Consider the following 109,961-nt stretch of genomic DNA (forward strand, 5'->3'; position numbering starts at 1 on the left):
GAAGCTTGACGAGGGCGGGCCGGGCGGCCTCCCAGGCATAGCTCTCATGGTCGAGCAGGGTGCCGTCGAGGTCGGTGAATACGAGGAACGGGGGCAGGGTCATTTCGGCTCTTGCCTCTCCCACCCGGCGTTGCTACATCGGCGGTCCCGGGTGATTAGCTCAGTTGGTAGAGCGCTTCGTTTACACCGAAGATGTCGGGAGTTCGAGTCTCTCATCACCCACCATTATTTTCAGATACTTATGACAGTTTCGCGAAGTGCGTGCTAGTTCATTGAACCTAGGCGCCCCGTTTCAGGCTGCCAAAGTCCAGAATATCGACCGCGTCCTGCATCTGCTGGGGCAGATAGCGGGCGTAGGTAGAGAAGGTGACCGACGTGTTCGAGTGACCTAGCACCTGGCTGACCTTCTCCAGTGGAACGCCATTGGACAGCATCGTGACAGCCGCCGTGTGGCGCAGATCGTGGATCCGGACGTGCCCGAGCTTTGCCCGCGCAATGGCATTCTTGAAACCAGTGCGAATCGACTTCACCTGGTGCCCCGCGTACTCGATTACATAGTCGCTGAGCGCGGCTTCCTTCGCTGCCAGAAGGGCAGGACGCGTGGTGCGGTTCATCGGGAGGATCGCCCGCCCTTTGCGCGTGGCCGAGTCTTCGACTCGAAGGTTGATCGTCCCGGCTTGGAAGTCGACACGCGCCCATGTCAGGTCCAGCACTGCGCCAAGGCGGGCTCCGGTCCCGAGCAGCAACGCGATCGCCAGGCGGACGTGAGGATCGTGGGCATTGTCGATCAGTGCGCGCGCCTCACCTCTGTCCAGGATGCGCTTGTCGGTCTGCGGCTTCGCCGGGCGCCAGACTTTTGGCGCGCTGTCTATGAGCCGCATATCCTCGGCAAAGGCCAAGGTTGATCTGAGGTGGCCGAGTTCGGTCCACACGCTACCCTGACTGATGCCCGCGTTCATGCGCTTGTCGGCATAGTCTTCACACATTTCTTTGGAAATCAGGTCCGGCATGTGTGCGCCGAAATGCTCAAGCACGGCCTTTCCGGTATAGAGCATTGTCTTCGCGGTGGGCTTCGCACCCAAGTCGCGGCGGTAGCTTTCCCAAAGGTCCGCCACGGTCGGGCCTGCCGGCGCATTGACCGTGCTGACGTGTCGGTAGACCTTCAGGCCTTCCGCTTCCGCTTCCGCTCTGGTGCGTGCCGCAAGACCGTGACGTGTTCGTCTGCCTGTTTCAGGGTCGCGCCAGTAGACGCAATATCCGCCTCGGAGGCGACCGATGTTGATGTCTGGCATTCCAGTTCCTCTACAGCATCAAGTGGAATGCGGATCATGCGGCCGACTCGGAAGCCCCGTAAATCCCCGCGCTTGACCATCTGGCGTATCGTTTCGGATGAACACTGCCAGCGATCTGCCAGTAGTTCCGGAGTGAATGGTCGCGTGTCCGTCATGCGGCGTCGCCGCCGTCGGGAGAGGTGATGTGAAAGAGGGGCTGTGACCCGCGCAGGTGCGCCAGCATCGACGTGGTGCGCGCAGACGGCGTGATCATTGCGGGGCCCGCCGAGGGGTGGCCTGCTTCGACCCGCGCCAGGCGCTCAACCGTGATGGGGTGGCCTTGCAACTCCTTCAACTGGAGCCAGGCATCGGTGATCAGGGCGGGGTGCCCTAGGTAGTTTCCTGCGTGAAGAACGCGACTACGGGCGGTGAGGACGTGAGCGTTGGACATCGTGTTTCCTCCATCATGGGATGGGACGAAACATTGCACGCTATGGCGTGCGCGTCAACGTAGTGAACGCAATGGCGTGCGGTTGCGGTTTCCGAGTGGATGACGAATCGCCGCAAGGCGGAAGCGCTGACGGGCGTGGCGATGCTCGCGGGCCTCTCTGGGCCAAGTCTCAAGTGCGGGCGAGGCTGGTCACGATAAATGCCGGGGGACGCGGGCCTCCCGCATCCGCTTGGTAGGGAGCAGCCCTCCGAAATAGCGGGGGCGCATTGGCTTGACCCTGCGTGCCCGAGCCGCCTAACGTGAACGGAACACGAACGGTGGGTGCTCTATGGACGACGAAATTGCTGAGATGATCAGCTTGTGGAGAAGTCTCGATTCTGCCCGCCGCGAGATCTTTCTTCAGGAAATGAGGGCGTTGCGAGCCGACGCAGAATGGAGAGCGCGTCTCGACGAGCGTCGCTATCCAGCGCAGAAACCGTGGCCAGGAACTCTAGGTCATCGCTGCCCAACCTTAGTCCAGTGATAACGTATATTGCGGCACTTGGGCCTAGCGCATTGAAGAGCCTCGCGAGCTGACTCGCACGCGGGTCTTTCCGCTCTTTGAGGAGTTGCTGAACGAAGTTCGGGCCGCATTTTGCGGCCTCGCTTATCTGGCGGTAGCTGCGACCGTCGGCCAGTATCAGCTCTTCAAGCCTATGAAACCAATCGTCTTTCATGTCACGCAGGCTAGCACGCGTTAGCGTGTGTTGCGTGAACGTTATGGCGTGCATTGACTTGAACGCCAAAGCGTGCATCTTGGTGCCCCATGAACACGTTGTTGCCAGAAATCGAGAAGTTTGCAGCCGACACCGGTCTTTCCGACCATCGGGTCGGGATCCTCTTGGCGGGCAACGGTCGGCTCCTGCCGAGATTGCGGAACGGGGGACGGATTTGGCCGGACACGGCTGCGAAAGTTCTCGAGAACCTTCAGCGTCAGCGGGGGCTCAGGTCGCCGTCTGGCGCAGAGGCAGAGCGAGACGCCGCATGAGATCTCTCGCTCTTGGTGCGCCGTTCGGTTCTGCCTCTCTCGTCCGTTCTCTAAATATCCCATGCCGGCAATTTGCGGCGTGCCCACTAAAACCCCAAGGAAAAGGCGTTTCTGATGCAGCCTAAAGTCGCCGCGCAGATGTTCAGGAATCTGGTGTCTCAGTCAGGTGGCAAAGAGGCCGCGGCTGCGACGATCGCCTCGGCGGTTGGCCACTCGATTAGTCTCGGGTCTCTGTCCAGGATCGAGAATGGCAATGCGGAAGTGCCGCTGCTCTGGGCCTGGGCGCTGATGGACGCAACGCACAACCCCTGTTTCGACGCCTACCGCGGACAGATCGGGACACCAACCGGCGACGCCTGTCCCTACGAACTCATCGGGGAGACCTCGCGCGAGCACGGCGAGTCCCTGGAGGCCAGTCTCCGTGCGGCGCGGTCCGAGACTGCGCAGGACTGGGCGCAGGCCGCCGTCGAACATCGCGAGGCAGCGGACAAGCATGCCGCCATGGCCGCGCTCTGCGAGGCACGCTCGACCGGGCCGGTGCCCTTGCGGGGACAGGGCGGATGAGCGCGCGCGAGGACCTCCTCGGCCGCCCCCCGAAGATGCGCCGGCTCACGGCGCGCGATCGGGATGCGGCTGCGCCCCTAGCCCGCGAAGTGCAAGGTGACCGGACCATCGTACATGTGCCCCGCCGCGCGATCGTCAGCGGGGAATTCAGCCGCTGCCCGGTCACGCTTCCCATCGCGCCGTGGGAAGGCCCAGCGTGACCCGGCCATGCAAGATCCTTCGCGGGCCCCTCCGCACCAAGCCCCCGGGGAGGGGTAGTGCACAGGACCTCCCAGCCCTCCTGACCGGCGGGGGCCTCGTCGACGTAGCCGGTCACCGCTCACGGGTGCCAACCCGGAGGGCAGCATGAGGGCCGCGCCGCTGACGATTGCACGCCGCCGCGTGCTGCCCTTCGGCCACCTGTGGCTAGAGCTGGTCACCACGGAGTGCGGTGCCCGGAGGTGGGCGCTGCGGGTCAGCGACCTGTCGGCCGACGCGCCGGGCCCGGCAGGGCCGCCGATCGCCTCCGGGGCGGTCGATGATGAACTCCGCCATGACCTCGTGGGCCTCGGCCCCGCGGTCGAGACGTTTCTGAGCGAGGTTGGATGATGAGAGAGGCACATGAGCTGGCCGACTTGGCGGATTTCGATCCCCGCAAGCCCGAACTGGAGGCGGCGGTCGGACCCGGCCGGCGCATGCTGGGGGTCGCGGAATGGGATCGGGCGCGGTTCGAGATGCTGCAAATGGCCCGCTCCGATGTGACGCTGAAGCTCTTCCCGATGGTCCTGCTGCACGCGCTCGCCTTCGACTACACCCGGCGCAAGACCCTTCGCTGCACGCCCTCGTTCCGGCAGCTCGGCGCAAAGTTCGACAAGTCGGACGACACGGTCAAGCGGGCGGTGAAAGACTTGGTCAAGGGGGAGTGGATCGTTCACGTTCCGGGCGAGCACCGGGGCACCAGCAGCAGCTTCGGGTTCCTGGTGAGCACCCGGTTGGTCCGCGTCTGGGGCCGGCGCCAGCTTCCGGTCTACGGGCCGGAAAGGGGGGCAGACATGCTAGCCTTTAGCGGTGCGAAAGGGGGGCATCCATGCGGCCCTGAGGGCGGCGAAAGGGGTGCAAATTTGCGCCGAAAGGGGGGCAAAACTGCCGCGCCCTATAATAAGGATAAACCATGGAAGAACCATGAAGCGCATGCGGGTGCGCGAGAGCCTTCCGACAACCCCATGGTCGTCGATGCTGCAGTGCGTGCTGTCGCCGCCTTCCGGGATGGCCGCGCAAGCGCCATCGCCGATGAGCAGCCATGGGTTCGGGATCACATCATCGCAGCGGACCTGCTCACGCCGGAAGAGCGTGCGGCAGCCGGGCTGAGCTGAGAAGGGGGCAGGCCATGACCGACGAGCAGACCATCACCGAAACCGCCCGGGGCCGGGTTCGCAGGCTCCTGATCGAACCGGCGCAGGAGCGCGGCATGCGGTTCAGGAAAGGCACCTCGATCGAGGAGCAGCGCAAGCGGATCGAGCAAATTTGCGACGGGGTGTCCTACCTCGCTGACGAGGCGCTTGCCGCGCTGGTCGATTGGCTGCTGGCTCATGGCGACGGGACGGATCGCAGCTTCTGGCCGCCGCTGATCGGGATCATCTCGACGGCCGAGGCCTACCAGCCGCGCCCGCTGGAGGAGGTTCCCGGCGTGGCGAGCTGGTTCGGGTCGATCGAGGGGCCCCGGGCGCTCGCCGACGGCTGCCTCGTGGCTGAGTTTCTCTGGTGGCAGAAGTACAAGCGCCCGCCGCTGAGCAAGATGGACCGTCAGCGGATCGTCAGCCGCGCCGAGGGGCTGGGCCGTGAGGTCGAGCTGACGCAGGACAAGCTGGCGCGCGGCGTGGAGCCGGGGGCCGATGCGCGGGAGAAGCTGCGCTGGTATCGCGAGCTTGAGGGGCGCGCTAAGGCGCTTGTCCAGGCAGGGATCGCCAAGCGGGCAGAGCGGGAGGACGCGGCATGAGCGCACTCCGCAAGGACGAGGTGATCTACGTCTCCCGCCTCGGGACGGCGCAGGTGGGCCGGCTGCCGCTGGCGGCCAACGAGGCGACGGCTGCCTCGATCGCGGCCGTGCTGGCCGCCGCGGCACCGCCCGACGGCGTCTGTCCGGCCATGCCGGTGGCCCCGGCGCGGGGCCCGATGATGGCCTTCATGCCGCGCCACGCCGAGATGACCCCCGCCGGGCCCCGGGTGCGGCGCGATGGCTGGGTGGATCCCGAGAGCGGGGTCATGTTCAGGGCAGCGCGGGTGGCCGATGCGTTCGACGTGATGACGCGGCAGGCCCACAATCGGCACCGCGCGCTGGTGGAAAAGGCAGAGAAGACCGGGCAGCCGGTGCCTGTCTTCCAGCCGCCGTTCACGGTCGGGCAGGTCGAGGTGGGCCGCGAGTACGCCGCGCTGGTGGAGCGCTGCGCCTCCTCGGGTGTGAAGTGCTCCTCGCTGGAGGCGCTGCACGTCTCGGGCAATGGCGGCGGTAACCGCGAGGTGGCCATGCTGCGGGACTTTCAGCGGCTCCGTGTCTTCGAGCGCCGGATCGGTGGCGGGCTGGCCAAAGCCGTGCGCCGCATCCTGCCGGGTGGGGCAGAGAAGCGAAAGGCGATCTTCGACCAGGCACTGGTGGATCAGGTCTGCGTTGGGGGGATGACGATCAGCGAGGTGCTGCGGGCGCATGGGTGGGCGGTGGACCAGAGTAGCGTTCAGCGTTGCCGAAAAGCACTTCAGGAGACGCTGGAGCGTATGCAGGGGCAGGGGGTGGCTCGCATATCGATTTGATCGATGTTCGCTCAAGGGGGCATGGGTCGCGTTGGGTCGTTTTCGCTTACGTTCGGCGGTACCTTTGCGCCCGGACGTCGAACGCGCCTTACCGCCGGCACTTCCGACGCACCTGAAGGTGCTGGCAGAGGCGCGGACGACCAACGCCGCCGGGTGACGCGAGGGTATAATTCTATTGACCCGAAGCGCAACCTTGTCGTCTAACTCTGGGGCGGCTGTGCGGGGGGGTACGGTTTTTCACGCGTTTTGACACCCTCCTTCCGGCTCGCCATCCCCCGGGCCGGATGCGGGAGAGGCGTGCTCGCGGCGGTCGCCCCGCCGGTGTTCTATTTCTGTCCGACGGGAAGGAATCCGCCAGTGCCCGCAGGGCCCGGCTGTCCAGGACGACAGGTGTATTATGTCCCAATCCATTTATTTCGATGAACGTTATGACGGCACGACCTTTGCCCTCGGCTCTCCGGTGGACCAACCCAGTGTCACCCATACATTCTCAAATGGCGAAGTCGCCGTCGCCCGTATCAGCACCGTCGGGACGTCGCGCCAGCTGACCTACACGCTCTACGATGCGAACGGGGACATGATCGGGCAACCGCGCTTGCTGGCCGCCGTGCCAGCAGACGACAACGGGCTTTTCGAGCCACGTATTGTCGCGCGGGACGACGGCACCGCTGTGCTGCAGTTCAACATCGTCACAGGCGCCGATTACTACCGCCTGGCCGAGATGACCGCCTATGACGTCGAAACCACGCTGCGCGTTGTCTCTCTGGATGCGACGGGGCAACTGGCGGGAACGCGGGACCTGATGACTTTCTCGGAGCAGATGCCCGAGGCGCATGTCACTGCGCTTTCCGACGGTGGGTTCATGGTGGTCTACACCGGGCCGGTCATGCCGACCGAATACGTCAGCGGCGGCGGGTATACGGTTGGCCGTGTTCCCGACCCGGATACGCTGGTGCAGCGCTTCGCGGCGGACGGTACGCCGATCGGTGAACCTGCCGTCTGGGAGAACGATGGCGTTGCCGTGCTGGACCGGGACATCGGCTACATCGGCAGCGGCGTCCCGCAGGCGGTGGACCATATCCAGATTGTCGAGGGAGCGGATGGCACCGCGCTGGCGGTCTACCCGCGGCCCTGGGACCAGATGACGGGCAATCTCGACGAACTTTCGTCCCTGACGGTCCGCGCGATCCATGCGGATGGCTCCTCGGGGCCGGAGCAGGTGGTGTTCGAAAGCGCCTATTCCGAGCCCTACTCAGGCGGAAACTCCCGCGACGGCGAATTGGACGAGGCCGTGGTGCTGGCGGACCCGAACGGGGGCTTTGTCGTGCTGCATGGCGTGGGCATCCACGACGAGACGATCAGCGGGCAGTCGACCCGTGCGACCTCGATCCGGATGCAGCGGCTGGATGCCTCGGGCGCCAACGTGGGCGACCCGGTCGAGGTCGGGCGGATCGCAGGGGCCTATGTCGGCTGGTTCACCATCAACGATAGCGTGATCCACGCCGATGGCAGCATCACGCTCGTCGCCTCAGCGCTGGGGATCACGACGATCTACAGCATTTCTGCTGCTGGGACCCAGACGGAAGAAACCGTGCTGGAGGCGCTCCCGGAGAGCGGTGTGAATGCCTCGATCACGGATTTCGAGATGCGCGAGGACGGTGGCTTCGTCGTGCTGTGGAGTGGCAGCCGACCGGACGACGGCACGACGCCGGAGGAGGACGTCCTGCTGTTGTCCACCCATGACGCCACCGGCCGGCTGGAAAGCCCGCCCCTGCTTCTGGCGGATCACAGGTCGCTCTCTGGCAGGCTCAGCCTCGGCCCCGGCGGGCTGGTGACGGTGCTCACCCAACACGCGGGCGAAGCGGATGCGCCCTATATCGGGTACTACAACGACGGCATCGGCCTGCGCCTGCTCACTCCTACGGCCCTGACTGCGGGCGATGACACCGTTACGCTGACCGAGGCCGGGAGCCTCGACGGTCTGGGCGGGAATGACCGGCTGGAGGGCAGCGCCGACACCGACCGGCTGATTGGCGGCGCGGGCAACGATCACCTGGATGGCGCGGAGGGCGATGACCACCTGCAACCGGGCACGGGCGATGACACGGTCATTGGAGGCGCGGGTGAGGATCGGGTCTACTGGCTGGGTGTCGCGGACGACTACACTGCGGTCGCGCTGACCGAGGAGGAGACCCCCGAGCAGCTGCGCGGCATGGGGACGGTCGTCGCGGTCACCGGGCGCGGCGACCGGACAGAGGACGGGCGCAACCTGCTGGTGGGTGTCGAGACGCTGGTCTTTGCCGACGGGACCATGACGCCAGAGGCGCTTGTCATCCGGACGCTGCGCGAGCAAGGCGCCTATGACCTGGTGATCGAGGGCGATGATTTGCTCGACGATACGCTCGAAGGCGGGCCCGGCGATGATCTGATCAGCGGGCTGGGCGGGGCGGACAGCCTCACGGGGCAGGTCGGCGATGATACGCTCGTCGGCGGTGCGGGCGATGACACCCTGACCGGCGGCGACGGGACCGATGTGCTGGAAGGGGGCGCAGGCCAGGATGTCGCCGTCTTCACCGGCAACTGGTGGGATTATGATTTCTACCTGACCGGATTGGATCGTTTCACGGGTGCCTACCCGGAGCTGCCCGAAGGTGTCACCCGGACCGATCAGGCGGTGGTCATCGTGGCCCGCGATGCGGCGCAGGGCGATGACGGGGCCGACTTCCTCTATGACATCGAGCATCTGCGCTTTGCCAACCGCAGCGCCACGCTCTACGACATCCTGCTGGACGCGGGCACCTATGATCAGTGGTTCAATGGCTCCTACGGGGCCGAAACGATCCTGGGCGGGATCGGTCACGACAGCATCGACGCGCGTGCCGGCGATGACGTCGTCTATGGCGGGCCGGGCGACGACACGATCGACGGCGATTTCGGGAACGACCTGCTCCATGGCGGGATCGGGAACGACCGTCTCGACGGTGACTTCGGAGACGACACCCTCGAGGGCGGCGCCGGCGATGACGAGCTCTGGGCCGGGGGCGGTGACGGGGGGGACGTGCTGCGCGGCGGAGACGGCAACGACACCCTGCGTGGCTCGTGGGGTGATACCGTCATGGAAGGCGGCAACGGGGATGACCGGCTGACCGGAGGACGGGACCGCGATTGGGGCCGCGGCGATGCCGGGAACGATACGCTCGACGGCGAGGGCGGCGACGACACGATGGACGGCGGCGCGGGGGATGACTTCGTCCGGGGTGGCGATGGCAACGACCTGGTATTCGGCCGCGACGGCAACGATACGCTCAACGGGGGCAATGGCACCGACACCCTGAGCGGCGGCGCAGGGGATGACATCCTGGTCGGCGGCGCAGGCTCTGGCGACCTGCGCGACGTGATCCTGGGTGGGGACGGTCATGACCGGCTCATCGGTGGGTACGGCAACGATGAACTGCGCGGCGATGCCGGGAATGACACGCTCGACGGCGACGAGGGCGCGGATACGCTGATTGGCGGTGCCGGCAACGACCGGCTGTCGGGCGGAAGCTATGGCGATGCGCTCTTCGGCGGCGACGGCATGGATTTCCTGAATGGTGGTTTCGGCTCGGACCGGCTCAACGGCGGCACGGGCGCGGACAGTTTCTTCCACATCGGGGCCGCGGGCCATGGCTCGGACTGGATCCAGGACTACGCCGCCGCCGAAGGCGACGTGCTGGTCTACGGTGGTGCGGCAACGGTTGACCAGTTCCAGGTCAATATCGCCCGGACCGCAGGCGCAGGCAGCGCCGGTGTGGACGAGGCCTTCGTGATCTACAGGCCCACCGGCCAGATCCTCTGGGCCCTGGTTGATGGCGGAGCGCAGGATGAGATTAACCTTCAGATCTCGGGTCAGGTGTTTGACCTGGTCTGACGTCTCCTTCAGCCTCTTGCACCCGAGGCGAACGGGCTGCCTCATCAGAAGCGGGCCGATCCCCAACGCGGCACTTGATGATCGAAGTCTATCTTGGTGCCGCTCAACACAAAGCGCCCCAGACCAGACGACTGCTAGTGTTTCAGGCGGATAAAGTAGCCATTTCGCAGTGAAATGTTCGGAACCCGCCCTTCGTGTCGATGCAAGTCGTCAGGCTCAACTGTGCAGGTCCTCCCTCCCACAGATATGCGACTAGCCCTCTCTTATGCTATGGTCGGGTCGTCGCTCAGAGGAGAGGGCGACGGAAGGAGGACCCATGCAACAGATGAACATCGCCCAACAGGCGTCCGCGCTGCTGCGCGCCCATGGCGCTGCAGCCGAAGCGGAGGCTGCTGCGCGCATCCGGGCTTGCGAAGCCGGGAGCCGGGAAGACGAGGCGGAGGACTGGCGTAAAATCCAGCGCGTTATCAGAGAGCTGCGGCAGTGATCGCTGCGGGACATAAATTTGCCCCTTGACGCTTAGCCTAACCAGATCCTACCCATAGGGCATCATCACCTATTGCGCCCGGAGCTGACCATCAGTTGCCGGGCGCTTTCACGCCCGGCCTCTGGCTGGCGCAACTTCAGGACATCTCATGGGACGACTTTCCGGTCGTGGCGTCGACGGACGCCTCGTGCGTCAACCTGCGCGCCTGGCTGTTCCGGTCACGGAAGCCGAACGCTCCCAGCAGCGGGCCGCGATCATGCCGGGCCGCGCGCTCTACAACACCAAGCGATGGAAGCAGCTGCGCCTCGAGGTCCTCCGGCGCGACGGCTTCACCTGCCAGCAGACCGGCGTCCGGCTGACCGGCAAGGCGCCTGCGCCGAACAGCCCGGTGGTCGATCACATCCGCCCGCACCGCGGCGACGCGGCGCTCTTCTTCGATCCGGCGAACCTGCAGTCGGTCAGCAAGGCCTGGCACGACAGCGAGAAGCAGCGGCAGGAGAAGGCCGGCTGGCTCTCGGACGGGCTCTGACCTTGCGACGGCGGGGGGCGGGTCCAAACTTCACAACCCTCGGGCCGGAAGCCCCGTGCCCCCCTCACTCGGAGAATTTTTTCTGTGGCCCGCGATTTTGACCTGCTCGGCGATCCGATCCCGGCGAACCACGGCAAGCCGGGGGCGAACGGGCATACGCCCAACGCAAAAACCTTGAACAAAGTCAGGATGTTGCACGTGGCCGGCGTGCCGAAGAAGGAGATCGCGGAGGAGCTGGGGATCAGCCAACCCACTCTGAACAAGCATTATTTTCAGAATGGTCGGCTGAACCTGAAGGACGCGCGGGCGGCAGCGCGCAAGCAGGCGCGGGCCAAGATCCTGCTCCGGCTCGACGAGGCGGCAGATGCGGGCAACGTCTCGGCCATGAAGGCGATCAAGGCGATCCTCGACGAGGAAGACATGGCGGAACTCGCGCGCCGGGCAGCCGGCGACGATGCCCCGAAGCGCAAGGAAGCGCCGCTGCCAAAGGGTAAGAAAGAGCAGCTCACAGCCGAGGCCGCCGCCGCGATCGAGGACGATGACCTGCTGAACCCGGAGCGGTTCCATTGATCACCCCGGTCGCGGTGCCGCTGTCCTGGTCGACGGCCGTGCCGGATTGGAAGGATCGCATCAGCACGCGGGGCTCGCTCTTCCCCGAGCTGCCGCTCCACGACGCTTACGCCGAGAAGGCGCTGACGATCTTCAAGGGGCTGCGCTGTCCCGACCTGGACGGCTTCCCCGAGTATGGGGCGGTCTGCGATGACTGGGTCTTCGACCTGGTGCGGGTGATCTTCGGGAGCTACGACCCGGAGGTAAAGAAGCGCTACCTGCGCGAGTTCTTCGTGATGATCCCGAAGAAGAACGGGAAGACGGCCATCGCCGCGGCCATCATCGTGACCGCCTGCATCCTGAACATGAGCCCTGAGGCCCAGTTCATTCTGATCGCCCCCTCGATCGAACTGGCGCGCGGGGCGTTTGATCGCGCGCTGCGAGGTCTGCGTGGCGGGGATCGACGGCGGTGGCATGGATGACCTGCTGGGGCTGACGGTGGTCGGGCGCGAGCGCAAGACGCGCGGCTGGCTGACCTGGTCGAAGGCCTGGGTCCACAAGATCGCCCTGGAGCGCCGCAAGAGCATCGCACCGATGCTCGAGGACCTGGAGGCGGCGGGCGAGCTGGTGATCTGCAAGCACCCGACGCAGGACGTGGATGAGCTCGTCTCCCTGGTGGGCAGCCTGCACCGCGCGGGCGTGCTGCCGAAGAAGGCGGGCGTCGGGCTCGATCCCGAGGGGGTGGCGGCGATCGTCGATGCGCTGGAGCTCGACGGCATCCCGACCGAGATGCTGGTGCCGGTAAGCCAGGGCTATCGCCTGAACGGGGCGATCAAGGGCGCCGAGCGCAAGCTCTTCGACGGCTCGCTTCGCGTGAAGCCCGCGAGACCGAGGTGCAGCATCTCGTCGATCGCGGTGTCCTGGCCAAGGCGGAGCCCGAGCCCCGGAACAAGGCCGTGAAGGCCCCCCGCACCAAGGCCTCCACGTGAGCGGCCCTCTTATCCGGCGGGAGCCGCCCGAGGGGCAGGCCGTCAACCTTGACGAGCTCAAGGCGGCCCTGCGGATCGAGGGTAGTCATGACGACGCGCGCCTCGCGCAGCTGATCCGATCGGAGACCGCGCGCTACGAGGATTTTACGGGGCGGTTCATGCTGCCGACTGAGCTGCGGCTGACGCTCGATCGCTGGTGCGCGACCGTGCGCCTGCCGGCCGTGCCGCTGCGCGCGGTCGCCGAAGTCTCCTACCTCGATCCGGAGCACGCGGAGCGGGTGCTTTCCGCGCAGGCCTGGTACCTGACCGAGGCGGTGCCCTTCTGGTCGATTGGCTTCGAGCTCTGGGCCGCAATGCCCGGGCTCTCGGACAGGCCCGCACCGGTGCGGGTGGATTTCTCGGCGGGCCAGGATGCGCCGGGCGGGGAGGCGACCTCGCTGCTCGCCCCGCGCGCGGATGACCAGAGCGCGATCATCCACATGGTCGGCGTGGCCTATGACCAGGGCCAGCCGATGCCCATGGCCGAGATGCGCCGGATCTTCGGCCACCGCCGGGTCGCGGGATGGTGAGCCCGCGCCGCGCCTCGGCGCTCCAGGGATCAATCCAGGTGCGGCGGCGCACGGCCTCAGATGACGGCTTCACCTCGGCCGCGGGCGACTTCGCCGATCTCGGCACCCCGGTGCGGGCCGAGCGCACGGACCTGTCGGATGCGGAGCGCTGGCGGGCGGGCGAAGTGGCGGCCTCCGTCATGGCACGCTTCCTGGTCCGCTGGTCCCCCTTCACGGCCTCGATCACGCCAAAGGACCGGCTGATCAGCGAGGGGCAGGATTTCGCGATCGTGGGGCTGAAGGAGGTCGCCCGGCGCCAGTGGATCGAGATCACCGGCAGCGCGCGGGCGGACCTGTGAGTGGGCGCGTTTCGCTGCAGGGGTTTGCCGAGCTGGAGGCGCAACTGGAGAAGATGACCAGGGCCACCGGACGGGCGGCGCTGCGCCGGGCCGGGATCAGCGCGCTCGAGCCCATGGCGCGCCTCGCCCGAAGCCTCGCGCCTGAGGAGACCGGCGCGCTGATCGAGAGCGTCGAGGTCTCCCGGAGCCTATCAGCGGAGCGCCGGACGGCGAGATCGCGCTGCCCGCCTATGATGAAGAGGAGCCCCAGGCATGACCGGCAACATCGACTTTTCTCAAGTCATCACCGCCGAGGACAAGGCGGCAGAGGTGCAGGCCGGTCGCAAGGCCGCCCTCTACGCCGAGCGCGAGCGCCGGCTCGAGGCCGGCACGACGCTGGGGCTGTCCTTCGGGGCGGTGCCGGTGCGCGGCCGGCCCTTCGATCAGACGGTGATGCTGGGGATCATGCAGAAGGCAATGGCGCTGCAGGCCTCGGCCTCGTCCGACACGCTGACCTTCCGCGACGACGCGAACACGATCCACCAGCTGACGGCGGCGCAGGCGATCGAGCTGGCCTCCGCTGGTGTGGCCTGGGTCGAGGCCGTCATGGCGGCCAGCTGGACGATGGTCGACGGGGGCACGATTCCCGAGGACTTCGCAGCTGACGGCCGGTGGCCTGCATGAGCCAGTACACCGGCGCGAAGAGCTGGTGTCTCCCCCTTGGGCGGGGCCTCTATCTGACCACTGAGCCGCTCGTCTGGCACGTCGGCAAGCTCGACAGCGGGTGCGCCGTCATGGTGCCGTGGGGCTTCCAGTTCGACGTGACGATCCCGCGCCTCTGGTGCTGGCTCTTCGATCCCAACGCGCCCGAATATCTCAAGGCGGCTGCTCTCCACGATTGGCTCCTCGATGAGGGATGGGACCGGCTCAGTGCCGGGGCTGTCTTCCACACTGCCCTGAAAGCAGACGGCGTGACCGTCTGGCGGCGACTGGTCATGTGGCTGGCTGTCTCGCTCTACCACTACAACTGACGGAGGTCCCTGTGACCAAGGAAGACTTGCTGCCGCGCACCCGCACGGTGATCGGACTGCTGCGCGACCTATTCTGGATTGTGACTGTGGTCACGCCGCTCATGCTGCTGATGCTCGCCGGGCTCTATGCCGTGAACCGGGACTGGATCGTCGCCACGGTGCGCGAGGAGCTGGGCTTCGAGCGGCTGGCGACCGAAGGGGCGGTGCAGAAGCTCGCAGAGCAGGTAGAGGGGCTGGCGCAGGACGTGCGCCGAGCCACCGGCGAGGATCGAGTGATCCGCCAGCCGCAGGGGCTCTCCTACGTCGAAGAGCCGGTGCGGGCGGGCGAGAACGTGGTGCTCTGGCTGACGGTGGCCCGGACCCGCCTGGGCAAGGATTGCCGCCTCGTTGACTGGACGCCGCTCTTCACGGATGCGCGCAACGTGCCCCTCGCAGGGTCACGCATGATCAAGGGCGGCGTGCGCCGCCAGATCGGGGACAGTTTCGAGAAGCTCCGCATCGAGATCGTGCCGCCGGCTGATCTCTTCCCGGGGCGGATCGAGCTTTACCTGGTCCTGGACTACGAGTGCGGTGGCAAGCGCGTGCCTGATCGGACCGACGTGGTGCCGTATCAGCTATTGCCGGGATGAGCGCGTAAGCGGCGCGTCTTTCTGAAATTCACACCTAAGCAACGAGGACCATGCCATGGACCTGAATCTCGGGCGCACGCGCCTGATCCTTGACGTATGCGCGACGCACGGCCTCACGCTGCCGCAGGCGGCCTATCTCCTAGCGACCGCCTGCTGGGAAACGGCCCACACCATGCAGCCGGTTCGGGAGGCCTATTGGCTCTCCGAAGAGTGGCGGGCGCGCAACCTTCGTTACTACCCATGGTACGGGCGCGGCTTCGTCCAACTGACCTGGCAGGTGAACTACGCGCGGGCGCAGAACGCGCTCGGCCGTGACCTGACCACGAATCCGGATGTCGTGATGGAGCCGGACGTTTCGGCCGAGATCCTCTGGCGCGGCTGCATGGCGGGCTGGTTCACCGGCCGAAAGCTCACCGACTACGTGCGCGACGGGTACATCGATTTTCTCGGAGCCCGCAGGGTCGTCAACGGCACGGACCGGGCGGCGGAGATCGCCGACCTCGCCGTGAAGTATCAGGCCGCGCTGACGGCCGACAAATGGGGGCAGGGGGCACAAGCCAGCCCGCCCGCAGCCAACACCTCACGCAACCCTCTGGCGGCGCTCTTCGCGGCTCTGCTAGCCTTCTTCGGAGTAAAACAATGACCTATGCCCCCATCGCCCGCATCATCCTGCGGTACCTCGTCGGCGCCCTTCTCGGGTATGCCGGGTTCGAAACTCTCGGGCCTGTGCTCGCTGCTGATCCTGACATCGTTGCAGGTCTGGCGATCCTCATCGGGGTCGTCGTGGAGCGCGTCTATGCGCTGGCCAAGCGGAATGGGTGGGCCACGTGACCGCCCGGGCGCTGGCCGTCCTGGCTTCCGCGCTGACGGTGGTCGCGCTCCTGGCCGGTGTCTACTGGCTCGGGGCGCACAACGCGCGCCGAGCGGCCAAGGTCGGGGCCCTGGAGGACTTCATCACCACCACGGAAAGGATGAACGATGAAGATGCTGATCTGTCTGACGCTGCTGCTGTCCGCCGCCGGCTGTGTGAAGCAGCAGGTCTCGATCCCTGCCCTGTGCTCGGGGACGATGGATGAGCGGCGTGATCATGCGCGTGCGCTGATCGAGGATGGTGGGCCGAGGTCTGCCGCCACGGGGGCGGCGTTGCTGGGAAAAATGAGGAGGGGGTGCGCGGAACAGCAACGACCCGCCCAGGTGGCCGAGGCGGGCGCTGCTGATGTCGGGTCTCCGACGGTTTCTAGATTGTGATTCTATGGTAGATCGCGGCCCACGGCTGGTGGTCTTGCTAGGAGTAGCATGTTGTCCAGTATCGGCGCGAAGGGCGGGCAGCAGACCCTCCCTGCGCTATTGACCAAAGGCAGCTGTGCGCAGGAAGCGGTTATCCCCCGGTCAAGTCTACGCACACATCTCGCGGACTTCATCGCAACCTACGAATTCGCCCGGCGCCTCAAGACGCTAGGCGGCCTCACGCCCTACGAATACATCTGCAAGATCTGGTCCTCAGAGCCTGATCGACTCATCCTCGACCCAATCCACCAGATGCCGGGACTGAACAACTAGTCCGGGCTTAGTTGGAGTGTAGCCCTGGCCTGCACGAGATCGCAGGTTGCCTTCAAAGGGCTATATGGTCCAGCATCACTGCAAACTGATAATTTAAGACATCGATTAGGCTGGATCGCCCGGAAAGGACTCCTGCACCGTGTACGAAGGACTGCCAGAAAGCGCCCTCGATGCCGATATACTCTTCAATCCGCCTCCGTGGGGCGACCTTGTGGAAACCCAAAGCGATCTGTTCCAGCCAAGCGTACTGAAAGACATTTCGGATCGTCTACGGATGGAGTTCCACCGCGGGCACGCCCCTAACAGGGACATGCCGGAAATTCCGCGCAAGTATTGGTCAACCGAGCTTTTGGATAGGTATCGCGACAGAACAATCGGTTACGACCTGCCGTGCCTGTTGTCGGCCAAACGCCCTGCCCGGGGACGGATCATGCTGTGCGCTCAGGACCCTAAGCGTGACGGGACAGACGCCAAGGTAACGGTTGGTACCTTCTTCGGGATAGACAGTGACTATCACCGTGCACGGCGTCACTGGGGGATGATGTGGAAGCTGATCCGCCGTTGTGTACTGGCTGGCTATGATGTGTGGGTCACTGACGCGATCAAAGTCTACGCTGGTAGGAACGTACTTCGTCGCGACCCAGAACTTCGCGAACTATGCTTTTCCGTTATCGCGGAAGAGGTTGAGGCCTTTAACCCTGATACAATTCTGGCGATTGGCAACGACGCGAGAGACGCGCTCAAGCGCGCCGGCACCTCTAAGCCGATAACTCATGTGGTCCATCCAACAGCTCGCGGTCTACGTGGTCCTTTCGATCAGCGTCTCGAGATCTACTGGCAGGCCCTTGGCGGGGATAACCTTAATATCTGAACTAGGTTCGACAGAAGGACTGCTGGTGGTTGCGGGACAGGGGCTAACCGCAACTAGGAGCGCAGAACTGTCGAACGCGCTAGGAGCAGCGTGCTGGCATCTGTCGGAACGAAGGGCGGAGAGCGGCCGTTCGCTGCGCAAGTCACGAACGGCAGCATTGCGCAGGTAGTGGACATGACATTCAGGAGGGCGACGCCTCGTCTGACTGGAGTCGCCGGCCCGGAGTGGGCCTTGGTGACAGGCATATAGGATGGCTGGTCCCGGCTAAAAAAGCTGCCCTGCGCCCTCGCACCGCTGGTACGGTAGCACAGGCCCGGAGCCGGCAATCAAGACCATCCTCTCTGGCTCTTCCTCCGGCGTGGTGGCTATTGCAATGCTCCTTCACGCTTACACTGGACATCGGGACGGTCCTGGGCGTGCGTCACGCGGCCTTGTTCGGGTGGAACCGATGCCGAACAGGGCAAGTTCTGAATGGCAACAGCTGCGAAGAGCAAAGTCTTTTCAGACCTCGTTGCGCGGCGGCCCGGAAACATAGCCCTTGCTTTTGCGCCTGAATAGGTGCATACACACAAGTGCAAAGCTTCTTCCTTCGAACATCTGTCTCCTAGCGGCCTCAGTTGATCCTATGTCGACACTGAGCCGGGCCACTGCATCCTGTGGGTGGTATTATATCTAGGAGTTCTCACGATGGCCAAAGGCACCGTGAAATGGTTCAACAGCACTAAAGGCTTCGGCTTCATCGCACCGGAAACCGGTTCGAAGGATATCTTCGTGCACATCTCCGCACTCGAGCGTTCGGGCCTCAGCCAGCTGGCCGACGGCCAGGTTGTGACCTTCGACGTCGAATCTGGCCGCGATGGTCGCGAATCCGCGACCAACCTCGCGCTCGCGTAAGCACGCAGCCAAGATTAAGAAGGGGTGGGGCCGGGCTTCCGGTCCCACCCCTTTTCTATTTCCGCAACGGCAATGCGTTGCAGAAGAAACTATTTATCGGAAAATTTTCACATGATGGAAGTCACTTGGGGGCGTCCGATGACGCTCGTCCTATCCCCGCATGGGGACAAACAGAAATTCTCGACGATTGAACAGGTCGATCACTGGCTTCGCAGGAAGTGGCCCCTGGCGGATCACAAACGCGATGCGGCCATCGCGCTGGTCGACGCAGCCATGAACTGCCTTGTGCCGGTTGCAGAGGCCCGTCGTGCCTTTGTCAGTGCCGCTACCACGGCCGGCTTCCGCGTCGATCGCAAGGAAGGCTGAACGTCGGCAGCGTTCAAATATCCGACGTGGCCGCACCGGGGTGGGCCGCGCAGGACCGCGATCCCGCTCCCGGCGGGGGAGAGCGGTCCTGCGATGCGTTGCGCGCGCAGGGACCGGAACGGGCTGGTGCGGCCGCTTGAGGGGCAGCATCTTTTGTCGAGCGTGCACCCCGAATTGACTCGCAATCCTCCCGGGAAGGCCCATATACATACTCAGGAATGAGGCTTGATGTTAGGCAAGATCATTCCGCGACCAACGGAACATCCCCCGACCTGCGATGTGTTCCGCCCCATCTGCCTCGCCGTTTTGACTATTTTGTGCGCCCGCCCGACGACCGCCGCTTCGCGTGGACGTCTATACTGCGCGCGTGCTTTCGGTTCCGGAAAGGACGCCGCTCGATGAAACGCAACGTCAACGATACCCCTAAGGGCAAAACGGCAGGGCAAACCAAGCCGGCCGCTTCACGGCCTACGAAAGTGGCCGCGAAAGAACCTCGGAATTCGATTTTCGACACGTCTTACGCGCCGGAAGGTGCTGAATTCCGCAAGGCCTGGTCACGGCTTGACCGGCAAAAATAGCTCTGCTGCTGGCGCCCTCCCTCCGGACCTTCGTATAAGATCGGCCAAACCATGTTGAAACAGAACATACGCATCCAACTGGGCTGCGACTTCCGGTTTCTGTTGCCCCAGGCGACGCCGATGATCGCGATGTTGAACGTTCACGCCACGCGAATTCATGACCTTGAGGGACCTGACCTCATCGGTACATGGCCGACAGTCCCGCTCAGTGCCTACCACGACAGTTTCGGCAACTGGTGCGTGCGTCTCGTGGCGCCGACCGGCGAGTTCCGGATCGGCACGCGCACGATCATCTCGGACTGCGGTGCGCTCGAGGTGCAGCCGACAGAAATCGGGGAACAACCGGTCGAAGCCCTGCCGAACGAAGTGATGCAGTTCCTGTTGGGGAGCCGCTATTGCGAAACCGATATCCTGTCGGAAGTGGCCTGGCGTCTCTTCGAGAACACTCCCCGTGGGGGCGCGCGGGTGCAGGCAATTTGCGACTTCGTGCACGATCACATCCGTTTTGACTATGCTAGCGCGCGCGCGACGCGCAGTGCCATCCAAGCTTATGCCGAGGGTAAGGGCGTGTGTCGCGATTATGCGCATCTGGCCATCACCTTTTGCCGCTGCATGAACATTCCCGCGCGTTACTGCACCGGCTATTTGGGTGATATCGGGATCGAACCGCGCCATGAACCGGGCGATTTCTCTGCCTGGATGGAAGTCTGGCTGGATGGCGCCTGGTGGGTGTTCGATCCGAGAAACAACACGCCCCGCATTGGTCGGGTACTCGTTGCGCGCGGCCGCGATGCTTCCGACGTCCCTATGATTCATACCTTCGGGGCAAATCAGCTTGTCGGGTTTGAAGTGGTTTCGGATCAGCTGTCCTGACGCCGTGACCAAGACCCGCCCGGTGTCAGGCGCCTCAGGCGCGCTGCAGGGCACATGCAAACCCGAATGAACCGCCGGGCAGATCGCCCGCCGGAACCAGCCCATCCATAGATGAGAGGAAAGACATATGAGAGACCGCAAGGCCCCGCACGTGAGCGATCATCATCCTACCCAGGACCCCCGAAACGAAACCTTTCCGCGTCTGAGCTGGGGAGATCTGTTGGAGGGCATAGCGCATGACGGTGCTTCGGATGAACGCGACGCCCTGCCAAGGGGCATCCAAGAATAGCACGAATCCGCCCTGTCGGGCGAAGCGTCTTTCGGTGAGACGCCGGAGTGCGGGCAAGTGCGTAATGTAGTTGTCGGCTCTGCTGCAACGCTCACCGGGAGGTGAAGCGGCGAGGGGGATTCCTCGCCGCTTCATTGATTTTGGGCACGGAGCCCTTCGACTGGCTGACGCGCTCCGGGTTTAGTCTGCTGGCGTTTTCAGGCGCGCATGCTGACGGTTAAACAGGCTTCCGCTCTGAGAATTGAACACCCCGGGAAGACGGTTCATCAGTGAGCCATTCCCTGGGCTCGCAATCGCTGAGCGAACCTCCGGACTGCCCTGCACTGCGGACCTTGGCTGGCGAAGAAATGCTGCGCGGTCGCGGAACGTCCGGTCTTGGGGATGTGTGTTGGGGGGATTGGGAGGCGGGCGAACTGCAGCTTTGGGCCGCGAGTGACGCCGGGCGCTGACGTAGACCTTTCGGCGTGTATCTGCTTTCTACGCAAGGTTGCCAAGAGCTCCATCCACAGCAAACCTGCGTCTCGCCAGGCTCAATTCTTGCCTATGATCGAGACATTGCACGATGTCTTGAGGGGATTGCTTACGAGAATCCAATGATACATCTATCATCACGGAGCTTGGAACTTGCGGCAGGTTTGGCGTTGGCCAATCATATAGCTATGCCCGTCGCTCTGGCAGGCGGTGGCGTCATGTGCTGGAACTCTAGATTCCGGGACCTACCAGGCCTCGGGCAATGGCGTGGCGAACGGCCTCTGCCCGGTTTGATACGCCGATCTTCTTGTACAGATGCTTGATATACTGGTTCACGGTATGCTCCGAAATGCCCAGGACATGGGCAATCGTCGTGGTCCGGTCGCCCAGCCCAATCTGTCTCAGAACTTGCTCCTCGCGGGGTGAGAGATGCATTGAAGCCTGAGGTGTGGGACGCGAAATCGGGCCACTCAGCCGATCAACAAAATCCAGCATGTTCCGGATCTTTATGTGAAGTAGTTCGAGGTCGACTGGTTTGGGCAGGTGGTCGTCTGCTCCGGCCTCAAGGGCCTGCAGCCGCGTGTCGCGGTCTGCGAGCGCGGACAGGAATAGGAAGGGAATCCGGTTCGGCAGCATACCCCGGCGTCTCAATTGCATGAGGAAGTCGATCCCGTTCTGGCGCGGCATCACAATATCACACAGGATCAGATCGGGTCGGACGGAGGCCAGTAGTCTTTCGGCGTTCTCCGGTCCGTCGACGGTCAGCACGGCGTACCCGAGACCGGTGAGTTCCTCATGCAGTTCTTCCAGTAGATCGGGATCGTCCTCGATGCAGAGGATCGTATGACGCTTTTGCTCAACCGGCATTGTCAGGCTTGCCTCCGGGATGTGTGTGGGGATGGGGTAAGAAGATCCGAAACTCTGTCCCGTTGCCGAGATCGGAGGTGTAGCTCAGTCGCCCGCCATGCAGCCGCAGGATTTGCCGGCTGAGGTAGAGCCCCAGACCCATTCCCTGGAACACCTGTGCGTTGGGGGCGCGGTAGAACCGATCGAAGATCCGCTCGCCGACATCGCTTGGGATGCCGATGCCGTGATCTCTGACACGGCACTCTACGCCGGCGGTGCACCATAGGGCGCGGACCCGCACAGGCTGCCCCTTGTCGGAATACTTCAGGGCATTCTCGACGACATTGTCCACGACCTGAATCAGCAGATCAGCATCCACGACGACCGGGAGAGGGACGCGGGACAGTTCCACCTGCAGAGCATCGGTCATCTTCGCCCGGTCGATCCGGGTGATTGCCTCTCGCACGACATCGTTGAAATCGACCCGGGTCCGGCGGGCCGCGAAATCCTCTGCGTCGATACGGGCCGCTGCAACGACGGTGGAGAGGATGGTGTTAAGCCGTTCCGCCGCGGCATAGATCTTGGCGAACTTGCGGCGCAGGGCGTCGGGGTCTGACCGGGCGGCGCGCATTTGGCGCTGCGAAATCATGTGGATGGCCGAGACGGGCGTCCGGAATTGATGTGAGACGGCCATGATGAAACTGAAGTAGATTTCCCGCGCACGTCGCTCGACGGCGAGCGAAGCACTCAACTCCTTGTTCCTCTGGGCTACCTGATCTTCGAGCGTGGCATTCAACTCGGCAAGGGCATCTCTCGCGCGTGCCAGGCGCGAGAGGTTTCGAACGAGCGATCCGCTTAGCGCGAACCCGACGAGGCCAGCCCCGATGACCGACAGCAGGAGCCGCCGAAGAGCGATTTTGCGCAGCTCCAGCTGTTCGACCCGGTCGCGCCTCTCCAACAGCATCGTGCGTGTTGCGATCTGGTGGAGGGTATCTGCGAACTCGGGAAGCAGAAGGGGCGTTGCCATCTCCAGCAGGCGTTCCGCCGGTAAGGTCGCAGTGGATGACGTGTCGAACGCTGCGAGTGCAGAGGCCACGTCATCCACGAGCGCGCCAAGCCCGAGGGCGACAAAGTGATCGCGTTGCGGCGCGGCAAGGAGGAGATCAAGCCGGCTTAGGAATACCTCGATTTGTAGATCCAAGGCATCCCCGTCGGCGCCCGACTGCTGCATCCCGGAGAGAATGCGCCACTCCCGTTCCGCCTGTGTCGCGGCCCAAAGGTTTCTTTCACCACGTTCCGACGCAAGCTGGAGGTCCAGCGAAAGAATTTGGATGTAGGAGGAGGCGAATACCGTGCCGAAGAGGCAGATGATCAAGGCGGCAACCAGATGAAGGCGCGAGGTCATTCGGTGATCAGGATCTCGCAGAGTTGCCAGATCCAGCGTTCGTCATAGAGCGCGGACTGCAACTCGCGCCGGTCATCACGTGGATAGATTAGCCACAGTGGCCCCTTGTCCCGGACCCGCATAGGGGTCCCGTCCATCGTTCGAGCGAGGATGATGTCATAGTCCCACGCGTCGCGGGCGGGCATGTCGATGTTGAAATCGTTCAGCGCCAGCATTTCGAGGCGCGTATCGCGGAGGCGGTCAGGGCTGAGGCCCGTTAAGGTGAGGACATCGCGCAGGAGTGGCCCACGGAACACTCGCTTGCCTTCGGTCCAGACCGTATGCGTGGTGATCTCGCGCCATTCCAGCGCGATCAGGTCTGTGTCGGTCAGAACCTGCTGATGCCCGTAAGGATCAGAGACTGTGAGGATACTGGCCTGATTTGCGGACACCATGGCTGCTGATGAAGCGATGCCCGTGGATGCAATCGCTCCGAGCAAGAACCGTCGCCTATGCATTGAGCGCCTCCTCTCGCGTATGGGTGGTGAGGGTCACACATCTATCAAGCCTATGCAATAAGTCTTGGTATTTATCGTGCGTCATGGCCTTGATTGAAGAAATAAAGCTGCGCGGAAGGGGGTCCGCGCAGCAGTTGGGTCAAGAAACTGAGCTTCATCTGTCGAAGCCCAGCCTCTGGGGCTACAGGGCTCTGGCCCTTACGGGAGAGGTGGGATGCCGACTTCGCCTTAGGCCCTGAGCCCCCGGCCACCATCGGCTAAACCGTGGATGGCCGGAATTCCCAAGAATTAGGGGGGTGCCAAACGAGCTGGATTGATCCCGCGCTTTGGTCTCAGTGCTATCGATCTGCGCAATTAAAAGCGCTAGTCTGAGGCAGGCCGATTGGGAGCGTCAGGGAACAAGTACCTTCACGGTGAACCCAACAGTGTCCGCTGGCGCGACGCTGCTATCGTAGAAGTTATGCTCGTAGCTCAAGCCGAACTGAACCGGCGTGCCGTTCAGATAAGCCAGTTTGTTCAGCTGCACGCCTAACGGTAGGCTGACAAATTCCCCCGCGTCCCAGTCATAGGTGAAGGACATGTCGGAGGTGCCTACAGACCACCCGTCTTCAAGTGAAACATTGATGATCGGCTGAATTACCGACAGGTTCACGTGGTCACGCCCTGACGAACCGCCTACGTCGATCAGGTTCTGATTGAACGCCCCCCAAATCCCCCAACTTGCTTGGGCCATGAAGCCAGCGGCCGGGCCAACAGCCCAACGATCTGCGGTAACTGCATCGCTGCCGGTGGGGAGCATAGCGACGGCTCCAATCCCATAGCGGCCCCAACTGCGATCGAATGTTGTCAGGTTGAAGACGGTGATGTCAGAGAAGCCCTTTTTGCCAGACGGAGACTTGGTCAAGTAGGGTAGGGTTAGCCGGAAGATATTGCTGGTTGTCCCCAAAGTGTAAGGAATTGCCATCCGGAACTGGAGCGTGTTTCCTTCGACGTCGTTATTTCTGTGGTAGTTACCAGAATAAAAATCTTGAAGCAGATAGGCGGTGACAGATGCCGTTGGGTCGCTCGCCGCTTGCGATAGGTCTTGACTCGCACTTTGAGCAGAAGCCACGTGCGCAGTGGAAAGGAGTACAATGACAGGAAGTAGAGTGGCATGTCGCATGGTCTGGTTGCCCTTCCGATGGGAGCTTTAGTGCCCGAGCTCATTTTCGCACGAGTGCTCGTTAAAATGAATTCCAAACTGGTGAAAGTATTGGCTTCCGCCAACGATAGGTTGGGTTCTGCTCGCTGTGAAGTGCGCAACGCTGCAAGAGCGACATCGTCCAGTGCGCGCTCGAAGCCTTCTCAACTTGGCCAACTACCGGAAGGCACAGGAGTAAATGTCACTGGCGCGTGACATAATCAACGAGGCGAGCGCACATTGTTGAGCGATTGTAAGATCGCGCGAGTTCGCCTGTCGTCATCGACAGCGTCTGCTAAGGTGTATCGGTCTAACGCGTCGTAGAACGCAATATTTGCCTCGGCTAGCGCTCTCGGAAACATGCAGGCGCCGCTAATAGTGCACGCTGTGCAATCTATCAAATGCGGTTCGCCTTCCATGAGACGAACCATTGCGCCGACATGGATGTCCTCTGGTGGCGAGGCCAACTTTAAGCCTCCAGCGGAGCCTCTGGTGCTTTCAGCCAGACCGCCCGCAACGAGCTTTTGCACCACCTTCATGAGGTTGCTCTGCGACAGGGCGTGAGCCTCAGCGATTTCGGCTATTTTTACGAGGCGCCCGCGATTGACTGCGAGGTAGAGGCAAACTCTCAAGGCATAGTCGGAATACTTTGAAAGTCTCATTAGCTGACCGGCTGTGTGGGTGCGGGAACGTCGTACAAGCAAACCCCAAGTCGTAGTGCGGTTTCAATCAAAGATATTTCGTCGGCCTGCTTGGCTTCAAGCCGGCAGACCGGCCTGACGGTTGTTGTTGGCTACGGGCCGCTTTCTTGCATCCGCCTTAGTATGGCTGCATCGAGACGCTGGCCGGTGCGAAGTAGGAAGCCTGGCGTCGCGCGGCCGACGATCTGACGGCATCGGTTCGGTAGGTGCGGTGGATTCTACGAAGTGGATCCCGGTTCACTGAACCTGCGCGAACCGGGATATCTTTGATAGGCTGGGGAAACTGTCTTTTAAGAAGAGCGCCTTGGACCAAATATCAACAGGTTGGCCGCGCGGCGCTTTGTTTACACCGAAGATGTCGGGAGTTCGAGTCTCTCATCACCCACCAAAATCAATCACTTGGCGATTTCATCGTCGCCTTGTTTCCCAATTTCGGAAATCTGTTTCCCAAAGTCCGGCAGTAAGAGTACCGTTTCGCGGTTCATGTGCTCAACTTCTGCGCGCCTCGCATAGTGGCGCGACATGCGTTCAGAGAGTTGCCCGAGCATCGCCTGGACGCGTTGGATGCCGCCGAAGAGTTCGGGGTTCCGCGCGACCGTATTCGCGATCACTGTGGCGTTGGTCGTGCGCAGACCGTGGAATGTCGGCCTGAACTGGTCATCTGCCAGTTCTTCGAGCTTCGGCGGGCGAAGTTTGAGGCGGATGAGCTCTTTGGTCCAGGAAGCGCCGAAGCCCTCGCTCCAGGGTTTTCCCCGGCTGTTCGTGAGAAGGGGAAGCGCCGGTGCTACGATCTGTGCCTTGCGCCTGGCGGCGCGCTCCTCTTCGACGATTGCGAGAACCACGGGGTGCAGTGGCACCGTGATGTGGGTGCCTGTCTTCCCCTGCTGGATGCTCCACATGCCGTCCCTGATGAGCTATGGCTGAATTTGGGTGATACGGCCTGAGAAGGCGGCGTATCGTGGCGGGTGTCAAAGCCTGCCAGAACCTCCCGAAGGAGCGATACGCCTATGGAAGACGATACCACGATCACCCCGTTTCACCAGCCCGGATCGGTTATCGATCCACTCACCGAGATCGCGCGAGACGGCGCCCGCCAGATGCTTGCCGCGGCGCTGAAGGCAGAGGCTGCGAGCTTTGTCGCGCAGTTTGCTGAGGAGCGCCTGCCCGACGGCCGGCAGCGCGTCGTTCACCACGGAACCGGGCCGGAGCGGTCGATCCAGACCGGCATCGGCCCGATCCCCGTGCAGCGCCAGAAGATCCGCGACCGATCTGCCGATGTGCGGCCGGAGAGCAAGATCCGGTTCAGCTCACGCATCCTGCCGAAATGGGCGCGGCGCTCGCCCAGCCTCGATGCCTTGCTCCCGGTCCTCTACTTGCGGGGCGTCTCGACCGGGGACTTCCAGGAGGCCCTGAGCGCGCTGGTCGGGCCGGATGCGCCGAACCTGTCGCCGGGCGCGATCTCGCGTCTTACCAGCGAGTGGCAGGGCGAGCATGATCGCTGGCAACGTCGCGACCTCTCCGCGCGACGCTATGTCTACGTCTGGGCCGACGGTGTCTACCTCCAGGCCCGAATGGAGCCCCAGGCCGAGTGCATGCTGGTGATGATCGGGGCGACCCCCGAAGGTAAGAAGGAGTTGGTGGGCTTCCAGGTCGGGGTCCGCGAGAGCGCGCAGAGCTGGCGCGAACTGCTGGTGGACCTCCGGAGCCGCGGCCTCTCGGTGCCGCCGGACGCGGCGGTCGGTGACGGCGCGCTCGGGTTCTGGAAGGCGATGGAGGAGATCTTTCCCAGCACGCGCCATCAGCGGTGCTGGACCCACAAAGTGTCCAACGTCCTGAACAAGGTCCCGAAGTCGATGCACCCGGCGGTGAAAGCCGATCTGCGCGAGATCTGGCAGGCCGAGACCCGCGCCGTCGCCGAGACCGCCCTCGACACCTTCACCGAGAAGTATGGCGCCAAATACCACAAGGCCGTCACCTGCCTGGCCAAGGACCGGGAGGCGTTGCTGACGTTCTACGACTTCCCGGCCGATCACTGGGATCATCTGCGCACCTCGAACCCGATCGAGAGCGTGTTCGCCACCGTCCGGCATCGAACGGTCCGCACCAAGGGCGCCCTGTCTCAGAAGACCGCGAAACTCATGGTCTTCACGTTGGTTCAGGCCGCGGCCAGGAAATGGCGGAGGCTCAAGGGCGCCAACCAGTTGCCTCTCGTCGTCGAAGGCATCATCTTCAACGACGGTGTCGCCAGCCGCGATGCCGACAAAAGCCGCGCCGCTTGATCAGACCGCGTCACCCAGATTCCAGCATAGCTCGTCCCTGATTTGGTTCTCGCACATGCCGATCACATCGGATCGGCGCTGGCCGGTGTAGAGGGCCACCAGAGCGACTTTGACGATGTGCTTTCGGCCTGCCGAAATTAGGGTTTGCAGGTGCTCATCGGGCCAGGGCTCGTAGCTCTCTTCGCTTTGAACGCGCTCGATGCGCTGGCAGGGGTTGTCATCTGCGAAGCCCCTGGTGCGGCCCCAGCTGAACACGGCACTCATGTCGTCCAGGCGCCGATTTGCCGTGGCCGGCCGGTTGGCCAGGCTGTCGTAGACAGCCTGGACGTGGATCGGCCGGATCTGATCCGCATCGAAGGCGCCCCAGCGTTCGACCATCAGGTCGAGGGCGTAGTCGCGCAGGAGGCGGCTCGCCTTGGGTAGCTTGTGATACCTGACGCTGTCCTTGTGATCCCTCACCAGGCGTGTGATCGCCGTCAGGCTTTCGAATTCGCCAGGGACCGTGCCAAAAACCTCGTGATGCGCTTGGTTGTAAGCCCCGCGGTATTCGGGGTCGAAGGGGTGAGGTAGGGGGCGGCGGGTTTCCTCCCCGTGCTTGACCACGCGAAAGAAGAAGTACTCTCTTCCGCGCGCAACCTTGCGCTGCACATACCTCTCAAGGCGAATGTCACCGGCCACGGCTTGCCCTCAGAATCGGATCGCTTCCATCGGGTGAGTTTGCAGAGGTGTCGAGGAAGGTTTCAACCTCGGACCATTTCCAGCGGGTCGCACCACTCGGCATTTTGCGTGGCTTTGGTAGTTGGCCTTTTCTCGTCCACTCCCAGATCGTGCTTTCCGATACATCCATCAAAGCTGACAAGGTCTTTGCGCTCACATAGGCGAGCGGGCGAGCTTCCACCACCAACTCGGTAGGCGTTGTGTGGGTCATGCGGGCCATGGTCACGGGGTATCCTCCATGCGGTCGACGTTGCAGAGATGTATGGTGAAGGTGTTGACGGCCACCCACGGGTTCGCCTGCCAGCCGAAGCCTCGCTTGTCGTTGAGATCATCCCAGAGGCGATGGAACCAAGCAAGCGGGCACTGCCACCCCGCGTGGCCGATCATGTCTGTGGTGGCGGCGCTGGCTGCGCTCGCGGCGGCGAGGAGGCTGTCCCGGTGGCTTCCCATCAGCTCATCCCCAGCGCTTCTTTGTACATCTCGAGGATTGCTTCCTCTTCGGCGACGTCGTCCTTGTCGCGCTTGCGCAGGGCGATGACCTTCCGCATCACCTTGGTGTCGTAGCCGCGCCCCTTGGCCTCGGCCATGACCTCCTTCTGCTGCTCCGCGATGTCCTTCTTCTCGGTTTCGAGCCGTTCGAAACGCTCGATGAGCTGGCGCAGCTCGCCCGCGGTGACGCGGTATGCGGCGTCCTTCACCTCACGGTCGGCGTCGGTCTCTTTCATGGGCAGGCGGGGGCCGGTGGCCGCGTCATCGAGCATTCGCGGGGTCCTTTCTTGGATCAGGTGCAGACGTGCCCGATGCAGGCGGGGCAAACGGGGCCTTCGAGGCCAACGTTGATCAGGGAAACGATGGTCAGCACCTCGGACATCGTGGTGCCGCCGATGTGCAGGCTGCAGCCATTGCAGCGGGCCCAGGCGGTACTTGAGCGCTGGAAGGCGGCGCGGGATGCCGCGCAGGTGCCGCAATGAGCGGGGCGCAGAAGCTGACCATCGTGCGGCGACAGGCTGTTCCCCTCGGCCACCTCTGGCTCGAGATGCTGGTCTCGGACTGCGGTGCCGTCACCTGGCGCCTGCTGCCGCCCGACATGAAGGCGGACGCCCCTGCGCCGGCGGACCAGCCGGTGATCGCGAGCGGCTTCGTCGATGATGAGTTCCGCCGGGACGTCTGCGGCGCCTGCGAGGCGATCGACAAGCTATTCTCCGAGGTCTGCGCATGACCTCTCCCCATTTCCAGATCATCGAAGACGGCGAGCTGCCGGTCTATCCGCTACAGGAGGCGGACCGGCTCGACAGCCACTATTTCTATCCCTGGCATCACCGGCGCTGGCTCAACAGCGAGTTCTTCCTGATGGCCACGCACGAGTGTCAGGCGCTCTACCGCAACCTGATCGACATCTCGCATGAGCAGTCTCCGGTCGCCGGATTATGGCGGCATGGCGAACACCCCGGGTCAGGACTTCTACTCGGCCGTGTTCCCGGACCGCCAGGAAGACCGCTATGTCGACGTCGAGGCCATGATGCAGAACATGCAGATCTTCGGCGACCTCGCGGATTACATCGCGAGCAAGCTCTGGGAGCTCGCCTTTGATCCGGTGTGGGACGCGCTCGCGGCGGGTCTCAATGCGTTGCTCGGTGGCTTTGGCGCAAGCGCGGTGCCGGCAAGTGCCTCTGGTGGCGCGGTCGCGCGTGCAGATGGCGGGATGATCCCGGGGTTCGCCGATGGCGGGCGCCCAGGCGGCGCGATCCGCGGGGCCGGGGGCAAGCGGCAGGACAATATCCTGATGTGGGGCTCGGTCGGTGAGTTCATGCAGCCGGCGGCCGCGGTGGATTACTACGGCGTCGGCTTCATGGAGGCCATCCGGCAAAGGCGTCTTCCGCGATTTGCGGAGGGCGGGGTCCTGCCGCGTGGGTTTTCCGGGGGTGGCGGCGCCACGGCTGCCGCCATGCCTGGCCCGTCCATCGTCTACGCGCCCCAGAACGATTTCCGCGGCGTTGACCCGGCCGTGGTCGAGCGTCTTGAGGCGCAGCAGCGGCGCGACGCGGCCGAGTTCGAGGCGCGCGTGCATCGCGTTCTCCGCACCAGCCGCAACCGCATGACAGATAAGAATTGGAAGGGCTGAAAATGCCGGACCCCCGTGATCTCACGACCGCCACACGCTGGCGCAAGGCGCGTTTCTCGCTGCTGCATCGGCAGGAGCTGTCCCGTCAGGCCAGCGGTGTGATGCAGGGCAAGAGCCTCGGCGCAGCCCTCTGGCGCGCAGAGTTCGAAAGCGCGCGTTTGCCGCGTGTGGAGGCCGAGGCGCTCGAGGCTGATTTTGACACCCTGTCAGGGGTTGTGGGCAGCTTTCTCGCCCATACCGCAGAGCGTCCCCGTCCTGTCTCGATCGAGGGGGCGGCCAACGGTGTGTCCGTGGCCGGGATCGGCAGTACCGAGCCCACGTTGTCCTTGTCGGGTCTCGCGCCCGGCGCAGAGCTGTCACGGGGGGATTATCTCCTAGCGACGGCCCGCTGGGAGACCGCACACACCATGGAGCCGGTGCGCGAGGCCTATTACCTGGGCAGCCGCGCGGAGGCCTATCGCAAGACGCTGCGCTACTACCCCTGGTACGGGCGCGGCTTTGTCCAGCTGACCTGGCGGGAAAACTACGAGCGAGCGCAGAAGGAACTGGCGCGCGACCTGACCACGAATCCGGGCGTGGTGATGGAGCCGGACATCGCCGCAGAGATCCTCGTGCTCGGATGCATGGGCGGCTGGTTCACCGGGAAGAAGCTCATCGACTACGTGCGCGAGGGGAATATCGACTTCAAGGGCGCCCGCCGGGTCGTGAATGGCACCGACCGGGCTGCCGAGATCGCTGACCTCGCGGTGAAGTACCAGGCCGCGCTGGTGGCCGAGAAATGGGGGCAGGGGGTGCAAGTCAGCCCGCCCGCAGCCAACACCTCACGCAACCCTCTGGCGGCGCTCCTTGCGGCTCTGCTGCGCGCCATCGCCAACATCATCGGAAAGGGAAGGGCATGATCGAAATCATCCGCAAGCCGCAGGTGCAGGGTGCCCTGCGACACCTGCTGACGTCGCTTGGGCCACTGCTCGCCGCGCATGGCATCACGTCGGACGCCTATTGGCAGGCCGGCGTCGGCGCCTTCATGGCTGCGCTCGGCTTCTACCTCAGCGTCACGGCTCCGGAGAAGAAAGCGTGACCGTCCGGGTCCTGGCCGTCCTGTCGTCCGCGCTGACGATGGTTGCGATTCTGGCTTATGTGTACTGGCTTGGGGCGCAGAACGCGCGGCGGGCGGCCAAGGTCGAGGCCTTGGAGGACTTCATCACCACCACGGAAAGGATGAACGATGAGGACGCTGATCTGTCTGATGCTGATGCTGTCCGCCTCCGGCTGTGTGAAGCCGCAGGTCTCGATCCCTGCCCTGTGCTCGGGGACGGTGGATGATCGGCGCGATCATGCCCGTGCGCTGATCGAGGACGGAGGGCCGAGGTCTGCCGCCACGGGGGCGGCGCTGCTGGGGAAGCTGGTGCGGGGCTGTGATGAGTGAGGATCGCCCGCCCGGGAGGCGGAGGCGGGCCTTTGCGTGTCTGTTGGGCGGGGCGGTTTCGAGACTGGATGCTCAGGTCCACGACCAGCCCAGGACTGTCGGTCGTACCGGAAGCTGCATGCCGGTCCAGTATCGGCCTTAAGGGCGGGAAGCGGCCGTTCGCTGCGTATTGCACAAACGGCAGCGATGAAGATTAAAGCGGCACCTTCGGCCAACCGCATCTGTCGGACAACACTGCTGCACAACCGAATGGACCAACGGTAAGCCGAAACGAACTGCTGCCTTGGCCTGGAAGCACGAAGGATTGCATGGTGGGTCCATGCGGAAGAGGAAGTAGGGTTGCCGCTTCCCGGCGCTCATCCGCCCAGTTCAGCTGCTTACGTCGACCGTGACATCAAGACTGATGAAGTCGAGGTTCGTTCCCTTGAATGTACCTGACACGGGCGAAATCTGGTGAATGTTGCGGGCCACGGCCACCGGGATCAGGTTGGCCGAGCCGACCGATCTGTTGGTCGGATCGAAAGGAATCCATCCCGCGCCCGGCACGAAGACCTCTGTCCAGGCGTGGGTCGCCCCCGCATCCGTGGACCCGGCAAGATCGCCACCGGGGTTGAACAGGTAGCCCGACACCAGCCGAGCAGCAATGCCCAGCGTCCGGACCGCCTCGGCGAAAAGGACCGCAAAATCGCGGCACGTGCCCCAACCGCGGTCCAGCGTCTCGAGGGGGCCTTGCGTGCCTTCGGTTTCCCGGCCCTGATAGCGGATGTTGCGCGTGATCGTGTTGCTGATGTCCTTGAGCAGCGCGAGCGTGTCCGTCGGCGTTGCAGCGACGATTGACCTGACCCATGCGTTCAGGCGCTTTTTATCGTCCCGGTATTGCGGCGTGAGAAGGGCGCCGAGGTCTGTCAGCTCATCCGGGGTGTAACTGAAGGGGTAAGACGACGCTGCGGCCGAGATCGGGAAGACCGGCCAGACCGGCGCCCGCAGCTCGACCTCGATCCGTGCCGCGATCTCAAGCACCTGTGCAGGGGCCGCGAAGGCGACCGAGGCCACCGCATTGCCAGCGACGTCATGTGACCACTCGAGTGCCGGTTCAGGACGGATGTCGAGATCGAAGGACACAAGGCTGAGGTCGCGGGTTTCCCGAGGGCGCAGCATCAGCTTGTGCCGTCCAAGCGCTATGTCGCGCCGGAAGGTGTAGCGCGTCATGTGGTTGACTGTCAGTCGGGTCATCCGGCGCTAGACGGACCGGGTGCCGACGCGACGCCCGGACGAAACCGGTGTGCGGACATCGTTACGCCACGCCTTCGACCCCTTGCAGCGGACGCAGATCCGTTCGCCAAATCCTGCGCTTGGAAAGCTTGCCTGACAACACAGGCAGCGGCGCACAGCCGCGACGTCGGCACGGGCGGGCTTGATCGAGCCGTCCCAGGCGTCATGGATTGTTTTGGTCACGAGGGCTCCTCATTGGGTTTCATTGCGTGTCCTGCGTGGAATGTCCGGTGCGGTGCGCTTGGTGCGGCCAAGGTGGCTCAGGCCGCCAGCCTTTCTGGACGGGGTGGCGGATGGCGGGGGAATGGGACTCTTCCGATGATCTCCGCACCGTTCGGCAGGTCGATCCCGCGCTGGAGCTGCTCAAGGACTTGCTGCCGCCGCCAGCGATGCGCCCCGGCTCACCGCGCAGGCCGTTTCGGACGGGGCACTGTCAGACCGGTCCCCTGCTCAGCGCTCATTCTCCAATATGCGGGCGGGGGCTGCCGGGACGCGGGCCCGCATCAGGCTGGGCGACATGCTTTGAAGCCTGATAGCGGAACCCCGGTGCCGGCCCTGTCGGCGATGTGGATGTAGCCGTGTCGTACAGGCTCCGGACATCGGCGTCCGAAACGCCATCGGCCTTCATGACAAGCTGGATCATCGGATCTGCCAGCATCCGCTCGACAAACCTGTTGCAGGGGCGGGCGGCGCGTTCGCGCATGTGGAGGCTTGCCCGCAGCCAGCGCTCCATCGTCATGGCATCCACGGGACGGCTGCCACAGGTCGGCTTGGGGGCGTCTGGCGCCCCCTCTGTGCCGAGGCCAGAGGCGGCAGCCGGGATCTCGGGGCCGGCCTTGAGGGGTAGGATCGCGTCCAAGAGAAGGGTCATGACAGGACTCCTATAAAAAAGGGGATGGGACATTGCGGCTCCGGTCGCATCAGGACCGGTAGGTGGCATGTCCGGCCGGATCTTCGAGCTTTTGCGTCACCACCTCGAACGCCGACAACGTGCCGGGTCCGAAAATATGCGTGAGCGGCACGTCCGCCGCATCGCGGCCTCGCGCCACGAGGATGCGCCCGGTGCGCCGGGTGTTGTTGCGTGGATCGAAGGTCCACCACTGGCCATCGAGGAAGACCTCCATCCAGGCAGCGAAATCATCGGGCGGGTGAGGCAGGGGCCGTCCGATTTCGCTCAGGTAACCCGTGCAGTAGCGCGCCGGGATGTTCATGCAGCGGCAGAAGGCAATCCCGAGATGGGTGAAATCGCGGCAGACACCATAGCCGCCCGTCAGCGTTTGCGCCGCGGTGCGGGTGGCATCGGCCTTCATGTAGTCGAAGGTGATCTGTTCATGTACGTAATCGCAAATGGCCTGAACGCGTGGCCAGCCGGGCGCGGTATCCTCGAACAGTGCCCAAGCCTGCTCTGACAGCAGGTCAGTGTCGCAGTAGCGGCTTCCCAGAAGATAGATGAGCGTGTCGAACGGCAGGTCCTCCACGGCAAGCTGTTTCGCCTCTGGCGCTTCGGCATCAGGCAAACCGTTGTCGCGGAAGATGCCATCCGTGCTCAGTGTGAAGTCCCCTGCCGGTGCGACCATGCGGGTGCACCAGTTGCCAAAACCGTCGCGGTAGCTTTCGATGGGAACGCTTGGCTCCGTGACGAGGTAATCAGCACGTTCGAGGTCTCCGAAACGCGAATAGTGGACGTTCAGAATGGCGATGATCGGCGTCGGCTGCGTCAGTCTGTGGGTGATATGGCAACCGATATGCATCCTCAGCCCCGACGACGGGCTTTCGGCCTGCAGCCAACGTGGGTCATCTCTCATGGGTGGTCCTGCCTGACGCATCAGCGGTCATGTCAAGGCGCCAACGGGATCCGGAGCGGATCCGATGCGCGGTTTCGGGCGAAGTGGTGGTATGGCCTGAAGGCGATCGGGCCACGTAGCTGCGTCTGCGGCCCCTGTCCGGGCCGTGCCCTGCCACATACACCGGCACGCGGAGCGCCGTTTGTGGCGCGGTCGGAATGCCCGGCAGCGTTGCCAGCGCGACGGCGCGACAGCAGGTGTCGAAGATCAGGCGCAGGATATGCGGTTTCATCCTTCATCGACCTCGCGTGCAGCCGGGGCTTCAAGATCGAGTTCTGCGAGGCAGGCCCGAGCGATGTTGCGGTCAGGTTCTTCCGCCCCGGGCACCGTGGCCCACCCGGCCTCCATCAGCGCATCCCGCTGACGGTAGCGCGTGGCGTCGCGGATGGTTTCGATCTTTGATCGACGCATCGGATCGGAGCGGGCCAGATCGAGGCAAACCGGCACCATCGCGGCGGTCACAGTCTCTTGCGCCAAGGTGTCAGCTTGTTCTCGGGCGGTTCCGCCGGTCACCCAGCCACCCCACGAGAATCCCACGATTGTAATGACCACGGCACCGATCATGGTGCCGACGAGGCCGGGCTTGAGCCAGTCGGGAGCAGTCATAGGGTGTCCTCCAGCGGAGAAAGCGCCGCGTCGCTCTGTTAGGCTTGTCAGATTGTTCTCAGCGACATTCGACACGCTACGGCTCCGGTCGTCCTTAGTGGCGCCGGGAGCGGTTGAGTAGCGTACGTCGTTGGCAGACAAACCATCTTCATACATGTCGATGTCACGAAAGAAATGCCGCGCATGTCGCGGCGGGGCGACTTGGGCCTAGGTTGAATATAGGGTGGTCTGCGTGACAATACAATCACCCGAAGGAAATTCGGCCATACCATTCAGCGGACCAGTTCCCGTTTGGTTCGCTTCCTATGCGCAACGGCGCAGCGGTTCGACGATCAAACCTAGCTGCGACGACGTGGCTCCAACTGGCAGGTTTGGCAGAGGAGCGGCCATCCGCTGCGCTTGGCCCGAACGTCGGCTCTGGGCCGGAAACCTGGATGAGCGGAGGGTCACTTTGGCGGACCTTCTTGCCAGGCAAGGACAGCAATCTGCCTCAGTCGGGTGACATCCTGTCCGGGGCTCGCGGACCGTGCCCTGCCAGCACCGCAAAGTCATGCGGGATTGCCAAGTTAAGGCTCTGCCCTCATGGTTGTTTCAGAACAGGCTGCCGTGGCGGCTGATTTTCGATGACCTTCCAAATTTGCCTACTCAATTTTATTTTCGGAGCCTTCCATGTCGACCACCGTTATCCCCTCGGACCTCAGCGAATACTTTCGAAATGGAGGAAATATCGTATCGGGCATTGAGGAGTGGGACACGTCTCATGTCGTCACAATGGATAGGACGTTCTACAGGGCTTCCAGCTTCAATCTCGATATCGGAGGGTGGGCAACCGGCAATGTGACCTCGATGCAGGGAATGTTCGCCGAGGCCCGTGTTTTTGATCAGGACATCGGGGCGTGGGACACCAGCTCTGTTACCGACATGGGGGGCATGTTCACGGGAGCGGAGGCTTTCGATCATGATATCGGCGGTTGGGATACCAGTAATGTGACTGATACGGGCGGGATGTTCTCCGGGGCTACGTCGTTCAACCACGATATCGGCGGCTGGGACATCAGCCAAGTCGATAACCTGAGCGGGATGTTCGCCGGGGCTACGTCGTTCAACCATGATATCGGCGGTTGGGACATCGGCCAGGTCTATAACCTCGGGTTCATGTTCTCGTATGCGACCAGCTTCAATCAGGACATCGGTGCGTGGGACACCAGCTCTGTTAGCATCATGCGTAACATGTTCAGGAACGCGGAGGCTTTCGATCAGGATATCGGCGGCTGGGACATCAGCCAGGTTAATGACCTAAGGGAAGTGTTCTGGGGCGCGACCAGCTTCAATCAGGATATCGGCGGTTGGGATACCAGCAATGTAACTGATACGTCCCGGATGTTCGCGAGGGCAACGTCGTTCAACCAGGACATCGGCGGCTGGGACATCAGCCAGGTTGATGACCTAAAGGAAATGTTCTGGGGTGCGACCAGCTTCAATCAGGACATCGGTGCGTGGGACACAAGCTCTGTTACCGACATGGGACAAATGTTCAGCGAAGCGGAGGCTTTCGACCATGATATCGGCAGCTGGGATACCAGTTCATTGCGCAACCTGAGCGGGATGTTCTGGGGTGCCACGGCATTTGACCAGGACCTCGGCGCTTGGGATATCTCTTTCCTTCGAGATGCAACAAACGCCTTCGACAACTCCGGCATGAGTACCGAGAATTTCGATGCGACGCTGTCTGGATGGGCGCACCTCGATGCGGACGAAACCGCCATTCCGCAGAGGCTGCTCTTGGGCGCTATCGGGGTTGGATATTCGAACAGTGAGGCCTTCCACACACTGACAGATGTCTATCACTGGGACATTGAGGGGGCGATTTTCGAAGGGGAGGTGAATGAGGTCATCGACCATTCCGACATTTCGACCCGTGTCCAGTCCCACGGCGCGGATGGGGACGATCATATCCTCGGTGGCACGTTCAACGATCAACTCTGGGGTGATGCCGGTGCGGACACGGTTGAGGGGGGACTGGGGTCCGACACCATGCACGGTGGGGATGGCGACGATCACCTCTACGGTGCACGGATGGGGCAGGACCTGAGCGCGGACCTGGCCGACTGGATCTTTGCCGGCGCGGGCGACGATTACGTAAGTGGCGGGTATGGCAACGATCACCTGCGCGGCGAAGAGGGCAACGATACCCTCGAGGGGGGTATCGGCGCGGATACCCTGATCGGGGGAACCGGTGACGATATCCTGACGGGCGGATCCTGGAGTGACGCGCTCTTCGGTGGTGATGGGTTCGACTTCCTCAACGGCGGTTTCGGGTCGGACCGTCTGAACGGCGGGGCAGAGGCGGACCGGTTCTTCCACCTTGGTGCGGCTGGACACGGCTCGGACTGGGTGCAGGACTACGCCGCGACCGAGGGCGATGTCCTGTTCTTTGGTGGTGGCGCTGCAACGGCCGTCGATTTCCTCGTGCAGCAGGCGAACACGGCGCATGCAGGGGATGCCGGCGTCGACGAGCTCTTCGTGACCTATCTGCCGACAGGTGACCTTCTCTGGGCACTGGTGGACGGCGCGGCGCAGCAGCAGATCATTGTGCAGGCGGGTGGCGAAAGCTTTGATATTCTGTAATCCGCGGGCCTGGCCGGTGTCGTTGATCTCGACGTCGGTCAGGTTTTCGTGGGTGAAGGGGTGAAGCGTCGTTGGGCTGGTCGATGGGACCTGTGGTGAAGCCAAGACTTGCGCACCGGCCCCGGGCCTTTGTCTTCGAAGCAGGACCTGGACCCGTATCGAAGCTCTCATCGACGGCAGCGCCGCGCCAGCCGACTGGACCGTCCTGCGCGCTGGCTACACCGTGGGCGGGGTCAGCTTTCACCCCCGTAAACATCCCGGCGATCTTTACTGGCTCTGGGCGGTCTGGACGCACCCGGCATTGGACGGCTACGCCGCGACGCTGGAGGTGGGATCGAAGAAGGTAAGGCGCCGCTCGACATACGGTCTGACGGCGGCGGCACCGCGGGTGAGGTAGGCGCTGAGCCATTCAGCTTAAGATTGCTAAATTGAGTTTCCCAGATTCACGCTTCGTTTCGGTTTTGTCCGCAATGTTCTGCGTTTGGGTTGGGAAGCGGTAGTGCTTTCTTATCAAGCGGTTGGCTATGCTGTTTACTCGTTTACACCGAAGATGTCGGGAGTTCGAGTCTCTCATCACCCACCATCCCCCCGTCCTATCCGACGCCTGGTCGACCGCAGGCCACTGTCGACAGCAGACCATTCTCGCGTCCTACTGCGGGCGTTACGCCGGAAACCTCCGTTCCCGGCGCCGTGTCGCTCAGGTGTCGCTCTTCTTGTTTTTCTCCGCCGCGGCTTTCATCCGTGCGAGGAGTTCCGCCTTCGCGGGCTGCTGACCGTAGGGATTCCGGTCCGTGCCCTTCTCGTTGTGTTCGCGGTGCCGCGGCTGGTTCTTGCCCAGCCGGGGTGCGCCTGATTTCCCGTAGTCCATTCGCCCAGACCTTTCGTGGTTGCTGTTCTGTCATGCCCGAAGTGATGGTCCCGCCACAAGGGCGGACATGCGCGGGGATCGGCGGTGGGGCGGAGCGCCCGCTGCCGGGCCGCTGCCGGCGTCGTGCGGGGCCGGGGACGTGCCGGGCTGGGGCGGAGGCGCGCTCATCCGTGCCCGGCAAGCGGGGGCGGGTCGATGCCGCCACCCGGTACCGGGAGGCCGCGGCCCTCAGCCGGCCAGCGGCCGGTCGAGGATGAAGGAGAGCTGTGCCGTCACCTGACCCTCGCCCATCGCCGTGCCGTCCACCACCGCTGTTCCGAGGGCGGCGGCGCGGCGGGTCAGCACCGTCTGGCCGACGGGGCCGACGATGTCGCAGACAAAGGCGGCGGCCCGCAACTCCGCATCGGTGAAGGGCAGGGCGTCGTCGTCCTTCAGCCCCAGCGTGGTGGCGTTGACCTGCACCTCGGCCGCACTGCCGGGGGCCAGCAGGGCGACCTGCGGCCAGTGGGTGACCAGCAACTCCGTCACCGCATCGAGCCGCGCGGGATCGCTCTCCTCCAGCACCAGCGCCGTGACGCCCGCCTCGCAGAAGGCATCCGCGATGGCCAGGCCCGCGCCGCCACCGGCGCCCACGATCCGCACGCTGCGGCCCGCAAGGTCATGGCCCGCCGCGGTGATCGCCGCGCAGAGGGCGAGCCCGTCGGTGGCATCGCCCGCCAGACGGCCATCGGCCGCGCGGCGCACCGTGTTCAGCGCGCCCAGCCGTTCGGCCCGGTCGGTGCGGCTGTCGACCTCGTCGAAGGCGGGCTGCTTGTGCGGGAAGGTGATCGAACAGCCCAACATCGTCTCGGAGGTCCGCAGCAGCGTCCAGAAGGCGGGCAGTGCCTCGGGCGTCACGTCGAGGGCCGTCATCACGGCGTCGACTCGCTCCCTCGCCAGCCGGTCATTGATCGCGGGCGGCGAGACGACCTTCCATGCCGGGTGCCCTATGATCGGGATATATTTCGTTTTTCCAGTAACTTGCATGGCGTTCCTCCCCCTTGCTGCAGGGCAGCGTATTTCACCGGTTGACAGGATTGTGTCGCATGTTCCAAAAATATCCAACATTTTCAAGAACCGGGTATGAAATGATCTTCGGCCGACAAACATCCGATGACGACACGATCGTGCAGATGCTTGCCTCCGCGCTGAAGCGGGACATTGCCTTCGGCCGTCTGCGCCCGGACGAGAAGCTCAAGATCGAAGCCCTGCGCCAGCGCTACGGCGGCTCGGGCCATTCCATGCGCGAGACGCTGCGGATGCTGGTGGCGGAGGGCGTGGTGGAGGCCACGAACCAACGCGGCTTCCGGGTGACCTCGGCCACCGCCGATGACCTGAAGGACATCCTGCTGATGCGGATCGAGGTCGAGCGCCTCGCCTTCGCCCGCTCGCTGGAGCAGGGCGGTGTGGACTGGGAAGCGGCGGTGATCGCGGCCGGCCACATGCTCGCCCGTGCCGATGCGGTGGTGCAGGAGACCCCCGACGACACCACCGCACTGCAATGGGACGAGGCCTGCCGTGCCTTTACGGCGGCGCTGCTCTCGGCCTGCGGCTCGCCCCGCCTGATCGAGACGGCGGACAGGTTCTACAATCAGTCGCGCCGGTTCCGGCTGGCGCTGCTGCGCGAGGGGCGGGTCGATTTTCCCGCCCGTGCCGCCCGGCAGGAGGCTCTTCTGGATGCGATTATCCAGCGTAAAAGAGACCTTGCCCTTGCCCTGCAGGAGGAGGACATAAGGGCGGACCTTACCTGACTTCAGATTTTTACTGGGAGGAGACTACATGACTAAATTCAATCGTCGCCAGACACTTGGCCTGATGGGCGCCGCGGCGGCCACCAGCCTTGCCGCACCGGCACTGGCGCAGAACCGCAAGGCCGTGGTGGGTGCCATGAGCCTGACCAGCCACTCGGGCAGCTTCATCGCGCTGCAGCGGGGCTACTTCGAGCAGGCGGGCCTCGATGTCGAACTCAAGTTCTTCGAAGCGGCACAGCCGATGGCTGTCGCGATCGCCTCGGGCGACGTGGACTTCGGTGTCACCGCCATCACCGGCGGTCTGATCAACCTCGCCCAGAAGGGCGCGGTCACGGTCATCGGCGGCGCGCTCTCGGAAGAGCCCGGCATCGATGGCCAGATGTACCTGGCCTCGGACAAGGCGTTCCAGGACGGGCTGACCTCGATCGAGGGCCTTGCGGGCCGTCGCTTCGGCGTGACCACCGCGGGCTCCTCGTTCCACTACATGGGCGCCAAGGCCGCGATGCACGCGGGCGTCGATGCCCCGGAATTCGTGCCGCTGCAGAAGGTCGGCGCCATCGTCGGCGCGCTCAAGTCCGGCCAGGTCGATGCCTGGGCCATCGTGCCCCACATCGCCAAGGCGCTGGCCGGGTCGCCGGAAGTCCACGCCATCGGCATGGTCGCGGACGTGGTGCCGAACTACCAGGTGACCACGGTCTTTACCTCGCAGAAGAACGCGGGCAACGAGCGCGGCCTGACCGAGAGCTTCCTCAAGGGCTTCGGCATGGGCGTCAGCGACTACAACGCCACCATGGTCGACAAGACGAACGGGGACGAGGCCATCCAGGAGATGGTCAAGATCATCCACCAGTACGTCTATTCCGACCGTGAGTTAGAGAAGGCCGCGCCGTCGATCATCAACGGCTCGATGCGGCTGAACGAGGGCGCCGCGCTGAACACCGCCTCGGTGGCGGATCAGCTGGCGTGGATGCAGTCCGAAGGGCTGATCTCCAACGACATCACCCTCGATACCTTCGTGGACACCAGCTACGTCGAAACCATCGACGCCTGACGTCCGAACGACCCCGCGGGGCGGCCCCGTGCCGTCCCGCAAACCCTCAGTGAGTTCCCCATGGATATCCGACTAGACGGCATCAGCCATTACTATGGCGAGACCGAGGTATTGCGTGACATCACGCTGGACGTGCCCTCCGGGCAGATCGTCTGCCTCGTCGGCCCCTCCGGTTGCGGCAAGTCCACCCTGCTGCGTTTCATCGGCGGGCTGGAGCGCCCCACCAAGGGCGCCGTGCTCCAGATGGGCGAGCCGCCCGAAGGCTGCCTCAACCCGCTGACCTACGTCTTCCAGGATTTCGCCCTGCTGCCCTGGCGCTCGGTGCGCGGGAACATCTCGCTGGTGCTGGAGGATCACGGCATCCGCGGCGCGAAGGCCGACAAGATCATCGCCGACGTGCTGGCGCGCACCAAGCTGTCCGACTTTGCCAAGGCGCTGCCCAAGCAGCTTTCGGGCGGGATGAAGCAGCGGGTGGCCATCGCCCGCGCCCTCGCGGTGAACCCCGCCGTGATGCTGATGGACGAGCCGCTCTCCGCGCTCGACAGCCAGACCCGCGAGCTGCTGATGGATGACCTGATCGCGCTCTGGGACCGGCAGCCCTTCACCGCCGTCTACGTCACGCACAACCTGAACGAGGCGGTCCGCCTCGGGCACAAGATCGTGGTGCTCTCGCGCCGCCCGGGTGCGATCCGCGAGGTGGTCGAGATCGACCGCCCCCTGACCGAGCGCAGCTTTGCCGACGTCGATCTGGAACGCACCCAGAAACACCTTTGGACACTCATGCGCGAAGAGGCGCGTGCCGCAGATGAGGAGCTGCTTGATGTCTGACGCGACCCTTCACTCGGCCCCGCCACCGGCGGCCGCGCCCACCGAGGCCATGGAAATACGCTTCCGTGGCGGTGGCTTCGTCGCCAAGCCGCACCGCTGGATGGCGCCCATCGTCTTCGTCGTCCTGATCGCCTTCATCGAGATCGGCACCCGCAGCGGGTTCATCTCCTCGCTGACGCTGCCGCGCCCCTCGGACGTGCTGGCGACGCTGGTGCAGCTCTACAAGTCCGGCCAGCTCTTCGAGCACCTCGTGCCCTCGCTGACCCGTCTGGCGGTCGGTGCCTCGCTGGGCTCCATCGTCGGCATCTCGGTCGGCGTGATGATCGGGCTCTTCTCCTATGTCCGCGCGGGCCTCGTGCCGGTGGTGGCGGCGATCTTCCCGATCCCCAAGATCGCGCTGCTGCCGCTCTTCGTGATCTGGTTCGGCATCGATGAGTCTTCTAAATACGCGCTGATTGCCTTCGGCACCTTCACCCCCACCGTTGTCGCCACCTATGGGGCGGTGGACAACGTGGACCGCTCGCTGATCCGCATGGGGCAGAGCTTCGGCCTGTCGTGGTTCTCCATCGTGCGCAAGATCGTGCTGCCCGGCGCCATGCCCGGCATCCTCTCGGGGCTGCGGATCTCGCTGGCCATCGCCATCATCCTGCTGGTCGCCGCCGAGATGCTGGGTGCGCAGCACGGCATCGGGGCCTATATTCTTGAAGCCGGCTCGCTCTATGACCTCGAACGGCTCTTCGCCGGTGTGGTGATCCTCTCGCTGCTCGGGGTGATCACCTCGGGCGCCATCGGGCTGATCGAACGTCGCGTGCTGGGGTGGCGGACATGAGCCGCAAACCCGAAAGCGCCTATGACGTGATCGTCGCCGGGGGCGGGGCAGGTGGCATCGGTGCGGCGCTCGGCGCTGCCGCCGAGGGCGCCAAGGTCCTGCTGGTCGAGAAATACGGCTTCCTCGGCGGGGCGGCGACGACCTCGCAGGTGCTGGCCTACTGCGGCTTCTTCCAGCAGGGGCCGGACCCGATCAAGGCCGTGGGCGGCGTCGCCGACCTGCTGCTCGATGAGCTGCGCGCGCTCGGCCTCGATTGTGAGCCGTTCAAGTCGCCTACCACCTCCAACTGGATCATCCTGTTGGAGCCGGAGGCGGTGAAACTCGCCATGGACCGGGTGCTGGCCAAGAACGGGGTGGAGGTGCTGCTGCACACCCGCATCGCCGCCGTCACCCGCACCGCCTCGCGGCTGGAGAGCGCCACGCTCGCGGGCATGGACGGACGACAGCGGGTCACGGCAGAGGCCTTCGTGGATGCCACGGGCGATGCCAACCTCTCGCTCGTCGCGGGCCAGCCCTGCCGGACCGGCAATGCCGAGGGCAAGCTGCAGGCGGTCTCGGCCCCGGTGCGGATCGGCGGGCGCGACATGTCGGTGCCCATCGACCGGGACGCGATCATCGCGGCCTTCAAGGACTACAACAAGACCGGCGCCTATCCCACGGCGCGGGAGGATGGCGGCATCTTCACCGTCGTCCCCCGCACCGGCGAGATGTGGTGGATGATGTTCGACCACCCCATGGCCGACCTGTCGTCGCGCAGCTTCAGCGAGGCAGAGCGCGCCTCGCGCGAGGCGGCCCATGATTACGTCGAGGTGCTGCGCGACAAGGTTCCGGGGTTCCAGAACGCCTACCTCGTCCAGACCGGGCCGCAGATCGGGATCCGCGAAAGCCGCCACCCCGTCGCGCGCTACGAACTGACGGGAGAGGACCTTATGAAGGGCCGCCGCCGGCCCGATGGCGTGGCCCGCGCCGCCTGGCCGATGGAGGATCACTCCGTCGCGGGCAAGCCGGTCTACCACCCGATCGGGGGCGAAGGCTTTGCCGACATCCCGCTCGACTGCCTGCGGGCCAAGGGGCTGGACAACCTCTATTTCGCGGGCCGGGTGATCGGCGCGGACGACATGGCCTATGCCTCGATCCGGGTCATGGGCACCGCCTTTGCCACCGGCGAGGCGGCGGGCCGCGCGGCCTATCGCAACGAACAGTAAGGACCTGCCTTTTCCGCAGGCAGCCCCCGTGCCCCCGCAAGGGCGCGGGGGCTTTCGCGTTTGAGGGGAGTGGACGCTGCCGCGGGATGCGTTAAACCTGCGCCTGACACGCATGTGCCCGCCGCAGGCAACACCGGGCGGGCCTCACGGCAAGAGGAGCCCCGCCCATGTCCCTGATGGAAAAAATCCGCAGCTATCAGGATGAGCTGACCGCCATCCGCCGCGACATCCACGCCCACCCCGAACTGGGGCTGCAGGAGCACCGCACCGCGGCGCTGGTGGCGGAGAAGCTGGAAAGCTGGGGCATCGAGGTGCATCGCGGCATCGGCCAGACCGGCGTCGTGGGCGTGCTGCAGGGCCGTCCCGGCAACCGCGCCGTGGGCCTGCGCGCCGACATGGACGCGCTGCCCATCGAGGAGGAGAACGACGTTCCCTACCGCTCGACCGTGCCCGGCGTGATGCATGCCTGCGGCCATGACGGCCACACCACCATGCTGCTCGGCGCAGCCAAGTACCTGGCCGAGACCAAGAACTTCGACGGCACCGTCTATTTCATCTTCCAGCCCGCCGAGGAAGGCGTGGGCGGCGCGCTCGCCATGCTGGAGGACAAGCTCTTCGAGAAATTCCCCTGCGACAGCGTCTATGGCCTGCACAACCGGCCCAACATGCCGGTGGGCGAATACGGCATCTGCGACGGTCCCGCCATGGCGGGCGGCGCCTTCTTCGACGTGAAGGTGACCGGCGTCGGCGCCCACGGCGCACAGCCGCAGGCGGGGATCGACCCGGTTGTCGCGGCCTGCCACATCGCCACGGCCGCGCAATCCATCGTCTCGCGCAATGTGCTGCCGGGCCAGCCGGCCGTGCTCTCGATCACCAAGATCGCAGGGGGCGACGCCTATAACGTCATTCCCAACACCGCCACGATGGGCGGCACCGCGCGCTTCTTCAAACGCGAGATCGGCGAGCAGTTGGAGACCCAGTTCCGCAAGGTGGCCGAGGGCGTGGCCGCGGGCCTCGGCTGCACGGTCGAGGTGGACTGGCGCCTGATCTTCGCCCCCACCATCAACGCCGAGGCGGAGACCGAGGACAGCGCCGCCGCCGCCGTGGACCTCGTCGGTATCGAGAAGGTCGCGCGCGGCTTCCCGGCCTCCATGGGCTCGGAGGATTTCTCCTTCATGATGGAGAAGGTGCCGGGCAGCTACATGCAGGTGGGCAACGGGCCGGGCTTCAACCCGCACCACCCCAAGTACATGTTCAACGACGAGACGATCCCCTACGGCGTCGGCCTCTACGCCCGCATCGTCGAACGCGGCTGATCGCCATTGCGGTGACGGCCCGGGCTGCCCGTGCCGTCACCGCCCTGCGCCAGAACGTCGCCCCGGCCCGGCCGGGGCGTTTTTCATATGGTCAGGGGGCAGGGCGCTGCCTAAAGGCTGGGGCATGAGTGATACCCTGCCGCCGTGCCCCGAATGCGCCTCCGCCTATGTCTATCAGGTCGACGCGCTGCTGATCTGCCCCGAGTGCGGGCATGAATTCTCCGCCACCGCGAGCGAGGAGGAGGGCCCGCAGTTGCGCGACAGCGTCGGCAACCCGCTGGCGGACGGCGACACGGTGACGGTGATCAAGGACCTGAAGGTCAAGGGCTCGTCGCTCGTGGTGAAGGTCGGCACCAAGGTGCGCGGCATCCGGCTGGTGGACGGCGATCACGACATCGACTGCAAGATCCCCGGCATCGGCCAGATGGGGCTGAAGTCGGAATTCGTGAAGAAGGTCTCCGAGTAAGAGCACCTCAAGCGAAACCCCCGCGGGCCGCTTCTGCGGTGCGGGGGCTGTGGCGCGGGGGCGTGCCCGCGCAGGGGTGGCTTTCTGCCGCCCGCAAAGGTTTCAGCCTTCCGCCTGACGGCGGGCGGCCTGCGCCTCCAGGTCGAGGTGACCGCGCAGGCCCTCGGGCATCTGCAGCGCCCCGGCGAGGCTTTCGAGATACTGCTGCTCTTCCGGCGTGTCCGGGTCGATCGACAGCGCGGAGGCGAGGTAGATCTCCGCCCGCTGCTCGGTCGTGCGCGCCAGACGGGCCACGGCCACCGGATCGGCGGGGGCCGCGAAATAGTCGAAGAGCGCGGATTTCTCCGCAGACCCCAGCCCGAGGTTGCCGATCTGCTCGTGGATGCGGGCGTGTTCCTCCTGATCGATGTGACCGTCGGACTTGGCCGCGGCGATCATCGCCTTCATTAGCGCCAGCCGAAAATCCTCGCCGCCCGCGTCGTGGTCGTTCTCCACGTCGAAGCCGCTGTCGGCGGGGGGCTTGGGCAGGTTCAGCGGTTCGGCCTCGGTGCCGGAGGTCTTCTTGGCCTGCCAGTCGGAATAGGCCTTGTAGGCCAGCCCGCCGACCACGGCCATGCCGCCGATCTTCAGCGCCTTGCCACCCAGCTTGCGGCCCTTCTTGCTGCCCAGAAGCAGCGCGGCGAGACCCCCGGCGGTGGCCCCGCCCAGCAGACCGTCGGGAAGGCCCCCGGATGTGCCGGAGGCGGACCGCTTCTGGCCGCCGCCCGATCCGAGAAACCCTTCGAGAAGTCTGTTCACGTCCATGTCTCGCCTCGCTCTGTTGTTCGAGATCGAGGTATGGAGGCGGGGAGCGCCCTTCAAGACCGCTTCACGATCCGTTCAGGGGCGCGTCATCCGGGGCGGCGGAGGGCCGCCGCGCGGGGATCGCGACGCCGCCAGACCGGGCCCACGACCGGTGCAGGGCTTTCGCCGCCGAGGGGCGCTGCCGAAGGCTGCCCGGGGTCAGCGCTTGGCGATCAGGTCGATCTCGACCAGAGCGTCATAGGCCAGCCCGGTGACGCCGACACAGGTCCGCGCCGGGCGCCGGTCCTCGGGGAACCAGCTGGCGTAGGTCTCGTTCATGGCGGCGTAGTCGCGCTTGAACTCCGTCAGGTAAACCCGGCACATCAGGACGTTTTCCCAGCCAAGGCCGATGCCAGCCATGATCGTCTGGAGGTTGGTCATCACGTTGTTGGTCTGCGCCACGATCCCGTCCGGCAGGACGCCGGGGGCCTCGGGCGTGTCGGGCATCTGGCCGGTGATGCAGATCAGCCCGTCGCTCTCAACCGCATGGCTGAAGGGGGCCACCGGCGTCGTGCCATGGGCGATCATGTGGTATTTCATGGGGGTGTCCTTGCGGTCAGTGCGGTCCTGTGTCCGGGCCAGTCTAGCCCGCCCGGACAGAGCCTGTCACCTCTTGCCCTGTTGTCGGAAAGAGATGGCAGGGCAGGGGATTAGCGCGCGCTCTTCATCTTGTCGGCCAGCCATTCCCCGATCATGACACAGGTCATGTGGGTATTGGCGCGGCAGTCCATCGGCATGATCGAGGCATCGGCCACCCGCAGCCCCGGCACGCCCTTCACGGTCAGGTCCGGGTTCACCACGCCGGTGGGATCGGCATAGGCGCTCATCCGGCAGGTGCCCGCGGCGTGCTGGATGTCGGTCGCGTTCTCCAGCATCCATGTGTCGAGGGCGTCATCGGACAGCGCCACGGCCTCGTCCAGCGTCAGGGCAGTGTCGCCCATGGTGAAGCTTTCGGCGATCTCTGCCAGCCCGGGCTGTTTCGACAGCGCATGGACGCGCCGCACCCCGTCGCGCAGGCGAATGCGGTCGCGCGGATCGGCCAGCATGTTCTCCTCGATCTGGGGATCCGCCTCGGGGGCGGCGGAGGTCAGCGTGACGGCCCCGCGCGAGAAGGCATCGTAAAGCCCGATCCCGATCGCGCCGAAATCGTTCGGCGCATCCGTCCCGTCGATGTTGCGGTGGTTGAAGCCGATCATGATCATGTCGCGCACGCCGCCCTCGCCGAGGCCCGAGGAATAGGTCAGGCAGCTGTTGGTGTGGCGCTGGTCGGGATCGGTGGTGCGGTGCTCGGGCTTCAGCGTGATCTTCACCCGGATCACGGGGTGATCCATGAAATGGCGGCCCACATCGGGCATCTCGCGCAGGCAGGGGATGCCGTGGTCGCGCAGGTGCATCGACGGCCCGAGGCCCGAGCGCATGAGGATCGCAGGCGAATGCACGGCGCCGGCGCAGAGCACGATTTCACCGGCGCGGAACACCTGCCAGTCACCGCCCACCTTGGCCCGCAGCCCGGTGGCGCGGCCGTCCTCCAGAACGACCTTGTCGACGAGCGCCCCGCCGAGGATGGTCAGGTTCTCCCGTCCCCGCGCCGGTTCGAGGTAGCCGTCATTGGTGGTGATCCGTTTCAGCCCGCGGCTGTTGATCGGGTAGTTGGAGAAGCCTTCGCCCTCCGGCGCGTTCAGGTCGCGATTCAGCGGATAGCCCGCCGCCAGCGAGGCATCGCGCAGCCCCTTGTCCACCGGGCCCCACGTGTCCTCGGGCGCGCGGTAGATCGGGATCGGCCCGCCCTGACCGTGGTAGTTGGTCTGCGCCATCTCGGGATCGTCTTCCATCCGGGCGAAGAGCGGCAGCACGTCCCTGGCGCCCCAGCCCTCGCAGCCGATCGCCTCCCAGGCGTCGAAGGCCGCGCCGACGCCCCAGATGGCGATCTGCGCGTTGACGAGGGAGGAGCCGCCGAGCCCGCGCCCGCGCCAGTAGTGCTTGGGCTCCTGCGCGGCGGTGCGGCGGCTCTGCACGCCGGGCCATTGCCACTCCTGCTGGTGGCCGGGCTGGTGCATGAAGGGCATGATATTGGCAGAGCGCGCGGCCTCGGGCGCCTCGTCGGCACGCCAGTCGCGGCCCGCCTCCAGCAGCAGAACCCGGATCGACGGGTCCTCGCTCAGCCGTCCGGCCAGCGCCGCCCCGGCCGAGCCTGCGCCCACCACGATCACGTCATAGTCTTCCGTCATTGCCGTCGCTCCGTTCGTTCCTCGGCTGCGCCTCCCGTCGCGGGCTCAAGACAGGACAAGCGGCGGGAAAGGTCCATGGTCGATTGTCGTCAATGTCGCCGTCGCGGGACAATTCCGCCTCCGCTGCCGGGTGGGGCGCGTAAATTTGTGGCGGTTCTTCTCTGGGTTGAGGGGCGCACATTGCACCGACGTCTTGCCCTTGGCGACGCGACGGGGGGCCACCTTTCGGGGGATAAATGGTTGCAGTGGCGGCCCAACCCCGGCACAGGTGAGGGAAAGCCCGGCGTCGCTCACCGCCGGTGGAACTACAGGAAGCCCGCCATGTCCGATGCTCTTCTCGAGGCCCTCGGGGCCGCCCGCCCACAGGTCTGGTCCAACCCCGATTATCGCCCGGCAGAGGATCCGCAGGCCCAGGCCGAGCTGAAGATCGCGCTGGCCGACTGGGATGCGGCGGCGGGCCTTCTGGCCGCGCTCTTCCCCGAAACCGGCCCCGAGGGGCGCATCCGCTCGCGGCTTGTTCCCGTGCCGGAGGGCGTGTTGCCCGCGCGCGTGCCGGGCAGTGTTTTCATGAAGGCCGACAACGACCTACCGGTCGCAGGCTCGGTCAAGGCGCGCGGCGGCCTCTTCGAGGTGGTGACCACCGCTATCGCACAGGCCCGCGAGGCCGGCCTTCTGGCCGAGGGCGAAGATGCCGCCAAGCTGGCGCGTCCGGAGATGCGGGACTTCTTCCGCGCCCGCACCATGTCCGTGGGCTCCACCGGGAACCTCGGCCTCAGCGTCGGCATCACCGCCCGGGCGCTCGGCTACCGGGCCGTGGTGCACATGTCGGCGGATGCCAAGGCCTGGAAGGTCAAGCGCCTGACCGACCTCGGCGTCAGCGTGATCCAGCACGCAAGCGATTACACCGCCGCCGTGGCCGCCGCCCGTGACGCGGCCGCCCTCGATCCGCTGTGCCACTTCGTCGATGACGAGGACAGCCCGACGCTCTTCCGGGGCTACAGCGCCTCGGCCGCCGAACTGGCCGAGGAACTGGCCGCCCAAGGCATCGAGATCGGGCCGGAGCGTCCGCTGATGGTTTACCTGCCCTGCGGGGTGGGCGGTGCCCCCGGCGGCACGGCGCAGGGGCTGCGGGCGGTGTTCGGGCCGAACGTGCACGGCTTCTTCTGCGAGCCGGTGCAGGCGCCCTCGGGCCTCGTACGGCTGGCCTACAAGGGCAAGTACAAGACGGTCTACGACGTGGGCCTGACCAACAAGACCGAGGCCGACGGCATGGCCGTCGCGACCTTCTCGGACTTCGTGGCAGGCCGGATGGAGGAGCGCCTCGCCGGGGCCTTCACCGTGGGCGACGACACGCTCTTCACCTACCTGCTGAAGACCCACGACCTGATGGGCGAGAAGCTGGAGCCCTCCGCTGCTTCCGCCTTCCGCGGGCCGGAGATGGTGATGCTCTCCGACGATGCCGCGGGCTTCCGGGCGCAGCACCTCGCGGGCGTCGACCCGGCGCAGGTGGTGCATGTGGTCTGGGCCACCGGCGGACGTTTCGTGCCCGAGGCGCAGTACGAGGCCTTCGTCACCGAGGCCCGGAAACTGGCACTGGTCTGATCCGGCCTGTTCGGCCCGAACTACCTGATCCGACGCCCGTGCTGCGGGCCCGGTGATCCGGACCTGTCGGATCAGGCGCGTTGGATTGCGCCCGACCTGACCGGCTCCGTCATCCTGATCCCGGTGTCTTGGTCCGTTTGATCTGGTCCGGCTGGTCCGGGCCAGCAGGTCCGGCGGCACCTGCGCGCCGCCGGACCTCTCGGGTGCTCACTTGTAGCGACCGCCGCGTTCCAGCACTTCGATCTGGTAGCCGTCGGGATCGGCCACGAAGAAGAACTTCGCGATCACCTCGCCCGCCGGGGCGAAGCTGACCAGTTTGCGCGGCGCAAGGCCCGCGGCTTCGAAGCGCGCGTGTTCCGCCTCCAGATCCTCGACCGACACGGCAAGGTGGCCATAGCCGTCGCCAAGGTCATAGGGCTCGGTCCGGTCCTTGTTGATGGTCAGCTCAAGCTCGAACTCGCTCTCCGGATTGCTCAGGTAGACGAGGGTGAATTCGGGGAAATCAAGCCGGTCGGCGATCTCCAGCCCGAAGGCCTCGCGGTAGAAGGCGAGGGAGCGCGCCTCGTCGAGAACGCGGATCATGCTGTGAATGGTCTTGGCCAAGTCTGTCTCCTTCTGGGGCCGTCAGGTCGCGGGCAGACTAGGGCAGCGGAACGCCGGGCGGTAGGGGCGGCGTGCAGGCCTTGCCCTTCCGGCCCGCGTCCCCTGCGCATTGACGCCCCCGATGCAATCGCTAGACCGGGGGCTCTGACCCCGGAGCCGCCATGCCAGATCCCCAGACCCACGCGCCGACCTCCCAGCCCGACAGCGGGCTGATCCTCGGTGCGGTCTTCTGCCTGCTTGCGGCCACCGCATGGGGCACCACCGGCACGGCGGCGACCTTTGCGCCCGATGTGCCCGCCGTGGCGATCGGCGCGGCGGCCATGGGCTTTGGCGGGCTGTTGCAGGCGGCGATGGCCGCGGGCGGCATCCGGCGACACGCGACCTCGCTGAAGGCGCAGCTGCCGCTCCTGCTGGCGGGGGGCCTTTCGGTCATGATCTATCCGCTGGCGTTCTACGCCTCCATGCGGCTGGCGGGGGTGACCATCGGCACGGTGATCTCCATCGGCTCCGCGCCGCTGATTTCGGCCCTGATCGAGAACCGCTTCGACGGCATCCGTCTGACCCTGCGCTGGACCTCGGGGGCGGCCATCGGCATCGCGGGCATGGCCCTGCTGGCCATGGCCGAAGGCACGGGCCACGTGATCCCCGACAACGTGCCGCTCGGCGTGCTGCTGGGGCTGGTGGCGGGGGCGACCTATGCCCATTACTCCTGGGCCGCCCGGCGGATGATGCAGCGGGGCCTACCGTCGCGCACGGCCATGGGCGCGATGCTGGGGGTGGGTGCGGTGCTGCTGATGCCGGTGCTCCTGGCCACGGGCGCGCCCTTCCTCGCCTCCGCGCAGAACCTTGCCGTGGGGCTCTACATGGCGCTGGTGCCGATGTTCCTGGGCTACATCGCCTTCGGTGCGGGGCTGGCACGGGTGACGACCAGCATGGCCACGACGATCACGCTGTTCGAGCCGGTGGTGGCGGCGGTGCTGGCGGTGCTGGTGGTGGGAGAGCGGCTGCCGCCGATGGGCTGGACCGGCGTCGGGCTGATCATCGCCTGCCTGCTCTGGACCACCGCGCCGCTGCCGAAACGGCGGGCGCGGCGGAGGGCGTGAGGGGGCTCAGTCCTTCAGTTCGACCTCGATGAAGGAAAGCATCCCCGGACCGGGATTGAAGACGTCGTGTTCGATCCCCATGCCGCGGGCATAGGTGTCACCGGCCTTCACCTCGCGCTCGATCACCTCGCCGTTCTGCTCATAGGCCATCTTGGCGTCCGTCAGGATGACGATGACATAATCCATCTCGTGCTTGTGCCAGCCGGTGGTGTTGCCGGGGGCGAAATCCCAGCGGGTCACCCGGGTGCGGGCGTCATCCACCAGCTGGGTGGGCGTCGCGGGGCCGGTGCTGTCGAAGGGCATGAACGATCTCCTCTACTAATTATCGGCGCCACGGTAGCCCCGGCGCGGGCAGGGGCCAGAGGCATCTGGAGGGGATCGGCGCAAAGCTGCCATTACGGTGTAGAATTGCCACGGCCCGCCGCGCGGAAGGCCCGCGCAGGGCGCTGTCGGAACCTGTCGGCATCTGTCTGTGCGGTCAGGCCGCCCCCAGCCCCTCCGCCAGCATGTCGAGCACGAGGCGGATGCGCGGGCTGGCCTGCAACCCTTCGTGGCTGACCAGCCAGAGCGGCACCGGGATCGCCAGATCGGGCCAGAGCGGCACCAGGCGCGGGTCATCGGCCACGATCTCGTCGAGGAAGGGCGCCACGCCCATGCCGCGCCGGACCATCTCCAGCACCACGAGCGAGGAGTTGGAGACAAGGCGGAAATCCTCCGCCGCGATCTGGAAGCCGAGGCCGGTGAGGTAGCCCGCCAACCGCTCCGCATCGTCGAAGCCGAGCAGGGCGGCAGGCGGCAGGTCGGCCGGGGTGGCGGGCGTGCCGTGCCGGGCGATCCAGTCGCGCGAGGTGTAGAACCGCGCCCGGCTGCCGCGCAGTTGCCGGCCGCTCAGCCCGGGACGGTCGGGGGCGGCATGGCGCAGGGCGATGTCGGCCTCCATCCGGTGCAGGTCGCTCAGGCTGTTCTGGGACCAGAGTTCCAGCACCAGCCCCGGGGCGGCGGCATGGATCGTCTCCAGCAGCGGCGGCATCAGGAAGGTCGCCACCGTGTCCGAGGCCGAGATCCGCACCCGTCCGGTCATGTCCTGCAACCGCCCGCTGGCGGCAAGCGCCACGGCCTGCGCCGCCTCGCCCATGGGGCCCACGTGGTCGAGCAGGGCGCGCCCGGTCTCGGTGAGGACCAGCCGCTTGCCGATCCGTTCGAAGAGCGCCACGCCGAGGTCCTCCTCCAGCGCCTGCACCTGCCGCGACAGCGTGGGCTGCGTCAGCCGCAGCGCCCGCGCGGCCGCAGAGAGCGAGCCATGGGTGGCGGTGGCGTGAAAGGCGCGCAGCAGGTTCCAGTCAGGCGTGATCATGCGCCTGCGTATATGATACCTGCGAATTTCCGCAATTTACCGATTATCTGCATATGGCTATTTCAGGTGGTGAAAGGAGACCCCCGATGACAGCCTCGACCACCGCCCCCATGATGCCCCCCGTCATGCCCCCCGCCGCCGAGAGCCGCGATGCCCGCTTCTGGGACCGGCTTTCCGCCCGTTACGCCCGTCAGCCGGTGGCCGATCCCGCCGCCTATGCGCGGACGCTGGAACGCACGCGCGGCTACCTGCATCCCCGCGCGCGGGTGCTGGAACTGGGCTGCGGCACCGGCTCCACCGCGCTGCAACTGGCGGGCGACGTGGCCGAGTATATCGCCACCGACCTCTCGCCCGAGATGATCCGCATCGGCGCCCGGCGGCTGGCCGAAAGCCCGGTGCCGGGGCTCTCCTTCGAGGCGGGCACCGTGCAGGACATGGCGCAGGAGGGGCCCTTCGACGTGGTGCTGGGGTTCAACTACCTGCACCTCGTGCGCGATCTGCCGGGAACGCTCGCGGTGATCTCCAAGCTGCTGGCGCCGGGCGGGGTCTTCATCTCCAAGACGCCCTGCCTGCGCGAGATGAACCCGCTGATCCGGGGCCTCGTCATCCCGGTGATGCAGGCCGTGGGCAAGGCGCCCCACGTGGCCTCCTTCAGCGTCGACGGGCTGGAGGACGCGCTTCACGACGCCGACTTCGCTCTGGAACTGACCGAGAACCACGCCGGCAAGGGCGACGATCATCGCCCTTTCGTGGTGGCGCGTCCCTGGTGAGAGGGGCCTGATGGGGCCGGAATGCGGGTCTGATCTGGGCCTCACCACGGCCCCGGCGCGGACCACGTCACAGCCTTCAACACCGTGCCCGACTTGGCCCCTGCGCGACCCTGTGCCAGAGCCCCCGAGCCTCCGGCGCGGGATCACGCAGGGGCGGGGGCGGCTGACTGCTTTGGCCTCGTGCGATATAAGTGGGCGAAGCGGCAGTCTTCGCGGGCGGACCGACCGGTGGCCCTGACAGCAGCGGGGCAGAGACGAGGCCGAGACGGGGCAGACAGAGACGGGGCGGCGCGTCGGCGAAAAGGCGCGGCGCTGCGCCGTTTATCCACTCTTGCCGCAGGATCGCCCTCGACCTCGCGCGGGTGAGGCCCCAGATTGGCCCTGCCATGTCCGAGCAAGACCAGACCGACCCAGACCAGACCGACACCCGCCGCGCGGCGACCCGCGCCTTCGCCCGCCGCCGCTTCGGCCCGGTGGGCACGCTGCGTCTGCACCGCGCTGCCCTCGGGGCGGACTTGCTGCGGGCGCCGCTGAACGTGGTGCTAGCCCCGCTCTACCTCGTGGTGCGGCTGCTGGCGCTTGGCCTGTCCGCGATCGGGCTGAAACGCGCGGGCCGGTGGCTGGCGGCGCGGCGGATGATGCTGGAAACCAGCGTGGCGGCGCGGGTGAAGACCGATGTGCTGGCGCTGATCGAGGGGCTGGGGCCCGCGCGCCCCGCCGCCCCGCGCGACGCAATAGAACTGGCCGTGCGCGACTACGCCGAGGTGCGCAACGCGGTGGCCGAGATCACCACCACGCTGATCGTGCTCTGCGCCGGGCTGCTGGTCTTCCACGCCGCGACGCCGGGCGTCCTGTCCCTGGCCGCGCCGGTGGCCGAGATGCGCACGCAGGCCTTCTTCATCGACAACTTCCCGCTTGGCCAATGGGCCGGGGGGCTCTGGTACAGCGTCTTCCCCGCCCGCCCCAGCGGGCTGGAGGTGGTGCTGACCGGGGTGGTGCTGGCGCTCTCGGCCTCGCTGGTGACGACCTTCGCAGGGCTTGTCGCCGATCCGCTGCAGGTGCTGACCGGCACCCATCGCCGCCGGCTGATGCGGCTGCTCGACCGGCTGGACCGGGCGGGCGAGGGCGGGCTGGCACGCGAGCACGTGGCGGCCCGGATGGGCGATCTCTCGGACATGGCGCTGAGCCTCTGGCGCAGCCTGAAGGGCTGAGCCGACCGCCCCGCCGCGCGCAGCCCACCGCTGCCGGGGGCATCGCGCCTACTGGCGCCGGAGGGCCGGGCGACGCGGCACGGCCCCATCCGGGGCGTGGCGCAGCCATCCCAGGGCCGCGGGCACGAAAAAGGCCGCGTCCGGATGTCCCGGCGCGGCCTCTCGTCTCCGCTCCCCCAAGGGATCAGCGGCTTACCAGCTGGTCAGCACGGTGCCGTTGTACTTGTCCTCGATGAACTTCTTCACCTCGGGCGAGTGGTAGGCGTCCACCAGCGGCTTCACCCAGGGCTCATTCTCCTCGCCCTTGCGGACGACGATGATGTTCACGTAGGGGCTGTCGGTTTCGGTGGCGATGGCATCGTTCACCGGGTCGAGGCCCGAGGCGATCGCGTAGTTGGTGTTGATCATCGCGGCGTCGAGGTCATCCAGCGAGCGGGGCAGCTGTGCCGCGTCCAGTTCCTGGATCTTGATGTTGCGGGGGTTCTCCGCGATGTCGAGCACGGTGGGCACGAGGCCCACGCCCTCGGCCAGGGTCAGCAGGCCCTTCTGTTGCAGCACCAGCAGGGCGCGGCCGCCGTTGGTCGGGTCGTTCGGGATGCCGATGGTCGAACCGTCGGGGATCTCCTCGGGCGATTTGAATTCGTTCGAGTAGAGGCTCATCGGCGTGTTGATGGTGGTGCCCACTTCGACGAGGTCGAAGCCGCGGTCGGCCATCTGGCGCTCGAGGTAGGGGCGGTGCTGGAAGCTGTTCGCCTCGATGTCGCCATCGGCAAGCGCCTGGTTCGGCACCACGTAGTCGGAGAATTCGACCACGTCGATGTTCAGGCCGTCCTTGGCCGCGATCTTGGCGACTTCTTCCATGATCTCGCCGTGCTGGCCGGGGGACACGCCGACGCGGATGTCGGTGGCAAGGGCGGTGGTGGCCGTCAGGGCGAGGGCCGAGGTGAGGGTGATCAGACGCAGCATATGGGAGGTCTCCTTCTGGCGATGCGTATGAGAAAGGGGCGGGGCCTCAGCGGCCCCGGTTGCGCGGTGCCCGCTTGTCGACGCGCCGGGCGAGGAATTCGCCCGCGGTCTGGACCAGCTGCACCATGACGATGAGGATGACGACCACGGCCAGCATGACCGAGGGCATGAACCGCTGGTAACCATAGCGGATGCCGAGATCGCCCAGGCCCTCGCCGCCCACGGCGCCGACCATGGCCGAGTAGCCGATCAGCGACACCACGGCGAGCGTGAGGCCGAGGGTAATGCCCGGCAGGGCCTCGGGGATCAGCACCTTGCGGATGATCTGCATCGGCGTCGCACCCATGGCGCGGGCCGCTTCGATCAGCCCGCTGTCGACCTCGCGGATCGCGTTCTCGACAAGACGGCCGATGAAGGGGATCGCGGCGATGGTGAGGGGCACGATGGCCGCCGTGGTGCCGATCGAGGTGCCCGCGATGAAGCGCGTCACCGGGATGATCGAGACCACGAGGATGATGAAGGGCACCGAGCGGGTGGCGTTCACGATGACCCCCAGCACCTTGTTCACGATCGGCGCCGAGAGCAGCTCTCCGCGTTGCGAACAGGCGAGGAAGACGCCGATGGGGATGCCGAAGACGGCCCCGATCGCGGTGGCGACGGCGACCATGTAGATGGTCTGCCAGGTCGCTTCCATCAGCATGTTGATGAGATTAGCCGACATAGCCCAGCACCTCCGTCCGCTGATCGTGTTGTTGCAGGTAGGCGCGCGCCTGATCGGCCCGGTCGGCCTCGACCGAGATCAGCAGGTTGCCGAAGGGCCGGGTGCCGATCTCCTCGATGGCACCGGCGAGGATGTTGACCTGAAGGCCCAGTTCCTCGCTCATCCGCGCCAGCAGCGGGTCGGTCGCGTTCTCGCCGACGAAGGTGATGCGGATCACCTCGCGCGAAGCCGTCCCGGGTCGCGTGGCGCTCATCTGGTCCGCGATGAAGCGGGGCAGGGTGACGCCGGTCACGCCCGACAGGAAGGAGCGCGTGGTCGGATGCTGCGGGGCGGTGAAGATGTCGTAGGTCGCGCCCTGTTCCACGATCTGCCCGCCGTCGATCACCGCCACGTGGGAGGCGATGTCGCGCACCACGGCCATTTCGTGGGTGATCAGCAGGATCGTCAGCCCGAGGTCGCGGTTGATGTCCGCCAGCAGCTCCAGCACGGTCTGCGTCGTCTCGGGGTCGAGCGCCGAGGTCGCCTCGTCCGAGAGCAGCACCTTGGGTTGCGTCGCAAGCGCCCGGGCGATGCCGACACGCTGCTTCTGCCCGCCGGATAGCTCTGCGGGATAGCGCTTCGCCAGCTGTTCCAGCCCGACGCGCGCCACGAGGTCATCGACCCGGCCCTTGATCTCGCGGGCAGGGGTGCCCGCGATTTCCAGCGGCAGGGCCACGTTCTCGTAGACCGTGCGCGACGACAGCAGGTTGAAGTGCTGGAAGATCATCCCCACGTCGCGCCGGATGCGGCGCAACTCGGCCGCGCCCGCGCGGCCGACATCGTGGCCCGCCACGGTGACGGTGCCGGTGGTGGGCTGTTCCAGCCCGTTCACCATCCGCAGAAGCGTCGATTTCCCAGCCCCCGACCGGCCGATGATCCCGGTGATCGTGCCGGGTCCGACGGTCAGAGTGACATTCTCCAGTGCGTTGACGGTGCCGCCACCCTTCTGGGGGAAAGCCTTCCCCACGTCCTCGAAGGTGATCCCGGCACCGGTGATCTGATTTTCGGCCATCCGTATCCTGTAAACTCGTCCGGCCTCCTCCCTGTGCGGCGGTAGATAACACTCCGTGTGGGGGTTCAAGTCCTGAAAAGCAGGCAAACCGGGACGGTCTGCCCGGGTTCAGCTGTTCGGGCCGGAGGTGGCGGGAATATATTCCAGATATGCAGGTATGGGGAGAATGTTTTTGTGTCATCCGCGCCAATGCGAACGGACGTTCTTATTGGAATTGAGAGTGACTTTGCGGCAGTTTTGCCAACAAAAGCGACATGTTGTGTCGCTTTTGGGCGATCTCACCCCGTGGGCAGCCGTTTGCGCACGATGGCCGCGTGCAGGGCGGCCCCGTGCGGCAACGCGGCATCGGCAAAGTCGTAGGTCGGAGCGTGCAGCGGGGCCGAATCCTCGCCGTTGCCGATGAAGAGGAAACATCCCGGCACATGGGCGAGAAAGCGGGCGAAATCCTCCGATCCGGTCATCGGCTCGGGGCGCAGCGCGGCCCGGGTCGAGATCCCGGCAGCCGCCTCCAGCGCCTGCGCCGCAAGGTCGGGATCGTTGAGCGTGGGGATGAATTCGCGGCGGTAGTCCACGCGGGCGGTGATGCCATGGGTCAGGGCGATACCTTCCGCGATCCGGCGCATCTCCGCCTCGATCTGCTGCGAGGTTTCGGGCGCGAAACTGCGACAGTCGCCCAGCACCCGCGCCGTGCCGGGCAGGGCGTTGCGGGTGCCATCGGTGAGCAGCTCCGTGACCGAGACGACGGCGGTCTCGGAGGGCGCAAGGCGGCGTGCCACGATGGTCTGCAATTCCAGCACGAGGGCACAGGCGGGCACCATCACCTCGCGGCCCCAGTCCGGGCGCGAGGCATGGCCCCCCTGACCGGTGAGCGTGATCTCGAAGATATCCTCTGCCGACATGATCGCCCCGGGACGGGTCTCGGCATGGCCCACCGGCAGGCCGGGCATGTTGTGCAGGCCATAGATCTCGTCGAAAGGGAAGCGCTCCAGCAGGCCATCGTCCAGCATGGCAAGCGCCCCTTGCCCCCATTCCTCCGCCGGCTGGAACAGGAAGCGCACCGTGCCGTCGAAGCCACCCTCGGTCGCCAGAAGCTCCGCCGCCCCCAGGAGCATGGCGGTGTGACCGTCGTGGCCGCAGGCGTGCATCCGTCCCGGCGTGGCGGAGGCATGGGGCAGGCCGGTCGCCTCGGTGATCCGCAGCGCATCCATGTCGGCGCGCAGGGCGACGGCCCGGTTGCCCGTACCGCGCCGGAGCGTGCCCACCACGCCGGTGCCACCCACGCCCTCGACCACCTCGAGACCCAGACCGCGCAGGGTCTCGGCCACGAAGGCGGCGGTGCGGTGCTCCTCGAAACCCGCCTCCGGGTGGCGGTGCAGGTCGTGGCGCCAGGCAGTCATCCGGGCGTGGAGGGCCTCGCGGCTCACGAGATAAGGCCCCGCGCCACGTCCATCAGCACCTCGGCCCCGGCCACGATGTCGGCGGGGTCGGTGTCTTCCAGCGGCGAGTGGCTGATCCCGCCCTTGGAGGGGACGAAGATCATCGCCGTGGGGGCGATCCGCGCCATCATCTGCGCGTCGTGGCCCGCGCCAGAGGTCATCCGGCGGCAGGAGAGCTGACACGCCCCGGCGGCGGCCTCGATGGCGGTGACGATTGCGGGGTCGAAGACCACCGGCTCGAAACGGGCGAGGCTCTGGGTGGTGACGGTGAAACCCTCGGCCCGGATCTCGTCCAGCAGGGTGGCCAGCCCGGCCTCCAGCCTGCGCAGCGTCCCGGCATCGGGGTGGCGCAGGTCCACCGTCATCTCGGCCCGCGCCGGGATCACGTTGATCGCACCGGGGGAGAGGGAGAGCGTGCCCACCGTGGCCACGCCACCGTCCGAGCCGCGCGCGGCTTCCTGCAGGTGGGTCATGATCCGCGCCGCCGCCACGCCCGCGTCCAGACGCCGGCGCATCGGCGTGGTGCCCGCATGGTTGGCCGCGCCGGTGAGGGTGATCTTCTGCCACGAGATGCCCTGCAGGTTCTCCACCGCGCCAAGGCGCAGCCCCTCGGCTTCCAGCACCGGGCCCTGTTCGACGTGGAGTTCGAGGTAGGCATGGGGCTTGAGCGCCGTGGGCGCGACCGCCCCGGCATAGCCGATGCGCGCCAGTTCGGCCCCCAGCGTCGCGCCGTCGGTGCCCACGGTCGCGCGGGCCTCCTCCACCGACATGTCGCCACAGGCCACGAGGCTGCCCAGCATGTCCGGGTGGAAGCGCACGCCTTCCTCGTTGGTGAAGGCCACCACCGCCACGGGCCGCGCCGGGCGGGTCCCCGCGGCCTTCAGCGCCTCGATCACCGAAAGCCCGGCCAGCACGCCGGTGCAGCCGTCGTAGATCCCTGCGTCGATGACGCTGTCGATATGCGAGCCCATGACCAGCGGCGCGCCGGTCGCGCCCTCGGGCGACCAGAGCCCGATGATATTGCCGATCTGGTCCACGCGGATCTCCAGCCCGGCCTCCTCCAGCCAGCGGCAGAAGAGATCGCGCCCGGCGCGGTCGGCCTCGGTGCCCGCCAGCCGCATAAGCCGGCCCTCCGCGTCGCGGCCCGTGGCGCCCAGTTCCTCCAGCCGGGCGATCAGGCGCGTTCCGTCGAGCGCCGGGGTCATGCTGCCACCTCGGCCACCACCTCTGCGGGCGTTTTGCCGACGATCCGCTCGTAGAGCGCCGCATCGGTCGCGCCCTCGGTGTTGATCACCAGAACGCGGGACTGCGGCCCGAGGCCCGCGGCCTTGGTACCCTCCGCATCGCGCAGCAGGGTGACGAGGCCCGCAAGCCCCGCGCCGCCGCTTTCGCCCGCCACCACGGCGGGGTCGCCCGCCACCGGGGCGGCAAGGCGGCGCATGACCTCGGTCGCGGCCTCCTCGGGCACGGTCAGGAAGCCGTCGGCGCAGCGTTCCAGCACGCGGAAGGCCAGCGGTGAGGGCTCGTAGCATTCCAGCATCGCCATGACGGTGGGCTCATCCTCGCCCACCTTGGCCACGCGGCCCTGTTTCGCGCTCTCGTAGAGGCAGGCGGCGCGGGCGGGTTCGGTGACGATGGCGCAGGGGCGGCCGTCCCCCAGCACGAGGGCGAGGTGCCCGGCCACGGCGGCGGCGAAACCGCCCACGCCTGCCTGCAGGAAGACATGGGTCGGGGGCGTGTCGAGGGCGGCGAGCGACTCGGCGATCAGCGCCACGTAGCCCTGCATGACGAGGCCGGGGATCACCTCGTATTCGTCCCAGGAGGTGTCGGAGACGATGGTCCAGCCCTCGGCCTCGGAGACGCGGGCGCTTTCCACGATGCTCTCGTCATAGGTGCCGTCGACCCAGCGGATCTCGGCGCCATAGGCGGCGATGGCGTCGGCCCGGTTCTGGCTGACGCCGCCGTGCACGAAGATCACCGAGCGCGCGCCCATGAGCTGCGCGCCCTGCGCGACCGAGCGGCCATGGTTGCCGTCCGTGGCGCAGGCGAAGGTCATGGTGGCGGCCACGGCCTTCACCTCGTCCGAGAAGAGCTCTTCGACCGCGATTTCGCGGCCCAGCCGTCGGGCGGCCTCCTCAAGGACCAGCATCATCAGCGCATAGGCCCCGCCGAGCGCCTTGAAGGAGCCGAGCCCCAGCCGCTGGCCCTCGTCCTTGAGATGCAGCGCGCCGATGCCGAGCTCTGCCGCGAGGCCGGGCAGGGCGATCAGCGGCGTGGCGCCGCCGTTCTCGCGCAGGGCCAGCACGCGGGCGATCCGGGCCGCGCCCTCGGGGCCGAGGATGGCGGCATCGCGGGGATCGAGGGGCTGGCCATGGGCGGGCAGGCGGCTGGGCAGGTAGGTCACGCGAGGCTCCTTGAATCGGGTGGTGTCGCAAGGATATTTCGTCTCGCCCGAAAAAGGGGCTGAATTTCCATAGGGATCGTGCAAGTTTCTTGCATCCCGATGCCCTGCGGTGAATGTCCATGACGCCTCTCGACGATTACGACCGTGCCATCCTGCGGCTTTTGCAGGAGAACAACCAGATGCCGCAGCGCGAGATCGGCGCGGCGGTGAACCTCTCGGCGCCCTCGGTGCAGCGCCGCATCCGCCGGATGGAGGCGGAAGGCGTGATCGCGGCCAACGTGGCGCAGGTTTCGGGCGAGGCGGTGGGCCTGCCGCTGACGATCATCGTGACGGTGGAACTGGTGAGCGAGACGCCGGATGCGATCGACGCGGCCAAGCGCAGTTTCCGCGAGGCTCCGGAGGTGCAGCAGTGCCATTACGTGACCGGCGAGACGGATTTCGTGCTGGTGGTCTGCGTGGCCTCGATGCCCGCCTACGAGGAGTTCACGCGCCGGGTGTTCTTCGGGTCGGGCAATGTGAAGAAATTCCGCACGATGGTGTCGATGGACCGGGTGAAGACGGGGCTGCGGCTGGATATTTGAGGGGGTGGTGAGGGCTGGTGTCGGTTGGGTGCCGCGGAACACCTTCCACGCCGCTCCTGTCAGGGAGGATCGAAGGCCGGAGTTTCTAGTACAACGCCTGGGGACCGTGCTGCTTGGCCCGGGTTGTCGACCACGAAGGGCAGTGCCGTCCCGCGGGGTGGCGCTATAGCGCCGCCCCAGGGGGGCGGGACGGCGCTGCCCGGCCTGCGGCCGGGCGGGACATTTCTTGAGGCTTGCGGGGCATCGCCTGAGGGTTCGTGCGGGCGTGTGATGGGTAGGGGCGTCCATTCCTCTGGAAGCGGCCAATTGCCCAGGCCCCTCACTCCGCCGGTTCGATCAGCTCCGGCCCGTCGTCCTTCATGCCGAACCGCGCCACCGGGTGATGCCGCAACCGGGTCTCGGCCCCCAGCAGGTCCGTCTCCTCCGTTCCGCCCAGCCAGGCATCGCGTTCCTCGGCGTTCAGGATCACCGGCATCCGGTGGTGGATCGCCTCCACGTCCGCATTGGCCGCGCGGGTCAGGATCGTGCAGGTCAGGAGCTCGTTCCAGCGCGAGGCCAGCCCCGCGAACCAGAGCGTCTCCTCGTTGCCCGCCGCGCGGAACACATGGGGCTGCTTCGCACCCGTCTCGCCGGTCCATTCGTAGTAGGCCCCCGCCGGGATCAGGCAGCGGCCATGACGCCAGACCGCGCGGAAGGTGGGCTTCTGCGCCGCTTCCTCGATCCGGGCGTTGAAGGTCGTGGCCTTCCAGTCCTTCAATTCGCCCTTGTGCCACGAAGGCACCAGCCACCAGCGGGCGTAATAGGCCACCAGCTCGGGCTTGGCGAAAAGCAGCACGTCCTGCGTCGGCTTCACGTTGAAGCGACGGGGGATCGGGTCGATCCTCAGCTCGGAATGCTCGAACTCGGTTCCGCGCAGGTTGGGGTCTACGAAACGGCCACACATGGGAGGGAGCCTAGCGTCCGGGCGGCATTTGACCAGAGGGCAGGGCGTCCCGGGATCGCCCGGTGACCACGACGCAGGCAGCCCCGGGTGCAATCCTCATGACGCCGTCGCGGCAGAGGTGACACCGCCCGCCGCCGCCCCTAGGGTTCGGCCTGTGTCCCCGAGAGGGACGGCGCAAGACAAGGACCCCGCCGATGTTCGACCTGCTGATCCGCAACGCCACGCTTCCCGACGGCCGCACCGGGCTCGACATCGGCATCACCGGGGGGCGGATCGCCGCCGTGGAGGCCGGGATCACCACCGAAGCGGGCGAGGTCATCGACGCAGCCGGCCTGCTGGTCTCGCCGCCCTTCGTGGACCCGCATTTCCACATGGATGCGACGCTCTCCCTCGGGCTGCCGCGGATGAATGTCTCGGGCACGCTGCTGGAGGGCATCGCGCTCTGGGGTGAGCTGCGCCCGACTCTGACCAGGGAGGCGTTGGTGGAGCGCGCGGTGCGCTATTGCGACCTCGCCGTCTCCAAGGGGCTGATGGCGGTGCGCAGCCACGTCGATGTCTCGGACCCGCGCCTTGTGACCGTCGAGGCGCTGCTGGAAGTGCGCGAGATCGTGGCGCCCTATCTCGACCTGCAACTGGTGGCCTTCCCGCAGGATGGCTTCTATCGCTGTGCCGAGGCCGAGGCGGCGCTGACCCGTGCCCTCGATATGGGGGTCGAGATCGTGGGCGGCATCCCGCATTTCGAACGCACGATGGAGGAGGGCGCCCGCTCCGTCGCGGCGCTCTGCCGTCTGGCGGCCGAGCGGGGCCTGCGCGTGGACATGCATTGCGACGAGACCGACGATCCCCTCTCGCGCCATATCGAGACGCTGGCGGCGGAAACGGTACGCCACGGGTTGCAGGGGCGCGTCGCGGGCTCGCACCTGACCTCGATGCATTCGATGGACAATTACTACGTCTCGAAACTGCTGCCCCTGATGGCCGAGGCCGAAGTCGCCGCGATCCCCAATCCGCTGATCAACATGATGCTCCAGGGCCGCCATGACACCTATCCCAAGCGCCGCGGCCTGACCCGTATCCCCGAGATGCTGGCCACCGGCATCACCGTGGGCTTCGGGCAGGATTGCGTGCTGGACCCGTGGTATTCCATGGGCACCGGCGACCTGCTGGACGTGGCCCATATGGCGCTGCACGCGACGCAGCTGGGATCGGGCGCGGACAAGCGTGCGCTCTTCGACTGCGTCACGGTGAATTCGGCGAAGATCATGGGGCTGGAGGGCTACGGGCTCGACGTGGGCTGCCATGCGGACATGGTGCTGCTTCAGGCCAGGGACCCGGCAGAGGCGATCCGCCTGCGGCCGAACCGGCTGAAGGTGATCCGCCGCGGCAAGGTCGTGGCGCAGACCGCGCCCGAGGTCAGCACGCTCGACCTGCCGGGCCGCCCCGGGCACGTCGATCCCGCCGACTACGCGCCGCGCCACGCCTCCTGAGCCCTGCCTGCGCCGCCGAGAGGCGCGGCGTCCCTGCGCCCGATACGAATGCGCCGGGACGGTCCATGGACAGGTCGCCATGGAGGCGTCACAGCGCTCTTGACCAATTGGTCAGAAATTGCCCGAATTCAGGGCATTGGCCCTCCGGTTGGCGCAGCGGAGGCGGCCCGTGCTTGACAGCGCGGGCGCGCCGCGTGCCTCGTAAGCCAGCAATGCCGCCAGACGGCCAAGGAACACCCGGCCAGAACCGGGGCCTTTTACCTGACAGTCACGGGAGATTTCACATGACCAAGCTGATCCTCAACCGCCGCCGCCTGCTCGGCACCGGGGCCGCGCTGGGCGCCTCGACGCTCTTCGCGCCGTCGATCCTGCGCGCGCAGGGCGCGCCGGTGAAAGTGGCGGGCATCCATGCCTCGCCGGTCGAGAATGCCTGGAACTCGGTCCTGCACGCGGCCATGGTGGCCGCCGACGCGGACGGGGCGATTGAATACACCTTCTCCGAGGGCGTCTCGGGCACCGATTACCCGCGCGCCATGCGGGAATATGCAGAGGCGGGCAACGTCCTGATCGTGGGCGAATCCTACGCGGTGGAGCGCGAGGCACGGACCGTGGCGGGCGACTACCCCGACACCGCCTTCCTCATGGGCTCCTCCGGCGAGGCGGCAGGCGACAACTTCGGCGTCTTCGGCACGTGGAACTGGGAAGCGGCCTACCTCTGCGGGATGCTGGCCGGTGCCATGACCGAAACCGGCACCGTCGGCTCCGTCGGGGCGATCCCGATCCCGGAAGTGAACATGCTGATCAACGGCTTCGCGGACGGCGTGAAGGCGGTAAACCCCGATTGCAAACATGTCGTCAGCTTCATCGGCACCTTCTTCGATCCGCCCAAGGCGCGCGAGGCCGGCCTTGCCCAGATCGACGCCGGGGCTGACATCCTCTTCGGCGAGCGGATCGGCACGGCGGATGCGGCGCAGGAACGCGGCATCAAGGCCATCGGCTCGCTCATCGACTATACGCCGCGCTATCCGGATACGGTCTTTGCCAATGCCATGTGGTCCTTCCGCCCGCTGCTCGACGCGGCGCTGGCCGATGCCACCGGCGGGATGCCGGTCGGCAAGAATTACACGCCCCTCAGCCTGATGAAGGACGGCGGCAACGACATCCTCTTCACCGAGGGGGTGGCCCCGGCAGAGGCCGTCGCCAAGATGGAAGAGGTCCGCGCCGCCATCAAGGCGGGCGAGTTCGAAGTGCCGCGCAACTTCGACGAACCCGCGTAAGCGGCTGATCCCGAAGGGATGTGCAGCGCCCTGTCCGGCACCGGGCAGGGCGTTCGCGTCTCGCCCGCACGGCGGCGCGGCATTGACCGCGCCAAGCCGGGGCGGCATCACCATCGGGACGGAACGCGCGACCTGCGAGGGGGGGACACCGGATGACACAGACGCTCAGCGACCGGGCGGAGGCCCGCAGCGCCGGTTACGCAGATGCCACGGCCCTTGCGCAGGCCATCGCGGCGGGCGAGATCACGCAGGCCGACGCCATGCAGCGCGCCCGGGCGCGGGCGGAGGAGGTGGCCAACCTCGGTGCGGTCTGCTGGCTGGCGGAGGGCGATCCGGCGGAGGTAAACGCTCAGCCCGGGACCGGGTCAGCAATCGGCGCGGCCCCCTTCGCGGGCGTGCCGCTGCTGGTCAAGGACCTCGGCGGGCCCTTCGCGGGCATCCCGATGCGGGCGGGCTCCAAGGCCCTCGCGCGGATGAAGGGGGCCTCTGACAGCGATCTGGCACAAATGTTCCGGGCGGCGGGCTTCCGGCCCTTCGGTGCAACCACGGTGCCGGAATTCGGGCTCTCGCTTTCGTCCGAACCGGCCATCGGGCCGCAGTGTCGCAACCCTCTGGACCCGTCGCGTACGGCGGGAGGCTCCTCTGGCGGGGCGGCTGCGGCGGTGGCGGCGGGGATCGTGCCGCTGGCGCACGCCACGGATGCGGCAGGCTCGATCCGGGTGCCGGCGGCCTGCTGTGGCCTCGTGGGGCTGAAACCCTCGCGCGGGGCCATTCCGGGGGGGCCGGGCTTTGGCAACCACCTTGGCGGGATCGCCACGGAATTCGCGCTGACCCGCACGATCCGCGATGCGCAGGCGCTCTTTCCCTGCCTGACCGGGCGGGCCCGCGGCCCCGCGCCGGACCCGGCGCAGCTGCCTGGGGACAAGGCGCTGACCATCGGCCTCGTCACGGGGGCCGAGGGCATCGCGCCAGAGCGCGCCGCCGCCATCGAGGCCGCCGCCGGGACGCTTGCGCAAGCAGGCCACCGGATCGAGGAGGTGCCGGTCTCGGACCTCGCCCAGATCATGAAGATCAGCGCCCGGGCCTTCGACCGGATCGCCTCGGCCAACCTCGCGGGGCTGGTGCAGGCGGGGCTGGATCCTGCGCTTTTCGAGCCACTGACGCGCGCCTTCGTGGCGCGGGGGCAGGCGCTCTCCGCCGCCGATCTCTACCGCGCGCAGGAGGGGATCGCGACGGCGGCCCACCTGCTGTGGCGGCTCTTCGACCGGGTGGATGTGCTGCTGACACCGATGCTGGCCTCCGCGCCCGTGCCGCTTGGCAGCTTCCCCACCGATCACGACGACCCGCAGGCGCAGCTGGACCGGATGGCGGGTTTCGCGCCCTTCACGGCCATGGCCAATGTCACCGGCGCCCCTGCACTGACCCTGCCGGTGGGGGCGGATGCCGAGGGGCTGCCGCTGCCGGTGCACCTGATCGCGCCCATGGGCGGTGACCTGCGCCTGCTGGCCCTTGGCCGCCTGCTGGAGGGCGGCTGGACCCACCCGATCCCGCTTTTCGGAGGTGCCGCATGAGCCCGCCCGCTTCACCGACCGCACCCCGCGTTCTGGACCTCGACGGGATCACCAAGCGCTTCGGCCCGGTGACGGCGAACGAAGACGTTTCGCTCCACCTCGACCGGGGCGAGATCGTCTCGCTTCTGGGGGAGAACGGCGCGGGCAAGACCACGCTGATGTCGATCCTCTTTGGCCAGTACACCGCCGACGCGGGCACCGTGCGGGTGGAGGGGCAGGAGTTGCCCCCCGGCAAGCCGCGGGCCGCGATCCGCGCGGGCGTCGGCATGGTACACCAGCATTTCGCGCTCGCCCCCAACCTGACGGTTCTGGAAAACGTCATGACGGGGACCGAACCCCTGTGGAAGCTCCGCTCCGACCGGGCGGGGGGCCGGGCGCGGCTCATGGCGCTGTCGGAGAAGTTCGGCCTGAAGGTGGACCCGGACGCCCGCGTCTCGGAACTGTCAGTGGGCGAATGTCAGCGGGTCGAGATCCTCAAGGCGCTCTACAACGATGCCCGTATCCTGATCCTGGATGAGCCCACCGCAGTGCTGACCGCGCAGGAGGCGGAGGGTCTCTTCTCCACCCTGCGGGAGATGGCGCAGAAGGGGCTGTCGCTCATCTTCATCTCCCACAAGCTGCACGAGGTCATGTCGGCCTCGGACCGGGTCGTGGTGCTGCGCCGGGGCCGGGTGGTGGCGGAGCGGAAGACCTCTCAGACCTCGAAGGAGGAGTTGGCTTCGCTGATGGTCGGGCGCGAGGTGAAACGCCCCGCGCGGCCGCCCTCGACCCCCGGGCGGGTGCTGCTTGAGGCGGCGGACGTCCATGTGGGCGGCCGGGGCGGGGCCTCGCTCAAGGGTGTCAGCTTCCGCCTGCACGCGGGCGAGACGCTGGGGATCATCGGCGTCTCGGGCAACGGGCAGACGACGCTGGCGGGGCTGGTCTCGGGCCTGCATGCGCCCGACAGCGGCAGCCTGCTGATCGACGGGCAGACGCCCGCGCGTCATGACGTGCCCCATGCGATTGCCGCGGGCATCGGGCGCATCCCCGAGGACCGCAATGCGGAGGGCTCCATCGGGGACATGACCACATGGGAGAACGCGGTGCTGGAGCGCATCTGGTCGCCCGAGTTCTCGCGCCGGGGCATGGTGAAACGCGCTGCCGCCCGTGCCGCGACCGAGGCGATCATCCGCGACTACGACGTGCGCGGCGCCACGGTGGAGGGCCGTATCCGGCTGCTGTCGGGCGGGAACATGCAAAAGCTGATCCTCGGCCGGGTGCTGAACGCCGGGCCCGATATCCTCGTCGCGGCCCAGCCGAGCCGGGGGCTGGACGAGGGCGCCATCGCAGGTGTTCACGAGCGTCTGCTGGAGGCACGCGGGCGCGGGGCCGGGGTGCTGCTGATCTCGGAGGACCTCGAAGAGGTGATCGGCCTGTCGGACCGTATCCGCGCCATCGTGAACGGGCGACTGTCGCCCGCGATCCCGGTGGAGAAGGCCGATGCCCAGACCCTCGGGCTGATGATGGCCGGCGACTGGAGCGCGGCGGCCGCACTGGAAGCGGAGGCATCCCATGCGCTTTGAACGCCGCGACCATCCCTCGCGCGCCCTGACCCTGCTGGCGCCGGTGGGCGCGATCCTCGTCGCGCTGCTGGTGGCGGGCGGGCTGATCGCGCTGGCCGGGGCCAACCCGCTGCGGGCCTACGGGCTGATCCTCAAGGGCGCCTTCGGCTCCCGCCTTGGCATCTCGGAAACACTGACGCGGGCCACGCCGCTGATCCTGACCGGGCTGGCCGCCGCCGTGGCCTTCCGCGCGCGGCTCTGGAACATCGGGGGCGAGGGGCAGCTTTACATGGGGGCGCTTGCCGTGGCGGCCTTTGGCATGGTGCCCGCGCTTGGCGTGATGCCCGCGCCGGTGGTGATCGTGCTGTCGCTCGCCGTGGGGGCCGTGGCGGGGATGATCCTGCTGCTGGTGCCGCTGGGGCTGCGGCTGAAATTCGGCGTGGACGAGGTGGTGACGACGCTGCTTCTGAACTTCGTCGCTGTGCTCTTCGTCTCGCTGATGATCGAGGGGCCGATGAAGGACCCGCTCGCCTTCGGCTGGCCGCAATCGGTGCCGGTGCCCGACAGCGCGGTGCTGCCGCAGCTGATGGCACGGACGCGGCTGCACCTTGGGCTGCTCATTGCCGTGGCGGCGGCGGTCTTCACGTGGTGGCTGCAATCGCGCACGGTCTTCGGGATGCGGGCACGGGCGGCCGGGCTGAACCCGCGCGCCGCAGCCTTTGCGGGCGTGCCGCTGGGGCGGACGCTGATCGCGGTGGCCTGCCTCTCGGGTGGGATGGCGGGGCTGGCGGGCGCGATCGAGGTCATGGGGGTGAAGGGCTATGTCACCACCGACCTCTCGCCCAGCTACGGCTATTCCGGCATCATCATCGCGATGCTGGCCAACCTGAATCCCATCGGGGTGATCGGGGCCGCGCTCTTCTCGGCCGTCATGTTCGTGGGTGCGGACAGCATGTCGCGCGCCCTCTCGATCCCGTCCTATATCGCCGATGTCACCGTCGCCCTGTCGCTGCTGACCATGCTGGTGGCGATCTTCCTCACCCAGTACCGGATCCGCAGATGAGCGTTCTTTTCGATATCCTCTCCTCGGTCGGCATGTGGGAGGCGGTGTTGCGTATCGCCACGCCGCTGATCTTCGGCACCCTTGGCGTGCTGCTCTGCGAACGGGTCGGCGTGCTGAACCTCGGGATCGAGGGGATCATGACCTTCGGCGCCATGGTCGGCTGGCTGAGCGTCTACAACGGCGCGGACCTCTGGACGGGCATGCTGGTGGCCGCCGCTGCCGGGGCGATGTTCGGCCTGCTCCATGCGCTGATGACCGTGCCGCTGGGGTTGAGCCAGCATGTCACCGGGCTTGGCATCACGCTCTTTGCCTCGTCGTTTTCCTACTACCTCTTCCGCCTCGCGGTGCCGACTTCCTCCTCCCCGCCCACGGTGGAGCCGTTCCGCCCGCTGGCGGTGCCGGTGCTGTCGGACATTCCCTTCCTCGGGCCGGTGCTCTTCACCCAGACGCCGCCGACCTACCTTGCGCTTGTGCTGGTGGCGCTGCTGGCCTGGGGGCTCTATCGCACGCCGCTGGGGCTGGCGCTGCGCATGACCGGTGAGAACCCGCACGCGGTCGACGCGCAGGGCATTGACCCGGTGCGCCTGCGGGTCTTCACGATCATGGCGGGCTCGGCGCTGATGGCCATGGGCGGGGCCTTCCTGACGCTGGCGGCCTTCAACAGCTTCTTTCCCACGATGGTGCAGGGGCGGGGCTGGATCTGCGTGGCGCTGGTGGTCTTTGCCAGCTGGAAGCCGGGCCGGGCCCTGCTGGGCGCGCTGCTCTTCGCCTTCTTCGACGCCTTCCAGCTGCGGCTGCAAACGGTTGTGGACGGGGTACCCTACCAGCTGTTCCTGATGCTGCCCTACCTGCTGTCGATCCTCGCGCTGATCCTGATGGCGCGGCGGGCGCGGGTGCCGCAGGCGCTGATGCAGCCCTACCGGCGCGGTGAACGGTAAAGGGACGGCCAAGGCCGTCCCTTTCATCCCCGTGAGTGGTGCTTGGGGTCGGATCAGCCCGCCTTGCGGGGCGTGATCCAGGGTCGGGCGCCGAAATAGGACGCCTCGAAAGCCTCGATCTGGTCGGCGTCCTGCAACGTGGCCGAGAGATCGTCGAGCCCATTTTCCAGCCGGTGCTTCAGCCGCGGGTCGATCTCGAAATCGAAGGCCTCGTTGCCGATGGTGACGCGCTGCGCGGGCAGGTCGACCTGTGCGGGCGTGCCGGGGGCCTCGGCCAGTTTCGCCAGCAGCGCCTGCACCGTGGCGGGCGGCAGGGCGATGGTCAGCAGGCCGTTCTTGCCCGAGTTCGAGCGGAAGATGTCCGCAAAGCTCGGCGCGATGACGGCGCTGACGCCGTAATCCAGCAGCGCATAGACCGCCGCCTCGCGGGAGGAGCCGCAGCCGAAGTTGTCATCCGCCACCAGCACCGTCGGCCCCTCGGGCAGGGCGTTGAGGGGGAAGTCGGCCCGGGCCGCGCCGTCCTGATCGAAGCGCATGTCGTGGAAACACTGGTCGCCGTAGCCATCCGCGCGCGAACGGCTCATGAAGCGGGCCGGGATGATCTGATCGGTGTCCACGTTGGCAAAGGGCAGCGCGGCGGCGGGGCCTGCGAGGGTCTTGATCGGTTTCACGCCTTGGTCTCCTCTGCCAGCAGCGCGCGGGCATCGCTGATCCGCCCGGTGACGGCCGCGGCGGCCACCATCTGCGGGCTCATCAGGTGGGTGCGGGCGCCGGGGCCCTGACGGCCGCGGAAGTTGCGGTTCGAGGTCGAGGCGCAGCGTTCGCCCGAGGCCACCAGATCGCCGTTCATGCCGACGCAGAGCGAACAGCCGCTGGCGCCCCATTCGGCCCCGGCCGCGCGGAAGATATCCGCGATGCCAAGCTCTTCGGCCTGCCGCGCCACGTCGTCGGAGCCGGGCGAGACCAGCAGCGGCACGGCAAGGCTGCGCCCCGCCAGCACCGCGGCGGCGGCCTTGAGGTCTGAGAGCCGCCCGTTGGTGCAGCTGCCGATGAAGGCGCGGTCCACGGTGATGCCGGTGATCGGCGCGCCGGCCTCCAGCCCCATGTAGCCCAGCGAGTCGCCGTTGGCGTCTGCCGGGATCGCGCCGTCGACGGGGGCGACCTGCTCGGGGCTGGTGCCCCAAGTGACCATGGGGGCGACCTCGGCGGCGTCCAGGTCGACCTCGCGGTCATAGACCGCACCCGGGTCGGCGGTCAGCCCGCGCCATTCGGCCACGGCGGCGTCCCAGTCGGCGCCTGCGGGGGCCATCGGGCGGCCCTTGAGCCAGTCGAAGGTCGTCTCGTCCGGGGGCACGAAGCCCGAGCGTGCGCCCATCTCGATGGTCATGTTGCACAGCGTCATGCGCTCTTCCATCGAGAGCGCGGCAATCGCCTCGCCGTCGTATTCCACCGCATGACCCGTCGCGCCGCCGGTGCCGATCTTCCAGATGATCGCAAGCGCGAGGTCCTTGGCCGTGGTGCCTGCGGGCAGGCGGCCGGTGACGCGGATGCGCATGACGGGCACGGGCTTCTGCCAGAGAGTCTGGGTCGCCATAACATGGGCCACCTCGGAGGCGCCGATGCCGAAGGCGAAGGCCCCGAAGGCGCCATGGGTCGCGGTGTGGCTGTCGCCGCAGACCACGGTGACGCCGGGCAGGGTGAGGCCCTGTTCCGGCATCGCCACGTGGACGATCCCGCGCCGGGGATCGCCGATGCCGAAGCTGTCGATGCCGAAGTCGCTGGCGTTGCGTTTCAGCCGGTCGATCATCGTGGCCGTCGTCTCGGTCGCGCGCAGCGGGCTGGAGGGCGCGTAGTGATCCGCCACGCCGAAGGTCAGTTCCGGGTGGCGCAGCTCGCGGCCGGTTTCGCGCAGGCGGGCGAAGGCGTGGTGCGAGCCCTCGTGCAGGTAATGCCGGTCGATGTAGAGCAGGTCGGAGCCGTCCTGCGTCAACACGCGGTGCCGGTCCCAAATCTTGGCGATGGCGGTGCGGGGGCCAGTTTGGGTGTCGGTTTGGGGGCCAGTCTGGGAGGCGGTCATGCGTTCTCTCCTTCCACGAGGGCGGCGCTGCGGCGGCCCATTTGCTTGCCGACGAAGATCGCGGCCAGCATCAGGACCAGAAGTACCAGCATCACCATTGTGATCGGACGGCCGAGCACGAAGGCGGGGTCACCGCCGGAAATCTGCCACGAGCGGGTGAGCTCTCCCTCGGCCATGGGGCCGATCAGCAGGCCGACGACGGTGGCCGTCACCGGGTAGCCGTAGCGCCGCATGATCCAGCCGAGCGCGCCTGCGCCCGCCACCGTCAGCGGCCCGACGAGGGAGCCGGTGATCGCGTAGGTGCCCATCATCGAGATCGAGAGCACGTAGGGGATCAGGTAGCTCAGGCGGATCTTCACGATCGAGGAGGCGAGGAAGACGAAGACCAGCCCGACCCCCAGCAACAGGATCGCCTGCGCGATGTTCCCGAGGATCAGCGCATAGACGATATCCGTGTTCTCGGAGATGAAGCGCGGGCCGCCGGTCACGTTGTGCATGGCGAAGGCGCCCAGCAGGATCGCCGTGCCCGCGCCGCCGGGCAGGCCGAGCGCCAGCAGCGTGACCATGCCACCGCCCTCGGAGGAGGAGTTGGCCGCCTCGGAGGCGACGACGCCCTCGCGGTTGCCCTTGCCGAAGCTCTCGGGTTCCTTGGACAGCCGCTTGGCGGCGGCATAGGAGGCGAGGTTGGCGACCGAGGCGCCGACGCCGGGAATGATCCCGATCAGCGTCCCGATGGCCGAGCCGCGCATCACCCGGGGCCAGGCGCGCAGCGTGTCGCCTGCACCCTTGAGGATCGGCTTGAGCTTCATCTTGCGCATCTCGCGGTCGGCGATCAGGTAGTCGCGCCCCGCCATGTTGATCAGCTCGGAGGCGGCGAAGAGGCCGATCAGCGCCGGGATCGCGGGGATGCCGTCGAGCAGGTACATCGAGCCGAAGGTGCCGCGCATCAGCCCGGTGTCGGAATAGCCGATGGTGCTGATCAGGATGCCGAGGATGCCTGCGGCGAGGCCCTTGGCGATGGAGCTGTCGTTCAGCACGGCGATCAGCAGCAGGCCCCAGATCGCGACGATCAGCATCTCGGTCGGGCCCAGCATCAGCACCCACGTGGCCACCGGCGAGACGATGAACATCAGCAGGATGTAGCCGAAGAGCGTCCCCACGGCCGAGGCCACGAGACCCGCGCCGAGCGCTTCGCCGTGCTGGCCGTTCTTCGACATCGGGTAGCCGTCGAAGGCGGTCGCCACGGCGGAGGAGGTGCCGGGGATGTTCATCAGGATCGCGGGCACCGCGCCGCCGAAGCCGCCGCCGGTGAAGATCGCGGTCAGGAAGAGGATCGCGGGCAGGAAGTCCATGTAGAGCGTGGCGGGCAGGAAGACCGCCATGGCGATGGAGATGGAAAGCCCCGGGATCGCCCCGAAGATCAGCCCGATGAACAGGCCGGGGATCACCACCAGCCAGGCCAGCGGATCGCTGCCCAGCAGGGAAAGGGCGGCGGAGAAGGCGGAAAGGTCGATCATCTGGGTCGTGTCCCGATAGTGGTCATCCGGTGCGGCTCAGAACAGCAGCACCGGCAGGCGGACCATCAGAAGGTCCGTGAAAATCCATGTCATGAGCGCGGCGCCCGGCACGGCGGCCAGCGCCAGCCTCCACCAGCTGCGTTCGCCCTGGATGATCAGGGCGAGGGCGATGAAGAGCGCGGTGCCCACGTCGAAGCCGATCCATGGCAGCAGGCAGGCGTAGATGCCGGTCAGCACCAGCAGGGCGATGCCCTTGGTCTCTTCGCGCAGGGGGCGGCGGGTGACCTGTGCCAGCCCCTTGAGCGGGGCGAGGTCGGCGATCCCGGCCCAGAGGGTGGCCGCCACCCCGATCGCCGCGGCGGGCAGGATCAGCAGGTAGTCCGTCAGGCCGCGGGCCACGCCCATCACGCTCCAGGCGTAGAAGGCGAGGGCGGCGGCGAGGACGAGGGCGAAGACGAGAGCGCCCCAGTTCCGGCGCGGGGTCGGAGCGGTCTCCAGGTCCGGCGCGGCAGGGGGCGTGCGGGGGGCGTCAGTCATGTCGTGCGTCCAGCGGTGGAAGGGGGGGCAGGGCCCGAGGGGCCCCGCCCTTGTTCGTCACGTATGGTGGCCCCGTGATCGTCGGGGCCGCCTGGCGTCGTCTGGAGCCGTCCCTTTCGGGCGGCCTCAGTTCACCACGTCGCTGAGCGCTTCGAGCGCGGTATAGGCGTCGTCGACCATCTTCTGGCTGGCCTCGGGGCCGACCCAGTCCGCGCCGATCCCGGCCTGCGCCGCGGCGTCCTTGTAGGCGTCCGAGGTGACGACCGTCTCGTAGGCGGTGACCAGCTTGGAATAGCGCTCGGGGCACTCCGCCTCGAAGGCGGAGGGGACGATCAGGCCGGTGATGTTGCCGCCGATGATCGGCTGCTTCTCGGCGCCGAGGCCGGTCATCTCATCGTTCAGCAGCGGCGCGCCGAGCCCGTCGGGATCGCTGTCGTTGACCACCGCAAGGACCCGCAGGCTGTCCATGATCGAGGCGGCGCCGCGGGCGGCGATGATCTCGAAGTCGACCTGGTTGCCCGCAAGCGCGGTGCGCAGCGGGGCGCCGCCGTCGTAGGTGACGAAGCGCACGTTGTCGGCGGGAATGTCGAGGGCTTCCATGGCGACGAGGGTCTGCAGGTGGCCGCCGTTGCCGTAGATGATCCCCGAGGAGACCTTGCCCGGCTCCTTCATGGCCTCGACCAGCTGGCCGAAGGTCTCGTAGGGGCTGTCGTTGTGGACGGCCACGATGGCGTAGTCGTTCCACTGGGCGTTCAGCAGCTTGAAGTCTTCCCATTTCACCGGCGCGCCGCCGACGAGGATCGCGTTGGCGAGGTAGGGCGTCGCCTGCATCAGCAGCAGGGTGTTGCCGTCCGGCTTGGACTGGCGGGCGACATAGGTCGCGCCGAGGCCGCCTGCGCCGCCGGGGCGGTTCTCGACCGTCACCGGCACGCCGAGCTCTTCGGAGAGCGGCTCCGACAGGGTGCGGGCCATCCGGTCGGCCGAGCCGCCGGCCTTGAACGGCACGACGATGGTGATCGGGTCCTCGGGCCAGCCGTCGGCGGCCTGCGCAGCGGTCAGCGGGACGCCGGCAAGGGCCAGCGACGCGACGGCGGTGCAGATGAAGCGGCGGCGCGATGCGCCGGTGAAGTTCAGCATGGTATCCTCCCATTTCCGGCCAAATCCGGCACGGACCCTGTGGCCCGCATGGCCAGAAAGCTATCAAGTCTTAATGTCATGTCAATAATACATTTGGGGTTGGAGGCTGATCAACTTCCGGTTAACAATCTCCGTCAACGGGAGGACATCTGAGGAAGAGCCATGGCAGAACAGCCACGTAACCGGCCTTCGGGCAGCGCCGTGACCGGGTCCGCTTCCCTTGGAGGCGCCGCCTCGGGCGAGGAGAGCCTCTGGCCCAAGCACCATCGCGTCTACCTGATTCTGAAGCAGGAGATCGAAGACGGGGTCTATACCGACGTGGAACCCATGGCGGGGGAGCTGGCTCTGGCGGATCGGTTCGAGGTCTCGCGGATCACGATTCGCAAGGCGATGGACCGTCTGGCGCAGGAGGGCCGGGTGGAGCGGCAGCGCGGGCGTGGCACCTTCGCCCGGCGCGACAGCCGTCCCTCGCCGGTGGGGGCCAGCCTCTCGGGCAATATCGAGAACCTGATCGCGCTTGGCCTTCAGACCGACGTGGAACTGATCGACCTGACCTTCGTCACCGCGCCGCCGCAGGTCTGCGACGCGATGCAGGTGCCCCATGGCACCGTGATGCAGCGTGCCGTCCGGGTACGCAGCCATGAAGGCGTGCCCTTCAGCCACCTGACCACATGGCTGCCCGAACCCATCGGGCGCAGTTTCACCCCCGAGGAGATGCAGTGCACGCCGCTGCTGCGCCTGATCGAGCGCGCGGGCCATCCCATCGCCTCGGCCCGTCAGGCGATCACCGCCAAGCTGGCCACGCCCGAGGTGGCGCATCTGCTGCGGATCGAGCCGGGCGAGGCGCTGCTCTCCGTCCGCCGCCTCGTCTTCGACGATGCCGGGGCAGTGGTGGAATACATCAACGGGCTCTACCGGCCCGACACCTACGAACACGAGATGGAATACGACCGCAGCCAGACACAGGCGGCGCAAATCTGGACCACCAAGGACACCGCGACCGGAGCAGACCAATGACCTCTCTCAAGACCCTTCTGGCCGATCCCGCCCGCGGCATCGTGGCCCCGGGCGTCTATGACGCCTTCACCGCGCTGCTGGCCGAGCAGGCGGGCTTTGACTGCCTCTACCTCTCCGGCGCCTCGATCGCCTACACCCGGCTGGGGCGGCCCGACATCGGGCTGGTTTCCGTCTCCGAGGTGATCTCGACCGTGGAACTGATCACCGACCGCGTTGGCCTGCCGATGATCGTGGATGGCGACACCGGCTTCGGCAATGCGCTGAACGTGCAGCGCACGGTGCGCGGCTTCGAGCGGGCGGGCGCGCAGGCGATCCAGATGGAAGACCAGAGCTTCCCCAAGCGCTGCGGCCACCTCGCGGGCAAGAAGCTGATCCCCGCCGCCGAGATGGTGGGCAAGATCAAGGCCGCCGTGGATGCGCGGAAATCCGAGGGCTTCCAGATCATCGCCCGGACCGATGCCATCGCCGTCGAGGGGTTCGACGCCGCGCTGGAGCGGGCGGAGATGTACGTGGAGGCCGGGGCCGACGTGCTCTTCATCGAGGCGCCGCGCTCGCTGGAGCAGATGGAGGTGATCGCCAAGACCTTCGCCGCGCGAATCCCGCTGCTGGCGAACATGGTCGAGGGCGGCATGACCCCCATGGGCTCGGCGCAGGAGTTGCACGACCGGGGCTTCCGGGTGGTGATCTTCCCGGGCGGCGTGGCCCGGGCGATGCTGCGGCAGGGGCAGGCGTATTACGCCTCGCTCAAGGAGAACGGCAGCAACGCGCCCTTCAAGGAGCGGATGGCGGTCTTTGACGAGCTGAACGAGGTGATCGGCCTGCCGCAGATGCTGGAGCATGGCGCGAAATACGAATGATCCGGGGCAGAGGTCCTGACGGAGCGGCACCCGGAGGCGTAAGCTTCCGGGTGTTTTTATATCGGGCGCTGACCACGCTCGCCCCAACACACACGCTGGACATGAAACGCGAAGGGCAGCGCCGACCCGCGGGGTGGCGCATAAGCGCCGCCCCATGGGGGCGGGTCGGCGCTGCCCGGCCTGAGGCCGGGCGGGACATTCCGTGAGGTGGCGGGTTGATGGTGGGGCCGATAGGGGTTCCGTCTCACTGCACAAGAATTAGTGGAGACAGCGCATTCGAAGGGTTTTCTTGAGGTCGCGGAAGGAGCACGCGATGACTGCGGCACCAGCGAACCACCGCCCCCTCCAAAACAAAGTTCCCTTTATGTTCTCTTAACGCTATCCTGCCGCAAAACGCAAAACGCAAACCATCGGTGGGCAGGGATGGCGCAGGCAGGATACCTCGACAAACTGAACGACAACCAGCGGGCCGCCGTGACCCATGGCCCGGCGGATGCGACCCCCGGCGCGCCGCTCTTGGTGATCGCGGGGGCGGGCTCGGGCAAGACCAACACGCTGGCGCATCGGGTAGCGCATCTGCTGGCCTCAGGCGCCGATCCCCGGCGCATCCTGCTGATGACCTTCTCGCGTCGCGCGGCGGTGGAGCTCACCCGCCGGGTCGAACGGATCACGGCGCAGGCCATGGGCTCTGCCGTGGCGGCCGAGGCGCTCACCTGGGCCGGCACCTTCCACGGCATCGGCGCCCGCATCCTGCGCGACAATGCCGAGGCCATCGGCCTGCACCCCGAGTTCTCGATCCACGACCGCGAGGACAGCGCCGACCTGATGAACCTCTGCCGCCATGCAGCGGGCCTCAGCCAGACCGAGACGCGCTTTCCGGCCAAGGGCACCTGCCTTGCGATCTACTCCCGCGCGGTCAACGCCGAGGAGCCGCTGGCCGAGGTCCTGCGCGAGCACTTCCCGTGGTGCGCCCGCTGGGAGGCGGAGCTGAAAACCCTTTTCGGCGCCTACGTGGAGGCCAAGCAGGCGCAGAACGTCCTCGATTTCGACGACCTGCTGCTGGCATGGGCACAGGTGATGGCCGATCCCGGCTTCGCCGCCTGGATCGGGGCGGAGTGGGACCACGTGCTGATCGACGAATACCAGGACACCAACCGGTTGCAGGCGCGTATCCTCATGGGGCTGAAGCCCGACGGGCGCGGGCTGACGGTGGTGGGGGATGATGCGCAGTCGATCTATGCTTTCCGGGCCGCGACCGTGCGCAATATCCTCGACTTTCCCGGCCAGTTCGATCCGCCCGCGGGCGTCGTCACGCTGGATCGCAACTACCGCTCGACCCAGCCGATCCTGGCCGCCGCCAACGCGGTGATCGCCGAGGCCCGCGAACGCTTCACCAAGGACCTCTGGACCGAGCGCGAGAGCGCGGAGAAACCCCGCCTCGTCACGGTGAACAGCGAGGCGGAGCAGGCGCGCTACATCGTCGACCGGGTGCTGGACGACCGCGAGACGGGCACGCGGCTGAAGGACCAGGCCGTGCTCTTCCGCACCGCCAGCCATTCGATCCAGCTGGAGGCCGAACTGACCCGCCGCAACGTGCCGTATGTGAAATTCGGCGGGCTGAAGTTTCTCGACACGGCCCATGTGAAGGACCTGCTGGCGGTGCTGCGGCTGGCGCGCAATCCGCGCGACCGGGTGGCGGGCTTCCGGGTGCTGCAACTGATCCCCGGCATCGGGCCCAAGGCGGCGGGGCGGGTGCTCGACGCGCTCGACCTCGCGCCCGATCCGGTGACCGCGCTGGAGGCGGTGACGCCGCCCGCCAAGGCCCGTGCCGACTGGCCGGGTTTCGTCGCGGCGATGTCGGGGCAGACCAGCTGGCCCGTGGCGCTGGAGAAGGCCCGCGCCTGGTACGAGCCGCACCTGGAGCGCATCCACGAGGACGCGGATGCCCGCCGCGCTGACCTGCTGCAACTGGAGCAGATCGCCCAAGGCTACCCCTCGGCCGAGGCCTTCCTGACCGAGCTGACGCTCGACCCGCCCGACGCCACCAGCGATCAGGCCGGTGTGCCGCTGAAGGACGAGGACTACCTGATCCTCTCCACCATCCACTCCGCCAAGGGGCAGGAATGGAAATCGGTCTACCTGCTGAACGCGGTGGATGGCTGCATTCCGTCCGACCTCGGCACCGGGTCGACCCATGAGCTGGAGGAGGAGCGGCGGCTGCTCTATGTCGCCATGACGCGGGCCAAGGACCGGCTGACGCTGGGGCTGCCGCTGCGATTCTACGTCACCCAGCAGACGCGCAACGGCGACCGGCATGTCTATGCCATGCGCACGCGCTTCATCCCGAACGGCATCCTCGACCGGTTCGAGGCGCTGCACTGGTCGCCGACGCAGGGGGCGTCGCAGGCCCGTCAGGCCCCGCCGAAGATCGACGTCTCGGCGCGGATGCGCTCCATGTGGGGGTAGGGGGCGTGGCTGTCGCCGCGGGCCGGGCTCCGGTGTCCGCAAGAGGCTGAACCACGGAAAGGAATGCCGGCATCAAGTGGGGATTCCCGATGCCGGCATTCAGATAAATGTGGATCCTATGGACGCACCACTCACACGCGCCACTAAAAAGGTCTTGCTCAAATAAGCCATCGGATCAGGAACTTAACGGGATGTCTGTTACCCCCTCTCCTCCGGTGCCATCAGACTGCCACAGCGAACAGCCACGTGATATTCGTGTGATTGCCTGCGTAATATTGCCTATGCCGGCACGGGGCCATTTCCGTTGCCCGGCGGGGGGGATTGTGAGACCCCTTGAAAGGCGGGGCAGGCCCGTGACAGCGACGGGCGGGACATGCGGAATTCACTGGGGGCATTGCTGGCGATCGGCCTGGCGGGGTTGCAGTTCATGGCCGTTCTGGCGGTGGTCTTCTCCTCCTACGTGACCTCGGAGCGCGCGCTGCTGGACCATGCCCGCGACCTGCTCAGCGACGTGGGCACCAATACCATCGAACATTCCCGCGGCTTCCTCAGCCCGGCCCGTGGCGCGGCGGAGCTGTCGGCCCGGCTGGCCCAGGACCGGGTGATCGCCAGCGACGTGCCCGAGCTGCTGGAGCAGCTGCTCTTCCAGCAGCTGCAACTGGCGCCGCAGTTCGCCGGGGTCTACCACGGCAGCGAGGACGGCGGCTTCGTCTACGTCATGCGGGCGGATGCCTCCGCGCCGGGGCCGTTCCGGACCAAGATCATCCGGGTGAGGGGCGACAGCCGCAACACCGAGCTGATCTGGCGTGACAACGAGTTCAACGTGATCGAGCGCCGCTTCGACCCGGAGGATACCTACGACCCGCGCACGCGGCCCTGGTACAAGCGGGCGCGGGACCAGCTGACGACGATCTGGACCGATCCCTACATCTTCTTCTCCTCCCAGCAGCCCGGCATCACGCTGGCCTCGCCGGTGATGGATGGCACCGACACCGTGCGCGGCATCGTGGGCGTCGATATCGAGATCAGCGCGATCTCGGATTTCCTCGCGCGGCTGCGCATCGGCTCCACCGGGCGGGCGCTGATCATCCACCAGAACGGGGATGTGATCGCGCATCCCAACAAGGAGCTGCTGAAGACCAAGGACGCCGACGGCACGCTGCGCTTCGTCGACATCACCCAGTTCGAGGACCCGATTGCCCGGGCGGCCTTCTCGGGGCTGAAGGCCAATGGCGTGGTCCCGACGCCGACCGAGACGCTGAGCCAGTTCTCCTACGGCGGCGAGACCTATGTCTCGGTCATCATGCCGCCGATCAGCGAGCATCTGCCCTGGACCATCGCGGCCTACGCGCTGGAGAGCGACTTCACCGAGGTGATCAAGGAGAACCGGCTGCAGAACATCTGGATCGCGGCCATCGTGGCGGCGGTCACCGGTCTCCTCGGGCTGGCGCTTGCGAATTACATCTACAAGCCCGTGCGCGCCTTTGCCGTGCGCTCCGCGCTGATCGCGCAGGGCGAGATCGACCCCTCCGAACCCTCGCCCAAGACCTACGAAGAGCTCGACAACGCCAACCGCACGCTGATGCAGCAGATCGCCCGGCGGCGCGAGACGGAGATGGAGTTCGGCCAGACCTTCGCTCTGTCCTCGCGCGGGATGGCGCAAATAGATGCGGGCAGCGGGCGCTTCCTGCGGGTGAACCACAAGTTCTGCGAGATCACGGGCTATTCCGAAGAGGAGCTGGAGCGGATGACCTTCGCCGATCTGGCCGATCCCTCCGATCCGCCCTTCCTGCTGCCCGCCGCCGATACCGGCGCCACCCCGCAGGAGATCAACCACGAGATGCGCTGCCTGCGGCACGACGGCACCGCGATCTGGACCATGGTGAACGCGATCCTCAGCTTCAACCAGGAGGGGCGGCCGCTGCACTTCGTCCTGACCATGGATGACATCAGCCACGCCAAGCGCGCCGAGGAGCAGATCACCGAGCTGTCGAAGGACCTGTCGAACCTGTCGCGCGACAACACGATGGGGCAGATGGCCGCCGGGCTGGCACATGAGCTGAACCAGCCGCTGACCGCGATCGCGCAGAATGCCGACAGCGCGCTCTTTGCCATCGACCAGATGGCCGTGGCGGACCCCGAACTGCGCCACACGCTGGAAGAAATCGCCGATCAGTCGATGCGCGCGGGCGAAATCATCAAGGCGCTGCGGGGCTTCATCCGCCGGGACGAGGGCATGAAGACCGCCTTCGACCTGCCGGAACTGGTGCAGCAGACCCGCCGCCTCGTCATGGCCGAGGCCCGGGTGGCGGGGATTGCCGTGCTCTGCGAGACCGGGCCCCTGCCGCCGGTCAACGCGAACCGGATCCAGATCGCGCAGGTGCTGGTGAACCTGATGCGCAACGCGATCGAGGCCGTGGCCGAGAGCGGGCAGGCCGGTGGTCAGGTCCGCGTCACCGCCAGCGTCGAGGACGGCTGTGTCCGCGTCGCGGTCACCGACACCGGCCCCGGCGTCGATCCCGAGATCACGCTCTTCTCCGAATTCGAGACCACCAAGGTGAACGGCATGGGGTTGGGCCTGTCGATCTGCAAGTCGATCGTGGAGGCCAACGGCGGGCGGCTCTGGCACGAGCCCGCGCCCGAAGGTGGCGCGACGTTCCTCTTCACCGTCGCGCTCGCTACGGCCTGATCCTGGCCGCATCTGCCGCCAATCGGGGCAACGCAGGCACGTCTATCCCCTGAATAGGGCGTGTCAGAGGGTCACATTCCCTGTTTTTCAGGTCGCGGGCAGGGGTTGACCCTTATCGCGGTGCGGGCGAATCGCTAGATTTGCGCGCGTATTGCTGTTGGGTGCCCCGGGGAGGCGAAATGACGGACAGGCTGTCGGTCGTCTATGTTGTCGACGACGATCAGGATATTCGCAGTTCCCTGTCGCGGGCTCTCGGGCAGCGGGGCTTCGACGTGCGCCCTTACGACTCGGCGGCGGAGTTCCTCGACGGCTACGATGCCGAAACCGCAGGCTGCGTGGTGCTGGACTACGGCATGCCGGGCATGAACGGGCTGGAACTTCAGGCCGAGCTGAACCGGCGCGGCAGCCCGCTGGCGATCATCTTCATCACCGGCCATGGCGGCGTGCCCGAATCCGTGCAGGCGATGAAGGGCGGCGCGGTGGATTTCCTCGAGAAGCCCTTCCGCCAGCCGGTGCTGGTGGAACGGATCGAGGCCGCGCTGGAGATCGCCGAGGACCGCCATGCCGCCATGGCGCAGCAGCGCGAGATCCTCGCCCGTCTGGCCCGGCTGACCGCCCGCGAGGAGGAACTGGTCGAGATGATGATGGCCAACCCCGCGGAAGTGTCGAGCAAGGAGCTCGGCAACCAGCTGGGGATCAGCCCGCGCACCATCGATCACCACCGCGCCCGCATCCTCGAAAAGCTCGAGGTGCGTTCGCTGGTGGAACTGGTGGATCTGGTGAAGCGGGTCGAGGGCGCGGGGCCGATGCTGCCCTGAGGGGCGCGAGGCCGTGCAGGATTGGAAAAGGCCGCCCTTGCAGGCGGCCTTTGTCGTCTCTGGCGGGCTCTGCGCCCCGCATGTCGGGCCCCGCATCTCAAGGCACTGAGAGCACGGCGTCGGGGCTCAGGGCCCGGGAATGTCGCCGCGTTCCCGGTCCGCCGGCGCATGCTGCGCCGTTGCGGGATCCGGGTCCGGCAGGTCGGTGACCAGCAGCGCCTCGCCACGGCCTGCCCGGGCGAGGATGTCACCGCGAGGCCCCGCGATGACCGAGCCGCCGCCGAAGGCGAGGCCCGCATCGTCGCCGGTATAATTCGCATAGGCCACGGTGATGCCGTTCTCGGCGGCGCGCGCGGGCACCAGAAGCTCCTGCACGTGGGGGTAGGCGGCCGGGTTCGCCGTGGGCACCAGCAGCAGGTCGACGCCCGCCGCGGCCAGCCGCCGGGCATGGACCGGGAACTCGATGTCGAAACAGATCAGCAGGCCGAGGCGGCGGCCCTTGAAGTCGAAGGCGACATAGCCCTCGCCGGGGGTGAAGTTCGCCTCTTCCATGGCACCGAAGGGCTGCACCTTGCGGTAGAGCGCGATCCGCTCGCCCTCGGCCGACAGGACCATGGCGCTGTTGCGGGTGCCCTCGGGCGTCTTCTCGGCAAAGCCGAAGCAGAGCGCACAGCCGGCCTGACGTGCGATCTCGGCGGCGCGGGCGATCCATTCACCGCAGGCGGGCTGCGCCATGGGGCCGTGCAGCCCGGGGCGGTTGTAGCCCGGCAGGTAGAGCTCGGGCAGCAGCAGCAGGTCGGCCCCCGACAGGGCCGCGGCGCGGGCCATCCGGTCCATCCGGACAAAAGCCCCCTCGACATCGCCCCGGGTGGGGGCGGCTTGGCACAGGGCAAGACGCATTCTTCAGCCGTTCCTCGTGACGTTGTTGGCACTGCGCACGGCCTCGATCCGTTCGATCCGGCGGCGCACCTCGGGTCCGTATTCCGCCAGAAGCTGGGCGACAAGGGCCTCGATCTGGCCGAGCGCGGGCACCATCGTGTCATAGGGGCTCTGGACCTCGACAGGGCTGACAAGGACCACATCCGCTGACGTGGCGGCAGGGGATCGCCACCGATCGGTGAAGAGAACGACCCGCGCGCCGGTGGCCGCGGCCTGTTCCGTGAAGGCGATCACGTCGCTCTGGTAGCGGCGGTAGTCGAAGGTCACCACGAGGTCGCGGCGGGTCAGGTCCACCAGCCGGTCATAGTCGGGGGCCGAGAGCGCGGGCAGGGCGGTGACACCGGCGCGGAACTGTTCGAGGTGGCCTGCGAGGATCCCGCCGAGGAAGGTGGAGAACCGCCCGCCCACCAGCAGCACCTGCCGCGCCTCCATGATCAGCCGCGCCGCGCGGTCATAGCTCGCCTGCGGGGTCGAGGTCTCGCTCTCCTCCAGCGCCTTGCGCGCGGATTGCAGATAGGCCCGGGCCGGGCTGTCCCCGCCTGTGGGGCGGCTTTCCATCATCGAGAGGGGAGAGCGGAGCCGGTCCTCGATCTCTTCCAGCAGGCGTGACTGGAAGGCGGGATAGCCGTCGAAGCCCAGTTTCACCACCAGCCGGTTCACCGTCGGGTCCGAGACGCCGGCCTTCTTGGCGAGGCTCGCCGCGGTGCCGAGGCCCGAGGTCGGGTAATCCGTGAGCAGGACCTGCGCGATCTTCTCTTCCGACGGGGTCAGGGTGACGGCACCGCCGGAAAGGAGATCGCGTATCTTCATCTTGGTCCCTCGTTGCCGCCGTCCCGCGGCGGGCATGGTCTCAGAGCCGCTCCAGCGCGGCGGCAATCGTCTCTGCCCATGCCTCGACCGAGGCGGGGGCGTCCAGCGTGTCGTTGCGGACCTCCAGCAGCAGCGCGTCGAGGCCCCGGGCATCCCCGTGCACCGGGATCGCCATGTCGTCACCTTCCTCGACCTTGTAGGGCTCGTCCAGTGCGGCGGTGATCGTGGCGTCACGGGCGGTGACTTCGGTCACGAAACGCTCGGCCAGCGGGCGCGAGGCGCCCGAGAGCACGCCGAGGTGCCAGGGCCGTGCCACGCTGCGGAAGACCGGGGTGAAGGAATGCAGCGCGAGGAGGCGCGTGCGCCGGCCGGCGGCGGCGCGGGCGTCCAGCAGCGCGGTGACGCTGTCGTGGAAGGGGGTGAAAATCCGGTCGATCCGGCGCGCACGTTCCAGTGCCGTGATGCCGATATTGCCGGGAATCGCGGTCTCTTCCGACATCTCGGGGATCGAGGCGGGCGAATCGATCGGGCGGTTCAGGTCGATCAGCAGGCGCGAGTAATTTGCCAGCGTCGCCGTCGCGTCGAGACGCTGCGAGAGGGCGCGGGTCAGCTCCGCCGCGCCCGGATCCCAGGCGATGTGGGCCCGGCGTTCCGCCTCTCCGAGGCCGAGTCGCGCGTATTCCGCAGGCACATGGGCGGAGGCGTGTTCGCAGATCAGCACCCAGTCAGAGGCCCCGCTCTCATTCAGGATCGTGCAGGGAACGGGCCAGTTTTCAACGGCTTGTCCGGTCTCGACAGGGGAGGGCATGGCGGCGGAATCGGGCATTTTCGGTGTCGTCCCAAGGGGCTTGTCTGGCCTCACCATTCCCCGGAACGAGTATGTAATTCAATCTACATTTTGTAATGACGTGTCGTTTCTGAAAGATGATTGACACACATCGCTTCTCGGTCATAGTGGGCGAAATGCCCAGAATCCGGGGCGCAAGGGAGTGTGCCGCATGGCCGAGACCACCGCAGAGACGGCCGCAGAGACGGCCGCTGACACGGCAGCCGACAGGGCCAAGGCCGCGATCCGCGCCGTGCTGGACGCGGAGCCCGATTACGTGGTCGACCTCTGCCAGCGTCTGGTGCGCATCCCCTCGGTGAACCCCAAGTATCCCGCCGGCAATGACGGCTGGGACATCGCGGGCCGCGAGGCCGAGGTGCAGGACGTGATCGAGGGCGAGCTTGCGCCCTACGGCCTGAGCTTCCGCCGCTGGGACGCGCTGCCGGGCCGGCCGAACCTCGTCGCGAGGACGGAGGCGGGCGATCCGGCGAAATCCCTGATCCTCTGCGGCCATATCGACGTGATGCCCGTGGGCGACCCGGGCGAATGGTCCGCCGATCCCTTCGGCGCGGTGATCCGCGACGGGCGGATGCTGGGCCGCGGGGCCGTGGACATGAAGGCGGGCGTCGCGGCCTGCGTGGCGGCGCTGCGCGCGGTCCGCAAGGCGGGCGTGACCCTCGACGGGCAACTGGCGCTGCACGCGGTCGTGGACGAAGAGGCCGGCGGGGCAGGGGCCAAGGCCGCCGTCGCGGCCGGCGAATTGGCCGCCGCCGCGATCATTGCCGAACCCTCGAACGGCGACATCCACGTCTGTCAGGGCGCGCTGCACTGGCTGCGGGTCACGATCCGGGGCCGTCAGGGCCATTCGGCGCATCGCTTCACCGGCTACTGGCCGCAGCCCGAGGCGAAGAAGACCGGTGCCGAGCCGGTCAGCGCCGCCGATCTCGCCACCCGGTTCCTCGTCGCCCTGCGCGACTACGAGGCCGCCGTCACCCGCGCCGTGGGCCACCCGCTGATGGCGCCGGGGGTGAACCAGTTCAACGTCGGCACCGTCCATATCGGGGCAGGCATGGGGCCCGACGGGCTGCCGCAGATCATGAACAACCCGGGCATCGTGCCCGACGTCGCCGTCATCGACATCGACATGAAGACCATGCCGCAGGAAAGCACCGAGGAGGTCCGCGCGGCCTTCGAGGCCTTCGTGGCGGGCTTCTGCGCCTCGGACCCGTGGTTCAAGGCCCATCCCATCGCGGTGGAGTGGGACCTCTACGGGCTCTACTTCCCGCCGATGGACACCGACCCGGAGCATCCGCTGGTCCGGTCCATCACCGCCACCCGGGCGGCGATGGGACTGGGCGACACGGCGCTGGTCGGATCGCTTGGCGTCACCGACGGGGCCCATTATGCCGCGGGCGGCGTGGCCGCGCTGCGCTACGGGCCCACGGGCGGGGGCGGTCACGGGGCGGATGAATGGGTCGACGTGGAGTCGATCCGGCGCACCACACGGATCTTTGCAGAGGCCGTCATCGACTTCTGCGGTGTCAAAGACGAGTAAACGAATGGATCACCCGCCACATGCAAGGACGGGGACCGGACAGAGAGGAACGTCCAACATGCAGATGAAGACCATGCTTTGCGCCTCCGCACTGGCGCTTGCCACCGTGGCGGGGCCGCTCTCGGCCGAGACGCTCCGCTGGGCCCGGACCTCGGACACCCAGACGCTGGACCCCCACGCCTACAACGAGGGCTTCACCCACACCGTGAACCGCCAGATGTACGAAACGCTGGTGGAACGCGACGACGAGGGCCAGCTGCAACCGGTGCTCGCGACCGAGTGGGGCATGCTGGACGACGATCCCTCGACCTGGGAATTCACGCTGCGCGACGGCGTGACCTTCCACGACGGCACCCCCTTCGAGGCCGATGACGTGGTCTTCTCGATCGAGCGCGCTAAGTCCGAGACCTCGAACATGCGCTCGCTGCTGGCCGCGGTGGAGAGTGTCGAGGCCGTCGATCCCCTGACCGTGCGCTTCCACACCACGGGCGTCAGCCCGCTGCTGGTGAACAACCTCGTCAACGTGATGATCATGAACCGCGAGTGGGCGGTGGCCAATGGCACCGAGACGCCGGTGAACTACAAGGAAGGCGAGGAGAGCTATGCCTCGCTGCACGAGAACGGCACCGGCGCCTACACGCTGGTCAGCCGCGTGCCCGACAGCAAGACCGAGATGGAAGCCTACGCGGGCTACTGGGGCAAGGACCTCTTTCCGCTCGACATCGACCGCATCGTCTATACCCCGATCCAGTCCGCCGCGACGCGCGTCTCGGCGCTGCTCTCCGGTGACATCAACTTCCTGCAGGACGTGCCGGCACAGGACATCCAGCGGCTGGAGCAGACCCCCGGCATCACCGTCGTCACCGGCCCCGAGAACCGCACGATCTTCTTCGGCATGAACATCGGCGACGAGACGCTGACCCACGGCGAGGCCGAGGGCAACCCCTTCGCCGACGTGCGCGTGCGCCGGGCGATGAACATGGCGATCGACCGCAACGTCATCAGCAAGGTCGTCATGCGCGGCCAGTCGCAGCCGCAGGGCACGATCGCGCCGCCCTTCATCAACGGCTACACCGACGAGATGGGCGCGCTGCCCGCCGTCGACCTCGAGGGCGCCAAGGCGCTGATGGCAGAGGCCGGCTATGGCGAGGGCTTCTCGGTCACGCTGCAATGCACCAACGACGCCTTCGTGAACGAGGAGGCGATCTGCCAGTCGCTCGTCGGCATGCTTGCCCGGATCGGGATCGACGTGCGTCTCGACGTGCAGCCCGGCGGCGTGCAGTTCGCCACCATCGCCAAGGGCGACACCAGCTTCTACGTCATGGGCTGGGGCGTCTCGACCTTTGACAGCCAGTACATGTTCGACAACCTCGTGCACTCGCGCTCGAACGGGCGCGGGGCCTGGGCCTCGATCAACTACCAGAACGCCGATCTGGACGCGAAGATCGAGAGCCTCGGGACCGAGGGGGACCTCGACAAGCGCAACGAGACCATCGCCGAGATCTGGAAGGTCGTGCAGGACGAGGTGCTCTACCTGCCGATCCACCTGCAGATGCTGGCCCGCGCCATGTCGGACAATCTGGTGATCCCGGCCAACGTGGGCAATTCTGTCTCGGTCAAGAAGATCGAGGTCAAGGACTGATCCATGTTCCTGCTGCGCCGCCTGTTGCAAGCCATCCCGGTCCTGCTGGTGACCGCCTTCCTGTCCTTTGCCGCGTTCCGCTTCATCGGGGACCCGGTGCAATCCATGCTGGGACAGGATGCCACCGCCGCGGACCGGGCCGAGCTGATGGCGGCGCTTGGGCTGGACCAGCCGTTTCCCGTGCAGTTCTGGAACTTCATCGTGAATGTCCTGCACGGCGACTTCGGCTTCTCCACCCGCATCGGCCAGCCGGTCCTGGGCCTGATCCTCGATCGGCTGCCCGCAACGCTTGAACTGGCCGTGCTCTCCTTCGTGGTGGCCCTGGCGCTTGGCATGATCCTCGGCGTGACCACCGCGCTGAAACCCCAGAGCTGGATCAGCCGCACGGTCATGGCGGGCTCGCTCATCGGGGTCTCGCTGCCGAACTTCCTGATCGGGATCGGGCTGATCTACGTCTTCTCGGTCCAGCTGGGCTGGCTGCCCGCCTTCGGGCGCGGCGAGACGGTGCAGATCGGCTGGTGGTCCACCGGGCTGCTGACCGTCTCGGGGTGGAAGGCGATCCTGCTGCCCGCGATCTCTCTCAGCCTGTTCCAGGTCACGCTGATCCTGCGCCTCGTGCGGGCCGAGATGACCGAGGTGCTGCACTCCGACCACATCCGCTTCGCCCGCGCCCGGGGCCTGCCGGACCGGATGGTGAACTTCCGCTACGCGCTCAAGAACACGCTGGTGCCGGTGATCACCGTCTCGGGGCTGCAACTCGGCTCGATCATCGCCTTCGCCGTGGTGACGGAAACCGTCTTCCAGTGGCCGGGCATCGGGCTGCTCTTCATCAACTCGGTCAACTTCTCGGACGTGCCGATCATGGCAACCTACCTGCTGCTGACCGCCGTCCTCTTCGTGGTGATCAACCTGATCGTCGATCTTCTCTACTACCTCTTCGACCCGCGCCTGCGGGTGAAGGCCGCGGGGCGCTGAGATGTCCGACATGTCGACCCCTTCCAAGTCCTCCCTCTGGGCGCGCTTCCGTGCCTCCGACCTCGGCCATGCCTTCCTGCGTTCGCCGGGCGCGATGATCGCCTTCGGCCTGCTGGGCCTGATCATGCTGGCCGCGCTCTTCGCGCCGCTGATCGCGCCGCAGGACCTGCGCGACGCCACCAGTTTCGACCTGATGGACGGCTTCACCCCGCCGTTCAGCGCGAATGAATTCACCGGCAATTTCTACCTGCTGGGCACCGACGACCAGGGCCGCGACATGCTCTCGGCCGTGCTCTTCGGCCTGCGGGCCTCGCTGATCGTGGGGATCTGCGCCGTGGCGCTGTCCGCTCTGATCGGCGTCACGCTGGGCCTGATCGCGGGCTATGCAGGCGGGCGCGTCGATGCCGTCATCATGCGCGCCGCCGACGTGCAGCTGGCCATTCCCGGCATCCTCGTGGCGCTGCTGATCTTCGGCCTGACGCGGTCCCTTCTGCCGACGGGGCTGCGCGATGCCATGGCGATCTATGTCGTGATCCTGGCCATCGGCCTGTCCGACTGGGTCAGCTATGCCCGCACCGTCCGCTCGGCCGCCATGGTCGAGATGCGCCGCGAATACATTCAGGCCGCGATCATGATGGGCCGCCCGCCGCGCGCCATCCTGCGCCGCCACCTGCTGCCCAACGTGGCGCGTCCGATCTTTGTCATCGCAACGATCAACTTCGCCCTCGCGGTGATCGCGGAATCGACGCTCTCCTACCTTGGTGCGGGCCTGCCGCCGACGCAGCCCTCGCTGGGCACGCTGATCCGGATCGGTCAGCAGTTCCTCTTCTCCGGCGAATGGTGGCTGCTGTTCTTCCCCGGGCTCATCCTGCTGGTACTGGCGCTTTCGATCAACCTGCTGGGGGACTGGCTGCGCGACACGCTGAACCCGAGGGCCGTGAAATGACCGAGCTTCTGTCGATCGAGGACCTCGCCGTCGAATTCCCCTCGCGCCACGGCACCGTCACCGCGGTGGAAGGCGTCAGCCTGACCATCGGCGCGGGCGAGATCCTGGGCGTCGTGGGCGAAAGCGGCGCGGGCAAATCCACCATCGGGGCGGCCATCACCGGGCTGCTGCAGGCGCCGGGGCGCATCGCGCGCGGCACCATCCGCCTGTCGGGCGAGGTGATCGACGCGACCGATACCCTGGCCATGCGCAGGCTGCGCGGCGCCCGTGTCTCGACCATCTTCCAGGACCCGCTGACCAGCCTGAACCCGCTCTTCACCATCGAGCAGCAGCTGGTCGACACGATCCTGACCCACCGCCCGATGACCCGCGCGCAGGCCCGGGCCGAGGCGGTGCGCCAGCTGGAGGCCGTGGGCATCCCCGATCCCGCGCATCGGGTGAAGAACTGGCCGCATGAATTCTCCGGCGGGATGCGGCAGAGGGCGGTCATCGCGCTCGCCCTGTGTTCCGAGCCGGAGCTGGTGATCGCCGACGAGCCGACCACCGCGCTCGACGTCTCGGTGCAGGCGCAGATCCTCGACCTGATCCGCAAGCTGGCGCAGGAGCGGGGCATCGGCGTCATGCTGGTGACCCACGACATGGGCGTCATCGCGCAGGTGACCGACCGCGTCGCCGTCATGAAGGATGGCAGGCTGGTGGAGCTGGGGCAGACCGAACAGGTGCTGACCCGGCCCGAACATCCCTATAGCCGCGACCTGATCTCCGTTGTGCCGCGCGCGGACGTGAAGCTGAAACGCTTCCCCGTGGCCGGGCTGGGGCAGGGCGCGGACAAGGCGCTGGAGTGGCTTTCGGGCGGAAGCACCCGGCGCGAGGCATCGGATCGCCCGCTGGTGGAACTGCTGGATGTCCGGCAGGTCTATGGCGGGCGGTCCGGCCTTTTCAAACGGGCCGAGGGCTTCACCGCCCTGACTGACATCACCCTGACGATCGCCGAGGGCGAGGTGCTGGGGCTGGCGGGGGAGAGCGGGTCGGGCAAGTCGACCATGGCGCGTATCCTCGCCGGTCTGACCGCGCCCACGTCGGGCGAGATGCTGTTCGACGGGCAGGCGGTCTACGACCACGGGCGGATGCGGCACCCGGACATCCGGCGCCAGATCCAGATGGTGTTCCAGGATCCCTATTCCTCCCTCAACCCGCGCATGACCGTGGGCGACATCCTGGCCGAGCCGATGCTGCATCACCGCCTCGTGGAGAGCCGCCGCGCCGCCGATCCGGTCGTGGCGGAACTGCTGGGCGCCGTGGGCCTGCCGGTGGAGGCCGCGCGGCGCTATCCCCATGCCTTCTCGGGCGGGCAGCGGCAGCGGATCTCCGTCGCGCGCGCCCTTGCCTCGCGCCCCCGCTTCCTGATCTGCGACGAGCCGACCTCGGCGCTCGACGTGTCGATCCAGGCGCAGATCCTGAACCTGATGAAGGACCTGCAGGAACGGCTTGGGCTGACGATCCTCTTCATCTCCCACGACCTGCCGGTGGTGCGCCAGATGTGCGACCGGATCGCCGTGCTGAAGAACGGCCGGCTGGCCGAGGTGGCCGAGACGGAAACACTCTTCACCGCGCCGCAGGCGGCCTATACCCGCGACCTGATTTCGCTGATCCCGGCGATGAACCACGCAAGACCAAGCGAGACCCTCCATGGCTGACCTGCCCAGACGTGACGATCCCTTCCGCCCCGGTGAAACCGGCCTGCTGCTGGTGGACATGCAGCGCATCTGGCTGGACGAGGCGCATTCCGATCACGGCGCGGGTGGCGGCCCGGCCGAGGAATTCTATCGCACCACCCGCGAGGTGACGGTGCCCAAGTGCGAACAGCTGATCCAAGCGGCACGAGCGGCGGGGGTCGAGGTGATGCACACGATCATCCAGTCGCTGACAGAGGATGGCCGCGACCGTTCGCTCGACCACAAGATGACGCCGATCCATCTGGCGAAGTCGGATGAACGCGGCCTGCCGATCCCCTCGCTGATGCCGGTGGGCGACGAGATCCTGCTGCCCAAGACCTCCTCCGGCGTCTTCAACTCGACCCATATCGATTACATCCTCAAGAACATCGGCATCCGGCAGCTGATCGTCTGCGGGATCATGACCGATCAATGCGTGGACATGGCAGTGCGGGATGCCGCCGACCGGGGCTACATGGTCTCGGTCGCCACCGATGCCTGCTTTGCCGCCAACAGCCAACGCCACGCCACCGCGCTCGACGCCTTCGGCGGCTATTGCTGGCAGGCGGATACCGACACGATCTGCGACCGACTTGCCCGGATGGGAGACGCCTGAATGACCGCCACCAGCCTTGCCGCCATCGTCACCACGGACCTGACCGCGATCACCCGCGGCCGCTTCCTGCCCGCGAACCGCATCGCCGCGGCCGCGACGGGGGTGGGCTGGGTGCCTGCCAATATCGCCCTGCGCGCCGATGGCCACATCGTCGAGGACAACATCTGGGGCTCCTCCGGCGACCTGCGTCTGCTGCCCGATCCGGACGCGCGCTATGTGACTTCGCGGACCGGCGCGCCCACGCCCTTCGACATGACCATGGGCGATATCGTCGAGCTGGACGGCACGCCCTGGTCGGCCTGCGCCCGCAGCCAGCTGCGCAGCGCGCTTGCGGATTTCGAGGCCGCCACCGGGTTGCGCATCCTCGCCTCCTTCGAGCAGGAGTTCCAGATCCTCGGGGCCGAGATGGCGCCGGCGCATGTCTTCTCCTACCAGGCGCTGCGCCGGGCCGAGCCCTTTGCAGGGCGCTACTTTGCCGCGCTGGAAGAGGCGGGCATCGCGCCCGAGGTCATCATCGCCGAATACGGCGAGGACCAGTACGAGATCACCTCCGCCCCCGCCGAGGCGCTGACCGCCGCCGACCGCTGCATCGCGATCCGCGAGATCACCCGCGAGATGTGCCGCCTCGAGGGCTGGCAGGCGAGCTTTGCGCCCAAGACCGACGCCGAGGGCGTGGGCAACGGCGTGCACATCCACCTCTCGCTGGTGGATACCGAGGGCCGCCCGGTCAGCTTCGATCCCGAGGGCCCGGGGCGCCTCTCGCCGGTGGCCGGGGCCTTCTGCGCCGGGATCCTGCGCCACATGCGCGCGCTGCTCGCCTTCACCGCCTCGACGCCCGCCAGCTTCGTCCGGCTGCGCCCGCACAACTGGTCCTCGGCCTGGACCTGGCTGGGCGACCGCGACCGCGAGGCCAGCCTGCGCATCTGTCCCACGGTCGAGATGAACGGCAAGGACCCGGCGCGGCAGTTCAACGTGGAATACCGCGCGGCCGATGCCACCGCGAACCCCTACCTCGCGCTTGCCGCGCTGATCCGTGCCGGCCTCGACGGGGTGCAGAGCGGGGCCGAGCCGGTCGTCTTCTCCGGTGATCCGGAGGCGCTCTTGCCCGAGGAGCGCGCGGCCAAGGGCCTCTACCGCCTGCCGGAAACACTCGACGCGGCGCTGGAGGCGCTGAAGGAGAGCGAGACCGTGCGCGGCTGGTTCCCCGAGCCGCTGATCACCACCTTCCTCGGCATCAAGCGCGACGAATGCCTCGCCGCCGCGGGGCAGAGCGACGCGGAGCTCTGCGCCGGGATCGCCAAGGTTTACTGACCCACCCCCATTGGGCAGGCTGGCCCCGCAGGCCGGCCTGAAGGACGCGGAGACGCCCATGACCTCGAAGCCTTTCTCGGCCTTCGGGCCCGACTTCCCCTTCGCCTACGACGACTGGCTGGCCCATCCCGCCGGGCTCGGCACGATCCCGGGAGACCGCCACGGCGCGGAAGTGGCCGTGATCGGGGCCGGGGCCGCCGGCATGGTCGCCGCCTACGAGCTGATGCGCATGGGCCTGAAACCGGTGATCTACGAGGCCGGGCGCATGGGCGGGCGGCTGCGATCCGAACCCTTCGAGGGCGCAGAGGGCGTGATCGCGGAACTGGGGGGCATGCGTTTCCCGGTCTCCTCGGCGGGCTTCTACCACTACGTCGACCGGCTGGGGCTGGAGAGCCGCGATTTCCCCAACCCGCTGACGCCTGCCGCGGGCTCCACCGTCATCGACCTCGAAGGCGAGACCCATTACGCCGAGACGCTGGCCGACCTGCCGGAGCTCTACCGGGAGGTGGCCCGCGCCTATGACGCGGCGCTGGAAGAGGGCGCGGATTTCACCGCCCTGAAGGCCGCGATCCGGGCCCGCGACGCCGCGGCGATCAAGGCGATCTGGGACCCGATCGTGCGCGACTGGGACGAGCGGACCTTCTACGATTTCGTGGTCTCCTCCAGCGCGTTCCAGGCGCTCAGCTTCCGCCACCGCGAGGTCTTCGGGCAGGTCGGTTTCGGCACCGGCGGCTGGGACAGCGACTTTCCGAACTCCATGCTGGAAATCCTGCGGGTGAACCTCTGCGAGCTGGACGACCACCAGAAGTACATCGTCGGCGGGGTGGAGCAGATGCCCCGCGGGCTCTGGACCGACGCGCCCGAGACCATGGCCCACTGGCCCGCAGGCACCACGCTGAGCCGCCTGCACAACGGAGCGACCCGGGGCGGGGTCAAGGCGCTGGCCCGCGCGGGCGACGGCCGCATCGCCGTGACCGACCGCTGGGGGCGGGCGGATGTCTACGACGCGGTGGTGATCACCTGCCAGACCCACTTGCTGACCACCGCCATCGACACCGAGGAGCGGCTCTTCGACCAGAAGCTCTGGATGGCGCTGGACCGCACCCGCTACATGCAGTCGGCCAAGACCTTCGTCATGGTGGACCGCCCGTTCTGGAAGGACCGCGATCCCGTCACCGGCAAGCAGGTCATGTCGATGACCCTGACCGACCGGCTGACCCGGGGCACCTACCTTTTCGACAACGGCCCCGACAAGCCCGCCGCGATCTGCCTGAGCTACGCGTGGATGACCGACGCGCTGAAGGTGCTGCCCTACGACACCGGCAAGCGGGTCGACCTCGCGCTCTCCGCGCTGTCCAAGATCTACCCCGGCCTCGACATTGCCAGCCATATCGTGGGCGAGCCGATCTCGGTCTCCTGGGAGGCGGACGAGAACTTCCTCGGCGCCTTCAAGGGCGCGCTGCCGGGACACTATCGCTACAATCGCCGCATGTACGGCCACTTCTGCCAGGACACGCTGCCGCCGATGGAGCGCGGGCTCTTCCTCGCGGGCGACGGTGTCAGCTTCACCCCTGCCTGGGTCGAGGGTGCGGTGCAGACGGCGCTGAACGCGGTTTGGGGTGTCATGCACCACATGGGCGGGCAGAGCGCGCCCGAAAACCCCGGTCCGGGCTATGTCTTCGCGCAGCTCGGGCCGGTTGCGCTGTCGGACTGAGATGCGCCGCAACAGCGAGCATTCAGGCGGGGGCTATGGGCCCCGCCGGTGGCCGATCCGCGCCTCGAACCGCGCCATTTCCTGCGCGGGGGGGCGGGTGCCGGTGTAGATCTCGACGTAATGCGGGAAGCGGGCGAGGCGCTCCTCCAGCGGCTCCGTCACCCGCATCGAGATATAGCCGACCTGCACGAGGTAGACCGTCCGCGCACGCACGTCCGCATCCTCGGGGGCATGGCCCCAGCGTTCCAGCAGCGCACGCAGCGCGGCCAGCCGCTCCGCGTCGGCCTGTTGCAGCCGGGCCAGAACGCCCGCGTCCTGCTGCGCCCAGGACCGCACGGCCCGCTCCAGCCCGCTGTCGAAACTGTTGTCCGAAAGGAAGGTGCTGATCACGTTCAGCATCGCCTCTGTCTCGGTCGCGGCATAGTCCTGCGTGGCGGCGACGAGGTGCCGGGTGGTGGCCGCCTCCCACCGGTCGAGCAGGGCGGCCAGCAATTGCCCGCGGTCCTTGAAAAACCAGTAGAAGCTGGTGCGCGACAGCTCCAGCCTCTCCGCCAGCGTCATGATCTTCACCGCCTCCACGCCCTTCTCGACGAGCACCGCCTGCGCAGCGTCGAGCCAGAGATCGGGGGAGCCGCGCCAGCCGCGGTCAGAGGGGGAATCGTCGGTCATGCCATCCTGCGCCGCGGTCGGGTGGTCATATTGTCCATAAAATGTGCGGCTCTGTCCAGTTGGGTGAAGTTTCGGTTGCAAGACCATGATTAAATTGATGTCTCAATCTCGGGCGGCGCCCTTGATAGCCATCGCATCCCCCCGGCGCATGGCGCGATCCCGGCCGCCGGATACAAATTTCTTGACACAACTGTACATTTTTTCCGAGCGTTTTCCGGACCCGTCTGCATGGTTTTCGAGGGATGATGCCGATGACGAATGATCCGCTGCTCCAGCCGTTCCAGCTCAAGCACCTGACGCTGAAGAACCGCATCATGATCACCAGCCACGAACCGGCCTACCCTGAGGACGGGATGCCGAAGGAACGCTATCGGGCCTACCACGTCGAACGCGCCCGGGCCGGCATCGCGCTGACCATGACGGCGGGCTCTGCCAGTGTCGCGCGCGACAGCCCGCCCGCCTTCAACAACATCCTCGCGTGGAAGGACGAGGTGGTGGGCCACATGAAGCAGCTGGCCGATGCCTGCCATGACGAGGGCTGCGCGGTGATGATCCAGCTGACGCACCTTGGCCGCCGGACCCGCTGGGACAAGGGCGACTGGCTGCCCGTCGTCTCGCCCAGCCATGCCCGCGAAGCCGCCCACCGGGCCTTCCCCAAGCGGATGGAGGACTGGGACATTGCGCGGATCATCGAGGATTACGCCCTTGCCGCCGAACGGATGAAGGCGGCGGGCCTCGACGGGATCGAGATCGAGAGCTACGGCCACCTGATGGATGCCTTCTGGTCGCCGCTCACCAATGACCTCGACGCGCCCTATGGCGGCAGCCTCGACAACCGGCTGCGGTTTACTTTCGACGTGCTGCGCGCCGTGCGGCGGCGCTGCGGCGAGGACTTCATCGTCGGCATCCGCTACGTCGGCGACGAGGACCTGCCCGGCGGGCTGACCAAGACCGACGGGCTGGAGATCTCGCGCCGCCTGAAGGACAGCGGCATGGTGGATTTCCTCAACGTGATCCGCGGCCATATCGACACCGACGCCGGGCTGACCGACGTGATCCCGGTGCAGGGGATGCGCAACGCGCCGCATCTCGACTTCGCCGGAGAGATCCGGGCCGCGACGCAGATCCCCACCTTCCACGCCGCCAAGATCCCCGACCTCGCCACCGCGCGCCATGCCATCGCCAGCGGCAAGCTGGACATGGTCGGCATGACCCGCGCCCATATCGCCGACCCGCATCTCGTGCGGAAACTCGTCGAGGGCCGCGAGGAGGATATCCGCCCCTGTGTCGGGGCGAACTACTGCCTCGACCGGATTTATCAGGGCGGCATGGCGCTGTGCATGCACAACCCTTCGACGGGGCGCGAGGTGTCACAGCCCCATGCGATCGCCCGCGCCGAGGTACCGCTGCGGGTCACCGTGGTGGGCGCGGGGCCGGGCGGCATGGAGGCCGCGCGCGTCGCGGCGGAACGGGGCCATCAGGTGACGGTGCTGGAGGCCTCGGACGAAGCCGGCGGGCAGGTGCGCCTGACCGCGCTGCAGGAGCGGCGGCGGGAGATGGGGGCGATCATCTCGTGGCGCATGGCGCAGTGCGAGAAGCTGGGCGTGACCTTCCGCTTCAACACCTATGCCGAGGAGGCGGAGGTGCTGGAGACCGATCCCGACGCGGTGATCGTCGCCACCGGCGGGCTGCCCCATACGGAGGTGCTGGCGGCGGGCAATGACCTCGTCGTCTCGGCCTGGGACATCCTGTCGGGCGACGTGAAGCCGGGGCGCGAGGTGCTGCTCTTCGATGACGCGGGCGATGCGGCGGGGCTGCAGGCCGCGGAGGCGATCGCGCAGAGCGGTGCGCGGGTCGAGATCGTGACGCCGGACCGGGCCTTCGCGCCCGAGGTCATGGGCATGAACCTCGTGCCCTTCATGCGGTCGCTGCAACAGCTGGACACGACTTTCACCGTCACGTGGCGGCTGCGGGAGGTCCGGCGCGAGGGCAATGCGCTGATGGCGGTGCTGGGGTCGGACTACGGCAGCGTCACGCGCGAACGGCGGGTGGATCAGGTGGTGGTGAACCACGGCACGCTGCCGCTGGATGAACTCTACCTCGCGCTCAAGCCGCTCTCCTCGAACCTTGGCGAGGTCGACTACGAGGCGCTGGTGGCGGGGCAGGCGCAGGCCGTGGCGGCCAATCCCGCGGGCGCCTTCCGGCTCTACCGGATCGGGGACGCGGTCTCGGCCCGCAATACCCATGCGGCGATCTATGACGCGCTGCGGCTGGTGCGCGCGCTCTAGCGCGCCGCCGTCCCGGCGGGCCCCTGCCGGGTGAAGCGGCGCAGCACGTCGAAGAAGTTCAGGACATGGGGCCGCCGGTTGTCGAGCCGGGCGTGGATCGTCAGCCGCGTGCCGGGGTTCTCGCCGGTGAAGGGGCGGAAGGCCACGCCGGGGCGGCTGACCTGGCTGACACTGCGCGGCACGACGGAGAGGCCGACGCCCACCGAGACCAGCGAGATCGCGGTCTGGTAGTCCTGCGCGAAGGCCTGGTTGCGCGGGGTGAACCCGTTGAGCGCGCAGCATTGCAGCACGTCGTCGGCAAAACTGGGCCGGGGGCGTCGGGGATAGAGCACGAAGGTCTCGCCCTCCAGCTCCGGCAGCGAGACGGCGGCGGACCGGGTGGCGAGCGGGGAATTGTCCGGCAGCGCCAGCATCAGCGGCTCCTCGATCAGCGGGACCGAGCGCAGGTCCTCGATCTTCAGCGCGGGGCGGGCCACGGCGATGTCGATGTCCTGCTGGACGAGGGCGCGCTCAAGCTCGGCGTTGTTCATGGCCGACAGCGACAGGTCCACGTCCGGGTAATGCGAGCGGTAGGATTTGATCAGCGTGGGCAGGGGGCCGTGGGTCGCGGAGCCGACGAAGGCGATCCGCAGCCGTCCCGCGCCGCCTTGCCCGATCAGCCGCGCCTCGCGATAGGCGCTGTCGAGCCGGTCGACGAGGTCGCGGGCGCGTTCGAGGAAGACCTCGCCCGCCTGCGTCAGGCGGATCTGGCTGCGCGAGCGGTCGAAGAGTTGCGCGCCGATGTCCTTTTCCAGCGCCGCGATCTGGCGGCTGAGCGGGGGCTGGGCCATGTCCAGCCGGGCGGCGGCGCGGCCGAAGTGGCGTTCTTCGGCCACGGCGATGAAGTATTTCAGCCGTTTGAGTTCCAAGGCATGTCTTTCAGGCAGCCGGGGGCGAACCCCCGGCCTGCCGGGCCTCAGGCCATTTTGGCCAGTGCCTCGACGAAGTAGGGGCGGAAGCCCTCGGGGTTCTCGCTCATGGGAAAATGACCGATGCCGGGCATGACGGCAAGCGTTGCCCCGGGGATCGCATCGGCGGTGCGCTTGGCGTCCTCGGGAGTGCAGGTCATGTCGTATTCGCCCACCATGATGTGGACCGGCTTGGCCGAGGTGTCGATGCCGCCCAGCTTGCCCACCAGACTGTCGTCCTGCGTGTAAAAGCTGAGATCGCCCCGGAAGACGCCCGGCCCGGATTGCATGAACATCCACTGGGTGTTCCAGCGTTCCGCCTCGGGCCCCTGCGGCGCGATATTGGCCGACACCAGTGCCGCGCCCATTTCGCCGCCATGGGCATCAGGGCGGTGGAACCAGTCGATGTCGTACCACGCGGGCTGGAAGTCCGAGGCCTCGATCGCGATGAAGCCCTTGAAGGGCGCGGGATGGTTCAGCGCCAGTTGCAGCGCGATCCGCCCGCCCATGGAGCAGCCCGCGTAGACCGGGTTGTCCAGCTCCAGCGCGGCGACCATGGCCAGCACCACCTCGATGTAGAAGTCGGTGGTGAGCAGGTATTCCTCGGTCTGCCAGCCCTCGGGGGGCAGGGACTTGCCGTGCCACGGCATGTCCACGGCGATGATCCGGTGCCGGTCCGTGATCTCGGCATCGTTCATGATGTGGCGCCACTGTCGGGTGTCGGCGCCTGCGGTGTGGAAGCAGATCACCGGCTGACCCTGTCCCGCTTCTTCGAAGTAGATGCGGTGGGGGCGGCCGCCCGCCGTGATCGTCACGTAGCGGCCGATAATGGGTTCGAGTGCGCTCATGCCTGCACCTCCCGGCCGAGGGCCATGAATTCCTTGAAGAACCGCAGGTTCTTGACCAGCACGAGGATGTCACCCTCGATGCTGCCGCGGCCCGTTTTGACAAAGCCGAAGATGTCGTGGAAACCCGCCTCGGGGATCGGTTGCCAGAATTTCTCCAGCGCCTCGGCATCGACCCGGATGGCAAAGCGCCACGGGATCTTGCGCGAGGGGCCGGGGGTGATCGTCTCCAGCGCGCCGCGATGGAAGGTGAGGTAGTACTCGTCCCCCTCCACCTCGATCAGCACGGTTTCGGAGAAGAGCGCGCCAAGCCGGTGCAGGTGCGCGCGGGTTTCCAGCGCGGCCCCCATGGCCGTGAGGCGCGGCAGCAGGTCTGCTCTCGCCATGTCAGTCTTTCCTTGCATATTTCTCGATGATCTCGGGGTCGGGGGTCACCCCCAGGCCGGGGCCCTCGGGCAGATGCACCTGGTAGCCCTCGTAGCGCAGGCTGTCCTGCACGAGGTCCTCGACGAGGATCTTGGGCCCGAACTGTTCGGTCCCCCATTCCAGTTTCGGCAGGGTGGCAAAGACGTGCAAGTGCCCCGCCGCGCCGATGGAGCTTTCCAGCAGGCAGCCGCCGTACATCTGCACGCCTTCCGCCGCCGCGATCCCCGCCACCCGCTTGAGGTTGTGGAGCGAGCCATGTTTGCAGAGCTTCAGCGACAGCACCGTGCCGGTGGCCGCGCGCACCTCGCGGCTGGCCTCGGCCAGGGTCGAGACGCTTTCATCCATCATGATCGGGATCGCCGAGCGGGCCGCGATCCGGGCCGAGGCCCCGGTCTGACCCGCCGCGATGGGCTGTTCGATCAGGCTGACGCCAAGGTCCTGAAGCACGGGCAGGTAGCGGATGCACTCGGCCTCGGACCAGCCCTGATTGACGTCCGCCACGATGGTCGTGCCCGAGGGCAGGGCCTTTTGCAGCGCGGCAAGGCGGGCGAGGTCGGTGGCCGGATCGGCAAAGCCCAGCTTGATCTTGAACCGCTTGAACCAGCCCCGGTCGAGCATGGCCTGCGCCTCGTCGACCTCCTGCGCGGCATCGCCCGAGGCGAGCGCCCAGATTGCATCAATCGCCGTGCGCACCGCCCCGCCGAGGAGCACATGCGCGGGCACGTCCAGCGTCTTGCCCAGGGCATCCAGCAGCGCCATGTCGATGGCGGATTTCGCCGTGTAGTTCCGCTTGGCCGCGCGGTCCATGCGCAGCGTCGCGTCTTCCAGCAGACAGGCGGGCCGTCCCAGCAGCGCGGGCGCGAGGTAGGTGTCGATATTGGCCTTCATGGCCTCGACGCTTTCCTCGGCCCAGCGGGGGCCGCCGAGGGTGGAGCCTTCGCCGTAGCCGATGACGCCGTTTTCCAGCGTGACGGTGACGAAGATATAGCCCTGGTGGGTGACGCTGGTGTTCGACAGCTTGTGATTGCGGGTGGTCGGGGCCTCGATGATCCGCGCGGTGATCTGGCGGATGGCGGTCTCGGTCAGGAGATCGCGGGCGAGGGCGCCGGGCTGGTTGGTCATGGGCTGCCTCTTGTCGTTGAAAAGGGCGGCGCGGGGGAGGTCGCGCCGCCCGGGTGCGTCATTCCGCGGCGATGTCGCCCAGCAGGGCGTTGTTGCGGATGACGAAGTCGAAGGTCATGACCAGATCGGTGTCGGCGCCTTCGGGGGCCTTGGTCATGGTGCCGATCAGCTCTTCCTTCACGGCAAAGACGCTGTCGTTGTCGAGGTACTCGGTCTCGCTGTCGTAAATCTGCGAGATCAGGGACTTGTAGCCGTCCTTCATGATCATGAAGTGGATATGGCCGGGGCGCATGGGGTGGTGGCCCATGTACTTCAGCAGTTCGCCCGCCGCCCCGTCATAGGGGATCGGGTAGGGCACCGGGCGGATCGCGACGAAGTCGTATGCGCCGTCGGCATCCGTCTCGAAGCGGCCGCGCAGGTTGAAGTCCGGCTGGTCCGGGTCCTGCTGCTCGTAGAGGCCGTTGGGGGCATCTTCCCAGACGTCCATGGTAACGCCGGGCACCGGGTTGCCCTCGGTGTCGCGGATCGTGCCGGTGACGCGGACGGTTTCCTGTCCCTCGAAGTCCTTCTGGATGATCGAGGCGCCCTTGGGCAGAACCGGCGGGTTCTCGCGGTAGAACGGCCCCAGCACGGTCGAGATCGTCTCGTTATGCGTCGGCTTCTTGTCCAGCATGTCGGCCAGCACCTCGACGCCGAGGATGTCCGAGATCAGGATGAACTCGTTCCGGCTGTCGTCGGAGATGTCGCCGGCGCGGCGCATCCATTCCATCGCGCCCAGCCATTCCTCGTAGGTCAGGTCGACCTCTTTCATGAAGGCGTGCATATGCTTGAGCGCGCTTTCGAGGATCTCGCGGTTGCGCGCGGGAATGTCGTCCGACAGGGCGCCGACGACGGCCTCGGTGATGTTGTCCAGGGTGATGCTTCTCATGGTGTCCTCCCAAGCGATCTGTTTGGATAAGATGGGACAAGGTGTGATACCTTGCCATGCCTTCAGAAGTCTTTTGTGATACCGTTCGGGTATCATCTGCGCCCCGACGCGGGGCCGGGACGCAGCGCGGCTTGCAGCAGGATCAGCGGGTCAGGACCAGCGGGAACAGCGTCTCGATCATCGCGAAGATCACGACGAGGGAAATGATGTTCAGCCACAGGCCCACGCGGACCATCTGCTTGATCGTCACTTCGCCCGAGCCGAAGGCCACCGCGTTCGACGGTGTCGCCACCGGCAGCATGTAGGCCGAGCAGACGGCGAGCGTCATGACAGCGGTCATCACCAGCGGGTCCATCCCCATGCCGACCGCGACCGAGCCCATGATCGGGAAGAAGGCCGCGGCGGTGGCGGTGTTGCTGGTCAGCTCCGTCAGGGCAAGGCCGACGACGGCGGCGATCAGCAGCACCACGAGGCCCGGCATGTCCCCGAAGGCCGCCACCTGGTTGCCGATCCAGACCGACAGGCCGGTGGCGGTGAAGGCGGCCGAGAGGCTGAGACCGCCGCCGAAGAGCAGCAGCAGGCCCCAGGGGATCTCGCGCGAGGCGTCCCAGGTCAGCAGGGCCACGGGCCGGCGGTTGGCGTCACGCTCGCCCGAGGGGGTGAGGAAGCAGGCCACGGCGGCGGTCATGGCGACCTGGCTCGACGAGATCTTGGCGAGGAAGGGCAGGGCGGCCTTCACGGCGGCGATCTTGGTCAGCAGCGGCACGGCCACCCAGAAGAAGATCGCGGCGAGGAAGATGATCGCCACCCGGGTCTCGGCCTTGGACATCGGGCCGAGGGCCTCGACCTCGCTGCGGATCAGCGCGGCGCCACCGGGCAGTTCGCGCAGCTTGGCGCGGAAGATCACCTTGGTCAGCAGCAGCCAGCCGATCACGAGCATGATCACCGCAAAGGGCACGCCGATCACCATCCACTGGGCAAAGCCCATGTCATAGCCCTGCTGTTCCAGCAGGTAGGCCTTCATCAGCGCGGTCGGCGGCTGGCCGATCAGCGTGGCGGTGGAGCCCATGGTCACGCCATAGGCGATGCCCAGCATCACCGCGGCAGAGAAGTTCACGTCGCGCCCGTCGTGGCCCTGTTCGCGGGCCAGGTCGCGCACGAGGTGCAGGATCGACACGCCGATCGGGACCATGATCACCGCCGTGGCGGTGTTGGAAATCCACGCCGAGATGAAGGCCGAGGCGATCATCAGCCCCAGCACGATCTGGTCGGGCCGGGTGCCCACGGCCTGGATCGTGCGCAGGGCGATGCGGCGGTGCAGGTTGCTGCGCTCGGTCGCCAGCCCGAGGATCACCCCGCCAAGCACGAGGAAGACCACGGCATTGGCGAAGGGCGCGGCCATGGTGCCGAAGCTGCCCACGCCGAAGAGCGGGAAGATGACCAGCGGCAGCAGCGAGGTGACCGGGATCGGCACCGCCTCCGTCATCCACCAGATCGCCATCCAGAGCGCGCCGCCGGCGGCCACGCGCCCGGGCATCCCGAGGCTTTCAGGCAGGATCAGGCCGAGGACCAGCCCCGCGAGGGGGCCGAGCGCCATGAGTTTCAAATTGAGGGTTTCGCGCGCCTCCGCAGGGGCTGCGCCGGGGGTGTCGTTCATTCGGGGTCCTCCGTCCCATGTCGCGGCTGACGGGCCGCCGACCGCGCCTGCGCCGCACCCGCGGGTGCGGGTGAGCGGTCTCCGGCCGGGGCCGGGGTGCGCTGGTCTCAATCCTCCACCGGGCCGAGGGGGGGCCCGTATCTGGCGCCAGAGGTCACGCGTCCGGGGGCAAAACGCAATACACGGCCGGGTATCCTGTCATACCCAAACAGGCATGAGAGGGTGTGAATGCGGGTCTCGCAGGTATCGGGCTGCGCCTCAGGTTGGCAGCCGCCGCGCCGCGCCCTCCAGCCGGGAGAAGAGCAGCGCCGTGGCGCAGAGCGGCAGCAGCGCCAGCAGGCCGAGGGCCTGCAGGGTGCGCTCCGGCCCCAGCCCCTCGATCAGCGCGGCCCCGATCAGCGGCGCCACTGCTCCCGCGATCAGCATCGGCCGGGCGAGGCGTCCCATCAGCGCGGCGTAGCCCTCGGCGCCGAAGATCGCCAGCGGCAGCGCGCCCCGGCAGATCGACCACAACCCGTTGCCCGCGCCCCAGGCCACCACGGCCACCGCCGCGGGCACGCCAAGGGCGAGGCCGCCCATGCCGATCAGCACGCAGCCGGCACTGGCCGAGAGGGTCCAGATCGGGTGATGCCGCCCGCGGCCCAGCATCTCCAGCACCCGGGCGGCCACCTGCGACGGCCCCAGCAGCGTGCCAAGCCCGATGGCCGCCGCCATGGTGTAGCCCTGCGCGCCGAGCAGCGGCACCATGTGGATCGAGAAGATCGAGGCCAGCATGCTCAGCGTCACGCCGGTCGCCACGATGCACAGGACCCGCAGGTCGCGCCCGCTGACCGGGGCGGGCGCCGCGGTGCCCTCCGTGCCCGCCCTCTGCTGGGCTTCGGGTGTGCCCGCGGTGCGCGGCAGCAGCAGGCGGCTCAGCGGGAAGGTCAGGCAGAGGTGCAGCGCCGCATAGGCGAAACAGGCCCCGCGCCAGCCGATCGCCTCCACCATCCAGGCCGAGAGCGGCCAGCAGACCGTGCTGGCAAAGCCGCCCCAGAGCGTCAGCTGCGTGATCGCCGCCCGGGCACCGCGGCCATAGGCGCTGCCGAGGACCGAGAAGGCCGCGTCGTAGAGCCCGCAGGCCATGCCCAGGCCGAGGACCGCCCAGGCGAGCAGGAAGGCCGCCTGCGACTGCGCCAGCCCCAGCAGCGCAAGGCCGAGGGCAAGGCAGACCATCCCGGTCGAGAGCGTCAGTCGCCCGCCGGTGCGCCCGATCCAGCGCCCCACCGCCGGCGCCGAGAGCCCCGAGACCAGCAGGCCCAGCGAGACCCCGCCCGACAGGAAGCCGAGGCTCCAGCCGGTCTCGGCCCCGATGGCGCCGGCGAGCGGGGCCATGAGGTAGAAGCTGCTGCCCCATGCGAAGATCTCGATCACGCCGAGGGCCGAGATCGTGCGGAGCGCGGGGGCGGTTACTGGGGTGGTCACGGGGGGGCTCACGGGGGCTGTCATCGGGAGTTCTTTGGCGGCGTCGGGGCGGCAGCGGCGACGCAGGGGCCCTCCGTGCCGGGCGCATCGGCGCAGCATTCGTCGCCGAGGAAGCCCAGCAGGGCCGTCATCGCAGGATATTCCGCGTGGCAGTTGAGCGTGGTGCCCTGCCGCTCTTGCCGGATCAGCCCCTGCTGCATCAGCGCCTTGAGGTGATGCGACAGGGTGGACCCGGGCAGCCCCAGCCGCGCCTGCACCTGCGCCACGGGCAGGCCGCCATGGCCCGCGCGTACGAGGGTCCGGTAGATGCGCAGGCGCGTCGGATTGCCGAGGGCCTGCAATTGTCGGGCGGCAAGGTCGATGTCCATGGCCCCATGAAGACCGTCCGGCGCGCCGGGTCAATGACTATTTCGGTGATCGTGGAAATAAGCGGGCCTCAGCGGGCTCCTTGCCCGATGCGGTGCCGGGACGGAGGGGGTGCCTGTCGTCGCCAAAGTGCTCAAGAGCAGGGAAAAAGGAGAGGACAGGGCGCGGACCGGGGCATCCCTGCCAGCCGGGGTCGCGGGCGGCGCGACGGGCGGCGAGACAGGCAACGGGGCGGCTCTGCCGAATGACAGCCGCCCCGGCGTGACCTGCGGGCCGACCGGAGGCTAGGCGCCGCTCACCTCCGCGAGGCGCAGCACCTGTCCGCCGAGGTCGCGGAAGGCCCGCTGGCGACAGGTCAGCACGAGGATCTGCAGGTCGCCGGCCTGCCGGTGCAGCGCGTCGAACATCCGCTCGATCCGGTCGTCATCGGTGAAGACGAGCGCATCGTCGAGAATCACCGGTGCCGTGCGCCCGGCATCGGCCAGCATCCGCGCGAAGGCCAGCCGG

General features: G+C 66.9%; 114 protein-coding genes, 1 tRNA gene and 1 pseudogene (2 of these 116 only partly in view). 65 read left to right on the forward strand and 51 right to left on the reverse strand.

Annotated features, from left to right (window positions below; genetic code table 11):
* Positions 1-103, reverse strand: partial view of an HAD-IIB family hydrolase gene (locus ACX9MO_RS15145; protein ID WP_462212437.1) — the start only. It extends 689 nt beyond the left edge of the window; the window shows 103 of its 792 coding nt (coding positions 1-103); it begins with the start codon at positions 101-103; its stop codon lies beyond the left edge, outside the window.
* Between the two features lie 46 nt (positions 104-149).
* On the opposite strand from ACX9MO_RS15145, the gene ACX9MO_RS15150 reads away from it, so the two are divergent.
* Positions 150-225: transfer RNA gene (locus ACX9MO_RS15150), tRNA-Val, on the forward strand.
* Positions 226-278: 53 nt separating this feature from the next.
* Here ACX9MO_RS15150 and ACX9MO_RS15155 read toward each other — a convergent pair.
* The 3 genes from ACX9MO_RS15155 to ACX9MO_RS15165 all read right to left on the reverse strand — a co-directional run bounded on the left by ACX9MO_RS15155 (position 279) and on the right by ACX9MO_RS15165 (position 1,722).
* The gene (locus ACX9MO_RS15155; RefSeq protein WP_462214461.1) at positions 279-1,055 is read right to left on the reverse strand and encodes a tyrosine-type recombinase/integrase; all 777 of its coding nucleotides are present in this window, start codon (positions 1,053-1,055) and stop codon (positions 279-281) included.
* A gap of 107 nt (positions 1,056-1,162) precedes the next feature.
* Positions 1,163-1,447 (reverse strand): helix-turn-helix domain-containing protein, encoded by a 285-nt coding sequence (locus ACX9MO_RS15160; protein WP_462212438.1) that lies wholly within the window; start codon positions 1,445-1,447, stop codon positions 1,163-1,165.
* The gene (locus ACX9MO_RS15165; RefSeq protein WP_462212439.1) at positions 1,444-1,722 is read right to left on the reverse strand and encodes a hypothetical protein; all 279 of its coding nucleotides are present in this window, start codon (positions 1,720-1,722) and stop codon (positions 1,444-1,446) included. Before ACX9MO_RS15165 ends, ACX9MO_RS15160 begins: the two co-directional genes overlap by 4 nt.
* A gap of 1,141 nt (positions 1,723-2,863) precedes the next feature.
* On the opposite strand from ACX9MO_RS15165, the gene ACX9MO_RS15170 reads away from it, so the two are divergent.
* From ACX9MO_RS15170 to ACX9MO_RS15290, 25 genes and pseudogenes are all read left to right on the forward strand, one after another.
* Complete coding sequence (locus ACX9MO_RS15170; protein ID WP_462212440.1) at positions 2,864-3,313, forward strand: hypothetical protein; 450 nt, start codon at positions 2,864-2,866, stop codon at positions 3,311-3,313.
* 345 nt (positions 3,314-3,658) lie between these two features.
* Positions 3,659-3,901 carry a hypothetical protein gene (locus ACX9MO_RS15175; protein ID WP_462212441.1) on the forward strand — a complete coding sequence of 81 codons (243 nt, stop codon included), beginning with the start codon at positions 3,659-3,661 and terminating at the stop codon, positions 3,899-3,901.
* 26 nt (positions 3,902-3,927) lie between these two features.
* Positions 3,928-4,665 carry a hypothetical protein gene (locus ACX9MO_RS15180; RefSeq protein WP_462212442.1) on the forward strand — a complete coding sequence of 246 codons (738 nt, stop codon included), beginning with the start codon at positions 3,928-3,930 and terminating at the stop codon, positions 4,663-4,665.
* A gap of 14 nt (positions 4,666-4,679) precedes the next feature.
* Complete coding sequence (locus tag ACX9MO_RS15185) at positions 4,680-5,288, forward strand: hypothetical protein (RefSeq protein ID WP_462212443.1); 609 nt, start codon at positions 4,680-4,682, stop codon at positions 5,286-5,288.
* Positions 5,285-6,097 carry a hypothetical protein gene (locus ACX9MO_RS15190; protein WP_462212444.1) on the forward strand — a complete coding sequence of 271 codons (813 nt, stop codon included), beginning with the start codon at positions 5,285-5,287 and terminating at the stop codon, positions 6,095-6,097. The genes ACX9MO_RS15185 and ACX9MO_RS15190 overlap by 4 nt, the downstream gene beginning before the upstream one ends.
* Before the next feature lie 397 nt (positions 6,098-6,494).
* Positions 6,495-10,007 (forward strand): calcium-binding protein, encoded by a 3,513-nt coding sequence (locus ACX9MO_RS15195; RefSeq protein ID WP_462212445.1) that lies wholly within the window; start codon positions 6,495-6,497, stop codon positions 10,005-10,007.
* A gap of 316 nt (positions 10,008-10,323) precedes the next feature.
* Positions 10,324-10,494, forward strand: a complete 171-nt coding sequence (locus ACX9MO_RS15200; protein ID WP_462212446.1) for a hypothetical protein — start codon at positions 10,324-10,326, stop codon at positions 10,492-10,494.
* A gap of 148 nt (positions 10,495-10,642) precedes the next feature.
* Positions 10,643-11,023, forward strand: coding sequence for an HNH endonuclease (locus ACX9MO_RS15205; RefSeq protein WP_462212447.1), 381 nt, complete (start codon positions 10,643-10,645; stop codon positions 11,021-11,023).
* A gap of 84 nt (positions 11,024-11,107) precedes the next feature.
* A complete protein-coding gene (locus ACX9MO_RS15210; protein WP_462212448.1) occupies positions 11,108-11,593 on the forward strand; it encodes a hypothetical protein in 486 nt (161 codons plus the stop codon).
* Positions 11,590-12,054: a hypothetical protein gene (locus ACX9MO_RS15215; RefSeq protein ID WP_462212449.1), complete on the forward strand. Its 465-nt coding sequence runs from the start codon at positions 11,590-11,592 to the stop codon at positions 12,052-12,054. The genes ACX9MO_RS15210 and ACX9MO_RS15215 overlap by 4 nt, the downstream gene beginning before the upstream one ends.
* Positions 12,047-12,532, forward strand: a complete 486-nt coding sequence (locus tag ACX9MO_RS15220; protein ID WP_462212450.1) for a hypothetical protein — start codon at positions 12,047-12,049, stop codon at positions 12,530-12,532. The genes ACX9MO_RS15215 and ACX9MO_RS15220 overlap by 8 nt, the downstream gene beginning before the upstream one ends.
* Positions 12,533-12,557: 25 nt before the next feature.
* Positions 12,558-13,130 carry a head-tail connector protein gene (locus ACX9MO_RS15225; RefSeq protein ID WP_462212451.1) on the forward strand — a complete coding sequence of 191 codons (573 nt, stop codon included), beginning with the start codon at positions 12,558-12,560 and terminating at the stop codon, positions 13,128-13,130.
* The gene (locus ACX9MO_RS15230; protein ID WP_462212452.1) at positions 13,124-13,468 is read left to right on the forward strand and encodes a head-tail adaptor protein; all 345 of its coding nucleotides are present in this window, start codon (positions 13,124-13,126) and stop codon (positions 13,466-13,468) included. Before ACX9MO_RS15225 ends, ACX9MO_RS15230 begins: the two co-directional genes overlap by 7 nt.
* A 252-nt stretch (positions 13,469-13,720) precedes the next feature.
* Positions 13,721-14,131, forward strand: a complete 411-nt coding sequence (locus ACX9MO_RS15235; RefSeq protein WP_462212453.1) for a DUF4376 domain-containing protein — start codon at positions 13,721-13,723, stop codon at positions 14,129-14,131.
* Positions 14,128-14,478, forward strand: a complete 351-nt coding sequence (locus ACX9MO_RS15240) for a DUF1353 domain-containing protein (RefSeq protein WP_462212454.1) — start codon at positions 14,128-14,130, stop codon at positions 14,476-14,478. The genes ACX9MO_RS15235 and ACX9MO_RS15240 overlap by 4 nt, the downstream gene beginning before the upstream one ends.
* Positions 14,479-14,489: 11 nt before the next feature.
* Positions 14,490-15,107 carry a hypothetical protein gene (locus ACX9MO_RS15245; RefSeq protein ID WP_462212455.1) on the forward strand — a complete coding sequence of 206 codons (618 nt, stop codon included), beginning with the start codon at positions 14,490-14,492 and terminating at the stop codon, positions 15,105-15,107.
* A gap of 55 nt (positions 15,108-15,162) precedes the next feature.
* The gene (locus ACX9MO_RS15250) at positions 15,163-15,750 is read left to right on the forward strand and encodes a glycoside hydrolase family 19 protein (RefSeq protein WP_462212456.1); all 588 of its coding nucleotides are present in this window, start codon (positions 15,163-15,165) and stop codon (positions 15,748-15,750) included.
* Positions 15,747-15,938, forward strand: a complete 192-nt coding sequence (locus tag ACX9MO_RS15255) for a hypothetical protein (RefSeq protein WP_462212457.1) — start codon at positions 15,747-15,749, stop codon at positions 15,936-15,938. Before ACX9MO_RS15250 ends, ACX9MO_RS15255 begins: the two co-directional genes overlap by 4 nt.
* A gap of 147 nt (positions 15,939-16,085) precedes the next feature.
* The gene (locus tag ACX9MO_RS15260; protein ID WP_462212458.1) at positions 16,086-16,355 is read left to right on the forward strand and encodes a hypothetical protein; all 270 of its coding nucleotides are present in this window, start codon (positions 16,086-16,088) and stop codon (positions 16,353-16,355) included.
* 147 nt (positions 16,356-16,502) lie between these two features.
* A pseudogene (locus tag ACX9MO_RS15265) lies at positions 16,503-16,667 on the forward strand (IS481 family transposase); the annotation flags it as partial.
* Positions 16,668-16,806: 139 nt separating this feature from the next.
* Positions 16,807-17,538 carry a hypothetical protein gene (locus ACX9MO_RS15270; protein ID WP_462212459.1) on the forward strand — a complete coding sequence of 244 codons (732 nt, stop codon included), beginning with the start codon at positions 16,807-16,809 and terminating at the stop codon, positions 17,536-17,538.
* Between the two features lie 687 nt (positions 17,539-18,225).
* Entirely contained in the window at positions 18,226-18,432 is a 207-nt protein-coding gene (locus ACX9MO_RS15275) for a cold-shock protein (protein WP_222492738.1), read from the forward strand.
* A 111-nt stretch (positions 18,433-18,543) separates the two neighbouring features.
* Positions 18,544-18,798: a DUF982 domain-containing protein gene (locus ACX9MO_RS15280; protein WP_222492736.1), complete on the forward strand. Its 255-nt coding sequence runs from the start codon at positions 18,544-18,546 to the stop codon at positions 18,796-18,798.
* A gap of 398 nt (positions 18,799-19,196) precedes the next feature.
* The gene (locus ACX9MO_RS15285; RefSeq protein ID WP_222492734.1) at positions 19,197-19,376 is read left to right on the forward strand and encodes a hypothetical protein; all 180 of its coding nucleotides are present in this window, start codon (positions 19,197-19,199) and stop codon (positions 19,374-19,376) included.
* A gap of 51 nt (positions 19,377-19,427) precedes the next feature.
* Positions 19,428-20,249, forward strand: a complete 822-nt coding sequence (locus tag ACX9MO_RS15290) for a transglutaminase-like domain-containing protein (protein ID WP_462212460.1) — start codon at positions 19,428-19,430, stop codon at positions 20,247-20,249.
* A 991-nt stretch (positions 20,250-21,240) separates the two neighbouring features.
* Here the strand turns inward: ACX9MO_RS15290 and ACX9MO_RS15295 are convergent.
* The 6 genes from ACX9MO_RS15295 to ACX9MO_RS15320 form a co-directional block, all read right to left on the reverse strand.
* Positions 21,241-21,876, reverse strand: coding sequence for a response regulator transcription factor (locus tag ACX9MO_RS15295; RefSeq protein ID WP_462212461.1), 636 nt, complete (start codon positions 21,874-21,876; stop codon positions 21,241-21,243).
* The gene (locus ACX9MO_RS15300; RefSeq protein WP_462212462.1) at positions 21,866-23,260 is read right to left on the reverse strand and encodes a sensor histidine kinase; all 1,395 of its coding nucleotides are present in this window, start codon (positions 23,258-23,260) and stop codon (positions 21,866-21,868) included. Before ACX9MO_RS15300 ends, ACX9MO_RS15295 begins: the two co-directional genes overlap by 11 nt.
* Positions 23,257-23,739, reverse strand: a complete 483-nt coding sequence (locus ACX9MO_RS15305) for a putative pterin-binding protein (protein WP_462212463.1) — start codon at positions 23,737-23,739, stop codon at positions 23,257-23,259. The genes ACX9MO_RS15300 and ACX9MO_RS15305 overlap by 4 nt, the downstream gene beginning before the upstream one ends.
* Before the next feature lie 409 nt (positions 23,740-24,148).
* Entirely contained in the window at positions 24,149-24,868 is a 720-nt protein-coding gene (locus ACX9MO_RS15310; protein WP_462212464.1) for a hypothetical protein, read from the reverse strand.
* Between the two features lie 290 nt (positions 24,869-25,158).
* Positions 25,159-25,599, reverse strand: a complete 441-nt coding sequence (locus tag ACX9MO_RS15315; RefSeq protein ID WP_462212465.1) for an RrF2 family transcriptional regulator — start codon at positions 25,597-25,599, stop codon at positions 25,159-25,161.
* A 434-nt stretch (positions 25,600-26,033) separates the two neighbouring features.
* On the reverse strand, positions 26,034-26,537 hold the full coding sequence (locus tag ACX9MO_RS15320) for a site-specific integrase (RefSeq protein ID WP_462212466.1): 504 nt from the start codon (positions 26,535-26,537) through the stop codon (positions 26,034-26,036).
* A gap of 108 nt (positions 26,538-26,645) precedes the next feature.
* On the opposite strand from ACX9MO_RS15320, the gene ACX9MO_RS15325 reads away from it, so the two are divergent.
* A complete protein-coding gene (locus ACX9MO_RS15325; RefSeq protein WP_224896128.1) occupies positions 26,646-27,917 on the forward strand; it encodes an IS256 family transposase in 1,272 nt (423 codons plus the stop codon).
* On the opposite strand, the gene ACX9MO_RS15330 is transcribed toward ACX9MO_RS15325, so the two are convergent.
* The 4 genes from ACX9MO_RS15330 to ACX9MO_RS15345 are packed head-to-tail and all read right to left on the reverse strand — an operon-like array spanning position 27,918 to position 29,359.
* Positions 27,918-28,595, reverse strand: a complete 678-nt coding sequence (locus ACX9MO_RS15330) for a hypothetical protein (protein WP_462212467.1) — start codon at positions 28,593-28,595, stop codon at positions 27,918-27,920.
* Positions 28,585-28,854 (reverse strand): helix-turn-helix transcriptional regulator, encoded by a 270-nt coding sequence (locus tag ACX9MO_RS15335; protein WP_462212468.1) that lies wholly within the window; start codon positions 28,852-28,854, stop codon positions 28,585-28,587. Before ACX9MO_RS15335 ends, ACX9MO_RS15330 begins: the two co-directional genes overlap by 11 nt.
* 2 nt (positions 28,855-28,856) lie before the next feature.
* Positions 28,857-29,084, reverse strand: a complete 228-nt coding sequence (locus ACX9MO_RS15340) for a hypothetical protein (protein ID WP_462212469.1) — start codon at positions 29,082-29,084, stop codon at positions 28,857-28,859.
* On the reverse strand, positions 29,084-29,359 hold the full coding sequence (locus tag ACX9MO_RS15345; RefSeq protein ID WP_462214462.1) for a DUF2312 domain-containing protein: 276 nt from the start codon (positions 29,357-29,359) through the stop codon (positions 29,084-29,086). Before ACX9MO_RS15345 ends, ACX9MO_RS15340 begins: the two co-directional genes overlap by 1 nt.
* A gap of 242 nt (positions 29,360-29,601) precedes the next feature.
* Between ACX9MO_RS15345 and ACX9MO_RS15350 the strand changes: the two genes are divergently transcribed.
* The 5 genes from ACX9MO_RS15350 to ACX9MO_RS15370 all read left to right on the forward strand — a co-directional run bounded on the left by ACX9MO_RS15350 (position 29,602) and on the right by ACX9MO_RS15370 (position 32,182).
* Complete coding sequence (locus ACX9MO_RS15350; protein WP_462212470.1) at positions 29,602-29,853, forward strand: hypothetical protein; 252 nt, start codon at positions 29,602-29,604, stop codon at positions 29,851-29,853.
* Positions 29,854-30,069: 216 nt separating this feature from the next.
* Positions 30,070-30,756, forward strand: coding sequence for a hypothetical protein (locus tag ACX9MO_RS15355; protein ID WP_462212471.1), 687 nt, complete (start codon positions 30,070-30,072; stop codon positions 30,754-30,756).
* Positions 30,744-31,655 carry a hypothetical protein gene (locus tag ACX9MO_RS15360; protein ID WP_462212472.1) on the forward strand — a complete coding sequence of 304 codons (912 nt, stop codon included), beginning with the start codon at positions 30,744-30,746 and terminating at the stop codon, positions 31,653-31,655. The genes ACX9MO_RS15355 and ACX9MO_RS15360 overlap by 13 nt, the downstream gene beginning before the upstream one ends.
* Positions 31,652-31,834: a Pam3-gp28 family putative phage holin gene (locus ACX9MO_RS15365; protein ID WP_462212473.1), complete on the forward strand. Its 183-nt coding sequence runs from the start codon at positions 31,652-31,654 to the stop codon at positions 31,832-31,834. The genes ACX9MO_RS15360 and ACX9MO_RS15365 overlap by 4 nt, the downstream gene beginning before the upstream one ends.
* A 147-nt stretch (positions 31,835-31,981) precedes the next feature.
* On the forward strand, positions 31,982-32,182 hold the full coding sequence (locus tag ACX9MO_RS15370; protein WP_462212474.1) for a hypothetical protein: 201 nt from the start codon (positions 31,982-31,984) through the stop codon (positions 32,180-32,182).
* A 369-nt stretch (positions 32,183-32,551) separates the two neighbouring features.
* Here the strand turns inward: ACX9MO_RS15370 and ACX9MO_RS15375 are convergent, their stop codons facing one another.
* The 4 genes from ACX9MO_RS15375 to ACX9MO_RS15390 all read right to left on the reverse strand — a co-directional run bounded on the left by ACX9MO_RS15375 (position 32,552) and on the right by ACX9MO_RS15390 (position 35,904).
* Positions 32,552-33,391 carry a transglutaminase family protein gene (locus tag ACX9MO_RS15375; RefSeq protein WP_462212475.1) on the reverse strand — a complete coding sequence of 280 codons (840 nt, stop codon included), beginning with the start codon at positions 33,389-33,391 and terminating at the stop codon, positions 32,552-32,554.
* Between the two features lie 520 nt (positions 33,392-33,911).
* Complete coding sequence (locus tag ACX9MO_RS15380) at positions 33,912-34,325, reverse strand: hypothetical protein (RefSeq protein ID WP_462212476.1); 414 nt, start codon at positions 34,323-34,325, stop codon at positions 33,912-33,914.
* 49 nt (positions 34,326-34,374) lie between these two features.
* Complete coding sequence (locus tag ACX9MO_RS15385; protein ID WP_462212477.1) at positions 34,375-35,259, reverse strand: transglutaminase-like domain-containing protein; 885 nt, start codon at positions 35,257-35,259, stop codon at positions 34,375-34,377.
* Positions 35,260-35,526: 267 nt separating this feature from the next.
* The gene (locus tag ACX9MO_RS15390; protein WP_462212478.1) at positions 35,527-35,904 is read right to left on the reverse strand and encodes a hypothetical protein; all 378 of its coding nucleotides are present in this window, start codon (positions 35,902-35,904) and stop codon (positions 35,527-35,529) included.
* A 669-nt stretch (positions 35,905-36,573) separates the two neighbouring features.
* Between ACX9MO_RS15390 and ACX9MO_RS15395 the strand changes: the two genes are divergently transcribed.
* Positions 36,574-38,532: a BspA family leucine-rich repeat surface protein gene (locus ACX9MO_RS15395; RefSeq protein ID WP_462212479.1), complete on the forward strand. Its 1,959-nt coding sequence runs from the start codon at positions 36,574-36,576 to the stop codon at positions 38,530-38,532.
* A gap of 697 nt (positions 38,533-39,229) precedes the next feature.
* Here the strand turns inward: ACX9MO_RS15395 and ACX9MO_RS15400 are convergent.
* Complete coding sequence (locus ACX9MO_RS15400) at positions 39,230-39,400, reverse strand: hypothetical protein (RefSeq protein WP_222489498.1); 171 nt, start codon at positions 39,398-39,400, stop codon at positions 39,230-39,232.
* Between the two features lie 228 nt (positions 39,401-39,628).
* Positions 39,629-40,549 (reverse strand): shikimate dehydrogenase family protein, encoded by a 921-nt coding sequence (locus ACX9MO_RS15405; protein ID WP_462212480.1) that lies wholly within the window; start codon positions 40,547-40,549, stop codon positions 39,629-39,631.
* Here ACX9MO_RS15405 and ACX9MO_RS15410 point away from each other — a divergent pair.
* The 7 genes from ACX9MO_RS15410 to ACX9MO_RS15440 all read left to right on the forward strand — a co-directional run bounded on the left by ACX9MO_RS15410 (position 40,528) and on the right by ACX9MO_RS15440 (position 46,885).
* Positions 40,528-41,190 carry a GntR family transcriptional regulator gene (locus ACX9MO_RS15410; RefSeq protein ID WP_222489500.1) on the forward strand — a complete coding sequence of 221 codons (663 nt, stop codon included), beginning with the start codon at positions 40,528-40,530 and terminating at the stop codon, positions 41,188-41,190. The two genes, ACX9MO_RS15405 and ACX9MO_RS15410, sit on opposite strands and share 22 nt — an antisense overlap.
* Positions 41,191-41,218: 28 nt before the next feature.
* Entirely contained in the window at positions 41,219-42,241 is a 1,023-nt protein-coding gene (locus ACX9MO_RS15415; RefSeq protein WP_462212481.1) for an ABC transporter substrate-binding protein, read from the forward strand.
* A 60-nt stretch (positions 42,242-42,301) separates the two neighbouring features.
* Complete coding sequence (locus ACX9MO_RS15420) at positions 42,302-43,069, forward strand: ABC transporter ATP-binding protein (protein ID WP_462212482.1); 768 nt, start codon at positions 42,302-42,304, stop codon at positions 43,067-43,069.
* Entirely contained in the window at positions 43,062-43,898 is an 837-nt protein-coding gene (locus ACX9MO_RS15425) for an ABC transporter permease (protein WP_222489503.1), read from the forward strand. Before ACX9MO_RS15420 ends, ACX9MO_RS15425 begins: the two co-directional genes overlap by 8 nt.
* Positions 43,895-45,103 (forward strand): FAD-dependent oxidoreductase, encoded by a 1,209-nt coding sequence (locus ACX9MO_RS15430; RefSeq protein ID WP_462212483.1) that lies wholly within the window; start codon positions 43,895-43,897, stop codon positions 45,101-45,103. Before ACX9MO_RS15425 ends, ACX9MO_RS15430 begins: the two co-directional genes overlap by 4 nt.
* Before the next feature lie 167 nt (positions 45,104-45,270).
* Positions 45,271-46,419 carry a M20 aminoacylase family protein gene (locus ACX9MO_RS15435; protein WP_462212484.1) on the forward strand — a complete coding sequence of 383 codons (1,149 nt, stop codon included), beginning with the start codon at positions 45,271-45,273 and terminating at the stop codon, positions 46,417-46,419.
* Positions 46,420-46,543: 124 nt separating this feature from the next.
* Positions 46,544-46,885, forward strand: a complete 342-nt coding sequence (locus ACX9MO_RS15440; RefSeq protein WP_462212485.1) for a zinc ribbon domain-containing protein YjdM — start codon at positions 46,544-46,546, stop codon at positions 46,883-46,885.
* A gap of 102 nt (positions 46,886-46,987) precedes the next feature.
* Here ACX9MO_RS15440 and ACX9MO_RS15445 read toward each other — a convergent pair whose 3' ends face one another.
* The 3 genes from ACX9MO_RS15445 to ACX9MO_RS15455 all read right to left on the reverse strand — a co-directional run bounded on the left by ACX9MO_RS15445 (position 46,988) and on the right by ACX9MO_RS15455 (position 49,956).
* Positions 46,988-47,689: a tellurite resistance TerB family protein gene (locus tag ACX9MO_RS15445; RefSeq protein ID WP_222489507.1), complete on the reverse strand. Its 702-nt coding sequence runs from the start codon at positions 47,687-47,689 to the stop codon at positions 46,988-46,990.
* Positions 47,690-47,887: 198 nt separating this feature from the next.
* On the reverse strand, positions 47,888-48,268 hold the full coding sequence (locus ACX9MO_RS15450; protein ID WP_224820190.1) for a RidA family protein: 381 nt from the start codon (positions 48,266-48,268) through the stop codon (positions 47,888-47,890).
* Positions 48,269-48,378: 110 nt separating this feature from the next.
* Entirely contained in the window at positions 48,379-49,956 is a 1,578-nt protein-coding gene (locus ACX9MO_RS15455; protein WP_462212486.1) for a GMC family oxidoreductase, read from the reverse strand.
* Between the two features lie 321 nt (positions 49,957-50,277).
* On the opposite strand from ACX9MO_RS15455, the gene ACX9MO_RS15460 reads away from it, so the two are divergent.
* The gene (locus tag ACX9MO_RS15460) at positions 50,278-51,558 is read left to right on the forward strand and encodes a D-serine ammonia-lyase (protein WP_222489510.1); all 1,281 of its coding nucleotides are present in this window, start codon (positions 50,278-50,280) and stop codon (positions 51,556-51,558) included.
* A gap of 207 nt (positions 51,559-51,765) precedes the next feature.
* Here ACX9MO_RS15460 and ACX9MO_RS15465 read toward each other — a convergent pair whose 3' ends face one another.
* Positions 51,766-52,161: a VOC family protein gene (locus ACX9MO_RS15465; protein WP_222489511.1), complete on the reverse strand. Its 396-nt coding sequence runs from the start codon at positions 52,159-52,161 to the stop codon at positions 51,766-51,768.
* 161 nt (positions 52,162-52,322) lie between these two features.
* Between ACX9MO_RS15465 and ACX9MO_RS15470 the strand changes: the two genes are divergently transcribed.
* Positions 52,323-53,264, forward strand: coding sequence for a DMT family transporter (locus ACX9MO_RS15470; protein ID WP_462212487.1), 942 nt, complete (start codon positions 52,323-52,325; stop codon positions 53,262-53,264).
* Positions 53,265-53,270: 6 nt separating this feature from the next.
* On the opposite strand, the gene ACX9MO_RS15475 is transcribed toward ACX9MO_RS15470, so the two are convergent.
* Positions 53,271-53,567, reverse strand: coding sequence for a cupin domain-containing protein (locus ACX9MO_RS15475; RefSeq protein WP_222489513.1), 297 nt, complete (start codon positions 53,565-53,567; stop codon positions 53,271-53,273).
* A gap of 175 nt (positions 53,568-53,742) precedes the next feature.
* Entirely contained in the window at positions 53,743-54,618 is an 876-nt protein-coding gene (locus tag ACX9MO_RS15480) for a LysR family transcriptional regulator (RefSeq protein ID WP_222489514.1), read from the reverse strand.
* An 86-nt stretch (positions 54,619-54,704) separates the two neighbouring features.
* Between ACX9MO_RS15480 and ACX9MO_RS15485 the strand changes: the two genes are divergently transcribed.
* Complete coding sequence (locus ACX9MO_RS15485) at positions 54,705-55,388, forward strand: class I SAM-dependent methyltransferase (protein WP_462212488.1); 684 nt, start codon at positions 54,705-54,707, stop codon at positions 55,386-55,388.
* Between the two features lie 386 nt (positions 55,389-55,774).
* Positions 55,775-56,599, forward strand: coding sequence for a DUF6635 family protein (locus ACX9MO_RS15490; protein ID WP_462212489.1), 825 nt, complete (start codon positions 55,775-55,777; stop codon positions 56,597-56,599).
* Positions 56,600-56,791: 192 nt separating this feature from the next.
* Here the strand turns inward: ACX9MO_RS15490 and ACX9MO_RS15495 are convergent, their stop codons facing one another.
* The 6 genes from ACX9MO_RS15495 to ACX9MO_RS15520 all read right to left on the reverse strand — a co-directional run bounded on the left by ACX9MO_RS15495 (position 56,792) and on the right by ACX9MO_RS15520 (position 63,177).
* Positions 56,792-57,565, reverse strand: coding sequence for a MetQ/NlpA family ABC transporter substrate-binding protein (locus tag ACX9MO_RS15495; RefSeq protein WP_222489517.1), 774 nt, complete (start codon positions 57,563-57,565; stop codon positions 56,792-56,794).
* Between the two features lie 46 nt (positions 57,566-57,611).
* Positions 57,612-58,286, reverse strand: coding sequence for a methionine ABC transporter permease (locus ACX9MO_RS15500; protein WP_222489518.1), 675 nt, complete (start codon positions 58,284-58,286; stop codon positions 57,612-57,614).
* Positions 58,276-59,337, reverse strand: a complete 1,062-nt coding sequence (locus tag ACX9MO_RS15505; protein WP_462212490.1) for a methionine ABC transporter ATP-binding protein — start codon at positions 59,335-59,337, stop codon at positions 58,276-58,278. Before ACX9MO_RS15505 ends, ACX9MO_RS15500 begins: the two co-directional genes overlap by 11 nt.
* A gap of 278 nt (positions 59,338-59,615) precedes the next feature.
* Positions 59,616-60,734 carry an amidohydrolase gene (locus ACX9MO_RS15510; RefSeq protein WP_462212491.1) on the reverse strand — a complete coding sequence of 373 codons (1,119 nt, stop codon included), beginning with the start codon at positions 60,732-60,734 and terminating at the stop codon, positions 59,616-59,618.
* Positions 60,735-60,757: 23 nt separating this feature from the next.
* Entirely contained in the window at positions 60,758-61,978 is a 1,221-nt protein-coding gene (locus ACX9MO_RS15515) for a M20 family metallo-hydrolase (protein WP_462212492.1), read from the reverse strand.
* A complete protein-coding gene (locus tag ACX9MO_RS15520) occupies positions 61,975-63,177 on the reverse strand; it encodes a diaminopropionate ammonia-lyase (RefSeq protein ID WP_462212493.1) in 1,203 nt (400 codons plus the stop codon). The genes ACX9MO_RS15515 and ACX9MO_RS15520 overlap by 4 nt, the downstream gene beginning before the upstream one ends.
* Before the next feature lie 113 nt (positions 63,178-63,290).
* Between ACX9MO_RS15520 and ACX9MO_RS15525 the strand changes: the two genes are divergently transcribed.
* Entirely contained in the window at positions 63,291-63,758 is a 468-nt protein-coding gene (locus ACX9MO_RS15525; protein WP_222489523.1) for an Lrp/AsnC family transcriptional regulator, read from the forward strand.
* A 319-nt stretch (positions 63,759-64,077) separates the two neighbouring features.
* Here the strand turns inward: ACX9MO_RS15525 and ACX9MO_RS15530 are convergent, their stop codons facing one another.
* Positions 64,078-64,701, reverse strand: a complete 624-nt coding sequence (locus tag ACX9MO_RS15530; protein WP_462212494.1) for an SOS response-associated peptidase — start codon at positions 64,699-64,701, stop codon at positions 64,078-64,080.
* A gap of 194 nt (positions 64,702-64,895) precedes the next feature.
* On the opposite strand from ACX9MO_RS15530, the gene ACX9MO_RS15535 reads away from it, so the two are divergent.
* From ACX9MO_RS15535 to ACX9MO_RS15560, 6 genes are all read left to right on the forward strand, one after another.
* Positions 64,896-66,188 carry an amidohydrolase family protein gene (locus tag ACX9MO_RS15535; protein WP_462212495.1) on the forward strand — a complete coding sequence of 431 codons (1,293 nt, stop codon included), beginning with the start codon at positions 64,896-64,898 and terminating at the stop codon, positions 66,186-66,188.
* A 284-nt stretch (positions 66,189-66,472) separates the two neighbouring features.
* The gene (locus ACX9MO_RS15540; RefSeq protein WP_462212496.1) at positions 66,473-67,465 is read left to right on the forward strand and encodes a BMP family protein; all 993 of its coding nucleotides are present in this window, start codon (positions 66,473-66,475) and stop codon (positions 67,463-67,465) included.
* 152 nt (positions 67,466-67,617) lie between these two features.
* Positions 67,618-69,036 carry an amidase gene (locus ACX9MO_RS15545; RefSeq protein WP_462212497.1) on the forward strand — a complete coding sequence of 473 codons (1,419 nt, stop codon included), beginning with the start codon at positions 67,618-67,620 and terminating at the stop codon, positions 69,034-69,036.
* Entirely contained in the window at positions 69,033-70,598 is a 1,566-nt protein-coding gene (locus tag ACX9MO_RS15550; protein WP_462212498.1) for an ABC transporter ATP-binding protein, read from the forward strand. The genes ACX9MO_RS15545 and ACX9MO_RS15550 overlap by 4 nt, the downstream gene beginning before the upstream one ends.
* On the forward strand, positions 70,588-71,640 hold the full coding sequence (locus tag ACX9MO_RS15555) for an ABC transporter permease (RefSeq protein WP_462212499.1): 1,053 nt from the start codon (positions 70,588-70,590) through the stop codon (positions 71,638-71,640). The genes ACX9MO_RS15550 and ACX9MO_RS15555 overlap by 11 nt, the downstream gene beginning before the upstream one ends.
* Positions 71,637-72,578, forward strand: coding sequence for an ABC transporter permease (locus ACX9MO_RS15560; RefSeq protein ID WP_222489530.1), 942 nt, complete (start codon positions 71,637-71,639; stop codon positions 72,576-72,578). Before ACX9MO_RS15555 ends, ACX9MO_RS15560 begins: the two co-directional genes overlap by 4 nt.
* A 53-nt stretch (positions 72,579-72,631) precedes the next feature.
* Here ACX9MO_RS15560 and leuD read toward each other — a convergent pair whose 3' ends face one another.
* The 5 genes from leuD to ACX9MO_RS15585 all read right to left on the reverse strand — a co-directional run bounded on the left by leuD (position 72,632) and on the right by ACX9MO_RS15585 (position 77,846).
* Positions 72,632-73,249: a 3-isopropylmalate dehydratase small subunit gene (gene leuD / locus ACX9MO_RS15565; RefSeq protein ID WP_462212500.1), complete on the reverse strand. Its 618-nt coding sequence runs from the start codon at positions 73,247-73,249 to the stop codon at positions 72,632-72,634.
* Positions 73,246-74,655 carry a 3-isopropylmalate dehydratase large subunit gene (gene leuC, locus ACX9MO_RS15570; RefSeq protein WP_462212501.1) on the reverse strand — a complete coding sequence of 470 codons (1,410 nt, stop codon included), beginning with the start codon at positions 74,653-74,655 and terminating at the stop codon, positions 73,246-73,248. Before leuC ends, leuD begins: the two co-directional genes overlap by 4 nt.
* Positions 74,652-76,172: a tripartite tricarboxylate transporter permease gene (locus tag ACX9MO_RS15575; protein WP_222489533.1), complete on the reverse strand. Its 1,521-nt coding sequence runs from the start codon at positions 76,170-76,172 to the stop codon at positions 74,652-74,654. The genes leuC and ACX9MO_RS15575 overlap by 4 nt, the downstream gene beginning before the upstream one ends.
* Positions 76,173-76,208: 36 nt before the next feature.
* A complete protein-coding gene (locus tag ACX9MO_RS15580; protein ID WP_462212502.1) occupies positions 76,209-76,709 on the reverse strand; it encodes a tripartite tricarboxylate transporter TctB family protein in 501 nt (166 codons plus the stop codon).
* 126 nt (positions 76,710-76,835) lie between these two features.
* Positions 76,836-77,846: a Bug family tripartite tricarboxylate transporter substrate binding protein gene (locus tag ACX9MO_RS15585; RefSeq protein WP_462212503.1), complete on the reverse strand. Its 1,011-nt coding sequence runs from the start codon at positions 77,844-77,846 to the stop codon at positions 76,836-76,838.
* A 162-nt stretch (positions 77,847-78,008) separates the two neighbouring features.
* On the opposite strand from ACX9MO_RS15585, the gene ACX9MO_RS15590 reads away from it, so the two are divergent.
* The 5 genes from ACX9MO_RS15590 (at position 78,009) to ACX9MO_RS15610 (ending at position 85,693) form a co-directional block, all read left to right on the forward strand.
* Positions 78,009-78,863 carry a GntR family transcriptional regulator gene (locus ACX9MO_RS15590; RefSeq protein ID WP_222489536.1) on the forward strand — a complete coding sequence of 285 codons (855 nt, stop codon included), beginning with the start codon at positions 78,009-78,011 and terminating at the stop codon, positions 78,861-78,863.
* Positions 78,860-79,720 (forward strand): isocitrate lyase/PEP mutase family protein, encoded by an 861-nt coding sequence (locus tag ACX9MO_RS15595; RefSeq protein ID WP_222489537.1) that lies wholly within the window; start codon positions 78,860-78,862, stop codon positions 79,718-79,720. The genes ACX9MO_RS15590 and ACX9MO_RS15595 overlap by 4 nt, the downstream gene beginning before the upstream one ends.
* A gap of 423 nt (positions 79,721-80,143) precedes the next feature.
* The gene (locus ACX9MO_RS15600; protein WP_462212504.1) at positions 80,144-82,186 is read left to right on the forward strand and encodes an ATP-dependent helicase; all 2,043 of its coding nucleotides are present in this window, start codon (positions 80,144-80,146) and stop codon (positions 82,184-82,186) included.
* Positions 82,187-82,559: 373 nt separating this feature from the next.
* Positions 82,560-84,875, forward strand: coding sequence for a sensor histidine kinase (locus ACX9MO_RS15605; protein ID WP_462212505.1), 2,316 nt, complete (start codon positions 82,560-82,562; stop codon positions 84,873-84,875).
* A 179-nt stretch (positions 84,876-85,054) separates the two neighbouring features.
* The gene (locus ACX9MO_RS15610) at positions 85,055-85,693 is read left to right on the forward strand and encodes a response regulator transcription factor (protein WP_222489540.1); all 639 of its coding nucleotides are present in this window, start codon (positions 85,055-85,057) and stop codon (positions 85,691-85,693) included.
* A 126-nt stretch (positions 85,694-85,819) separates the two neighbouring features.
* Here the strand turns inward: ACX9MO_RS15610 and ACX9MO_RS15615 are convergent, their stop codons facing one another.
* The 3 genes from ACX9MO_RS15615 to ACX9MO_RS15625 are packed head-to-tail and all read right to left on the reverse strand — an operon-like array spanning position 85,820 to position 88,250.
* A complete protein-coding gene (locus tag ACX9MO_RS15615) occupies positions 85,820-86,593 on the reverse strand; it encodes a nitrilase-related carbon-nitrogen hydrolase (RefSeq protein WP_462212506.1) in 774 nt (257 codons plus the stop codon).
* Positions 86,594-86,596: 3 nt separating this feature from the next.
* A complete protein-coding gene (locus tag ACX9MO_RS15620) occupies positions 86,597-87,442 on the reverse strand; it encodes a MurR/RpiR family transcriptional regulator (protein WP_222489542.1) in 846 nt (281 codons plus the stop codon).
* A gap of 40 nt (positions 87,443-87,482) precedes the next feature.
* On the reverse strand, positions 87,483-88,250 hold the full coding sequence (locus tag ACX9MO_RS15625; RefSeq protein WP_462212507.1) for an N-formylglutamate amidohydrolase: 768 nt from the start codon (positions 88,248-88,250) through the stop codon (positions 87,483-87,485).
* A 190-nt stretch (positions 88,251-88,440) separates the two neighbouring features.
* Here ACX9MO_RS15625 and ACX9MO_RS15630 point away from each other — a divergent pair, with 190 nt between their 5' ends.
* From ACX9MO_RS15630 to ACX9MO_RS15665, 8 genes are read left to right on the forward strand one after another with little or no spacing between them, the layout of a single operon-like run.
* A complete protein-coding gene (locus tag ACX9MO_RS15630) occupies positions 88,441-89,823 on the forward strand; it encodes a M20 family metallopeptidase (protein WP_462212508.1) in 1,383 nt (460 codons plus the stop codon).
* Positions 89,824-89,881: 58 nt separating this feature from the next.
* On the forward strand, positions 89,882-91,465 hold the full coding sequence (locus ACX9MO_RS15635) for an ABC transporter substrate-binding protein (protein WP_462212509.1): 1,584 nt from the start codon (positions 89,882-89,884) through the stop codon (positions 91,463-91,465).
* A 3-nt stretch (positions 91,466-91,468) separates the two neighbouring features.
* Positions 91,469-92,440 carry an ABC transporter permease gene (locus ACX9MO_RS15640; protein WP_222489546.1) on the forward strand — a complete coding sequence of 324 codons (972 nt, stop codon included), beginning with the start codon at positions 91,469-91,471 and terminating at the stop codon, positions 92,438-92,440.
* Between the two features lies 1 nt (position 92,441).
* Positions 92,442-93,386 carry an ABC transporter permease gene (locus ACX9MO_RS15645; RefSeq protein WP_462212510.1) on the forward strand — a complete coding sequence of 315 codons (945 nt, stop codon included), beginning with the start codon at positions 92,442-92,444 and terminating at the stop codon, positions 93,384-93,386.
* Positions 93,383-95,083, forward strand: a complete 1,701-nt coding sequence (locus ACX9MO_RS15650) for a dipeptide ABC transporter ATP-binding protein (protein WP_462212511.1) — start codon at positions 93,383-93,385, stop codon at positions 95,081-95,083. Before ACX9MO_RS15645 ends, ACX9MO_RS15650 begins: the two co-directional genes overlap by 4 nt.
* Positions 95,076-95,717: a cysteine hydrolase family protein gene (locus ACX9MO_RS15655; RefSeq protein WP_462212512.1), complete on the forward strand. Its 642-nt coding sequence runs from the start codon at positions 95,076-95,078 to the stop codon at positions 95,715-95,717. Before ACX9MO_RS15650 ends, ACX9MO_RS15655 begins: the two co-directional genes overlap by 8 nt.
* The gene (locus tag ACX9MO_RS15660; protein WP_462212513.1) at positions 95,718-97,028 is read left to right on the forward strand and encodes a type I glutamate--ammonia ligase; all 1,311 of its coding nucleotides are present in this window, start codon (positions 95,718-95,720) and stop codon (positions 97,026-97,028) included.
* Positions 97,029-97,086: 58 nt separating this feature from the next.
* Positions 97,087-98,742: a flavin monoamine oxidase family protein gene (locus ACX9MO_RS15665; protein WP_462212514.1), complete on the forward strand. Its 1,656-nt coding sequence runs from the start codon at positions 97,087-97,089 to the stop codon at positions 98,740-98,742.
* Positions 98,743-98,775: 33 nt separating this feature from the next.
* Here ACX9MO_RS15665 and ACX9MO_RS15670 read toward each other — a convergent pair whose 3' ends face one another.
* On the reverse strand, positions 98,776-99,411 hold the full coding sequence (locus tag ACX9MO_RS15670; RefSeq protein WP_462212515.1) for a TetR/AcrR family transcriptional regulator: 636 nt from the start codon (positions 99,409-99,411) through the stop codon (positions 98,776-98,778).
* Between the two features lie 251 nt (positions 99,412-99,662).
* On the opposite strand from ACX9MO_RS15670, the gene ACX9MO_RS15675 reads away from it, so the two are divergent.
* The gene (locus ACX9MO_RS15675; protein WP_462212516.1) at positions 99,663-101,699 is read left to right on the forward strand and encodes an oxidoreductase; all 2,037 of its coding nucleotides are present in this window, start codon (positions 99,663-99,665) and stop codon (positions 101,697-101,699) included.
* Here the strand turns inward: ACX9MO_RS15675 and ACX9MO_RS15680 are convergent.
* The 9 genes from ACX9MO_RS15680 to ACX9MO_RS15720 form a co-directional block, all read right to left on the reverse strand.
* Positions 101,696-102,607, reverse strand: coding sequence for a LysR family transcriptional regulator (locus ACX9MO_RS15680; protein WP_462212517.1), 912 nt, complete (start codon positions 102,605-102,607; stop codon positions 101,696-101,698). The two genes, ACX9MO_RS15675 and ACX9MO_RS15680, sit on opposite strands and share 4 nt — an antisense overlap.
* A 47-nt stretch (positions 102,608-102,654) precedes the next feature.
* Complete coding sequence (locus ACX9MO_RS15685) at positions 102,655-103,494, reverse strand: alpha/beta fold hydrolase (protein WP_462212518.1); 840 nt, start codon at positions 103,492-103,494, stop codon at positions 102,655-102,657.
* Positions 103,491-103,877, reverse strand: coding sequence for a hypothetical protein (locus tag ACX9MO_RS15690; protein WP_222489556.1), 387 nt, complete (start codon positions 103,875-103,877; stop codon positions 103,491-103,493). Before ACX9MO_RS15690 ends, ACX9MO_RS15685 begins: the two co-directional genes overlap by 4 nt.
* A 1-nt stretch (position 103,878) precedes the next feature.
* Positions 103,879-105,039, reverse strand: a complete 1,161-nt coding sequence (locus ACX9MO_RS15695) for a muconate/chloromuconate family cycloisomerase (protein ID WP_462212519.1) — start codon at positions 105,037-105,039, stop codon at positions 103,879-103,881.
* A 58-nt stretch (positions 105,040-105,097) separates the two neighbouring features.
* Complete coding sequence (locus ACX9MO_RS15700) at positions 105,098-105,967, reverse strand: dioxygenase family protein (protein WP_222489558.1); 870 nt, start codon at positions 105,965-105,967, stop codon at positions 105,098-105,100.
* A gap of 142 nt (positions 105,968-106,109) precedes the next feature.
* Positions 106,110-107,624 carry an SLC13 family permease gene (locus ACX9MO_RS15705; protein ID WP_462212520.1) on the reverse strand — a complete coding sequence of 505 codons (1,515 nt, stop codon included), beginning with the start codon at positions 107,622-107,624 and terminating at the stop codon, positions 106,110-106,112.
* Positions 107,625-107,882: 258 nt separating this feature from the next.
* Complete coding sequence (locus ACX9MO_RS15710; protein WP_462212521.1) at positions 107,883-109,088, reverse strand: MFS transporter; 1,206 nt, start codon at positions 109,086-109,088, stop codon at positions 107,883-107,885.
* A gap of 20 nt (positions 109,089-109,108) precedes the next feature.
* Positions 109,109-109,456 (reverse strand): ArsR/SmtB family transcription factor, encoded by a 348-nt coding sequence (locus ACX9MO_RS15715; RefSeq protein ID WP_462212522.1) that lies wholly within the window; start codon positions 109,454-109,456, stop codon positions 109,109-109,111.
* Positions 109,457-109,738: 282 nt separating this feature from the next.
* A protein-coding gene (locus ACX9MO_RS15720; protein ID WP_462212523.1) for an AAA family ATPase crosses the window boundary here: on the reverse strand, positions 109,739-109,961 show its end. The gene runs 2,369 nt beyond the window's last position; only the last 223 of its 2,592 coding nucleotides appear in the window; the start codon falls outside the window, past its right edge — the gene reads right to left on this strand; the stop codon is at positions 109,739-109,741.

It is taken from the genome of Pseudooceanicola profundus (assembly GCF_054919315.1).

What these genes read in the sequence shown, in the direction of transcription:
- ACX9MO_RS15200 (WP_462212446.1), top strand. Translation starts at nt 10,324, where the DNA reads ATGCAACAGATGAACATCGCCCAACAGGCGTCCGCGCTGCTGCGCGCC.
- ACX9MO_RS15635 (WP_462212509.1), top strand. Translation starts at nt 89,882, where the DNA reads ATGCAGATGAAGACCATGCTTTGCGCCTCCGCACTGGCGCTTGCCACC.
- ACX9MO_RS15395 (WP_462212479.1), top strand. Translation starts at nt 36,574, where the DNA reads ATGTCGACCACCGTTATCCCCTCGGACCTCAGCGAATACTTTCGAAAT.
- ACX9MO_RS15550 (WP_462212498.1), top strand. Translation starts at nt 69,033, where the DNA reads ATGAGCCCGCCCGCTTCACCGACCGCACCCCGCGTTCTGGACCTCGAC.
- ACX9MO_RS15690 (WP_222489556.1), bottom strand. Translation starts at nt 103,877, where the DNA reads ATGGCGAGAGCAGACCTGCTGCCGCGCCTCACGGCCATGGGGGCCGCG.
- ACX9MO_RS15610 (WP_222489540.1), top strand. Translation starts at nt 85,055, where the DNA reads ATGACGGACAGGCTGTCGGTCGTCTATGTTGTCGACGACGATCAGGAT.
- ACX9MO_RS15715 (WP_462212522.1), bottom strand. Translation starts at nt 109,456, where the DNA reads ATGGACATCGACCTTGCCGCCCGACAATTGCAGGCCCTCGGCAATCCG.
- ACX9MO_RS15345 (WP_462214462.1), bottom strand. Translation starts at nt 29,359, where the DNA reads ATGAAAGAGACCGACGCCGACCGTGAGGTGAAGGACGCCGCATACCGC.
- ACX9MO_RS15175 (WP_462212441.1), top strand. Translation starts at nt 3,659, where the DNA reads ATGAGGGCCGCGCCGCTGACGATTGCACGCCGCCGCGTGCTGCCCTTC.
- ACX9MO_RS15700 (WP_222489558.1), bottom strand. Translation starts at nt 105,967, where the DNA reads ATGAGAAGCATCACCCTGGACAACATCACCGAGGCCGTCGTCGGCGCC.
- ACX9MO_RS15615 (WP_462212506.1), bottom strand. Translation starts at nt 86,593, where the DNA reads ATGCGTCTTGCCCTGTGCCAAGCCGCCCCCACCCGGGGCGATGTCGAG.
- ACX9MO_RS15695 (WP_462212519.1), bottom strand. Translation starts at nt 105,039, where the DNA reads ATGACCAACCAGCCCGGCGCCCTCGCCCGCGATCTCCTGACCGAGACC.
- ACX9MO_RS15455 (WP_462212486.1), bottom strand. Translation starts at nt 49,956, where the DNA reads ATGACGGAAGACTATGACGTGATCGTGGTGGGCGCAGGCTCGGCCGGG.
- ACX9MO_RS15380 (WP_462212476.1), bottom strand. Translation starts at nt 34,325, where the DNA reads ATGACCCTTCTCTTGGACGCGATCCTACCCCTCAAGGCCGGCCCCGAG.
- ACX9MO_RS15600 (WP_462212504.1), top strand. Translation starts at nt 80,144, where the DNA reads ATGGCGCAGGCAGGATACCTCGACAAACTGAACGACAACCAGCGGGCC.
- ACX9MO_RS15535 (WP_462212495.1), top strand. Translation starts at nt 64,896, where the DNA reads ATGTTCGACCTGCTGATCCGCAACGCCACGCTTCCCGACGGCCGCACC.
- ACX9MO_RS15685 (WP_462212518.1), bottom strand. Translation starts at nt 103,494, where the DNA reads ATGAGCGCACTCGAACCCATTATCGGCCGCTACGTGACGATCACGGCG.
- ACX9MO_RS15375 (WP_462212475.1), bottom strand. Translation starts at nt 33,391, where the DNA reads ATGACGCGCTACACCTTCCGGCGCGACATAGCGCTTGGACGGCACAAG.
- ACX9MO_RS15595 (WP_222489537.1), top strand. Translation starts at nt 78,860, where the DNA reads ATGACCTCTCTCAAGACCCTTCTGGCCGATCCCGCCCGCGGCATCGTG.
- ACX9MO_RS15385 (WP_462212477.1), bottom strand. Translation starts at nt 35,259, where the DNA reads ATGAGAGATGACCCACGTTGGCTGCAGGCCGAAAGCCCGTCGTCGGGG.
- ACX9MO_RS15300 (WP_462212462.1), bottom strand. Translation starts at nt 23,260, where the DNA reads ATGACCTCGCGCCTTCATCTGGTTGCCGCCTTGATCATCTGCCTCTTC.
- ACX9MO_RS15500 (WP_222489518.1), bottom strand. Translation starts at nt 58,286, where the DNA reads ATGTCGGCTAATCTCATCAACATGCTGATGGAAGCGACCTGGCAGACC.
- ACX9MO_RS15420 (WP_462212482.1), top strand. Translation starts at nt 42,302, where the DNA reads ATGGATATCCGACTAGACGGCATCAGCCATTACTATGGCGAGACCGAG.
- ACX9MO_RS15190 (WP_462212444.1), top strand. Translation starts at nt 5,285, where the DNA reads ATGAGCGCACTCCGCAAGGACGAGGTGATCTACGTCTCCCGCCTCGGG.
- ACX9MO_RS15320 (WP_462212466.1), bottom strand. Translation starts at nt 26,537, where the DNA reads ATGTGGAGCATCCAGCAGGGGAAGACAGGCACCCACATCACGGTGCCA.
- ACX9MO_RS15435 (WP_462212484.1), top strand. Translation starts at nt 45,271, where the DNA reads ATGTCCCTGATGGAAAAAATCCGCAGCTATCAGGATGAGCTGACCGCC.
- ACX9MO_RS15230 (WP_462212452.1), top strand. Translation starts at nt 13,124, where the DNA reads ATGGTGAGCCCGCGCCGCGCCTCGGCGCTCCAGGGATCAATCCAGGTG.
- ACX9MO_RS15160 (WP_462212438.1), bottom strand. Translation starts at nt 1,447, where the DNA reads ATGACGGACACGCGACCATTCACTCCGGAACTACTGGCAGATCGCTGG.
- ACX9MO_RS15325 (WP_224896128.1), top strand. Translation starts at nt 26,646, where the DNA reads ATGGAAGACGATACCACGATCACCCCGTTTCACCAGCCCGGATCGGTT.
- ACX9MO_RS15665 (WP_462212514.1), top strand. Translation starts at nt 97,087, where the DNA reads ATGACCTCGAAGCCTTTCTCGGCCTTCGGGCCCGACTTCCCCTTCGCC.
- ACX9MO_RS15555 (WP_462212499.1), top strand. Translation starts at nt 70,588, where the DNA reads ATGCGCTTTGAACGCCGCGACCATCCCTCGCGCGCCCTGACCCTGCTG.
- ACX9MO_RS15260 (WP_462212458.1), top strand. Translation starts at nt 16,086, where the DNA reads ATGAAGATGCTGATCTGTCTGACGCTGCTGCTGTCCGCCGCCGGCTGT.
- ACX9MO_RS15705 (WP_462212520.1), bottom strand. Translation starts at nt 107,624, where the DNA reads ATGAACGACACCCCCGGCGCAGCCCCTGCGGAGGCGCGCGAAACCCTC.
- ACX9MO_RS15370 (WP_462212474.1), top strand. Translation starts at nt 31,982, where the DNA reads ATGAGGACGCTGATCTGTCTGATGCTGATGCTGTCCGCCTCCGGCTGT.
- ACX9MO_RS15195 (WP_462212445.1), top strand. Translation starts at nt 6,495, where the DNA reads ATGTCCCAATCCATTTATTTCGATGAACGTTATGACGGCACGACCTTT.
- ACX9MO_RS15365 (WP_462212473.1), top strand. Translation starts at nt 31,652, where the DNA reads ATGATCGAAATCATCCGCAAGCCGCAGGTGCAGGGTGCCCTGCGACAC.
- ACX9MO_RS15205 (WP_462212447.1), top strand. Translation starts at nt 10,643, where the DNA reads ATGGGACGACTTTCCGGTCGTGGCGTCGACGGACGCCTCGTGCGTCAA.
- ACX9MO_RS15530 (WP_462212494.1), bottom strand. Translation starts at nt 64,701, where the DNA reads ATGTGTGGCCGTTTCGTAGACCCCAACCTGCGCGGAACCGAGTTCGAG.
- ACX9MO_RS15545 (WP_462212497.1), top strand. Translation starts at nt 67,618, where the DNA reads ATGACACAGACGCTCAGCGACCGGGCGGAGGCCCGCAGCGCCGGTTAC.
- ACX9MO_RS15575 (WP_222489533.1), bottom strand. Translation starts at nt 76,172, where the DNA reads ATGATCGACCTTTCCGCCTTCTCCGCCGCCCTTTCCCTGCTGGGCAGC.
- ACX9MO_RS15515 (WP_462212492.1), bottom strand. Translation starts at nt 61,978, where the DNA reads ATGACCCCGGCGCTCGACGGAACGCGCCTGATCGCCCGGCTGGAGGAA.
- ACX9MO_RS15590 (WP_222489536.1), top strand. Translation starts at nt 78,009, where the DNA reads ATGGCAGAACAGCCACGTAACCGGCCTTCGGGCAGCGCCGTGACCGGG.
- ACX9MO_RS15470 (WP_462212487.1), top strand. Translation starts at nt 52,323, where the DNA reads ATGCCAGATCCCCAGACCCACGCGCCGACCTCCCAGCCCGACAGCGGG.
- ACX9MO_RS15250 (WP_462212456.1), top strand. Translation starts at nt 15,163, where the DNA reads ATGGACCTGAATCTCGGGCGCACGCGCCTGATCCTTGACGTATGCGCG.
- ACX9MO_RS15505 (WP_462212490.1), bottom strand. Translation starts at nt 59,337, where the DNA reads ATGGCCGAAAATCAGATCACCGGTGCCGGGATCACCTTCGAGGACGTG.
- ACX9MO_RS15660 (WP_462212513.1), top strand. Translation starts at nt 95,718, where the DNA reads ATGACCGCCACCAGCCTTGCCGCCATCGTCACCACGGACCTGACCGCG.
- ACX9MO_RS15580 (WP_462212502.1), bottom strand. Translation starts at nt 76,709, where the DNA reads ATGACTGACGCCCCCCGCACGCCCCCTGCCGCGCCGGACCTGGAGACC.
- ACX9MO_RS15155 (WP_462214461.1), bottom strand. Translation starts at nt 1,055, where the DNA reads ATGCTCTATACCGGAAAGGCCGTGCTTGAGCATTTCGGCGCACACATG.
- ACX9MO_RS15675 (WP_462212516.1), top strand. Translation starts at nt 99,663, where the DNA reads ATGACGAATGATCCGCTGCTCCAGCCGTTCCAGCTCAAGCACCTGACG.
- ACX9MO_RS15415 (WP_462212481.1), top strand. Translation starts at nt 41,219, where the DNA reads ATGACTAAATTCAATCGTCGCCAGACACTTGGCCTGATGGGCGCCGCG.
- ACX9MO_RS15185 (WP_462212443.1), top strand. Translation starts at nt 4,680, where the DNA reads ATGACCGACGAGCAGACCATCACCGAAACCGCCCGGGGCCGGGTTCGC.
- ACX9MO_RS15670 (WP_462212515.1), bottom strand. Translation starts at nt 99,411, where the DNA reads ATGACCGACGATTCCCCCTCTGACCGCGGCTGGCGCGGCTCCCCCGAT.
- ACX9MO_RS15640 (WP_222489546.1), top strand. Translation starts at nt 91,469, where the DNA reads ATGTTCCTGCTGCGCCGCCTGTTGCAAGCCATCCCGGTCCTGCTGGTG.
- ACX9MO_RS15430 (WP_462212483.1), top strand. Translation starts at nt 43,895, where the DNA reads ATGAGCCGCAAACCCGAAAGCGCCTATGACGTGATCGTCGCCGGGGGC.
- ACX9MO_RS15425 (WP_222489503.1), top strand. Translation starts at nt 43,062, where the DNA reads ATGTCTGACGCGACCCTTCACTCGGCCCCGCCACCGGCGGCCGCGCCC.
- ACX9MO_RS15650 (WP_462212511.1), top strand. Translation starts at nt 93,383, where the DNA reads ATGACCGAGCTTCTGTCGATCGAGGACCTCGCCGTCGAATTCCCCTCG.
- ACX9MO_RS15630 (WP_462212508.1), top strand. Translation starts at nt 88,441, where the DNA reads ATGGCCGAGACCACCGCAGAGACGGCCGCAGAGACGGCCGCTGACACG.
- ACX9MO_RS15405 (WP_462212480.1), bottom strand. Translation starts at nt 40,549, where the DNA reads ATGTTTGTCGGCCGAAGATCATTTCATACCCGGTTCTTGAAAATGTTG.
- ACX9MO_RS15495 (WP_222489517.1), bottom strand. Translation starts at nt 57,565, where the DNA reads ATGCTGCGTCTGATCACCCTCACCTCGGCCCTCGCCCTGACGGCCACC.
- ACX9MO_RS15485 (WP_462212488.1), top strand. Translation starts at nt 54,705, where the DNA reads ATGACAGCCTCGACCACCGCCCCCATGATGCCCCCCGTCATGCCCCCC.
- ACX9MO_RS15335 (WP_462212468.1), bottom strand. Translation starts at nt 28,854, where the DNA reads ATGGCCCGCATGACCCACACAACGCCTACCGAGTTGGTGGTGGAAGCT.
- ACX9MO_RS15290 (WP_462212460.1), top strand. Translation starts at nt 19,428, where the DNA reads ATGTTGAAACAGAACATACGCATCCAACTGGGCTGCGACTTCCGGTTT.
- ACX9MO_RS15525 (WP_222489523.1), top strand. Translation starts at nt 63,291, where the DNA reads ATGTCCATGACGCCTCTCGACGATTACGACCGTGCCATCCTGCGGCTT.
- ACX9MO_RS15540 (WP_462212496.1), top strand. Translation starts at nt 66,473, where the DNA reads ATGACCAAGCTGATCCTCAACCGCCGCCGCCTGCTCGGCACCGGGGCC.
- ACX9MO_RS15625 (WP_462212507.1), bottom strand. Translation starts at nt 88,250, where the DNA reads ATGCCCTCCCCTGTCGAGACCGGACAAGCCGTTGAAAACTGGCCCGTT.
- ACX9MO_RS15390 (WP_462212478.1), bottom strand. Translation starts at nt 35,904, where the DNA reads ATGACTGCTCCCGACTGGCTCAAGCCCGGCCTCGTCGGCACCATGATC.
- ACX9MO_RS15440 (WP_462212485.1), top strand. Translation starts at nt 46,544, where the DNA reads ATGAGTGATACCCTGCCGCCGTGCCCCGAATGCGCCTCCGCCTATGTC.
- ACX9MO_RS15410 (WP_222489500.1), top strand. Translation starts at nt 40,528, where the DNA reads ATGATCTTCGGCCGACAAACATCCGATGACGACACGATCGTGCAGATG.
- ACX9MO_RS15340 (WP_462212469.1), bottom strand. Translation starts at nt 29,084, where the DNA reads ATGGGAAGCCACCGGGACAGCCTCCTCGCCGCCGCGAGCGCAGCCAGC.
- ACX9MO_RS15510 (WP_462212491.1), bottom strand. Translation starts at nt 60,734, where the DNA reads ATGACTGCCTGGCGCCACGACCTGCACCGCCACCCGGAGGCGGGTTTC.
- ACX9MO_RS15275 (WP_222492738.1), top strand. Translation starts at nt 18,226, where the DNA reads ATGGCCAAAGGCACCGTGAAATGGTTCAACAGCACTAAAGGCTTCGGC.
- ACX9MO_RS15480 (WP_222489514.1), bottom strand. Translation starts at nt 54,618, where the DNA reads ATGATCACGCCTGACTGGAACCTGCTGCGCGCCTTTCACGCCACCGCC.
- ACX9MO_RS15450 (WP_224820190.1), bottom strand. Translation starts at nt 48,268, where the DNA reads ATGAAATACCACATGATCGCCCATGGCACGACGCCGGTGGCCCCCTTC.
- ACX9MO_RS15170 (WP_462212440.1), top strand. Translation starts at nt 2,864, where the DNA reads ATGCAGCCTAAAGTCGCCGCGCAGATGTTCAGGAATCTGGTGTCTCAG.
- ACX9MO_RS15605 (WP_462212505.1), top strand. Translation starts at nt 82,560, where the DNA reads ATGCGGAATTCACTGGGGGCATTGCTGGCGATCGGCCTGGCGGGGTTG.
- ACX9MO_RS15560 (WP_222489530.1), top strand. Translation starts at nt 71,637, where the DNA reads ATGAGCGTTCTTTTCGATATCCTCTCCTCGGTCGGCATGTGGGAGGCG.
- ACX9MO_RS15255 (WP_462212457.1), top strand. Translation starts at nt 15,747, where the DNA reads ATGACCTATGCCCCCATCGCCCGCATCATCCTGCGGTACCTCGTCGGC.
- ACX9MO_RS15645 (WP_462212510.1), top strand. Translation starts at nt 92,442, where the DNA reads ATGTCCGACATGTCGACCCCTTCCAAGTCCTCCCTCTGGGCGCGCTTC.
- ACX9MO_RS15620 (WP_222489542.1), bottom strand. Translation starts at nt 87,442, where the DNA reads ATGAAGATACGCGATCTCCTTTCCGGCGGTGCCGTCACCCTGACCCCG.
- ACX9MO_RS15220 (WP_462212450.1), top strand. Translation starts at nt 12,047, where the DNA reads ATGGATGACCTGCTGGGGCTGACGGTGGTCGGGCGCGAGCGCAAGACG.
- leuC (WP_462212501.1), bottom strand. Translation starts at nt 74,655, where the DNA reads ATGACCGCCTCCCAGACTGGCCCCCAAACCGACACCCAAACTGGCCCC.
- ACX9MO_RS15460 (WP_222489510.1), top strand. Translation starts at nt 50,278, where the DNA reads ATGTCCGATGCTCTTCTCGAGGCCCTCGGGGCCGCCCGCCCACAGGTC.
- ACX9MO_RS15165 (WP_462212439.1), bottom strand. Translation starts at nt 1,722, where the DNA reads ATGTCCAACGCTCACGTCCTCACCGCCCGTAGTCGCGTTCTTCACGCA.
- ACX9MO_RS15285 (WP_222492734.1), top strand. Translation starts at nt 19,197, where the DNA reads ATGAAACGCAACGTCAACGATACCCCTAAGGGCAAAACGGCAGGGCAA.
- ACX9MO_RS15445 (WP_222489507.1), bottom strand. Translation starts at nt 47,689, where the DNA reads ATGGACGTGAACAGACTTCTCGAAGGGTTTCTCGGATCGGGCGGCGGC.
- ACX9MO_RS15280 (WP_222492736.1), top strand. Translation starts at nt 18,544, where the DNA reads ATGATGGAAGTCACTTGGGGGCGTCCGATGACGCTCGTCCTATCCCCG.
- ACX9MO_RS15585 (WP_462212503.1), bottom strand. Translation starts at nt 77,846, where the DNA reads ATGCTGAACTTCACCGGCGCATCGCGCCGCCGCTTCATCTGCACCGCC.
- ACX9MO_RS15475 (WP_222489513.1), bottom strand. Translation starts at nt 53,567, where the DNA reads ATGCCCTTCGACAGCACCGGCCCCGCGACGCCCACCCAGCTGGTGGAT.
- ACX9MO_RS15400 (WP_222489498.1), bottom strand. Translation starts at nt 39,400, where the DNA reads ATGGACTACGGGAAATCAGGCGCACCCCGGCTGGGCAAGAACCAGCCG.
- ACX9MO_RS15240 (WP_462212454.1), top strand. Translation starts at nt 14,128, where the DNA reads ATGAGCCAGTACACCGGCGCGAAGAGCTGGTGTCTCCCCCTTGGGCGG.
- ACX9MO_RS15235 (WP_462212453.1), top strand. Translation starts at nt 13,721, where the DNA reads ATGACCGGCAACATCGACTTTTCTCAAGTCATCACCGCCGAGGACAAG.
- ACX9MO_RS15350 (WP_462212470.1), top strand. Translation starts at nt 29,602, where the DNA reads ATGAGCGGGGCGCAGAAGCTGACCATCGTGCGGCGACAGGCTGTTCCC.
- ACX9MO_RS15355 (WP_462212471.1), top strand. Translation starts at nt 30,070, where the DNA reads ATGGCGAACACCCCGGGTCAGGACTTCTACTCGGCCGTGTTCCCGGAC.
- ACX9MO_RS15315 (WP_462212465.1), bottom strand. Translation starts at nt 25,599, where the DNA reads ATGAGACTTTCAAAGTATTCCGACTATGCCTTGAGAGTTTGCCTCTAC.
- ACX9MO_RS15295 (WP_462212461.1), bottom strand. Translation starts at nt 21,876, where the DNA reads ATGCCGGTTGAGCAAAAGCGTCATACGATCCTCTGCATCGAGGACGAT.
- ACX9MO_RS15490 (WP_462212489.1), top strand. Translation starts at nt 55,775, where the DNA reads ATGTCCGAGCAAGACCAGACCGACCCAGACCAGACCGACACCCGCCGC.
- ACX9MO_RS15655 (WP_462212512.1), top strand. Translation starts at nt 95,076, where the DNA reads ATGGCTGACCTGCCCAGACGTGACGATCCCTTCCGCCCCGGTGAAACC.